This window comes from Desulfobacula phenolica (genome assembly GCF_900105645.1).
Classification (GTDB): Bacteria; Desulfobacterota; Desulfobacteria; order Desulfobacterales; family Desulfobacteraceae; genus Desulfobacula; species Desulfobacula toluolica.
The window spans coordinates 403,701-519,043 of record NZ_FNLL01000002.1 but is presented as its reverse complement, the minus strand read 5'-3'; the positions used below and the strand labels follow the sequence as shown (position 1 = coordinate 519,043).

At 41.8% G+C, this 115,343-nt stretch carries 100 protein-coding genes and 4 tRNA genes (2 of these 104 cut by a window edge); 73 read left to right on the top strand and 31 right to left on the bottom strand.

All coding sequences use genetic code 11. The features are described 5' to 3' along the window. The 17 genes from BLT94_RS04755 to BLT94_RS04675 all read left to right on the top strand — a co-directional run. Positions 1-476: the final stretch of an aldehyde ferredoxin oxidoreductase N-terminal domain-containing protein gene (locus BLT94_RS04755; RefSeq protein ID WP_092230984.1), read on the top strand. The gene continues 622 nt to the left of window position 1, outside the view; 476 of the gene's 1,098 nt are visible here — the last part of the coding sequence; its start codon lies beyond the left edge, outside the window; it ends in the stop codon at positions 474-476. Between the two features lie 45 nt (positions 477-521). Then, positions 522-992, top strand: coding sequence for a 4Fe-4S dicluster domain-containing protein (locus BLT94_RS04750; protein WP_158406051.1), 471 nt, complete (start codon positions 522-524; stop codon positions 990-992). A 41-nt stretch (positions 993-1,033) separates the two neighbouring features. Next, a complete protein-coding gene (locus tag BLT94_RS04745; RefSeq protein ID WP_092230980.1) occupies positions 1,034-1,441 on the top strand; it encodes a 4Fe-4S dicluster domain-containing protein in 408 nt (135 codons plus the stop codon). Next, complete coding sequence (locus BLT94_RS04740; RefSeq protein ID WP_014955956.1) at positions 1,438-2,109, top strand: methylenetetrahydrofolate reductase C-terminal domain-containing protein; 672 nt, start codon at positions 1,438-1,440, stop codon at positions 2,107-2,109. The genes BLT94_RS04745 and BLT94_RS04740 overlap by 4 nt, the downstream gene beginning before the upstream one ends. A 10-nt stretch (positions 2,110-2,119) precedes the next feature. Then, complete coding sequence (locus tag BLT94_RS04735; RefSeq protein WP_014955957.1) at positions 2,120-3,562, top strand: ethanolamine ammonia-lyase reactivating factor EutA; 1,443 nt, start codon at positions 2,120-2,122, stop codon at positions 3,560-3,562. Between the two features lie 64 nt (positions 3,563-3,626). After that, entirely contained in the window at positions 3,627-4,562 is a 936-nt protein-coding gene (locus tag BLT94_RS04730) for a methylenetetrahydrofolate reductase (RefSeq protein WP_014955958.1), read from the top strand. A gap of 5 nt (positions 4,563-4,567) precedes the next feature. Further along, positions 4,568-4,969, top strand: a complete 402-nt coding sequence (locus tag BLT94_RS22495) for a DnaJ domain-containing protein (RefSeq protein ID WP_092230977.1) — start codon at positions 4,568-4,570, stop codon at positions 4,967-4,969. Between the two features lie 290 nt (positions 4,970-5,259). Further along, on the top strand, positions 5,260-6,666 hold the full coding sequence (locus BLT94_RS04720; protein ID WP_092230974.1) for a radical SAM protein: 1,407 nt from the start codon (positions 5,260-5,262) through the stop codon (positions 6,664-6,666). Positions 6,667-6,668: 2 nt separating this feature from the next. Then, entirely contained in the window at positions 6,669-6,839 is a 171-nt protein-coding gene (locus tag BLT94_RS21925; RefSeq protein WP_175530272.1) for a hypothetical protein, read from the top strand. A 22-nt stretch (positions 6,840-6,861) separates the two neighbouring features. Then, complete coding sequence (locus BLT94_RS04715) at positions 6,862-7,821, top strand: radical SAM protein (RefSeq protein ID WP_092230971.1); 960 nt, start codon at positions 6,862-6,864, stop codon at positions 7,819-7,821. 781 nt (positions 7,822-8,602) lie between these two features. Next, complete coding sequence (locus BLT94_RS04705) at positions 8,603-12,652, top strand: PAS domain S-box protein (RefSeq protein ID WP_092230965.1); 4,050 nt, start codon at positions 8,603-8,605, stop codon at positions 12,650-12,652. Positions 12,653-12,692: 40 nt separating this feature from the next. After that, a complete protein-coding gene (locus BLT94_RS04700; protein WP_245742947.1) occupies positions 12,693-13,496 on the top strand; it encodes an STAS domain-containing protein in 804 nt (267 codons plus the stop codon). Positions 13,497-13,506: 10 nt separating this feature from the next. Then, on the top strand, positions 13,507-13,983 hold the full coding sequence (locus tag BLT94_RS04695; protein ID WP_092230959.1) for an STAS domain-containing protein: 477 nt from the start codon (positions 13,507-13,509) through the stop codon (positions 13,981-13,983). After that, entirely contained in the window at positions 13,976-14,386 is a 411-nt protein-coding gene (locus BLT94_RS04690; protein WP_245742945.1) for an anti-sigma regulatory factor, read from the top strand. The genes BLT94_RS04695 and BLT94_RS04690 overlap by 8 nt, the downstream gene beginning before the upstream one ends. Positions 14,387-14,389: 3 nt before the next feature. Next, the gene (locus BLT94_RS04685; protein ID WP_092230953.1) at positions 14,390-14,977 is read left to right on the top strand and encodes a SpoIIE family protein phosphatase; all 588 of its coding nucleotides are present in this window, start codon (positions 14,390-14,392) and stop codon (positions 14,975-14,977) included. Then, a complete protein-coding gene (locus BLT94_RS04680) occupies positions 14,974-17,859 on the top strand; it encodes a response regulator (protein WP_175530271.1) in 2,886 nt (961 codons plus the stop codon). Before BLT94_RS04685 ends, BLT94_RS04680 begins: the two co-directional genes overlap by 4 nt. Beyond that, the gene (locus tag BLT94_RS04675) at positions 17,852-18,943 is read left to right on the top strand and encodes a response regulator (RefSeq protein WP_092230948.1); all 1,092 of its coding nucleotides are present in this window, start codon (positions 17,852-17,854) and stop codon (positions 18,941-18,943) included. The genes BLT94_RS04680 and BLT94_RS04675 overlap by 8 nt, the downstream gene beginning before the upstream one ends. A gap of 203 nt (positions 18,944-19,146) precedes the next feature. On the opposite strand, the gene BLT94_RS04670 is transcribed toward BLT94_RS04675, so the two are convergent. Together BLT94_RS04670 and BLT94_RS04665 are read right to left on the bottom strand one after the other, a co-directional pair. Further along, positions 19,147-19,223: transfer RNA gene (locus BLT94_RS04670), tRNA-Pro, on the bottom strand. A 63-nt stretch (positions 19,224-19,286) separates the two neighbouring features. After that, positions 19,287-19,982 (bottom strand): N-acetylmuramoyl-L-alanine amidase family protein, encoded by a 696-nt coding sequence (locus BLT94_RS04665; protein WP_175530270.1) that lies wholly within the window; start codon positions 19,980-19,982, stop codon positions 19,287-19,289. A 141-nt stretch (positions 19,983-20,123) separates the two neighbouring features. Here BLT94_RS04665 and tig point away from each other — a divergent pair, with 141 nt between their 5' ends. From tig to lon, 4 genes are all read left to right on the top strand, one after another. Then, the gene (gene tig, locus BLT94_RS04660; RefSeq protein ID WP_092230942.1) at positions 20,124-21,479 is read left to right on the top strand and encodes a trigger factor; all 1,356 of its coding nucleotides are present in this window, start codon (positions 20,124-20,126) and stop codon (positions 21,477-21,479) included. 61 nt (positions 21,480-21,540) lie between these two features. Continuing rightward, complete coding sequence (gene clpP / locus BLT94_RS04655) at positions 21,541-22,164, top strand: ATP-dependent Clp endopeptidase proteolytic subunit ClpP (RefSeq protein ID WP_014955963.1); 624 nt, start codon at positions 21,541-21,543, stop codon at positions 22,162-22,164. Between the two features lie 5 nt (positions 22,165-22,169). Further along, complete coding sequence (gene clpX, locus BLT94_RS04650; protein WP_092231137.1) at positions 22,170-23,429, top strand: ATP-dependent Clp protease ATP-binding subunit ClpX; 1,260 nt, start codon at positions 22,170-22,172, stop codon at positions 23,427-23,429. Between the two features lie 24 nt (positions 23,430-23,453). Continuing rightward, a complete protein-coding gene (lon, locus tag BLT94_RS04645) occupies positions 23,454-25,802 on the top strand; it encodes an endopeptidase La (protein ID WP_092230939.1) in 2,349 nt (782 codons plus the stop codon). A 7-nt stretch (positions 25,803-25,809) separates the two neighbouring features. Here lon and rho read toward each other — a convergent pair whose 3' ends face one another. Further along, positions 25,810-26,877: a transcription termination factor Rho gene (gene rho, locus BLT94_RS04640; RefSeq protein ID WP_092230937.1), complete on the bottom strand. Its 1,068-nt coding sequence runs from the start codon at positions 26,875-26,877 to the stop codon at positions 25,810-25,812. 296 nt (positions 26,878-27,173) lie between these two features. On the opposite strand from rho, the gene BLT94_RS04635 reads away from it, so the two are divergent. Then, positions 27,174-27,249, top strand: a tRNA-Val gene (locus BLT94_RS04635). A 14-nt stretch (positions 27,250-27,263) separates the two neighbouring features. Next, positions 27,264-27,341, top strand: a tRNA-Asp gene (locus BLT94_RS04630). Positions 27,342-27,414: 73 nt separating this feature from the next. On the opposite strand, the gene leuB is transcribed toward BLT94_RS04630, so the two are convergent. The 7 genes from leuB to aprB form a co-directional block, all read right to left on the bottom strand. After that, positions 27,415-28,494: a 3-isopropylmalate dehydrogenase gene (gene leuB / locus BLT94_RS04625; protein ID WP_092230932.1), complete on the bottom strand. Its 1,080-nt coding sequence runs from the start codon at positions 28,492-28,494 to the stop codon at positions 27,415-27,417. 297 nt (positions 28,495-28,791) lie between these two features. Next, a complete protein-coding gene (locus tag BLT94_RS04620; protein WP_031449164.1) occupies positions 28,792-28,992 on the bottom strand; it encodes a cold-shock protein in 201 nt (66 codons plus the stop codon). Positions 28,993-29,191: 199 nt separating this feature from the next. After that, positions 29,192-30,379, bottom strand: a complete 1,188-nt coding sequence (qmoC, locus tag BLT94_RS04615) for a quinone-interacting membrane-bound oxidoreductase complex subunit QmoC (protein ID WP_092230925.1) — start codon at positions 30,377-30,379, stop codon at positions 29,192-29,194. 40 nt (positions 30,380-30,419) lie between these two features. After that, a complete protein-coding gene (locus tag BLT94_RS04610) occupies positions 30,420-32,756 on the bottom strand; it encodes an FAD-dependent oxidoreductase (RefSeq protein ID WP_092230921.1) in 2,337 nt (778 codons plus the stop codon). Positions 32,757-32,765: 9 nt separating this feature from the next. Further along, entirely contained in the window at positions 32,766-34,040 is a 1,275-nt protein-coding gene (locus BLT94_RS04605; RefSeq protein ID WP_092230918.1) for a CoB--CoM heterodisulfide reductase iron-sulfur subunit A family protein, read from the bottom strand. A 266-nt stretch (positions 34,041-34,306) separates the two neighbouring features. Continuing rightward, positions 34,307-36,265: an adenylyl-sulfate reductase subunit alpha gene (gene aprA / locus BLT94_RS04600; RefSeq protein WP_014955972.1), complete on the bottom strand. Its 1,959-nt coding sequence runs from the start codon at positions 36,263-36,265 to the stop codon at positions 34,307-34,309. A gap of 57 nt (positions 36,266-36,322) precedes the next feature. Continuing rightward, the gene (gene aprB, locus BLT94_RS04595) at positions 36,323-36,760 is read right to left on the bottom strand and encodes an adenylyl-sulfate reductase subunit beta (RefSeq protein ID WP_014955973.1); all 438 of its coding nucleotides are present in this window, start codon (positions 36,758-36,760) and stop codon (positions 36,323-36,325) included. Between the two features lie 408 nt (positions 36,761-37,168). Here aprB and BLT94_RS04590 point away from each other — a divergent pair, with 408 nt between their 5' ends. Together BLT94_RS04590 and BLT94_RS04585 are read left to right on the top strand one after the other, a co-directional pair. Then, a complete protein-coding gene (locus tag BLT94_RS04590; protein WP_092230916.1) occupies positions 37,169-37,912 on the top strand; it encodes a YkgJ family cysteine cluster protein in 744 nt (247 codons plus the stop codon). Between the two features lie 6 nt (positions 37,913-37,918). Then, positions 37,919-38,737, top strand: coding sequence for an SDR family NAD(P)-dependent oxidoreductase (locus BLT94_RS04585; protein WP_092230914.1), 819 nt, complete (start codon positions 37,919-37,921; stop codon positions 38,735-38,737). Between the two features lie 24 nt (positions 38,738-38,761). Here the strand turns inward: BLT94_RS04585 and BLT94_RS04580 are convergent, their stop codons facing one another. Beyond that, entirely contained in the window at positions 38,762-39,316 is a 555-nt protein-coding gene (locus BLT94_RS04580; RefSeq protein WP_092230912.1) for a hypothetical protein, read from the bottom strand. Positions 39,317-39,326: 10 nt separating this feature from the next. Next, entirely contained in the window at positions 39,327-40,445 is a 1,119-nt protein-coding gene (locus tag BLT94_RS04575) for a deoxyguanosinetriphosphate triphosphohydrolase (RefSeq protein ID WP_092230909.1), read from the bottom strand. Between the two features lie 143 nt (positions 40,446-40,588). Between BLT94_RS04575 and BLT94_RS04570 the strand changes: the two genes are divergently transcribed. From BLT94_RS04570 to BLT94_RS04495, 15 genes are all read left to right on the top strand, one after another. After that, positions 40,589-41,116 carry a nucleoside deaminase gene (locus BLT94_RS04570; protein ID WP_281243343.1) on the top strand — a complete coding sequence of 176 codons (528 nt, stop codon included), beginning with the start codon at positions 40,589-40,591 and terminating at the stop codon, positions 41,114-41,116. A gap of 98 nt (positions 41,117-41,214) precedes the next feature. Continuing rightward, entirely contained in the window at positions 41,215-41,736 is a 522-nt protein-coding gene (gene infC, locus BLT94_RS04565; protein ID WP_092230902.1) for a translation initiation factor IF-3, read from the top strand. 128 nt (positions 41,737-41,864) lie between these two features. Beyond that, a complete protein-coding gene (gene rpmI / locus BLT94_RS04560; RefSeq protein WP_092230899.1) occupies positions 41,865-42,062 on the top strand; it encodes a 50S ribosomal protein L35 in 198 nt (65 codons plus the stop codon). A gap of 90 nt (positions 42,063-42,152) precedes the next feature. Beyond that, positions 42,153-42,506 (top strand): 50S ribosomal protein L20, encoded by a 354-nt coding sequence (gene rplT, locus BLT94_RS04555; RefSeq protein ID WP_092230896.1) that lies wholly within the window; start codon positions 42,153-42,155, stop codon positions 42,504-42,506. Positions 42,507-42,543: 37 nt separating this feature from the next. After that, complete coding sequence (gene pheS / locus BLT94_RS04550; protein WP_092230894.1) at positions 42,544-43,551, top strand: phenylalanine--tRNA ligase subunit alpha; 1,008 nt, start codon at positions 42,544-42,546, stop codon at positions 43,549-43,551. Further along, positions 43,517-45,991, top strand: coding sequence for a phenylalanine--tRNA ligase subunit beta (pheT, locus tag BLT94_RS04545; protein WP_322787261.1), 2,475 nt, complete (start codon positions 43,517-43,519; stop codon positions 45,989-45,991). The genes pheS and pheT overlap by 35 nt, the downstream gene beginning before the upstream one ends. Before the next feature lie 98 nt (positions 45,992-46,089). Next, positions 46,090-46,165 (top strand) — tRNA-Gly (locus BLT94_RS04540). Between the two features lie 219 nt (positions 46,166-46,384). Beyond that, positions 46,385-46,831 (top strand): ribosome maturation factor RimP, encoded by a 447-nt coding sequence (locus BLT94_RS04535; RefSeq protein ID WP_245742943.1) that lies wholly within the window; start codon positions 46,385-46,387, stop codon positions 46,829-46,831. 18 nt (positions 46,832-46,849) lie between these two features. Then, positions 46,850-48,316 (top strand): transcription termination factor NusA, encoded by a 1,467-nt coding sequence (gene nusA, locus BLT94_RS04530; RefSeq protein WP_092230889.1) that lies wholly within the window; start codon positions 46,850-46,852, stop codon positions 48,314-48,316. Positions 48,317-48,374: 58 nt separating this feature from the next. Next, a complete protein-coding gene (gene infB / locus BLT94_RS04525; protein ID WP_092230886.1) occupies positions 48,375-51,290 on the top strand; it encodes a translation initiation factor IF-2 in 2,916 nt (971 codons plus the stop codon). Positions 51,291-51,297: 7 nt separating this feature from the next. Then, positions 51,298-51,666, top strand: a complete 369-nt coding sequence (rbfA, locus tag BLT94_RS04520) for a 30S ribosome-binding factor RbfA (RefSeq protein WP_092230883.1) — start codon at positions 51,298-51,300, stop codon at positions 51,664-51,666. Positions 51,667-51,676: 10 nt separating this feature from the next. Then, positions 51,677-52,582 (top strand): tRNA pseudouridine(55) synthase TruB, encoded by a 906-nt coding sequence (gene truB / locus BLT94_RS04515; RefSeq protein WP_092230880.1) that lies wholly within the window; start codon positions 51,677-51,679, stop codon positions 52,580-52,582. 161 nt (positions 52,583-52,743) lie between these two features. Continuing rightward, positions 52,744-53,013 (top strand): 30S ribosomal protein S15, encoded by a 270-nt coding sequence (rpsO, locus tag BLT94_RS04510; protein WP_014955989.1) that lies wholly within the window; start codon positions 52,744-52,746, stop codon positions 53,011-53,013. Positions 53,014-53,211: 198 nt separating this feature from the next. Further along, on the top strand, positions 53,212-55,299 hold the full coding sequence (gene pnp, locus BLT94_RS04500) for a polyribonucleotide nucleotidyltransferase (protein WP_092230875.1): 2,088 nt from the start codon (positions 53,212-53,214) through the stop codon (positions 55,297-55,299). After that, positions 55,289-56,065: an MBL fold metallo-hydrolase gene (locus BLT94_RS04495; RefSeq protein WP_092230872.1), complete on the top strand. Its 777-nt coding sequence runs from the start codon at positions 55,289-55,291 to the stop codon at positions 56,063-56,065. Before pnp ends, BLT94_RS04495 begins: the two co-directional genes overlap by 11 nt. A gap of 42 nt (positions 56,066-56,107) precedes the next feature. On the opposite strand, the gene BLT94_RS04490 is transcribed toward BLT94_RS04495, so the two are convergent. Both BLT94_RS04490 and BLT94_RS04485 read right to left on the bottom strand, forming a co-directional pair. Further along, positions 56,108-57,919, bottom strand: a complete 1,812-nt coding sequence (locus BLT94_RS04490; protein WP_245742942.1) for an ABC transporter ATP-binding protein — start codon at positions 57,917-57,919, stop codon at positions 56,108-56,110. Continuing rightward, positions 57,909-59,588 (bottom strand): ABC transporter ATP-binding protein, encoded by a 1,680-nt coding sequence (locus tag BLT94_RS04485; RefSeq protein ID WP_281243346.1) that lies wholly within the window; start codon positions 59,586-59,588, stop codon positions 57,909-57,911. The genes BLT94_RS04490 and BLT94_RS04485 overlap by 11 nt, the downstream gene beginning before the upstream one ends. A 281-nt stretch (positions 59,589-59,869) precedes the next feature. Between BLT94_RS04485 and BLT94_RS04480 the strand changes: the two genes are divergently transcribed. The 8 genes from BLT94_RS04480 (at position 59,870) to meaB (ending at position 71,106) form a co-directional block, all read left to right on the top strand. After that, complete coding sequence (locus BLT94_RS04480; RefSeq protein WP_092230869.1) at positions 59,870-62,653, top strand: cache domain-containing protein; 2,784 nt, start codon at positions 59,870-59,872, stop codon at positions 62,651-62,653. A 12-nt stretch (positions 62,654-62,665) separates the two neighbouring features. Next, positions 62,666-64,069, top strand: coding sequence for a sigma-54-dependent transcriptional regulator (locus BLT94_RS04475; RefSeq protein ID WP_175530269.1), 1,404 nt, complete (start codon positions 62,666-62,668; stop codon positions 64,067-64,069). A gap of 350 nt (positions 64,070-64,419) precedes the next feature. Further along, complete coding sequence (locus BLT94_RS04470) at positions 64,420-64,809, top strand: hypothetical protein (protein ID WP_092230866.1); 390 nt, start codon at positions 64,420-64,422, stop codon at positions 64,807-64,809. Beyond that, the gene (locus tag BLT94_RS04465) at positions 64,802-65,101 is read left to right on the top strand and encodes a chemotaxis protein CheW (RefSeq protein ID WP_092230863.1); all 300 of its coding nucleotides are present in this window, start codon (positions 64,802-64,804) and stop codon (positions 65,099-65,101) included. The genes BLT94_RS04470 and BLT94_RS04465 overlap by 8 nt, the downstream gene beginning before the upstream one ends. A 47-nt stretch (positions 65,102-65,148) precedes the next feature. Next, positions 65,149-67,074 carry a methyl-accepting chemotaxis protein gene (locus BLT94_RS04460; protein WP_092230861.1) on the top strand — a complete coding sequence of 642 codons (1,926 nt, stop codon included), beginning with the start codon at positions 65,149-65,151 and terminating at the stop codon, positions 67,072-67,074. Between the two features lie 487 nt (positions 67,075-67,561). Then, positions 67,562-67,963: a methylmalonyl-CoA epimerase gene (gene mce, locus BLT94_RS04455; RefSeq protein WP_092230858.1), complete on the top strand. Its 402-nt coding sequence runs from the start codon at positions 67,562-67,564 to the stop codon at positions 67,961-67,963. A 38-nt stretch (positions 67,964-68,001) separates the two neighbouring features. Beyond that, positions 68,002-70,125: a methylmalonyl-CoA mutase gene (scpA, locus tag BLT94_RS04450; protein WP_092230855.1), complete on the top strand. Its 2,124-nt coding sequence runs from the start codon at positions 68,002-68,004 to the stop codon at positions 70,123-70,125. A gap of 6 nt (positions 70,126-70,131) precedes the next feature. Then, positions 70,132-71,106 (top strand): methylmalonyl Co-A mutase-associated GTPase MeaB, encoded by a 975-nt coding sequence (gene meaB / locus BLT94_RS04445; RefSeq protein WP_092230852.1) that lies wholly within the window; start codon positions 70,132-70,134, stop codon positions 71,104-71,106. 203 nt (positions 71,107-71,309) lie between these two features. Here the strand turns inward: meaB and BLT94_RS04440 are convergent, their stop codons facing one another. The 14 genes from BLT94_RS04440 to BLT94_RS04380 all read right to left on the bottom strand — a co-directional run bounded on the left by BLT94_RS04440 (position 71,310) and on the right by BLT94_RS04380 (position 83,074). After that, on the bottom strand, positions 71,310-72,062 hold the full coding sequence (locus BLT94_RS04440) for an SDR family NAD(P)-dependent oxidoreductase (protein ID WP_092230850.1): 753 nt from the start codon (positions 72,060-72,062) through the stop codon (positions 71,310-71,312). Between the two features lie 208 nt (positions 72,063-72,270). Continuing rightward, entirely contained in the window at positions 72,271-72,969 is a 699-nt protein-coding gene (locus BLT94_RS04435) for a Crp/Fnr family transcriptional regulator (RefSeq protein WP_092230846.1), read from the bottom strand. A 115-nt stretch (positions 72,970-73,084) separates the two neighbouring features. After that, positions 73,085-73,837, bottom strand: a complete 753-nt coding sequence (locus BLT94_RS04430; RefSeq protein WP_092230843.1) for a HesA/MoeB/ThiF family protein — start codon at positions 73,835-73,837, stop codon at positions 73,085-73,087. 8 nt (positions 73,838-73,845) lie between these two features. Further along, positions 73,846-74,370 (bottom strand): hypothetical protein, encoded by a 525-nt coding sequence (locus tag BLT94_RS04425; protein WP_014956004.1) that lies wholly within the window; start codon positions 74,368-74,370, stop codon positions 73,846-73,848. A 69-nt stretch (positions 74,371-74,439) separates the two neighbouring features. Next, positions 74,440-74,724 (bottom strand): MoaD/ThiS family protein, encoded by a 285-nt coding sequence (locus BLT94_RS04420; RefSeq protein ID WP_014956005.1) that lies wholly within the window; start codon positions 74,722-74,724, stop codon positions 74,440-74,442. Between the two features lie 68 nt (positions 74,725-74,792). Next, the gene (locus BLT94_RS04415; protein ID WP_245742940.1) at positions 74,793-76,556 is read right to left on the bottom strand and encodes a vWA domain-containing protein; all 1,764 of its coding nucleotides are present in this window, start codon (positions 76,554-76,556) and stop codon (positions 74,793-74,795) included. After that, positions 76,537-77,400: an AAA family ATPase gene (locus BLT94_RS04410; RefSeq protein WP_092230840.1), complete on the bottom strand. Its 864-nt coding sequence runs from the start codon at positions 77,398-77,400 to the stop codon at positions 76,537-76,539. Before BLT94_RS04410 ends, BLT94_RS04415 begins: the two co-directional genes overlap by 20 nt. Positions 77,401-77,700: 300 nt before the next feature. Continuing rightward, on the bottom strand, positions 77,701-78,744 hold the full coding sequence (locus tag BLT94_RS04405) for a glycyl-radical enzyme activating protein (RefSeq protein ID WP_092230838.1): 1,044 nt from the start codon (positions 78,742-78,744) through the stop codon (positions 77,701-77,703). Then, entirely contained in the window at positions 78,734-79,510 is a 777-nt protein-coding gene (locus BLT94_RS04400) for a glycyl-radical enzyme activating protein (protein ID WP_175530268.1), read from the bottom strand. The genes BLT94_RS04405 and BLT94_RS04400 overlap by 11 nt, the downstream gene beginning before the upstream one ends. Positions 79,511-79,543: 33 nt before the next feature. After that, a complete protein-coding gene (locus BLT94_RS21920; protein ID WP_173391112.1) occupies positions 79,544-79,822 on the bottom strand; it encodes a 4Fe-4S binding protein in 279 nt (92 codons plus the stop codon). 29 nt (positions 79,823-79,851) lie between these two features. Next, positions 79,852-80,058: a hydrogenase gene (locus tag BLT94_RS04395; RefSeq protein ID WP_092230835.1), complete on the bottom strand. Its 207-nt coding sequence runs from the start codon at positions 80,056-80,058 to the stop codon at positions 79,852-79,854. Between the two features lie 22 nt (positions 80,059-80,080). Next, a complete protein-coding gene (locus tag BLT94_RS04390) occupies positions 80,081-80,287 on the bottom strand; it encodes a hydrogenase (protein WP_092231122.1) in 207 nt (68 codons plus the stop codon). An 89-nt stretch (positions 80,288-80,376) separates the two neighbouring features. Continuing rightward, positions 80,377-82,818, bottom strand: a complete 2,442-nt coding sequence (locus BLT94_RS04385) for a glycyl radical protein (protein ID WP_092230832.1) — start codon at positions 82,816-82,818, stop codon at positions 80,377-80,379. 76 nt (positions 82,819-82,894) lie between these two features. Next, positions 82,895-83,074 (bottom strand): benzylsuccinate synthase gamma subunit family protein, encoded by a 180-nt coding sequence (locus BLT94_RS04380; RefSeq protein WP_014956013.1) that lies wholly within the window; start codon positions 83,072-83,074, stop codon positions 82,895-82,897. Between the two features lie 695 nt (positions 83,075-83,769). Between BLT94_RS04380 and BLT94_RS04375 the strand changes: the two genes are divergently transcribed. The 24 genes from BLT94_RS04375 (at position 83,770) to BLT94_RS04260 (ending at position 110,546) form a co-directional block, all read left to right on the top strand. Continuing rightward, positions 83,770-85,032, top strand: a complete 1,263-nt coding sequence (locus BLT94_RS04375) for a TetR/AcrR family transcriptional regulator (RefSeq protein WP_092230829.1) — start codon at positions 83,770-83,772, stop codon at positions 85,030-85,032. Between the two features lie 582 nt (positions 85,033-85,614). Then, a complete protein-coding gene (locus tag BLT94_RS04370) occupies positions 85,615-86,046 on the top strand; it encodes a Zn-ribbon domain-containing OB-fold protein (protein ID WP_014956015.1) in 432 nt (143 codons plus the stop codon). Positions 86,047-86,055: 9 nt separating this feature from the next. Next, positions 86,056-87,225 carry a thiolase family protein gene (locus BLT94_RS04365; RefSeq protein ID WP_092230826.1) on the top strand — a complete coding sequence of 390 codons (1,170 nt, stop codon included), beginning with the start codon at positions 86,056-86,058 and terminating at the stop codon, positions 87,223-87,225. A gap of 58 nt (positions 87,226-87,283) precedes the next feature. Further along, positions 87,284-88,033, top strand: coding sequence for an SDR family NAD(P)-dependent oxidoreductase (locus BLT94_RS04360; protein WP_014956017.1), 750 nt, complete (start codon positions 87,284-87,286; stop codon positions 88,031-88,033). Positions 88,034-88,072: 39 nt separating this feature from the next. Beyond that, on the top strand, positions 88,073-88,819 hold the full coding sequence (locus BLT94_RS04355; RefSeq protein WP_014956018.1) for an SDR family NAD(P)-dependent oxidoreductase: 747 nt from the start codon (positions 88,073-88,075) through the stop codon (positions 88,817-88,819). 219 nt (positions 88,820-89,038) lie between these two features. Continuing rightward, on the top strand, positions 89,039-90,283 hold the full coding sequence (locus BLT94_RS04350; RefSeq protein ID WP_014956019.1) for a CaiB/BaiF CoA transferase family protein: 1,245 nt from the start codon (positions 89,039-89,041) through the stop codon (positions 90,281-90,283). After that, entirely contained in the window at positions 90,276-91,502 is a 1,227-nt protein-coding gene (locus BLT94_RS04345) for a CaiB/BaiF CoA transferase family protein (protein WP_014955679.1), read from the top strand. The genes BLT94_RS04350 and BLT94_RS04345 overlap by 8 nt, the downstream gene beginning before the upstream one ends. Before the next feature lie 58 nt (positions 91,503-91,560). Then, positions 91,561-92,796 carry an acyl-CoA dehydrogenase family protein gene (locus BLT94_RS04340; RefSeq protein ID WP_232508042.1) on the top strand — a complete coding sequence of 412 codons (1,236 nt, stop codon included), beginning with the start codon at positions 91,561-91,563 and terminating at the stop codon, positions 92,794-92,796. A gap of 41 nt (positions 92,797-92,837) precedes the next feature. Next, positions 92,838-93,608, top strand: a complete 771-nt coding sequence (locus BLT94_RS04335) for an enoyl-CoA hydratase/isomerase family protein (protein WP_092230823.1) — start codon at positions 92,838-92,840, stop codon at positions 93,606-93,608. 173 nt (positions 93,609-93,781) lie between these two features. Then, positions 93,782-94,537 (top strand): adenine nucleotide alpha hydrolase family protein, encoded by a 756-nt coding sequence (locus tag BLT94_RS04330; RefSeq protein WP_092230820.1) that lies wholly within the window; start codon positions 93,782-93,784, stop codon positions 94,535-94,537. After that, a complete protein-coding gene (locus tag BLT94_RS04325) occupies positions 94,534-95,421 on the top strand; it encodes an electron transfer flavoprotein subunit alpha/FixB family protein (RefSeq protein ID WP_092230817.1) in 888 nt (295 codons plus the stop codon). The genes BLT94_RS04330 and BLT94_RS04325 overlap by 4 nt, the downstream gene beginning before the upstream one ends. Beyond that, positions 95,422-97,398 (top strand): (Fe-S)-binding protein, encoded by a 1,977-nt coding sequence (locus BLT94_RS04320; RefSeq protein ID WP_092230814.1) that lies wholly within the window; start codon positions 95,422-95,424, stop codon positions 97,396-97,398. 38 nt (positions 97,399-97,436) lie between these two features. Next, positions 97,437-98,099, top strand: coding sequence for an isoprenoid biosynthesis glyoxalase ElbB (elbB, locus tag BLT94_RS04315; protein ID WP_014956025.1), 663 nt, complete (start codon positions 97,437-97,439; stop codon positions 98,097-98,099). An 82-nt stretch (positions 98,100-98,181) separates the two neighbouring features. Continuing rightward, positions 98,182-98,760: a DUF4258 domain-containing protein gene (locus tag BLT94_RS04310; protein WP_014956026.1), complete on the top strand. Its 579-nt coding sequence runs from the start codon at positions 98,182-98,184 to the stop codon at positions 98,758-98,760. 34 nt (positions 98,761-98,794) lie between these two features. Continuing rightward, positions 98,795-99,718 carry a DUF4037 domain-containing protein gene (locus tag BLT94_RS04305; RefSeq protein WP_014956027.1) on the top strand — a complete coding sequence of 308 codons (924 nt, stop codon included), beginning with the start codon at positions 98,795-98,797 and terminating at the stop codon, positions 99,716-99,718. Positions 99,719-99,724: 6 nt separating this feature from the next. After that, positions 99,725-100,657 carry an NAD-dependent epimerase/dehydratase family protein gene (locus tag BLT94_RS04300; protein ID WP_014956028.1) on the top strand — a complete coding sequence of 311 codons (933 nt, stop codon included), beginning with the start codon at positions 99,725-99,727 and terminating at the stop codon, positions 100,655-100,657. Between the two features lies 1 nt (position 100,658). Further along, positions 100,659-101,246, top strand: coding sequence for a DUF4125 family protein (locus BLT94_RS04295; protein WP_014956029.1), 588 nt, complete (start codon positions 100,659-100,661; stop codon positions 101,244-101,246). Continuing rightward, on the top strand, positions 101,246-102,784 hold the full coding sequence (locus BLT94_RS04290; protein ID WP_092230811.1) for a class I adenylate-forming enzyme family protein: 1,539 nt from the start codon (positions 101,246-101,248) through the stop codon (positions 102,782-102,784). The genes BLT94_RS04295 and BLT94_RS04290 overlap by 1 nt, the downstream gene beginning before the upstream one ends. A gap of 217 nt (positions 102,785-103,001) precedes the next feature. After that, on the top strand, positions 103,002-104,162 hold the full coding sequence (gene sucC / locus BLT94_RS04285) for an ADP-forming succinate--CoA ligase subunit beta (protein ID WP_092230809.1): 1,161 nt from the start codon (positions 103,002-103,004) through the stop codon (positions 104,160-104,162). 12 nt (positions 104,163-104,174) lie between these two features. Next, positions 104,175-105,047 (top strand): succinate--CoA ligase subunit alpha, encoded by an 873-nt coding sequence (gene sucD, locus BLT94_RS04280; protein WP_014956032.1) that lies wholly within the window; start codon positions 104,175-104,177, stop codon positions 105,045-105,047. 17 nt (positions 105,048-105,064) lie between these two features. Next, on the top strand, positions 105,065-105,988 hold the full coding sequence (locus tag BLT94_RS04275) for a fumarate reductase cytochrome b subunit (RefSeq protein ID WP_014956033.1): 924 nt from the start codon (positions 105,065-105,067) through the stop codon (positions 105,986-105,988). A 12-nt stretch (positions 105,989-106,000) separates the two neighbouring features. Further along, entirely contained in the window at positions 106,001-107,971 is a 1,971-nt protein-coding gene (locus BLT94_RS04270) for a fumarate reductase flavoprotein subunit (RefSeq protein ID WP_014956034.1), read from the top strand. Next, positions 107,971-108,705: a fumarate reductase iron-sulfur subunit gene (locus BLT94_RS04265; protein ID WP_014956035.1), complete on the top strand. Its 735-nt coding sequence runs from the start codon at positions 107,971-107,973 to the stop codon at positions 108,703-108,705. Before BLT94_RS04270 ends, BLT94_RS04265 begins: the two co-directional genes overlap by 1 nt. Before the next feature lie 230 nt (positions 108,706-108,935). Continuing rightward, positions 108,936-110,546, top strand: coding sequence for a FumA C-terminus/TtdB family hydratase beta subunit (locus BLT94_RS04260; protein WP_092231119.1), 1,611 nt, complete (start codon positions 108,936-108,938; stop codon positions 110,544-110,546). 57 nt (positions 110,547-110,603) lie between these two features. Here BLT94_RS04260 and BLT94_RS04255 read toward each other — a convergent pair whose 3' ends face one another. The 3 genes from BLT94_RS04255 to BLT94_RS04245 all read right to left on the bottom strand — a co-directional run bounded on the left by BLT94_RS04255 (position 110,604) and on the right by BLT94_RS04245 (position 114,307). Then, positions 110,604-113,312 (bottom strand): hybrid sensor histidine kinase/response regulator, encoded by a 2,709-nt coding sequence (locus BLT94_RS04255; protein WP_175530267.1) that lies wholly within the window; start codon positions 113,310-113,312, stop codon positions 110,604-110,606. A 186-nt stretch (positions 113,313-113,498) separates the two neighbouring features. Continuing rightward, positions 113,499-114,059 carry a HAMP domain-containing protein gene (locus BLT94_RS04250; RefSeq protein WP_083863443.1) on the bottom strand — a complete coding sequence of 187 codons (561 nt, stop codon included), beginning with the start codon at positions 114,057-114,059 and terminating at the stop codon, positions 113,499-113,501. Positions 114,060-114,070: 11 nt separating this feature from the next. Then, complete coding sequence (locus BLT94_RS04245) at positions 114,071-114,307, bottom strand: hypothetical protein (protein WP_014956039.1); 237 nt, start codon at positions 114,305-114,307, stop codon at positions 114,071-114,073. A 535-nt stretch (positions 114,308-114,842) separates the two neighbouring features. Between BLT94_RS04245 and fumC the strand changes: the two genes are divergently transcribed. Continuing rightward, positions 114,843-115,343: the start of a class II fumarate hydratase gene (gene fumC / locus BLT94_RS04240; protein WP_092230802.1), read on the top strand. Its footprint extends 891 nt past the window's final position; 501 of the gene's 1,392 nt are visible here — the first part of the coding sequence; it begins with the start codon at positions 114,843-114,845; its stop codon lies beyond the right edge, outside the window.

The window sequence follows — 115,343 nt, the reverse complement described above, 5'->3', positions numbered from 1 at the left end:
GCGGTACAATAGAATTGGAAGTAAAAGATCCCGAAGGCATTATTGCCTACGAGAAAAAACATCTTGAAAACATTGATGAATCGCTGATCCAGAACGACCCGGAGCCGGTCATCATTGAGGGTCCGGCAGGATCCGTTGACCTGACGGAAATAAAACAGACCATTGAGCAGTGTCTTGGACTGCCGTCAGGAACAAAGAACTGTACCAACAGCAGTGAACTCAACTTTCAAATCGCGGCTGACAGGATTTTGCTCAATACCGGACTTGCTCTGGATGAAGATGAATTAAAAGAGATTGCCTACCGCTGTATCGCCATGGAACGTATCTATAACCTAGGCGAGGGGATTACCTCAAAGCAAGGGCAGCCGGCCGAGGATTACGGGGAAAACGAATGGACCCGGGAGGCTGTGTTAAAAAAAGAAAAGGTGTTTGAGCCGCTTCGGATTGATGATCTGTGGGGTCGGTTAAAATCTTAAGAATCGTTATAAATTAATATATAAGAATGATGAGAGTCCATGACCATGAAAATACTGATATCAGATCCAAATAAATGCAACGGTTGCAGGATGTGCCAGACTGCCTGTGCAATCGTGAAAGCCGGGGTCTGCAACCCGGAAAAATCCCGTATTCAAGTGATGGAGATGGATGAATGCGACCGGTATCTGCCCCTGGTCTGCCAGAATTGTGAAGACGCACCCTGCATTGCCGCATGTCCCAAAGAGGCCATCAGCAGAATTTATGACCCGGTGATGCGGACCGTCATTGATTACAATAAATGTGTGGGATGCCGGATGTGTCTTAACGCCTGTAGTTTCGGTACCATCGGGTTTGATGAGGAGCGGGGGCGGCCGTTCAAATGTGATCTTTGTGGGGGAGACCCGCTGTGCGTTCAATTTTGCGAGACAGGGGCATTAACATTAAAGGATCCCACCATGATTCAATACGACCAGGCAAGGGTATCCGCGTTAAAACGCACCGGTATGAGGAGATGAATCTTTGATAAATAATAACAGAACAGACGGAGTCAAACGTCATGCGCTATTTTCAAGTAAACGATCAGTGTAACGGGTGCCTGGCTTGTGTCCAGAACTGCCCGGCAAATGCATTGCGCGCGGAAGATGGAGGTGCAAACCGCGTACTTTCCCATAATATGGCACGCTGTGCGCGCTGCGGCAACTGCTATCGTATCTGTCCCCAGGGAGCCATAGAATTTCAATTTATGCTCGAGAACGGCTGGGATGAGGTAAAATCCCTTGAACTTGTCTACTGCAGCGTTTGTGGCGTTCCAATATATACAGTGGATTACAGGCGGACATTATCTGAGAAACTGGGCAAGCCGAGTGAACCGGTTTGTTCCAAACATCGGGATGAGGTGGCCCGGGCTGCAAAGGCCCATTTTCTGAAAGGGCGGTCCCCGGACAAGGGAGGTGTAGCAATATGATCGTCGGCAATCTTAAACCATTGGAAGAAATTACCGCAAGCATAGAGGATTATAAAAATATTTTTGTCCTGGGCTGCGGCGGGTGCGTTTCCGTCTGCCTTACCGGAGGAGACAGACAGGCCCACGAGTTGGCAACGGATCTGGATCATATCCGGCATTACAAAAACGGTAAACCCAAATTTTGTGTGCATACTGTTGAGCGTCAATGTGAACCGGACTGGCTGAAGGAGTATCTGACAATTCCCGAAAATACGGATGCAGTGCTGTCTCTGGCCTGCGGGGCAGGTGTGCAGACAATGGCGTCAGTGTTCGAGTCCCTGCCCGTTATCCCGGCCATTAATACAACGTTCATGGGTTCTAATGTGGAGCCGGGTGTCTGGCAGGAGATGTGTCAGGGCTGCGGGGACTGTATGCTGGGTCATACAGGAGGGATATGTCCCATCTCCAGGTGTGCGAAAACCCTTTTTAACGGACCCTGCGGCGGTTCCAGCAATGGAAGCTGCGAGGTTAATAAAGATACACCCTGTGCCTGGGCCATGATTTACTACAAGCTTAAAGCGACCGATCAGCTCCATTACCTGATGAAAGTCAGGGAGCCGAAAAACTGGCAGCCTGCCGGAAGCGCTGGGCCGAGAAAACTGGTGCGGCCTTTTAATAAACCGCTTTAAGGTAAAGTCCATGGAAATTAATGAGATAGAACTGCTCAGTGTCGGGGTTGATGTGGGATCTTCCACAAGCCATCTGGCTTTTTCAAGCCTGCTGCTTAAAAGAGACGAAACATCCCCCACCCGGCGGTTTCATGTTGTTGACCGCAAGGTCGTTTATGAGGGAGAAATTATCGATACCCCATTAGAGGATCGGGATACCATAGATGTTGAGCGGTTGACCCGGTTTTTTAAAGAGGAATACAGCCGTGCGGGAATCCATCAGGATGATGTCAAAACCGGGGCTGTGATCATCACCGGGGAAACAGCCAAAAAGCAGAACGCGGAAGCGATTGCTGCCGCCTTGTCCAGCGATGCAGGTAAATTTGTCGCCGCAACTGCGGGGCCCAATTTTGAGAGCCTGATTGCGGCGATGGGTTCAGGTGCTGCCGACCGCTCGAAGCAAACCGGTAAAACTATACTTTCCTGTGATATTGGCGGCGGAACATCCAATATGGCCATCTCCTGCAACGGGCAGGTCGTATCCACCAGCAGTATTGCTGTGGGCGGCCGTCTGTTAGCAGTGGATGCCCAAAAAAAGATCCTGCGGACCAGTTATGCTGCCAAAAAGGTGATGACCCATCTGGGGGTACACTATGATGTGGGAGATGTGATCCCTGAAAAATGGCTTGAAAAAATTACTTCCGTACTGGCCCAAACTCTCGTAGAGGTCATGAATGGGTCTGCTGTTTCAGTTCTTGCCAAAGATCTGATGGTGACCGACGACCTGGACTTTTCAAGAAAAATCGATGAATATACCTTTTCAGGCGGTGTCTCTGAATTGCTGTACGGCTGCAATGGGTATCAGCATAACGATATCGGTTCATACCTTGCCGCTGAAATTAAGACGCTGTTCCCAAAGCTTTCCGGACCGGTCATTGAACTTGAAAACAAGATAAGGGCGACGGTTATAGGTGCCGGTGCCCATACATTATCCATATCGGGTTCCTCGGGATTCATGGATGACCAGCTTAAGTTTCCCATGTGGAACGTGCCGGTGCTAAGGGTTGACGTGGAACAGGACAAATTAAGCCATGCCCATATCAAATCTGAAATTGAAAGGTCTTTGAAGCGGTTTGATCTGTCCGAGGGGGCCGAGACCGTGGCGTTCTACTTTAAGGGTCTCACCCACAATTCCTACCAGAAGCTGGTAATGTTTGGTAAAGCCATTGAGTCGGCACTGGCAAATTCAATCGGTAAAAACATTCCCATTATTCTCATTTTTCGGGCTGATATTGCCTGTGGTGTGGGAAATGTCATCCGCCGGGAAACAGGCCTTAAAACCAACCTGCTCACCCTGGATGAACTGGATCTTAAGGATGGTGACTGGATCGACATCGGCGAACCGCTGGTGGACAAACAGGTGTTCCCGGTGACCGTCAAGTCACTGATTTTCCATGACACCCGGAAAGTATGATGCGGTCTGTTTATTTACCGGCAAAGCTTGACAGCGTATAGATAAAGAACAAGGAGAGAACAATATGAGTGAGCTTAAATCAGGCAGTAATTTGGAAAAGGTTCTAAATGCGGGCCATTTCGCTTTCACCGGAGAATGCGGTCCCCCAAAAGGTGCCAATGTCGACCATTTAAATGAAAAATTAAGTCACCTTGTGGGGTATGTGGATGCCGTCAACATGACGGACAACCAGACAGCCGTGGTCCGCATGTCTTCCATTGCCGGCTCTGTTTTGATGATGGAAAAGGGGCTTGAACCCAATTTTCAGATGGTCTGCCGGGACAGGAACCGCCTGGCCATGATGAGTGATATTCTAGGCGCTTATGCCATGGGTATCCGGAATATGCTGTGTCTTTCCGGCGACCACACAAGTTTCGGGAATCATCCCGAGGCAAAAGGTGTCCATGATATTGATTCCATGCAGCTGATTGCCATGGTGAAGAAAATGCGGGACGAGGGCAAATTTTTAAATGGCGAGGATATTGACGTACCGCCGAAACTGTTTATCGGGGCCGCTGCCAACCCGTTTGCGGATCCTTATGAATACCGGGTGTTCAGGCTTGCCAATAAAATAAAAGCAGGTGTGGATTTTGTCCAGACACAATGCATTTTCAATATGGAAAAATTCCGTGATTTCATGAAACAGGCCGTGGATATGGGGCTTCATGAAAAGTGCTATATCCTGGCTGGTGTCACACCCATGAAAAGTGCCCCTATGGCCAATTTCATGTCCAAGTTTGTTCCGGGTATGGATATCCCCGAACATTTGATCAAACGCCTCAGGGGCGTGCCCAAAAAAGACCAGCCAGAGGAAGGCATCAAGTTTGCGCTGGAACAGATCGAAGAATTCAAAGAGATGGAAGGTGTGGCAGGTGTCCATCTGATGGCCATTGAATGGGAACACAGGGTGCCTGAAATTGCAGAAAGGGCAAACGTACTGCCCCGACCGGTTGTTGAATAGAAACCATGGACTCGCAAGGTTATTACGAAACACTGAAGGTCAGCCGCAATGCAACGGATGAACAGATAAAAAAGGCTTACCGGAAACTGGCCAGGCAGTTTCATCCCGATGTAAACAGTGATGAGGGGGCTGAAACCCGGTTCAAATTAATCGGGGAAGCATATGAGGTTTTAAGAGATGAGGGGAAACGACGGATCTATGACATGACCGGATTTAAACGGTTCGGCACTTGGGCCGCTTCCAGGTCTGACGGTCAAAACGGAATGCATCAATGTTCCGGTGGTATGAACGGCGGCAAATGCAGTGCTTTTGAAACGCTTTTCAGAAGACGGTCCGGGGTCAGGAAAAATCGGACTGGAACCGGTCACAATGAATTTCCAAAGGCTGACGGACAGGCGACATCTTAAAATCCGGGCGCACTATTTTCAGGATTAAAACAGAAAATGTAGCCCCTGGCTCACTGAGTCCCAGAAAATCTTCGATACCCCTGCCGATTCGAAAATTATTATTACAGGCCTATGGTATTAACCTGTCGCGTCTTGGTTCACAGCATGGGCGTATGAGTAAATAACAGTCAAGGATGGTCGCGATCTTTGCATATTAAGTTGAGCTAATTCTTCCATAAGGCAGCAAGTTATTCTATAATGCACGTTCCGGTATTTTACCGGAGCGCGCTTTTTTTTTGTGGAAAGGAAAAATGAATTCAAAAAAGAAATTTGTCATCATCACGGGATACTTTAAAGGAGAGTCCTACGGTCTTTTAGGTCCACAGATGGCAGCCACCGTTATATCTGATAACAGTGAGTATGAGGCGCTTGTCGTAGGGGTGACCAATGAAGATGACAAAACAGATCTGATCACGGCACTGGAAAATCATTTTAGCGGAACCCGGATGGTCATTGGGTTTTCAACCCTTGGCGGAAGACCGGATCTGTTTGATCTGGCAGGAGAGCTTAAAGATAAGGGTGCGGTCACTATTCTGGCCGGGCCACAGGCCAATGTCGATTTTAAAGGGGAAGTGGGTCACGACCGCTTTGACCATCGCTTTAAGGGAATGTCGGACCGATTTACCTTTGCCATACAGGGACCTGCCCAGCAGATCCTGCCCATCCTGGAGAGCGGTCTCGATAGTGATATTTCAGAATTTGACGGTGTCCTGTTCAGGAATAAAGATGGGCAGATAAAGGAGAATCGTCCTGCCCCATGGGAGGATCAATGGCTGTCCAAGGTTGACTGGACCAATATTTACCGGTTAAAGGGAACATCCTTTGCCCGGATGCCGATTACCTGCGGCCAGGTACTCCAGCAGATCGGATGCCCCCATGCTGCAAAAGAAAGAAAAATACAGATTGATTATCCTGCCGATCTTGCCAATGAGACAGGGCTGAAACGTGTGACCATCGCCCAGAAGGGATGCAGCTTCTGTGATGTGGCCCAGGACAAAGGATTTATGGGAGCTGTGGGTGAAGAAGCTGTTAAATCCCAGATGGCCTGTTTGCCCGAACAGGCCGACGGCAGCAGGGTCGCATTTGAACTGATCAATGAAAGCCCTTTGCCCAAACTTGATCGTGTCATGGAACTTGCCTGTGAGTGCAGCCTGGAGCTGTCCCAGATTAATTTGACCCTGCGGGCGGATTATTTTCTGAAGGGACGGGAAAATCTGAAGAACACCCTTGAAAAAGCCCAAAAGAAAAACATCCGGATACTGCTGGCCTCCATCGGATTTGAATCTTTTGACGATACCATTTTGAAAAATATGAACAAAGGTGTAACCCGTCAAATGAACCTGGATACCATTAAAACGATCCGGGATTTGAAGCCAAAGTTCCCCTGTCATTTTGGATATCTTAAAGAGGAGGGGGCCAATCACGGATTTATTCACCCGACCCCTTGGGACACACCGGATATCTCCAAGGAAGTTAACCTTACCATTGACATGTACCAGCTGGCCATGGATATTCTTCCCCCTCACAGCACACCGCTGATTATCCACCATGCCTCCGGTCTTGCCGACTGGATACGTCAGATCGAACAACAGGAAAACATTCAGTTTGAAAGGGTCGGCACCACCATCGCCTGGTGGCAACATAAACGTTTAGTGTGACCATGGATGTGCTGATAACGATTATTGCCAGTTTTGTCATGATTTTGCAAAACATCATGGCCATACTGATCCTGCAATTCTACAACAGACAGGCTGGACCGGTATCTTTCTGGAGGGCGATTAAAAAGGCTGTGGGGAACCCGGTTATTTTATCCGCTTTGGTCAATAAATAGTGATATATCAGGCTTTGAAGGGGTGGTATGCAAGGATGAGAACGGACAAATAATTGAAAATCCATCCATTCCATGGAATGACACTTATCTTCCAAAAGTGGACTGGCAAAACCTCCATATATTAAAAGATGAGGCTTTTGAGCCTTTAACCATAACCTGTGCCCAGGTACTGCAACAGATAGGATGTCAGCATGCTGCCAGAGAACGGCAGATTTCCATTGATTATCCATGGGGACTGACACAAGAGGGGAAGTCTCTTTCGTCTATAACCATTTGTCAAAAAATCTGCAGTTTTTGTGATGTGGCAGCGGATAAAGGATATATGGGTGGGGTGGATGAGGCGGCAATCAAAGAACATTTATTGTGTCTGCCGAGCGGTCCGGATGGCAGGAAAATTTCTTTTGAGTTGATTAATGAAAGTCCGTTGTTCAACCTGTCAAGGCTTTTTGAGCTGGCTGACGATCTGTCCATTGAATTGTCCCAGATCAATCTTACCCTGAGGGCGGATTACTTATTAAAAGGCCTGAAACCCCTGGAATCGACGTTGAAAATCGCCGCTAAAAAGAATGTTCGCATTTTATTGTCTTCCATTGAGTTTGAGTCTTTTGATGATACCATTTTAAAGAACCTGAATAAAGGTGTGAGCCGCCAGACAAACCTTGATGCCATCCAGGCGATACGGTCATTAAAACCCAAATATCCCGTACATTTTGGATATCTGAAAGAAGAAGGTGCCAATCACGGTTTTATTTGTCCCACGCCCTGGGACAACAAGGCGCTTTCCTATGAAATTAATAAAACCATCAGCATGTACCGGTTGTTGCTGGATATTTTGCCCAATCACAGCACCCCCTTGATTATCTATCATGCGTCGGGGCTTGCAGACTGGATACGGCAGATTGAATTAAAAGAAAACGTGGAATTTGTAAGGGTCGGAACCACTATTGGATGGTGGCAGACAAAAGATCAATCTTTGTTATGAGTATTGTTTCAACCGTTGTTCCGTTCATGGTTTTCAGTTCTATTTCAAAAGCGGTTTTAAAAAAAAGCGCTGTTCATACGAGGATTAAAGGATGATACCAGGGAATTGCGATTTTGTGTTTTGGAAACAGCGAAGCATGAAATCAGCGTTGCCGTTAGAGTCGTGAACATTTCCTGGACGATGATGCATATCATCAAAGAATTGTCCTTTCTGGGCAATCGTGCAAAAAAGAGGATAATAACTTCTGGCTACTTTCTTGGCTTTATTGAGGCCGATGGGTTTTTCTATGTTTCATCGCGCAGAAGATGATCAAATTGCCTGACAGACAATGTATCTGAAACTGACGCTTAAAATGGGATAAAATCTGTCTTGACTTTAGGGTTCACTATGGATTATATAGCAAAAGCTGCTGAGTTAGGAATTACTGACTATATTGTTAAACCTTTTACAGCGGATATTCTGATGAAAAAGTAACAACGATTATTTTTTCAAAATCTTATATCGTTTGTATGGTTCTTTAAATCGCTGATAAAAATACCGGTTATCATGGATAAACTGGTTTGTAGTTTTAAATTCGTTACAAAATTGTCTGGAAATGGGTTTTTTTGTTCCTGTTTTTACCAACTATCTTAAGAGTTGGTTGCAGCATTTTGATCTATCAATCGTCAATTTGAATGTTTGGAAAACGGATGTGGAAATCCTTTATATTATCGTGGTTGGATGGATTTTAATCCAGTTGCTATTTGTACAAAAAATTCAAAAGCAGGAGGAGGACTTCTAATTGCAGACAACAAAGTATCCTATGCTTTATTCCATCATTTGTCTGACAATATTATTTATAAGCTTTCCATCTCAAGCTCGGACTGAACATTTCGACAGTATATCGGTTGTCTATTGTCAAGACTGGAAGCCTTTTGAATTCCAGGGTGAAGATGGTAATCCTGCCGGAATGATAATTGATCATTGGAAGCTATGGTCTGAGAAAACAGGAATCCAGGTGGATTATCGCCCTGCATCCCAAAGCGATGCCTTGGCTATGGTCAGGACGGGCAAAGTTGATGCCCATGCCGGATTGTTTTACAGCAATGAGCGAGACAATTACCTGCTGTACGGGTCATCACTGAATAAAACAGATCGCCATGTTTTTTTTCATCAATCTTTGGCCATCACACATGATCAGGACATCATGCCTTACCGGGTAGGTGTTCTTACAGATGACTATTTGGACGATTATCTGCAAAAGATGTTTCCAGATTTAGCAGTAGTGGGATATGTCGATTATGCTGCAATGATGGCTGATATACATGAAGGCCGTTTGCTGGTCTTTGCAGCAGATATACTCACGGGCCTTGACCTTTTGCAAAAAAACGATCTAACTTCTGCGTTCCATTACAACGCACATCGGCCTTTATGGCAAAACGATTGGTTTGTGGCGGTGCCGGAAGGCAGACAAACCACGCTTGATGTGATCAACAGGGGGATGGCGCTTATAACACTGTCGGAAAAACGATATATCACAAGACATTGGATGGCATCTTCGAACAATTCCTACCATTCGACTTTGGCGGATAAATTGGGGCTTAGCGAACAGCAGGAATCATGGATCCGTCACAACCCGACTGTCACCGTTGCCGCCACCCCGGACTGGCCTCCTTTCGAATTTTTGGACAGTGGTGACTATAAAGGTCTGCATGTCGATATCCTGCGGCTTGCAGCTCAAAAAGCAGGGCTGAAGATTAAACCTGTTTTTGACAATTGGACCAATTTGACGGATCAATTAAAAAAAGGGGCTTTGGATCTATGTCCCGGATTGACCGTCACCGACGAAAGAAAAAAATATCTTGTTTTCACCGATTCCGTCAGTGAATCCTGGAAGGTCATGATAACCCGAATCCGGGATACGGTTGAATCGTTAGATGATCTTGAGGGGCTTACGGTTACAGTTGAACAAGGATATTCAACACAAACATTTCTCAAAAACAATTTTCCCGGAATCAAACTTTTGCTTGTCGACAACACACTTAGCGCCATAAAAGCGGTCATAACGGGTCGAGCCAATGCTTATATCGGCAATCAGGCTGCAGCATTTTATCAGATAAAACAAAACAGCCTTTCAGGCTTGAAAGCAACGGCATTCTTAGAAGAATTAAAACAGGAACGCTACAGGATCGGCGTGATCAAAAGCAAGCCTCTGCTGCGGGGCATCCTGCAGAAGGCACTTGTTGCCATTACCGCTGAAGAGAGGATGGCCCTTCAGTTGAAATGGTTCGGGGTCACCATGACCGGTAAGGTTGAAAAAACCGATCTTAAATTAACCGATGCAGAACAAAACTGGCTCAAAGAGCATCCCCGGATCAGGATTGGGATTATGCATGCATGGCCACCGATGAATTATGTGGATGAACAGGGGAACCCCGAGGGAATTGGTGTGGATTATATCAATGCGATCAATAGTCGGCTTAAAATTTCATTGATCCCTGTTCCTGGCCCATTCAAGGAAAACGTTGCCCTTGTGAAGGAAAAACAACTTGATGCCGTGATGGACATTACGCCGAAAAAAGAGCGCGAGCCTTTTTTAAATTTTTCCAAGCCTTATTTAAAAATCCCTCATGTGATTGTGGGCCGTGATAATGGTCAGTTTTTCAACTCTGAAAATGATTTGACAGGTAAAACAGTTGCATTGGAATCCGGGTTTTATAATGTGACATACTTTCGAAAAAATCATCCTGATATCACCATCAAGGAGTATGACATCACAAGTGATGCCCTTGATGCGGTATCCCGCGGGAAAGCAGATGCTTATGCAGGCAACCGTGCCGTTGTGAACTACCTGATAAAACAGGAACTGATGAACAATCTTCAGGTTCAGGGACGAATGGAAAAACCGCCCGTTATCCTGTCCATAGGGGTGCGCAAGGATTGGCCGGAACTTGTGACTATTTTGAACAAAGTTCTGGATGCCGTTACTCCGGAAATGGATGTTAAATTTAAGAACAAGTGGGTGTCCCTCACCTTTGAAGATAAAACAGATATGAAAACCATCGTCAAATGGGTGGTTCCTGTTTTCAGTGTTCTGGGGCTGATCATCATTGTTTTTATCGCCTGGAACCGACGGCTGGGCAGGGAAATTTTTGAACGTAAAGCTGCTGAAACCAAGATCCGGGCCATGTCCGACGCATCCCACGATGCCATGATCATGATCAAGGGCAGGGATGAGGGTGAGGGTGAGGTGATGTTCTGGAATTCCGCTGCCGAGACCATGTTCGGTTATACGTCTGATGAAACCTTGGGCAAAAGAATGCACACGCTTTTTGTCCCTGAACAGTTCAGGCAGCCTGTTCATGAAGGCTTGAAACGATTTTTCAAAACCGGCCAGGGACCGGTCATTGGGGGCGTTATGGAGCAAACAGCGCTAAGGCGTGACGGCACGGTATTTCCGGTGGAAATTGCAGTATCATCCTTTCAACTGGATCATGAATGGTATGCTGTGGGTTCGGTGCGTGACATCACGGAAAGAAAGATAAGCGAACGCCGGATAAAAGTCGCCCAGGAAGAACTGCTGCTGATTTTCGACAACAGCCAGGTGGGAATTTTGTTCATGCAGAATGATTGTGAAATTGTCAGGATAAACCAACGTATGGTCGATATCCTTGATTATAACACCCCAAAGCAAATGATCGGCTTGTCAATGAGCCGGCTTCACCTGAGCGATGAGTATTTTCAATCTTTCAAAAAAGAGCGAAACAAAGTGCTGGTTCAAGGCAAACAAAGTCGAGGAGAGTATCAACTTTGCAGAAAAGACGGTTCGGTTGTCTGGTGTTCCTTGACCGGCAAGGCTGTGGACACAACTGTCCCCCCTGATCTGAGTGTAGGTGTCATCTGGGTTGTGGAAGATATTACCCGGCGAAAGAAGATGGAAGATAAGTTGAAGCGATCCGAGGAAAATTTTAGAATCATCGCAGATTATACATATGGCTGGGAAAGCTGGCATAATGCTGAAGGCCTTTTGCTCTGGGCCAATCCCGCAGTGGAACGAATCACCGGTTACAGTGTGGATGAATGCATGAATATGGAAAATTTTCCTGATCCTTTTGTTCACATTGAGGATAGGCATTATTTTGAAAAACTTAAAAAAAAGGCCCTGGCTGGAGAAGTTGGTAAAGATGTTTCCTTTCGCATTATTCAGAAAACAACGGGGAATGAAATCTGGGCTACCATTGCCTGGAATCCGGTCCATGATGAAGACGGCCTGATAAAAGGGTTTCGTACCAGTGTGCGGGATATGACCGAACACAAGATCGCCGAAGAGAAACTCAAGGCAAAGGAGAGGCGCTTCAGAGCTTATTTTCAAAACAGCCTGGTCGGTATTACTATCACCCATCCGGACAAGGACTGGATTGAAGTTAACAATAAATTTCTCGAGATGACGGGATACTCCCGTGAAGAACTGGAAGACTTTTCCTGGGAGGAACTTTGCCGGTCTGAAGATCTCAAAACCGACCTGGAAAATTATGACGGTATGCTTGCCGGTAATTTGGATAACTACTTTATGGACAAACGGTTTTTAAAAAAAGACGGATCGTTTATTTACACTAAGATGGCCGTATCCTATGTTCGAAACGACCATGATGAAGTGGAGATGATCCTTGCTTTTTACATTGACATTACAGAATCTAAAAAGGCGGAAAAAGCAATGGAACAGCATGTGAAAGATTTGGAACAATTCAATCGTCTTACCATCAGCAGAGAGGAGAGAATGATTGAACTCAAGGATGAAATCAATAATCTGCTTTTGGAGATGGGGCATAACCAAAAATATAAGATAAGATAGGCATTCAACAAAAAAAACAGCTATGGAAAAAAGGAGTTCAATGATGATCACCACCGATAACGATCTTGTAAAAAGTGAACTTGCGCTGAACATTCTCGATCAGATTCCGACACCGGTCATGGCGGTGAACAGGGATTTTCAGCTTCTCTATATAAACAATTCCGGCATAAAGTTAGTTGGGAAACCCTGGAAGGAAATCCGAAATCGCCCCTGTTATGACGTTTTCAATTCCCTGCACTGCCGGACACCGGAATGCCGGATGCAGAATGTGATTGATGGCGCTGAGTCTTGTACTATACGCAATGAAATAACCATTAATGAAAGAACCATACCCATTGAATATACCACAGCCGCCCTGAAAGACAAGGAGGGGAATACCATCGGTGGTCTGGAATATATTTTCGACATCACGGAACGAGTCAGGCAGGAGAAAAAACTCAAAGAACAGAGTCGTACCATCATGGAGATTTCCACTCCAGCCATTAAACTGTGGGACCGAATCATCATCCTCCCGGTGGTGGGTGTTGTGGATTCATTACGGGCCCAGCAGATGATGAACACTATGCTTGAAAAAATCAAGGAGACGTCTGCACGGGTAATCATACTGGACATCCAGGGTGTGGCAGCGGTTGATACGGCAGTGGCCAACCACCTTATTAAAATTGCCAAGGCCACTAAGTTGATGGGGTGCCGCTGTATTATTTCCGGCATTTCCCCGGCTGTTGCTGAAACCATTGTTCAGCTCGGTATTGATCTGGGTGATATTGCCACCAACTCTACTCTTCAGGATGCATTGTCCGATGCTTTTATCATCATGAAGCTCATGGTGACCGACAAAAAGTGAGGCATACACTATGGCGACTTCACCTGTGAATGATCGGTCGGTTATATCGGACTCAGGCATGTATGTTGTTGAAGGTTGCCTGATTGTCCCTGTCAGCGCAGATACGGATTCTGAAAACATAAATTGCCTTGGGAAAAAAATATTGACTCAAGTGAAAGCAACACAGGCAAAGGGTGTAATCGTTAATGTTTCCGGTGTCAGGGTAATGGATTCATATACTTTTTCAATGCTCATAAATTCTGCCAGGGCTAATGCAATGGTTGGGGCAATGACAATTTTTGTAGGATTCCAACCCGGTGTTGCTTCGTCTCTGGTTGATCTTGATGTGGAACTTGGTGACCTTCTTACTGCGGTTACAATGGAAGACGCTTTTGACCTATTGAGGAAGCGAACTTGTGGCTTGGGAAAAAAAATTGTTACTGACATGGATAACCATGAAGTTAATTTTGAAGGCAATTGGGAAAAAGATGGTTATAAATATGGATGAAACTTCAGCCGGCCTGGTGTTTGACGTATCAATACCGTCCGATAATGCCCAGGTTGTTTTCATTGCAAGGCATATGCTGGATCAGTTGGGATTTGATAAAACCCGTCAGTACCTGATCGCATCAGCCGTGTCTGAGCTGTCCACAAACATTATACGATATGGGAAAAAAGGTATCATTATCCTGAAAAAGATCAGCAATGCAAATCAAACAGGGTTTGAAGTGACGGCCCGGGATAATGGTCCAGGCATGCCTGATATTCAGAAAGCCCTCAAGGAAAATTATAGTACGGGGAACGGACTTGGTCTGGGCTTGCCAAGTGTCAGAAGAATTATGGATGAATTTGAAATCTGGTCGAAACCAGGACAGGGTACCCGGATAATTGCAAGAAAATGGATGCTTTGATCAATGCGGAAAATTGATTATCATGTTATGAAACGTGGGCTGATCGCTACAGATAATGAATGTGGGGATACAGGCATAGTAAAGATCTATGGCAATCAATGTTTTATCGGACTTATTGATGCTCTGGGTCATGGGAAAGAGGCCTTTGACGTTGCCGCCCTGGCAGAAAGTTATTTGCTGACCCATTATGAACAGGATCTGACAATGATTTTGACCGGACTTCATGAGTACTTGAAGGGTACCCGCGGTGCAGTAGCTGCCATATGCAGGCTGTATCTTGACACCGGTATCCTGAAATACTCCGGTGTGGGAAACATCAGTATTAGGCTTTTTAGCAGCAGGCCCAGGCGGTTGATAACGAGGGATGGAATTATCGGTTATATGATACCCTGTCCGACACAAAGTTGTGCAATTCTCTGTCCGGGAGATATTTGTATCCTGAGTTCGGATGGGGTCAGGGAACATTTTGACCTGGCTGATTATCCTGATATTTTAATGGGAAGTGCCAGGAGAATAACCAACGGGTTTATTGATCAACTGGGTAAAAAACACGACGATGCGTCATGTATTGCACTGAGGTACGGAATATGATTGAACTTGGCACATTTAAGATCACCACACCCGGAACACTCAAGAATGCCGGACAAAAAATTTATGATATGTCAAGTCTCTTCGGTTTTGATGAGATCCACGCTGTCAGACTGTCGACCATAGTTATCGAACTTTCACGGTCTTGTATGATCATTGATTCCTGTGTAAACGTATCCATTTGTCTACACCTTGATCCAGGAGGTAACGGTCTGTTGTTTTTCATCAGCCATGAAAAAGACGTTAAATGGAATTGTGCAGCAGCCCGGTTCTTTGATTCGGTTGAAATAGATGAATCAGATGGAGGCCTTTCCCGATTTTCCGGGTTCAAGCTGTTTCCAAATCCGGATGATTCTCCTTCGGAACACTGTCTTGGAATAATAAAAAAGTTGCTTTTTCAGCCTTCCAGGAAGGAGTTGCTGAGTGATCTTTTAAAGAAAAATGAAGAACTCAGACGTTCAGCCCGGGAAATCCAGTGTGCAAAGGAGGGTACTGACGAGGTTACGGAAAAACTTATAGAACAGGTGAAAGAGCTTGCCAGGGCAAGAAGGGCTATGCTTAACATCATGGACGATTTGGACGATGCCAAAAAGGAAGCTGAGCTGGCAACCAATTCTAAGAGTGACTTCCTAGCCAATATGAGCCATGAAATTAGAACCCCCATGAATGCAATCATAGGGTTGAACCACCTGCTGCTGAAAACCTGTCTGGACGATAAGCAAATTGATTTAGCCCGGAAAATTCAGCTTTCAGCACAAAACCTTCTGGGAATTATCAATGACATTCTTGATTTTTCCAAAATAGAAGCAGGCAAACTGGATATAGAATCCATTGAATTTGATCTAAACGAAGTGTTTTTAAGCCTGTCCAACCTGATTGGCATGAAGACCAGGGAAAAAGGCCTGGAACTTGTTTTTTCCCTGAATCCTAAAGTCCCAACGGCTTTGATCGGAGACCCCCTGCGACTGGGCCAGATTCTGTTGAATTTGGCTAATAATGCGGTAAAGTTTACCGGGCAGGGAGAAATCGTTGTAACAGCAACAATGCTTGAAGAAACTCAAGATGATGTTTTGATTAAATTTTTAGTAAAAGATACCGGCATCGGGCTGACCTTGGATCAGAAAGAAAAATTGTTTCAGTCTTTCAGTCAGGCCGATACCTCCATCACCCGCAAATACGGAGGCACAGGCCTGGGATTGACAATCAGTAAACAATTGTCGGAAATGATGGGCGGCACCATCGGCGTAGACAGTGAATATGGCAAAGGAAGCACTTTTTATTTTACGGTCCGTTCTAAAAAGCAAAAAGAGATCAGGAAGAAAAGAACATTTATCCCCGAATATATCCAGCAGTCAAAGGTCCTGGTTGTAGATGATAATGAGACATCAAAAATAGTATTGGAGCATTACCTGAAAGAGTTTTCATTCAACGTGGCTTCAGTTTCATCAGGGTATGATGCATTGGAACTTTTGGCAAAGAAGCAGAAAACCGGAGAGGATTCATTTGATTTGATCTTCATGGATTGGCAGATGCCGGGCATGGATGGCATTGAAGTGTCAAAAAGGATTTTGGAAAAGACATCACTTGATCCAAAACCGAAAATTATCATGGTAACCGCATATGGTAGGGAAGACGTAATTAAACAGGCTGGAGACATAGGATTGAATGGATTTTTGCTGAAGCCAGTCACCGAATCCATGATATATGATGCAGTGCTTGAAGCATTCGGGGAGACGGGAATAACAGAAAAAAAATTTGTTCAAAGAGATGGGGAAAATTTTCCAAAAGGGTTTGATCATATCCGCGGTGCAAGGATATATCTGGTAGAGGACAATGAAATCAACCAGCAGGTTGCAGCCGAACTGCTCCAGGATGAAGGATTTTTCGTGGATATTGCCGAGAACGGTAGAATTGCAGTTGACTGCATTACCGGCAATGATCCTGATAAGACTTATGATATTATTTTGATGGATCTTCAGATGCCGGTCATGGGCGGGATTGAAGCCACCCGGAAAATCAGACAATGGGAAAAAGAAATCCAGACTCCTCCGATTCACATAATAGCCATGACGGCAGATGCCATGTCAGGGGTTAGGGAAAAAGTCATGGAAGCAGGGATGGATGACTATCTGAGTAAACCCATAGAACCCCAGGCGGTTTTCCATACATTGGTGAGATGGATCAGGCCAGGAAAACGCCTGCTGCATAATGCTTACCTCAAAAAAAAAGGACTTGCCTGCAGCTCACCGATCCAGGAAATTCATATTCCGGACCTGCCAGGTATCGATACTGAAAAGGGATTGTCAAGGGTTAATAAAAATCAAAAAGTGTATCTTGAAATTCTATACAAATTTGTTGAGCAGTTCGCTAATTTTGAACAGAATATTCAAAAATGCCTTGATAAAAATGATTTGGATACTGCTCATAGGTTGGCCCATACCCTGAAAGGCGTTGCTGGAAATATAGGAGCCATGGATCTGCAGAATACAGCCATGATTGTTGAAAAGACTTTGAAAGATAAAAACCTTTCGACACTGACGGATTATTTGGATATGGTGCGGTCTCAACTTGAGAGGGTGTTCAACGGGCTGCTAAAAAGCAGAGTACTGGATTTTCTTAAAAAAGAGAAACCTGAAGCGACATGCGGTCAGATTGATATACATGCATTGGATGATTTGCTTGAAGAATTAAAAAAAGTGGTGGCAAAAAGCGTTCCAAAGGCCAGCAGGGAAGTAATCAAAAGGATCAAAGGACTGCCATTGCCTGAAAAGTACAGGCCAGCATATGATGAGCTGGACGAGATGATTAAAAAGTACAAATTCAAAGATGCACTTGCATTGATTGATACCCTTATTGATTTTGATAGAGGAAATACCAATGACTGACTATTCGGATTTTTCCGTGTTGGTGGTGGATGACACGGCAGCCAATATAGATATCTTGGTGGAAGTACTGGGTGATGGCTATGAAGTACGAGTTGCCCTTGACGGGGAAACCGCACTTGAACATGTGGCCGAGGATAAACCGGATTTGATCTTGCTGGATATCATAATGCCGGGGATGGACGGGTATAAGGTATGTGAGATATTAAAAAATAATCCTGAAACCTGTAAGATTCCCATTATTTTTCTGACTGCCATGGCTGAGGAGCAGGATGAGGCAAGGGGCTTGGCCTTAGGGGCTGTTGATTACGTTACCAAACCATTTTCCCCCGGTTTGGTCAAGGCCAGAGTGAATAACCAATTGGAATTAAAAAAACACCAGGATCATCTGGCTGAACTGGTTAATGAGAGGACCCGGGAACTGGCATTGACTCAGGAGGCTACCATATACAGCCTTGCAAGCCTTGCTGAGACACGTGATCCTGAAACAGGCGGACACATCTTAAGAACCCAGAGGTATGTACGGGAACTTGCTCAAATACTTAAGGAGCTACCAGCATACAGTGTGCTTCTGGATGATATTACTATTGATTTGATTTATAAATCAGCACCACTTCACGATATCGGCAAGGTGGGAGTTGAAGATAGAATACTTCTGAAACCAGGAAAACTTACGGATCAAGAATTTATTGAAATGAAAAAACATACGATTTACGGTAGAGATACGTTGCGGGTTGCTGAAAAAATACTTGGTGACAATTCATTTATGCGGCATGCCCGTGAAATTGCATACACTCACCATGAAAAATGGGATGGCTCAGGATATCCGGATGGAATTTCAGGCACTGCCATTCCTGTCTCAGGGCGTCTGATGGCCATTGCAGATGTGTATGATGCCCTGATAAGTAAGCGCGTTTATAAGCCGCCCTTTAGCCACAGGGAAGCTGTTTGCATTATTCGTGAAGGCAAAGGGACCCATTTTGACCCGGATATGGTTGATGGTTTTTTGTCAATTGAAGAGAAATTCAGACAGATTGCCATTGAATTTGCGGATTCTCAAGAGGAGAGAGAGGTGTTAGAGAAATAGATAAAGTTCAATGACATGGATGAAAAATAAAAAAACTCTGTTCTTGTGGTTGATGATACATAAGCCAACTATATATCCTGGTGGAAATTATAGGAGATGTTTATAACGTCAGTGCTGCAATGGATGGCGAATCTGTAATGTATCAAGTAACAGAAAATTAAATATATGCAAGTCAATCTTTTATGCAACTATTTCTTTTATTTTGGTCGGGGCGAGAGGATTTGAACCTCCGACATCCTGCTCCCAAAGCAGGCGCGCTACCAGGCTGCGCTACGCCCCGATTTTTTTTGTGTTGGATACAAGCAGGCTAACTATCATTTCCGAATAATAAAAGCAAGAAATTTTATGGCTTTGGGTTGTTTTTTTTTAAATAGAGATCAATGCTTTTTGAAATGAGTGCTGCATATTCAGTAAGAATGCTTTCGATTTCATCCGGGTGTTGGGGCAGTGTTAAAACGGATAAAGGTTCAATCAGTATGGCCGGCATGGTTGCGCCTTCAAGAAGAAGGATCGGTGCCCCGGTTGAGAAAAAACGAATCGCGTTTTTGTTGGCGGAAAAAATACTGCAGAAAGAAGTGATTGCTTTTTTGCTTTCAGCTTGATGAAGCAGTGGGTGTGATTTCCATTTGATGTCTTCAATATGGGGTGGGGGTTTGTAAGATTCAGGTGGATTAAAATAGTAAAAAAAAGCTGAATATTTGTTTGATTGATGTAAATGGATACTGATAAAAAGGTCTGCCTTGTTTTTGTTGGCTAAAAAAATTCTTTCCCGGGCAGGGATCGCAATATTTTGGGTTCTTGTTAAAAGAACATTGTATCGCTTTTCAAGCTGTTGGACGATTTTTTCAGCAAGCTGCAAGGTGATGGTTTTTTCGTTTATTCCACTGGAAGAGACAATTCCGTTTTGAGTTCCCCCGTGGCCTGGATCAATCACGATAATACGTTGTGTGGTTTGAATTGCTTTATTGCCAAATCCGATGCCTGGGGGTATTATACACGATAGAATGATGATAAATGCTAAAACCTTTTCTTTGGCCAATTTTCTTGACACCTTTATGTATAAGGGTTATCTTAATAAACTTTGTGAGATATGTGTTTTATATATTACATTTTTTTGATTATTTGAAGCAGTGTTTAATATATAAATCAATTTTAATAGAAATGAATACAGGACGGAAAAATGCAGGTAAAAATTGAAGATAAGAGCAGTGTAAAAAAAGTGCTCTCTTTTGAAATCCCCAAAGAGGACGTTACCAAGGAACTCAATAAAGCATACAATGAGTTGAAAAAGAAAGTTGATGTAAAAGGATTCCGCAAGGGGAAAATTCCACGCAAGGTATTGGAAAACAGATTTTCAAAAGATGTTCATGCCGATGTTGCACCGCGCTTAATCCAGGAAGCATTTATTGATGCCATCAAAGATCATGATCTGAATATCGTGGGGGGGCCTCAAATGGATCCGCCGGAATTAGATCCTGAAAACGCTTATGTTTTTGATATTACTGTTGAAATAAAGCCTGAACTGGATGATATCGAATTTGAAGGTATTGCTCTGGAAAAAACAAAATATGAAGTGTCGGATGGTGAGATAGAAAGCCAGATGTACATGATTCAGAAAACTATGGCGAAAAAAGAGACCGTCCAAGAAGAACGTCCTGTAAAAGAGAGTGATTTTGTTCTGATTGATTACGAAGGTTTTTTAAATGGAGAATCATTTGATAAGACTCCCAAAATTGAAAATTATGTCATGGGAATCGGACAAGGCGGTTTGCCCAAAGAGTTTTCAGAAAAACTGACAGGTGCCATTCCAGTTCAGGATCTTGACATAGAAGTGCCCTATGCCGATGATTATTATGATGAAAATCTGAAAGGCAAGACAATTGTCTACAAGGTGACATTAAAAGAAATTCAAGAAGAAGTTCTGCCTGAACTCAATGATGATCTGGTAAAAGATCTGGGAAAATTTGAAACCCTGGATGATGTAAGAGCCTCCATTCGTGAAAATTTGGGAAAAGGATATGAGCAAAGGATAAAACATGAGATTTCCGAACAGGTTTTTCAAAGCCTTTTGGAAAAATATGAATTTGAAGTTCCTGAAGCAATGATTGAAGGTGAACTCAATGGTATTGCAATGGAAGCGGAACAAGCCTATGCCGCAAATAATACTTCTCTTGAAGAAGCCGGTTTAAGTAAGGATGTTTTACGGACCCAGTATCGTGATGTGGCGGAAAAACAGGCGCGAAGACATTTGATCCTGGACAAAGTCATTACTCAGGAAAAACTCGAGCTTACGGATGATGAACTTGAAAAAAGTTTTGAGGAAATGGCAATGGGAATGAATGCACCTGTTGATGCAGTAAAAAATTATTTCAGCCAGGATCCCAAGCAGCTGGAATATTATAAACATACCCAGCTTGAAAAAAAGGCCGTTGATCTTATAATAGAAAAAGGCAACATTACAGAAGTTGAACCGGATTCACTTGAAGATGTTGCAGAAACTAAAGAAGCGGATGTGCCGACAGAAGAAAAAGAGTAATCATTTAACGTGCAACCTGCATTAAGAAAATGAAAACTAAATAATTATAAGGAGTTGAATTTTGCCTCTAATTCCAATGGTTGTTGAGCAAAGCAACAGGGGGGAGCGTGCATATGATATCTATTCACGCCTTTTAAAGGATCGAATCATTTTTATCGGATCTGCTATTGATGATGAGATTGCCAATCTTATTGTTGCCCAGTTCTTGTTTCTGGAATCAGAAGATCCTGAAAAGGACATCAGTTTTTATATTAATTCACCAGGTGGTGTTGTAACGGCAGGGATGGCCATCTATGATACAATGCAGTATATAAAACCGGATGTGGCTACCGTATGTATCGGACAGGCCGCCAGTATGGGGGCGCTTTTACTGACGGCAGGTACAAAAGGGAAAAGATTTGCCCTGCCCAATTCCAGAATAATGATTCATCAGCCACTTGGTGGAACACAGGGACAAGCCACTGATATTAAAATTCAGGCCAATGAGATTTTAAGGATGAAAGATATTTTAAATGAGATTTTATCCACTCATACAGGTCAGGATATTGAAAAAGTATCTGCAGATACGGAAAGAGATTTTTTCATGTCAGCAACAGAAGCCATGAAATATGGTATTGTGGACAAGGTGGTTACTGACAGAAGCGAGTTGGAAGAAGACACAGATAACGACGCTTCAAAGGAGTAATGATTATGGCTCAGAAAGATGAAGAAAATGATCAGTTTTTCTGTTCTTTTTGCGGTAAAAATCAAAAAGAGGTTAAAAAGCTGATTGCAGGTCCAAGTGTTTATATTTGTAATGAATGTATAAACTTGTGCGGCGAGATTATTGAGGATGAAGAAAAAGAAAAAAAGGCCCAAAAGGATGGGTTAAAGGATTTTTTAAAACCCAAACAGATAAAAAAATTGCTTGATTCTTATGTTATTGAGCAGGATAAGGCTAAAAAAGTTCTTTCTGTGGCAGTCTATAACCATTACAAGCGATTAAGTTCAACCCTGGAAAAGAAAAGTGATGATGTGGAGATTGAAAAGAGCAATATCCTTATCATCGGTCCCACCGGATGTGGGAAAACTCTTCTTGCACAAACCCTTGCCAGGTTTTTAGATGTTCCTTTTGCCATTGCAGATGCTACTGCATTAACCGAAGCAGGTTATGTCGGAGAAGATGTTGAAAATATAGTCCTTTCTCTTGTTCAGAATGCAGACTATGACATTGAGAAAGCTCAGAAGGGTATTATTTATATTGATGAAATTGATAAAATATCCCAGCGTGGAGACAATCCGTCCATTACCCGGGATGTTTCAGGAGAAGGCGTTCAGCAGGCCCTTTTAAAAATCATAGAGGGTACGGTTGCAAGTATTCCGCCCAAAGGGGGCAGAAAACATCCCCAGCAGGATTATGTAAAGGTTGATACATCTAATATCCTTTTTGTTTGCGGGGGTACATTCACAGGTTTGGAAAAGGTGATTGAAAGAAGAATTACCCAGAAAACCATGGGATTTGGTGCTAAAATCGCAGAAAAAAAGGATAAAAATATTGGAGAACTTCTTGAACAGCTCAAGCCGGAAGATCTGATTAGATTCGGTCTTATACCTGAGTTTTTAGGACGTCTGCCCATTATTACATCCATTGGCGAACTCAATGAAAAATCTTTGGTGAAGATTTTAACCGAACCTAAGAACGCTTTGGTTAAACAATACCAGGAATTATTCAAGGTTGAAGGAGTGGATCTTCAGTTTACGGATGAAGCCCTTGAAGCCATGGCCAAAGAAGCTGTGAAAAGAAAATCGGGAGCAAGGGGACTTCGTGCTATCATGGAGGAAACCATGCTGGATATCATGTATGAAATTCCATCTAAAGAAAATGTTCAAGAATGTGTGGTTGGAGAAGAAGTGGTATTAAAGAATGAAGATCCCATACTGCTTTATGAACAACCTAAAAAACAGGCCTGACACTAAAAAGGGTTCTAAAATTCAATGATCAATATTTCCAAGTTCTTTCATCAGGATGGTTCGGAGAGTATAAAAAAACAGCTTCCATTGGTTCCCTTGAGGGATATGGTATTGTTTCCATATATTACCACATCGGTATTTGTTGGAAGGGATAAATCCATTAAGGCTTTGTCCGAAGCCATGGCAGCAGACAAGAAGATTTTTTTGACCACCCAAAAAAATCCTGAAGTATTAAAACCAACCATTAAAGATATTTTTCAGGTTGGAACGGAAGCAAGGATCACTCAGCTCCTCAGATTGCCTGATGGAACCGTTAAAGCATTGATTGAAGGATGTGAAAGAGGTAAAATTGTTAAACTGGTTGATGAGGATGGTTATCTTTGTGTCGAATATATACCTGTTCATGAAGAACTCATGCCGGAAACAGCCAGTGAAGCAGCCATAAGAACTGTTACAGAAGCGTTTGAACACTATGCACAACTTTCCGGAGCAGTATCGCAAAGTTTTTTTAAGACGCTTGATATGCTGTCCTCCAACGAGTCTCGATATGCCGATACCATTGCCAGTCAGATGCCGTTTAAAGTGGTTGATAAACAGAAATTGCTTGAATGTGGAACGATTGAAGATAGATTTTTCTTGTTGTTGAATCTGATTCAAAAGGAAGCAGAAGTCTTTACCATGTCCCAGAAAATAAAGGGAAGAGTAAAGAAGCAAATGGAAACTCTGCAGAAAAAACATTATTTGAATGAGCAGATGCAGGCCATAAAAAAAGAGATGGGGGAAGACGGCAATGCTTCGGAATTTGAGGATCTTGAAAACAGGATAAAGAAAAAAAGAATGTCCAAAGAAGCGGCTTCAGTGGCGAGAAGAGAGCTTGCCAAATTAAAAATGATGTCCCCCATGTCATCTGAAGCCACTGTGGTCAGAAATTATATTGACTGGCTGATTTCTCTGCCCTGGTACAGGAAGAACCGGTCAAAAAATGATTTGCAAAAAGCTGAGCAGATTCTGGATCAGGATCATTACGGACTTGAAAAACCCAAGGAAAGGATTCTTGAGTATTTAGCCGTACAAATTCTGGTTAAAAAGATTAAAGGGCCGATTTTATGTCTTGTGGGCCCTCCGGGTGTGGGCAAAACATCTTTGGCAAGGTCTGTCGCTTCTGCTACGGGAAGGGCTTTTGCAAGGGTGTCACTTGGCGGTGTCAGGGATGAAGCTGAAATTAGAGGGCACCGGCGTACCTATGTGGGAGCTATGCCTGGCAGGATTATTCAGACCTTGAAAAAAATAGGTTATAATAATCCGGTTTTTTGTCTGGATGAAATTGATAAAATGACGTCTGATTTCAGAGGTGATCCATCATCGGCTTTGCTTGAAGCATTAGACCCGGAGCAGAATAAAAATTTTAATGATCATTATCTTGAAGTGGATTATGATCTGTCGGAAATCCTTTTTATCACCACTGCCAATACATTGTATGATATCCCTGCACCTTTGAGGGACAGGATGGAGATTATTCATATACCTGGCTATACTGAGTATGAAAAGGCAAAGATTGCCACCGGGTATTTGATCCCGAAACAATTAAAAGAAAACGGTCTTTCTGATTCTGATGCGGTTTTTTCAAAAAATGCCGTTCATGCCATTATTAAACAGTACACAAAAGAAGCAGGGGTCAGAAATCTTGAGCGTGAGATTTCAGCTGTTTTGCGAAAAATAGCCAAAGAGATTGTTCAAACCGACCATAGAAAATTACATAATATTTCTACAACTACGGTTTTAAAATTTTTAGGTCAACCCCGTTTCAGAGACAATGCCTTGGAAAAAGAAGACATGATTGGTATTGTTACCGGTCTTGCCTGGACCCAGGCAGGAGGGGAATTGCTCACTATTGAGGCTGTAACCATGCCTGGAAAGGGAAATGTGATGGTAACCGGAAAGCTTGGTGATGTCATGAAAGAGTCTTCCCAGGCCGCAGTAAGTTATGTCAGATCCCGTTGTAAAGAATTAAATATAAAAGAAGATTTCTATAAAGATATTGATATACACATCCATGTCCCCGAAGGCGCAATCCCCAAAGACGGTCCTTCCGCCGGTATATCCATGTGTTCGGCAGTTGTTTCGGTATTGACCGGAAAACCGGTTTCAAGAAAGGTTGCCATGACAGGAGAAATAACATTGCGGGGAAGAGTGCTTCCTGTCGGTGGTTTGAAGGAAAAACTCTTGGCAGCCCATATCAACGGTATTAAAAAAGTTATTGTTTCAACAGAGAACAAAAGAGATATCAAAGAGATCCCCAAAGCTATTCAAGCTCAAATGGAAATTGTTTATGCTGAGGATATGTCCCAGGTGCTTGAAAATGCTTTGTTATAATTTGAATTTATTGAAGATATGATATAAATTCCATCATGGCATCTTTTTCATCTTTTGTGGTGATGGCTCTTCTAATTTTAATTATTTTTTTATGTTCTTCCTTGTCCAGTAAAAGGTCTTCTTTTCTTGTCCCTGATTTATTGATATTAATGGCCGGCCAGATCCGGTGTTCAGCGCATTCCCGGGAAAGGTGCAAGTCCATGTTTCCGGTTCCCTTGAATTCCTGAAAGATAATGTCATCCATGCGGCTGCCGGTGTCCACGAGGATGGTGGCAATAATGGTAAGTGAACCCCCATTTTCAAGCTTTCTTGCCGCACCAAAAATTTTTCTGGGAAATTCCATGGCATTGGCACCTAGCCCTCCGCTCATGGTTTTGCCATGGCTGTCAATATCAGCGTTAAAAGCCCTTGTCATCCTGGTTAATGAATCAATAAAGACAACTGAATTCTGACCTATTTCAGCGCATCGAATGGCCGTATGCATGGCGATGCGTGTCATTCTCATATGCTGACCTATTTGCTGGTCTGCTGATGAATACAGTACATGGGCATCTTTCAGGCCCCTTTGAAAATCAGTTACTTCTTCGGGTCTTTCATCAATCAGGAGAACAAACACTTTGGCATCCGGATGATTCATTACTATAGAGTTTGCCATATGTCTTAATATGGTTGTTTTGCCGGATTTGGGCGGTGAAATAATCAATCCCCTTTGCCCCATTCCAATGGGTGTAATCAGATCAATGGCTTTGCCTGTAATATCATCTTCATCCTGAGTTAAATAATAGCGTTCAAAAGGGTTTATGCTGACCTGATCCTGCAATAGAGGGGTGTTGATAAATTCATCAAAGGGCAGCTTATTAATCGTTTCAATCCGTATTAAAGCAAGATTCAGATTGGCCGGTCCTTTTTGTTCACCAAATCCTTCAATAAAACTGCCTTCTTTTAAGTTTAATTTTCTGATTAAACTGTTTGGGACATATGTGTTTTCAGGTTTGGGCTGGAAGTTTTCTTCAATCTGTCTTAAAAATCCAAACCCTTTATCCATGATTTCAAGATATCCTTGAACCGGTTCCATTATCAAACTCCTTAGTTGAAATTCAGGAATAAAAAAAAGAAAAGCAATCAATCACCAGTATTACATTCGGTAAAATATTACGGACTATGATATTCAAAACAGACAGGTTCAAAATTTTTGAGATAAAAGTTTGAAGTGCTGTGTAATCATTAGCTTATTTATAGCATTTTTAATTTAACCTTGCAACCAAGGCGCAGGGATTAATTTTTTGCCGTTAAAAAAGAAAAATTAATTATTTTTTATGCTATTTTCTGCTTGACACAATTTTTTATTATTGATATAAATCTCCTGTTTTTGGGCGATTAACTCAGTTGGGAGAGTGCAACCCTTACAAGGTTGAAGTCGCAGGTTCAAGCCCTGCATCGCCCACCAAAAATACAGGTTACGGGGGTGTAGTTCAGTTTGGTTAGAACGCTTGCCTGTCACGCAAGAGGTCGCGAGTTCGAGTCTCGTCACTCCCGCCACAATATAAAAGGTGATTTTAGATTTAACTAAAATCACCTTTTTTTATTTGGAAGCTACGGCCAGCTATCTCTCTTATTTCTCAAGTTCTTTGAGGATAGCATCTCCCATGGTTTTGGTGTCCACAACATCGGTTTTTTTATCGGTCAGATCAGCTGTAAAAATGCCGTTTTCAAGAACCGTTGAAATGGCTTTTTCAATTGCATTGGCTGCGTCTGAGAATCCAAAGGTATATTTGAGCATCATGGCACCGGATAGAATCTGGGCAATGGGATTGGCAATGCCTTTGCCTGCAATATCAGGCGCGGAACCGCCTGCCGGCTCATAGAGACCGAAATTTTCTTCATTCAGGCTTGCGGATGCCAAAAGACCCATAGAGCCTGTAATCATGGCACATTCATCGGAAATGATATCTCCGAACATATTGCCACACAACAGTACATCAAATTGATGGGGGTCTCTGACAAGCTGCATGGTTGCATTATCAACATATATGTGATTCAAGGTAACATCTGGAAATTCTTTGGCCACCTGGGTAACAGTTTCCCGCCAAAGGACCATTGAAAAAAGAACATTTGCCTTGTCTACGGATGTCACGATATGTCTTCTTTTACGAGCGGCTTCAAAAGCCATTCTTGCAATTCTTTCAATTTCAAAGCGTGAATATACCATTGTATCATAGGCTTTTTCATTAAGGCCGTGACCTTCTCTTCCCTTTGGTTCTCCAAAATAAATTCCTCCTGTCAATTCCCTGACGCAGAGGATATCAAATCCGTTTTTAACAATCTCGGGTTTTAAAGGAGAGGCAGATGCCAGCGTTGGGAAGACCTTTGCGGGCCTAAGATTACAATATAAACCAAAATGTTTTCTTAAGGGCAAAAGGGCTCCTCTTTCCGGCTGTTCTTCCGGTGGAAGGTGTTCCCATTTGGGGCCACCTACCGAGCCGAATAAAATAGCATCGCTTTGTTCACATAGAGCTAAAGTGGAATCAGGCAAAGCTTTACCATGGTTATCAATGGCGGCACCACCAATGTCTGCCGATTCAAATTCCAGATCAAACCCATACAGTACAGCAGTCGTTTTAAGAATTTTGACCGCTTCTTCCATTACTTCGGGTCCGATTCCATCACCTGGGAGTAGAGCAATCTTGTTCAAATCAGTTGATCTCCTAATTTTTTAAAGTTACATTAATAAAAATTATATATTATATAAAATCAAACAATAATCAATGTTTTATTTAGTTTGTATAAAATAAGTTTAATAATACTGGATTATGTGGATAAAAAAGGGATTAAATAATTTTATTAAATAATGGAAAAGAATAGGGCCTGGTAATTAAGATGAAAGAAATAAAGTACAATTATTTTTTGCTGGGAATTTGGGCGGAAAAGTGTATCGAGAAATAGGAAACCAGGGCAGGATTCATCTCCTGCCTTGGTTGAGTATTTTGTTTTAAACTTTTAGAACTTTTTTAGCTGACAGCCCTTTGTCGTTTTCCTCAATTTCAAATTGTACACGTTCTCCTTCTGAAAGTGTTTTGAAACCAGACATCTCAATGGCTGAAAAATGGACAAACACATCATCGCCGGTTTCCTGCTCAATAAAACCAAAGCCTTTTTTTGAATTAAACCATTTGATTGTTCCTTCCACCAAAACTTTTCCTCCTTACTTAGTATTAAGACAATATACTTATGAAAAATTTGCTCTGGCAACCACCTTTAAGCAGAGCAACTATTTTATATCTGAGGCGATCGTAATTATGCCTTATTATCTCATTTAAAAAAATGCAAGAAAAAAAAAGGGGGATGATAAAAAAATCATCCCCCCTTTTTCTAAGTTTGAATTATTTCAGCTATTTTCTGTTTCCATACTCCGCATAAGCCATTGCAGTAGTCCTGTATACAAGATGGGCCATTTTTGAAAAGGGCAGAAATGCGAACAATTCAAAAATTGCAATCAGATGCAGGTAGTATAAGAAATACGAAATATATTCAAGATGGGCCAAACGGGCCATCTCAGTTAACATTCCGGTAAGACCAAGGGCAAAAACAACACCAAGAATAAACCAGTCTTTATAAGAAGTGATCTGGTCGTCTTTTTTATCCAGCCGGTTTTTAATCATTATGCCACTGCCGATAACCAAAGATACACCGGCAATATTTGCCAGCCATTTTATGGGGTTCAGCTGGGAATAAGGGCCGGGTAATCCGCCAATATACAACATGATACCGCAGACCGCAGTCACAATAAAAAGGCCGATAAATGCATAAAGCACCATCATATGGGGGGTGGCTCGCTCCTTGTTGGATTCGCATTCATTGAATTTATCATGCTTGAGAACCGTTGTAATAACTCTGATAAGGGCCTGGAAAAGTTCTTTGTAATCCAGGGTGGTTTTATCAGTTTTTTCTTCAAGGACAGCATTTTCATGGATATCTGTTATGAAATTTTTAAGGCTGAGAAAAAAGATGATGACCACGGCGGTTGCAATGGGCACAAATGTCATGTCCACAAACCAGGTTGAGACAAAATTTGAATGGGCAATGACATGTTCCGCACCTTCATGGGCATGGGACCAGGCAATGCCAAATATATCAAATATTTTTGTCATGGTTTCACCGGCAGTCATTGTAATGAGTGCCAGCAGGGCAAACCAGAGAGCAGGTACTCCAAGCAGGAGTGGCAGTTTTTTCGGGTCATTGACTGCATTTGCCAATGCTTTGGGTGTTGCATATTCTGTGATGGCCGCAGATCTGATGGCAGCAAGGACATCGCCTGGAGCAGCCCCTCTGGGGCAAAGGTCTGAACAGTCACCGCATTGGTGACACAGCCAGATGTCGCCACTGCAGATCAGCTTGTCCTTAAGCCCCCATGAAGCGGCAATCATTTCTTTTCTTGGGAACGGACTGTCTTCAGGCGCAATAGGGCATGCAACCGAGCAAGTTGCGCATTGATAACATTTTTTCAGTGTTTCCCCACCCAGACTTCTTATTTGCGCAATAAAGTCCAGATCGGGTTGAGCAAGATATTTTTCAGTCATACTATGATACCTCCTAAACTATTTTTTAAAATAGTTGTGATTAAAATCCTTTGAACGGGTTTGGACCAAGGTCTTCGACTTCTTCAACAAAGGCATTGATAATTTCAGGAAGCTTGTCATATTCGTCAATGGCAACTTCTGCAAAAGCAACCCGTTCTTCTTCAAGAGCAAGGCTTGAAAGCGCATCACCGATTTTCTTTACACGAACTTCTGCAAGTTCAGAACCTTTAACAAAATGGCATTGATAATCATCACCATGTTTGCAACCGATGAGGATAACACCGTCCATGCCTTGGGCAAGGGCATCTTTAATCCAGATGGTGTTCACGGAACCAAGGCATCTGACCGGGATAAACCGAACATTTGGGGAGTAATCAATTTTGTTCATTCCCACCATGTCAAGGGCTGGAAAGGCATCGTTTTCGCAGATTAATGCAAGGAATCTGAAAGGTGGTTCATCATAATCATCTTCCGAAGGAACGCCCACCGCTTTAACCTGGGAGCCGATGGAATCAATTGTGTAGTCGGCAAAAGAGATTATTCTTTCAGGACATGCACCCATGCAGGTTCCACATCTTCTGCAGCGTGTTGGATTGGCTTTTGGCGTTCCTTTTTCATCATCATCCAGAGCACCAAAGGGACATTCAACTGTGCAGCGTTTACATTGTGTGCATCTTTGGAAGAAAAAGTCCGGATAGGTAATATCACCTGATCTAGGATGAACAGCCATGCCCCTGTTGGCACTTTCAATACACTGGATGGCTTTAAGGGCGGCTCCTGTTGCATCTTCAATGGATTCTTCAATGGTCATGGAGCGTCTGACAGCCCCTGCTGCATAGATACCGGTCCTCTGGGTTTCATAGGGGAAGCAGATGTAGTTGGAGTCTGCATATTGTCCAAAAATATCATTATCTCTGAACCCAGGACCTTGCCTGTAAGCAAGGTTAATAATCGGATCATCTTTTGTCACTGGAACCATACCACCTGCAACAACAACCATGTCCGCTTTAATGGCCAGATTTTCACCTAAAAGTGTGTTGGTGGCAGTGACCGCGAGATTATTCCCCTGTTGGATAACTTCCGTGACAGCGCCTTTGGTCATGAAAACACCGTCTTCCTGCTGCATGCTTTTATAAAAGTATTCCTGAAGGCCAGGGGTTCTCATGTGCTGATAAATAATATAGGCCTTGCCGTCAGAATAATCATCTCTGACGTATCTGGCCTGTTTTAAGGCAACCTGGCTGGTAACAGAGCCGGTATATTCAAAGTCGGCATCATCTTCCTCTTTGCCAGGAGACTGGATAAATACAACATTTTTTGCTTCTTTTCCATCGGAAGGTTTAATGATTTTTCCTTTGGCAGCAATTTTTTCAAACTCATCATTGGTCACAACATCGGGAAGATCAAGACCAAGATGAGCATATGCTTCGCCTTCCAGGACGGCAGGCCGCCAGCCGGCAGCCAGAACAACAGCACCGTAAAGCTCTCCGTTAGGATCCAACTGAAGAATATCTTCTCTGCCTTCATTATATTCAAGATATTTTGCATGCTGAGCTTCTGCGTCCAGCTCTTTGCCGTTTTCATCCACGAGCATTTCTTCTGGAAGCGGGAAGGGAACGTCAAAGGGAATTTTTTCACCAGGTTTTTTGAATGTAACCGTGAATTCACCCGGCTGTCCTGCGATACGGGCAACTTGAGTTGAAGTTTTGACGTCAATATTGGAAAAGCTTTCAACTTCTGCAATCAGTTCATTGACAACCGGTGCCCTTAACTCTTCAAAAGGCTCTGAAACCGGCATCTGGCTTCTCATATTGGCGGCATATCCGCCCAGTTTGTCCGTTTTTTCAACAATTGTAACGTCATAACCGGTTTTAGCCGCATCCAGGGCTGCCGACATACCGGTTACACCGCCACCCAGAACAAGGATTTTTTTTGAGAAACTTTCTGTCTGGTAAGCTTCCGGCAGATTGACTTTTTCAACTCTGATCATTCCCATTTTGATATAATCTTCAGCTTTCATCTGAACGGGGTCAAAGTGTTCTTCATCGTCTTTCTGATCTTCGGTCAGCATGGGATAAGTTTCTCTTGAGTGGGGCCATACAACACCTTCTCTCAAGTTTGTTCTTTCAACAATGCAACCGTCAAAATTGAAAACATCAAAGTTGACACGTCTGGAGCAGGCACCAATTACCATGGCGTTCACTTTTCCGTCATCAACATCTTTTTGAATTACAGCCACACCTTCTTTACTGCAAAGAAAAGGATGAGTGGTACAATTAACACCTTCTTCATCAGGAACATCTACCAGAGCTTCCATGTCGAGGGTATCACCGATTCCACAGCCAGTGCAGATATATACTCCGTATTTTTTATCCATGATTATCCTCTACCTCCTTACAAGGGTCTGAATGGCTTTAAGCGCCATACCTGTTGCATTCTGGTTTGATGTCACAACATCAGCAGGCTTGTTGGCACAACCGGCCGCAAACATTCCGCCTTTTTTGAAGTCGTTTACAATAAAACCGTCAGGGTTGTAGCTCAAGTCTGCATTGGGTTTGTCAATGGCACTCGTCGGCTGCATACCGGTTGCAAGTACGAGCATATCCACGGTCTGTCTGAGTTTTTCACCGGAGATGGTATCTTCGGCAACAAGATTTATATTGCCGGAACCTGCCTCTTCGGAAACTTCTGCAACTTTTCCTTTTACAAAGAAAATATTTTCATCTTTTTTGAGGTTTGCATAGAAATTTTCATATTTTCTGCCCGGTGTTCTCAAGTCAATATAATAGATGTAGATTTTAGCATCCGGATATTGTGCTCTCAGATATGTAGCGTGCTTCAATGAAGCCATGCAGCAGATATAAGAACAATAAGGCAGATGATTTTCATCCCTTGAGCCTGCGCATTGTGCAAATGCAATAGTTTCAGGAGCTTTGTCATCAGATGGGCGGACGATTTTGCCTTGTGTCGGACCATTCGAAGATGCCATCCTTTCCAGCATCATATTGGTGACGATGTTCTGGTATCTGCCAAATCCAAGATTGTCGATTTTTGTGGCATCATAAGGTGTCCATCCTGTGTTCCAGACAATGGCACCCACTTTAAGATCCAAAGTTTTTTCTTCCATATCAAAATCGACAGCGTTGTATTTACAGGCTTCTTTGACTTTGTCACGGTCGTCCGTACTCATGGCGGGGTCCATAACATACTGCATGGGGAATGCCATGTTGTGGGGCAGGTAGGCTGCTTTTTTGCGGTCCATGCCAAAATTGAAATCATTTGAGATTTCAGTATCACACACTTTTGCGCATTCGCCGCAGGCAGTACAGTTTTCATTTACAAAACGAGGTGATGTTTTTACTGTGACTGTGTAGTCACCGGCAGCGCCTGTTACATTCTGTACCTCTGACAGGGTGAATACTTTAATGTTTTTGTTGTCCTTGAGTCTTCTGTAGTTAATCTCAAGTCCGCAAGTGGGCGGGCAAAGTTTGGGGAAATAGTGTTTTAATTGGGATACTCTTCCGCCAAGGGATGCTTCCTTTTCCACAAGGAAGACCTCATACCCCACTTCGGCAGCTTCAAGGGCAGTTGTAAGGCCGCTGATTCCGCCACCAACCACCATAATGCTTCCACTAACCGGGGCTGAATTATCTGTTGTCATGCTGTCCCTCCGTGCATTCGGGTTATATTATTTTGGGTTACTATGGTATTTATGCCAAATCTTAATGCGTTTGCCTTAAGATTTAAAAGTTTTTTGGCATCCTCTCTCCTATTTTACAGACACAAAAATCGTTTTTTTGTGTCTGCAAAAGAGGAGACAGGAAGAAGGCCAAAAACCGTCATAATCTTAAAAACCCCCAGGCACTAGTAAAGCAGCACCTGGAGGTTATTATTCTAAGAACGTACTTTAAGATTTATTTTTAAGCACTAGTCTGAAATAATCTTAACATACGGTACTTTTTTCAGAGACCATTCATTGGTTTCTTTGTTGTATGATGAGTTGGTAAAGCAGAACCATTCTTCATCATTTTGACCCATGAAGTCACCTCTGTAGTAGAAACCAGGGTATCTTGATTCTTCACGGAACTGGATGTGACGGGTATGAGCCTCAACTGTGTAGAGGCGATGGTTAATTTCCCATGCTCTCATAAGTTCATGAAGGTCACCGGCAGCAATTTTTTCAAGATCTTCACGGAACATTTGAAAGTTCTCCATGAGGATTTCAAGAGCTTTTCCACCAGTCATGTAGTAAGTAGCTGTACCACCACCATACTCATTGGTCATCTTCATCAGACGCATTGCCATACCGGCCGGTTTGCAATAGTTCGGGTTAACTGTTTCATCTGTTGTATATGTGCAATTGTCAAGATAAGTTCTGACAGGTTTGTAAACCATATCAACCAGTTCCTGATCAGTTTCTTTGAAACTTACAGCATCAGGATTGTCTCTGAGGTATCTGACCATTTCTTTTGCACAAATACGGCCTTCAGCATGAGAACCGGAGGAGAATTTATGACCGGAACAACCAACACCGTCACCAGCTGTAAACAAACCTTTGACGGTCGTCATTCTGTTGTAACCCCATTTGTAATCATCAGGAACCCAGTCTTCGTTAGGACCTGAACACCAGATACCGCAGCAACCTGAATGAGAACCTAAGAGATACGGTTCGGTAGGCATGATTTCAGAGTCTTTTTTCTCAGGCTCAGTATTTGTTGCGCACCAGAGACCTGCCTGACCAACTGACATGTCAAGGAAATCTTCCCAAGCTTCTGACTCAAGATGTTTGAGTTCTTTTTTGCTCATGGTCTCGCCAAGTTTGGCAAGTGCATCAGAAGTTTTCATGATGATTGGGCCACGGCCTTCTTTGTATTCTGTCATCATGAGATGGTTTCTCAGGCAAGTTGGTGTAACAGCAGCAGTTCCATAAGGAGCATATTTTTCAAGTTCTGCTTTAGCATGGTCGGAAGCAGCATAGTTCTCACCAAGACCATTAACAGTCTGAGCTTTAAAAAGAAGGAACCAAGCACCAACAGGGCCGTAACCATCTTTAAAACGGGCAGGGGTGAAACGGTTTTCCATCATGGAAAGTTCAGCACCTGCTCTAACAGCCATTGTATAAGTGGAACCTGCATTCCAGACAGGATACCAGGCACGACCTTTACCCTCACCAACTGAACGTGGCTGGTAAACGTTAACAGCACCACCACAAGCTACCATGATAGTTTTGGCACTGATGATATAAACCTTATTTTCACGTACGGAAAAACCAACCGCACCAGCTATTTTTGTAGGATCATCTTTGTCATTGAGCAGTTCAACAATGAAACATCTTTCAATGATGTTCTCTTCGCCAAGGGCTTTTTTACCGGCTTCAGCAACGATTCTTTTGTAAGATTCACCATTGATCATGATCTGCCATTTACCAGTACGAACCGGAGTGGCTCCGCTTTTAAGGGAACCGGATTTCAGACCTTTTTTTCCGTCAAGGTTTTTTCCATCATCGGTTTTTTTCCAAACAGGGAGTCCCCATTCTTCGAAAAGATGTACGGAATCATCAACATGACGACCAAGGTCAAAGATCAAATCTTCACGTACAATACCCATAAGGTCGTTTCTGACCATACGAACGTAATCTTCTGGTTTGTTTTCGCCAATATATGTATTGATAGCAGAAAGACCCTGGGCTACTGCGCCTGATCTTTCAAGGGCTGCTTTGTCACAAAGAAGAATTTTTGTGTCGTCGCTTGCCCATTTTTTAATTTCAAATGCTGTTCCGCAAGCAGCCATACCGCCGCCAACGATCAGAACATCAACATCTCTTTTCTCAACCTCTGGGTCTCTTACAGCTTTAAGTTCTCCAATAGGCTTATTAGGTAATGCCATTATATACCTCCAAAATTATATATAAAGTATCAAATTAAATGGATGACAGTAAAAAAATTATGCCAGCTCAGTTGGAGCTACAAGTACATAACCGTCTGCTTCCTGTGTAGAAAGAAGTCCACTGTCAAGATCTTTACCTTTAAGGTCAGCATAATCATTTGCTTCACCTTCGGGAGTAGTTCTGATTGGGAACTTAAAGCGTTTTACAACGCCGTTTCTGAATTTACATGTCCACATAACATCTTCAGTTCCCATCATAGGAACAGTAGAACCTCCCATGGGTACAAAGTCAGAATATCCTCTGACTTCTATTGCCTGGGAAGGACAGATTTTTACACATGAAAAGCATTCCCAGCACTGATCGGGTTCCTGGTTATATGCTTTCATTTCATTAGGATCAAGAACCATCAGGTCATTGGGACAGATGTACATGCATGCTGTTTTGTCCCCACCTTTGCAGCCGTCACATTTTTCTGCAATTACAAAAGATGGCATTTAAAATACCTCCATAATTTAAGTTAATCAAAACGCACAATAACGTTGTGCTACTAAATTTTATTTCAATAAAACAGGCCATATTTCTTAACTTGTCGGGCCTGGTCATTCCTTAAGCCAGCTTAAGAACCAGAAGAAGTATAAACACATACTGATCCAAGCTTTGCATAAATGTTATCGAAATAGCACTCTCTCGGTCTTTTTGTCAAGAAATTTTCAAAAAAGATTTGTTCAATTTTTTGATTGTTTTTGTTTGTTCATATGATAACAATATGTACTAAGTCTTGTCGTGGTATCACACAATATATAGTGTTGGGTTTTGAGTAAAAAGAAACTGGAAATATAAAAAAAATCCTGATAATTTAGATGGCGTATAAATCTACATTTTACAGACAAAAGGAAATAAAAATGGCAGAAGATATGATACCGATAAGCCTTCAAAATTTAATGGAGTTTGATTGTGATTTTACAAACGAGTGCTTTAATGACTGTTGCCGTGATCTGAATCAGGCATTGACACCCTATGATATTTTACGGCTGAAAAATAATCTTGGAATCTCCTCGCAAGATTTTTTAAAGACCTATGCCGCTCTTCATTATGGGCCTGAATCAGGTTTGCCGGTAATTGAATTTAAACCCAACCCGGACGCAGGGTATGAATGCCCTTTTGTCACACCTGAAGGATGTTCTGTTTATGTTGACAGGCCTGCATCATGCCGCATGTACCCTTTGGCGAGGGCTATTGCACGGTCAAGGGAAACAGGATTGATTACACAATACTTTGCTTTGATTGAAGAGCCGCATTGCAAAGGGTTTGGCAGACAGACCGGTAAGACGGTTGAACAATGGTTGAAAGGTCAGGAAGTTGACAAACACAACAAAGAAAATGACAAGCTCATGGAATTGATCAGTCTGAAAAACAGGATTATTCCAGGCAAGCTTGAGGGGGCTCAATCCGATAAATTTTACCTGGCCTTATATGATCTGGATGAGTTCCGCAAAGAGATCATTGAAAAAGATCTTTTGGCACAATTCAATATTCCAGAGGATGTTTTAAAAAAAATAAAGGCCGATGATGAGGCGTTGCTGGATTTTGGCATCAAATGGGTGAAAACAATGCTTTTTGGCATTGAGATGGCATTTGGAGAATAAATTTTAATGCAGATTAAAGGAAAAGTTGCCCTTGTTCTTGGGGCGGTTAAGGGTATTGGAAAGGGTATTGGGCTTGCCCTTGCAAAGCAGGGGGCGGCATTGGTATTGACTCGGCATGACTGGGAAGACGAATTTGAGAGTATGGAGAATGATTTTTTATCATCGAACTCGGAGCATTTGATCATTACGACTGATTTGAGAAGTGTTAAGGATATAAAAAGACTGGCATCCCATATCAAGGAAAAATATGGTCGTCTGGATATCCTTGTTAATAATATAGAGAGAGGTGGATGGCCTGTTGTTCATGGTGAATACACCGAAGATCAATGGGATCTTGAAATTGAAACCACACTTAAGGCAAAACGGTGGGTATTTGAGTCTGTTTTTGATCTTTTGAAAAATGCAAAAGAGGCGGTGGTTATTAATATATCTTCTATCGCAGGTATGGTGGGGCGCTCCGGTCCTGCTGCACTGGTTTTTAATGACGGGTATGCTGCTGCCAATAAAGGGATTTCTTCTTTTACTGAAACCTGGGCTCGCCTGGGTGCGCCTAATATTCGGGTAAATGAAATTATGCTGGGAGTCTTTGATACGCGGCATGCCCGAGGCACCCGAGGATGGCAAGAGGTTCTTACAACTGATGAAAAGCGGTCTTTAATTGATCACATCCTGTTGAATCGAACAGGATGTGTTGAGGATGTCGTAAAGGCCTGTCTGTTTATTATCAAAGACGCCCCTTATATGACCGGAAGCATCTTGAGGCTTGATGGCGGATATGTGCTTGCCGGGGAAAAAATACCTCCGATGCCCAAGGGAATTGTTTGATTTATTATGCCGAGAGAATAAAACTTATTGTTTGAGTAATATTTGAGCGACGGTCTCTTTTATTTTGCCTGTTTTGTTTAAGTTCCTGCGAAACACTATCTCAATTTGGGCCATTTGCTGATAAAAAGGGGTTCTGTCAAATTTTATGTAGGGTTTGTCATCAAACACCCCTGCGCTGCAACCGGTGCTGATGAGGGTTTTAAAGCCGGGCCTGTTTAATTCATGGGGCAGACCGTGAAGTCTGCAAATCATTGGTCTGTAAGGGTATAGAAGGCAGTGGCCGTCTTCATTTGCCGGGCACATGATTTTCAGGCTTTTAATCTCAGAGTTTTGATGGAAAGTTTTTTTGCAATAGTTTTTTGCACGGCTTAAAATATTTCTTTTATTGTTTTGGCTCAGTTGATTAAATCCATGTCGTAAATAGGCCTGTTCTATATAAGTATGGTGGAAAAATAAAGATTTACAACAATTATCCTTACAGCCGTTGCATTCAAAATGATATTCGGCAGCAATGTTGTTCCAGGTTTTATCCATGGCATTATAGAGGGCTGCAAGGGAGCTAAAAGATGGTTTTGTCATGGTTTGTCAATCAGACTAAGGGTTTAGGGAAAAAAACTTTGGTATACAGGTTCATGGCATAGCGGTCGGTCATGCTGGCTATCACATCACATACAGATCTTTTAAGGGGATTTTTTGAAGAATCCCATGGGGCCATTTCCATTTTTTCCAGCTCTTTTTGCAGTGCGTCAGGACTATTTAAAAAATAATTATAAAGATCAATAATAACCTTTTTAGCCTTTATAAATTCATTGTGAACTGCAGGTGATCTATATACTTTTTCATATAAAAATTTGCGTAATATTGTCATGGCATGAAAGGTGTCTTTGCCCATATCAAGGATTAATTTGTCATTTTTCGGGCCACTGTTGTAAACCAATTGCTCAATCATAATACTGGCTCTCTGGGAATGTGTTTTGCCCAGTTTTTTTATACAGATGTCGGGAATATCTGTTGAAGAGATGACTTTACCTCTTAAGGCGTCATCCAGGTCATGGTTTAAATAAGCAATTATATCCGCTATCCGGACAATTCTTCCTTCGATTGTAATGGCTGTCTCACCGGGGGTTGTTGGAATGATATTGCCAAACCCTTTGGAATGTTTGAGGATGCCGTCCCTGACTTCTCTGGTCAGGTTGAGGCCTTTTCCTCTATTTTCAAGAGAATCCACCACTCTTAAGCTTTGATCCGAGTGTGAAAAATGAGAAGAATAGACCTCGATTAAGGCGGTTTCTCCACCATGACCAAATGGTGTGTGCCCTATGTCATGACCCAGAGCAATTGCTTCGGCAAGATCTTCATTAAGGCGCATGGCACGAGCAATATTTCTTGAAATTTCAGATACTTCAAGCGTATGAGTTAGTCGGGTTCTATAATGATCACCCAAAGGAGAAAGGAAAACCTGTGTTTTGTGTTTCAATCGCCTGAAAGAATTTGAATAGACGATTCTGTCCCTGTCAAGCTGGAAAGGTGTTCTGATATTGCAGGTGGTTGCTTCCTGGTTTCGTCTTTTTGCATTGGTACTCAGAGTCCCATATTCGGAAAGAAAGCTTTTTTCCCTGATTTGAAATCGTTCCCTGATAGTAAGATTTTCAGTCAGCTGATTATCCGGGGAATTTTTTTTTATATATGTTTTCTTTTTTGCTTCCATAAAATACTATTGAATATTTATTGAAATCTAATACAATACAGGTTTAATTGAAAAAAGCAAGTTGAATACAACACTTGAAGTCTACTTGCTCATATGGAATCTGTTTTGTAAAGGTTTATTCAGCTGAGAGGGGATTGTTTAAATTGGAGTACGAACATTACATGGGGTTGGCATTGGAACAAGCCCAAATGGCATTTGACAGGGGTGAGTTCCCGGTTGGGTGTGTTATTGTGCAGGATGAAAAAGTGATAGCAATCGGTTCAAGGCAGGGGACAACTTTGGATCGGGCATTTTTCAGTGAGATAGACCATGCTGAAATAAGAGCATTGAAAAAGCTTGAAAACATTGGCACTCAATTTGACCCTGAACGATCCATTCTTTTTTGTACCATGGAACCCTGCCTGATGTGCTTTGGTGCCATTATCCTGTCCGGTATAAAAAAAATTGTATACGCTTATGAAGATCCCATGGGGGGCGGGACAACCTGTGATTTAAAAAAACTGCCGCCCTTGTATAAAAAGTGCGGCATTGATATTGTCTCTGGGGTATTGCGCGAAAAAAGTCTTGATCTTTTTTCTAATTTTTTTAATAAAGAGACTAATTTATATTGGAAGAACAGTTATTTGGAAACATATACCTTTGAGCAGAAAAAAGAAGAATTGTTAAAATAAATAAGGCTTGTATTTTTTGAGGCAAACTATTATAATAGCAAGGTTATACTTGTTGTATTGTAGATAATTTAGAGTCGTGTAAACGCAGGAGGTGTAGAATATCTAAGCGAGGAAGGCAGGATCAGACATGTGTGAATAAGGGGATCCGGGCTAGTCAGGTTCGTGTTATAGGCGCTGATGGCACCCAGATAGGGATTATACCTATTGAAGAGGCCTTAAGGGTTGCGGGTGAAGATTCTCTTGATTTGGTTGAGGTTTCACCGGATGCAAAACCGCCCGTCTGCAAAATAATGGATTTTGGAAAATTTAAGTATGAGCAGACTAAAAAAAAGCAGGAGGCTAAACGCAAACAGAAAAGTACTCAGATTAAGGAAATAAAAGTACGGCCGAAAACAAATGACCATGATCTTGAAACCAAGGTTAAGCATATTGAGAAGTTTATCAGTAAAAATGATAAAGTTAAAATTACGCTGGTTTTCAGAGGCAGGGAATTTATGCTTAAAGAACAGGCCAATAAGGTTCTGAATAGAATTGTCGCCCTGACTGATACGTTCGCGCAAGTCGAGCAGTATCCAAAGTTTGAAGGCCGTGTCATTACAATGCTTTTGGGACCTAAATAATCTAAATTCCATACAACAATAATAGCAGGATTGCTTAAAAATACATAATAAATGTATGGTGATATATTGTGCTTTTTGCCTGTATATCACCATCTCTTTTTAGAAAATGTAATACAGGAGAAAATAAAATGCCTAAAATTAAGACATGCAGAGCGGCAGCAAAGCGGTTTAAGAAAACAGGGTCAGGGAAATATAAATTTCGAAAATCCCACTCCAGCCATATTTTAACCAAGAAAAGCACTAAAAGAAAAAGGTCTTTCAGGCTGGATCAGATGGTTGATCAGGATAATATGCAGGAAGTCAGGCGTTTATTGCCCAATGGATAGATCATCTTTGATGTATGGATAATATCCGGATTAAAATATTGAAGCATTTGATTTAAAAGAATACGATTAAGAATCGAGGAGTTTGACAAAATGAGAGTCAAAAGAGGATTTAAAGCCAGAAGACGCAGAAATAAAGTACTTAAACTTGCAAAAGGGTTTAGGGGCGGAAGAAGTAAGTTATACCGCACAGCAGCGGATGCCGTTGATAAGGCGTTGATGTATGCGTACAGGGATAGAAGGGTTCGCAAAAGAGAATTTAGAAAACTTTGGATAGTTCGAATTAATGCGGCGGCCAGGATCAATGATCTGTCATACAGCAAGTTTATAAATGGTCTTAAATTGGTAGGCAGTGAGTTGGATCGTAAGGTATTGGCTGATCTTGCAATTTCTGATCCGGCGGGTTTTTCTCAATTGGCCTCACAGGCCAGTGCTCAGTTTAATTAGACCAGTTTAATTAGATTAGACTATTTGTGGGGGTGTTTTGCAAAACAATATTATTGATATTGAGAAAGAAGCCTTTGAAAGTATAGAGCAGGCAGGTGATCCTGATCAGCTTGAGCAGCTTTCCATTAAATATCTTGGCAGAAAGGGTGTACTCACTAAATTTTTAAGGAACATTTCTTCGCTTCCTGATGATGAACGTCCCAGTGCCGGTAAAAATGCTAATATTCTTAAAGGAAAGCTTGAGGCTGCATTTAAGGAAGCTCTTTCAAGGCTTGAGGCAGTTGATGCTGCGGGGTGGACAGGTATTGATGTGACTCTGCCGGGGCGACCGGCTCAACGGGGTTCTTTTCATCCGATCACTCAGGTGGCCAAAGAGATTAGTGATATTTTTTTAAGACTTGGGTTTGATATTGCAGAAAGTCCGGAAGTTGAAACGGATTACTATAATTTTGAGGCCTTAAATATCCCTAAATATCATCCTGCCAGAGATATGCAGGACACATTTTATGTGTCGGAAAATATTGTCTTGAGAACACACACTTCTCCGTCACAGCCGCGCGTAATGGAAAGTACCCAGCCACCGGTGAGAATTATTTCACCTGGAAAGGTGTTTAGATGTGATTCGGATATCACTCATACACCTATGTTTTATCAGATCGAAGGTCTTATGGTGGATAAAAATATTTCTTTTGGGGATTTAAAAGGGATTTTGACCACCTTTGTTCATCAATTTTTTGACAAAGAAACCTCTTTAAGGTTCAGACCCAGTTTTTTCCCGTTTACCGAACCAAGTGCTGAAGTGGATATCCGTTGTGTCATGTGCAAGGGAGAGGGTTGCCGAATTTGTTCAAAAACAGGTTGGCTTGAAGTGCTGGGTTCCGGAATGGTTCATCCGGCTGTCTTTGAAAATGTCGGGTATGATACGGACAAGTATACCGGGTTTGCTTTCGGCATTGGCATTGAGCGTATGGCCATGCTCAAATATGGTATTGATGATATAAGAAAATTTTATGAAAACGATATCCGTTTTCTGGGGCAGTTTTAATATGAAAGTCAGTTTAAGCTGGTTAAAAGAGTATATTTCTGTTGACCTTGAGCCTTCCTTGATCTCTGAAAAGCTTACCATGGCTGGTCTTGAGGTTGATTCAGTGGAAGATAGATATGAATACCTTGACCATATTGTTGTAGCTAAGGTTAATGCGGTTGAGAAACATCCTAATGCAGACAAACTGTCTGTCTGCCAGGTTGATGCCGGTGGTGACGAGCTGATTCAAGTTGTCTGTGGTGCCCCCAATGTAAGAGAGGGTATGTTTGTGCCGTGCGCGCTTCCCGGCGCTGTGCTTCCCGGAGATCTGAAAATAAAAAAAGGTAAGCTTAGAGGCGAAGTTTCCCAGGGAATGTTGTGCAGTGCAGCTGAATTGAGGCTTAATTCGGATACATCCGGGATTATGGATCTTGAGGGTGAATTTTTTGCAGGAACGCCTCTTGAAGAAGCCTTGAAATTGTCTGATACAGTATTTGAAATTGATTTAACCCCCAATAGACCGGATTGTCTTGGTGTGATCGGTGTTGCCCGTGAAGTAGGGGCTTTTGTGGAACCAAGGCAAAAGGTGATGCTTCCGGATTATACATTGCCGGCAGATAGGGTTATTAACGAATCCATTCACGATTATGCAAAAGTCCGGATAATTGATTCTGATCTTTGTCCAAGATACTCAGCAGGTCTGTTGTTTGATGTTAAAATTGCACCTTCTCCTTTCTGGTTACAAGAAAGGCTCGAATCCATAGGTCTTGAGCCAATCAATAATGTGGTAGATATTACAAATTTTGTTATGATGGAGACTGGTCAGCCCCTTCACGCATTTGATTTTGATGAGGTTTCAAAAGGTGAAATCATTGTTAGAAGGGCGGGAGATGATACTGATTTTGTTACTCTTGACAGCAAAAGTCATAAGCTTGAATCTGATATGCTTATGATTTGTGATGGGCAAAGAGCAGTGGCGCTTGCCGGGGTAATGGGAGGTGAAAATTCCGAGATTTCAGATTCTACGACCCGGGTGCTTGTGGAAAGCGCATATTTTAATCCTGTTTCCATAAGAAAAACTGCAAAGAAAACCGGTATTGCCACTGATGCATCTCATCGATTTGAGCGTGGAATTGATCCTGAGGGAACTGTTAATGCATTAAACAGGGCGGTTTCCCTGATGGCCCAAATTTGTGATGCTAAAATTGCTAAAGATATTATTGATGAGTATCCGCAAAATTTTGTTCCGCTGGCAATTGACTTGAATACGAACGCCTTGAATATTCGATTGGGAACGGATTTGACCGCAGATGCCATTGGTGAAATTCTGGAGTCAGTGGGATTTGATATCGAAAAGATAGAAGATGTCCGGCTTAAAGTTGGGGTGCCTAGTTTCAGGGTGGATGTTACCCGGCCTGAAGATCTTTCCGAAGAGGTGGCCAGGTTATGGGGTTATAATAATATTGAGACCCGTTTTCCTCTGGTTCCGGCCAAAGGAAAACTGTTGGACCCAAAAGTCATTCTCAGGGAAAAGATCAGGCAGATAATAATCGGATTTTCTTTTTTTGAAGCCATCAACTATAATTTTATCAATGAAAATTTTTGTGACAGGTTGAATTTGTCTGAAGGTGATCGAAGACGGCAGGTTGAAACAATTTTAAACCCGATTTCAGACCAGATGTCTGTTTTGAGAAGTTCTATGATTCCAGGGCTTTTTGAGACAATGAAAAAAAATATTTCTCAGCAGACAGTTACGTTAAAGGTTTTTGAGATCGGCAAGGTTTTTTATGCCACACAAAAAGGATTGTTGCCTGAAGAGCAAGAAATGATAGCAGGCTTGGTAACAGGCAACCGAACTGATCAAACCTGGCATTCAAAAAAAAGTGAAGTTGATTTTTTTGATTTAAAGGGTGTGGTTGAAGGGTTTCTTGATGCTCTTATGATCAAGGACAGGGTTTTTGAAAAACTTGAAGATAATACCTGTCCGTATTATAAAAAAGGGTATGCAGCTTTTGTCAAGTCGGGCGATAGTATTATTGGTACGCTTGGAAAGATTGATGAAAAAGTTTTAAAAAATTATGGATTGAAGCAGGATGCATTTGTTTTTGATTTCAATTTAAGCGCTATACAGGATCTTCTTCCTGAGGCTGTTATTGCTAAGCCGCTTCCTCGTTTTCCTTCACTTTCAAGGGATATTACCATTATTGTAGACAGTGCTGTGGCTGTTGGGGAGATCCTTAAACAAATTGAGTCCATTGCTGAAAAGCAATCTTTGATTGAAAAAGTATTTCTTTTTGATACTTTTGAAGGTCAGCCGCTATCTGAGGGTAAGAAATCATTGTCTTTCAGGTTGGTTTACAGATCTTCAAACAAAACCCTAAAAGAAAAAAATATTAAAAAGCTGCACACTGATATCTCAAAAACCCTTATTGATCGGTTTGATGCAGATTTGCCGGATTAGTTTTAAAGAGGATAATTATAATTCTTTTAAATTTTGATCGTTTGATTAAAAAGTATTATTGACAAAACCAATAGGGGTTGTTATATTAATCCGCTAATGCGGGTATAACTCAGCTGGTAGAGTGCAAGCTTCCCAAGCTTGATGTCGCGAGTTCGAGTCTCGTTGCCCGCTCCATCTTTATTGAGATTTGGGATGGCAGATTTGTTCCATGTATTGGAGTTAATGCCTAAGATGAGATAAGATATAACCTGACCCCTCTGGTAGTTTTTTTTGGCGAAGGTTTTGTTAGTGTCGTACCAGGAACGGGCATCTGCCCGTTTTTGTATTTGAGGACGCAATAAAAGCAGATGTTCAAAGCTGTATATGGATGTCAGGCAGAAGAAAGTCAATAGCATGTTGATTGAAAAAATTAAAAAAGTAGCGCAGCCATTATGTCAGGCTGAAAATTTTGAGCTTGTTCATGTCGAAGTTGTTAAGAGTACTCGGGAAAATATTGTCCGTCTCTTTGTAGATAAACCTGGCGGGATCACCTTGGATGATTGTGTTTATGTCAGCCGCCAGCTTGGGGATTTAATTGATGTTCAGATAGAGGATATGCCCAGTTACAGGCTTGAAGTTTCTTCTCCAGGACCAAATAGGCCGTTGAATAAAAAAGAAGATTTTCATCGTTTCAAGGGTGAGAGGGTAAGGATAGAAACAAGCGATTTGATTGAGAACCGAAGAAAATTTACCGGAATTCTTGAAATAATTAATAATGATTCTGTTGTTATTGCTGTTGATGGGAGAAGCATTGAGATATCAGATCATTTGATCTGCAAAGCAATACTTGCAGGTCAGTAATATGGAGAGCGCTTAATAATGTTTATCACAGATATTAAAAGGGTTATTGATCAGGTAAGCCGTGAAAAGGGTATTGAACCGGAAGTTCTTATTAATACTCTGAAAGAGGCCATTATTTCTGCGGCCAGAAAGAAAATCGGACCCAGAGCTGATATTGAAGTTCACTATGATGATAAAACGGGTGATGTTGAGGTTTTCCATTTTAAAGAGGTTGTAGAAGAAGTTGAGTATCATGACAGTGAGCTTACTCTTGAGGACGGATATGAATATGATCCTGAGTGTGAAATCGGTGATAGCTTAGGCATCAAGATTGATACGGAAGAGTTCGGTCGAATTGCCGCTCAGTCAGCCAAGCAGGTTATTATTCAGAAAATGAGAGAGGCTGAAAGAAACGCTGTTTATGAAAACTTTTTTCATAAAAAGGGTAAAATTATCAATGGCATTGTGCAAAGGTTTGACAGAGGCAGTATTATCGTTAATCTCGGGCAGACAGAAGGTATTTTAAGGCCCAGGGATCAGATGCCAAAGGAAAATTATAAGCGTGGTGACAGAATTCGGGCCTATGTGCTGGATGTATTAGAAGAGTCAAAGGGTGCGCAGATCATTTTATCCAGAACTCATCCTGAATTTTTAGTCGAATTGTTTAAAACCGAAGTTCCCGAAGTTTCCGAAGGCATTGTAACCCTGCGTGCTGCTGCAAGGGTTCCCGGTCTCAGGGCTAAGGTTGCCGTATCTTCCATAGACTCGGATGTGGATCCGGTTGGAGCCTGTGTCGGAATGAAGGGAAACAGGGTTCAGAATATTGTTCAGGAGCTTAGGGGTGAAAAAATTGATATTGTTCAATGGAGTCCGGATATAGCCAGATTTGTCTGTAATGCGCTATCACCTGCCGAGATTGCCAGGGTTATTATTGATGAAGATAACCGATCTATGGAAGTTATTGTCAGCGATGAATACCTTTCCATTGCCATAGGCAAAGGCGGTCAAAATGTTTCTCTTGCCTGTGAAATTACCGGCTGGCATTTGGAAGTGACCAGTGAAGAGGACTATAGCCGGGAACTAAAAGAAGGTTATGAAAGTTTGATGAAACTTACGGGAGTTGGATTGTCTCAGGCAGAAACGCTTTTTAAAGGCGGATATTCTTCTCTTGTGGATATATTTGAAGCTGATGTCGAAGATATTGTTTCAATACTTGATTTGGAGGAATACAAAATTAAAGAAATGATTGAAGAGGCAAAAAATATCCTGGAAAAGGAATTAAAACAAGAAGATCAAGCAGCGGAAGATCAAACAGCGGAAGATCAAGCAGCGGAAGATCAAACAGCGGAAGATCAAACAGCGGAAGATCAAACAGCGGAAGATCAAACAGCGGAAGAAGAAGACGAAGAAGAAGACGAAGAAGAAGACGAAGAAGAAGACGAAGAAGAAGACGAAGAAGAAGACGAAGAAGAAGACGATCAACCAGAAAGCAGTGAAGATAGTTAAAATAACGGGTAGCAGGCGAAAAAGAATATAAAAAGAGAGTATTACTTGGGGGCAATATATGGCGAAGGTCAGGGTATATGAGTTAGCTAAAGATCTGAACATGACGAACAGAGCGCTTCTTAATAAAATGAAAGAATTGAAAATTGAAGTTAAAAGCCATATGAGTTCTCTGGAAGATAGTGCTATTAGCGCAATTAAAAGAAGCCTTTTGGGAAAAGATAAAAAAAAGAACGATGTTCAGGTGAAACCATCTGTTATTCGCAGGCGTAGGCAAAAGCTTGAAGAGACTGTTGTACCGGAAGAGGAAGAAGAATTAAACCAGGCTACTGATTCTGAAAAGAAATCATCTGTACAAGAAGAATTAACCACAACATCATCAGATGCCAAGCAAAAAAGCATTAAAGAGGACCCAGAAGAGTTGGGACTTAAAAAATCGTTTGAAATACCAGACCCTGAACTCAAAAAAGATAAACCAAAGCCAAAGATTAAGAAAAGTCAGCCTGCCAAGATTATTAAACCTGTTGTCATAGAAAAATCCGAACCGAAAGTAGAAAAAATAATCCCTGAACCGGAAGCTGAAAAAGTAGTCCCCCCTTCAGCAGAAGAAAAAATATCCAGGATCGAAGAGCCTGTTGTTGAAAAAGATGAAAAACCTATAGAGGCTGAACTTGAAATTCCTGTGAAAAAAGAAGTAGAAGAGATTGCCGTTCAGGAGGTTGAGCCGGTTGTTGCTGAAGATACGGAAAAAAAGATCAAAAAGAAGAAGAAAAAGAAAAAATCCACCCCTGCAAAGATTGTCAAAATTGCGGATCCTGCAGTACTTGAAAATTTAAGGAAATCTGCGTCTGGAGAAGATAAGAAGCGGGTCGACATGAAAAATGATGTCAGGAAAGAGACTGCAAATAAAAAATTGTTTAAAAAGAAAGACCGTGTCTCATCACCTTCTAAAGCAATTCCTGACAAGAATGCACCAATACCTGCTATTCCGGCTTCAGCTGAAATGGATGCGATAAAACCCAAAAGAGAGAAAAGAAAAGAGGGTTTTGGAGAAGATAAACCTGCCGGGAAAAGAAAACAGCGCAAGAAAAAATCTGTTATCGAGGGAGATGCCTTATATCATAGCGGTCGTGGCAGAAAAAAACGCGGTAAAAAAGAGGCAAAAGGCAAAAAAGGAAAATTTCAGAAAACCCAGATTACCACACCTAAAGCCATTAAAAGACGCATTAAAATTGATGAGGCCATTGAGCTTGCTGAACTTGCAAAACGTATGGGTATCAAGGCAAATGAAATGATTGCCAAATTGATGACCTTGGGGGTTATGGCAACTGTGAATCAGACCATTGATTTTGAGACTGCAACACTGGTCGCAACGGAATTTGACTTTGAGGTGGAAAAAGCATCTTTTGAGGAAGAGGCCCTTCTCAATCATGAGACCGATAGTGACGATGAAGATAAAAAGATAGGGCGAGCACCGGTTGTTACAATCATGGGGCATGTAGACCATGGAAAAACTTCTCTTTTGGATGTTATTCGGAAATCTAAAATTACAAGTGGTGAAGCAGGTGGAATTACCCAGCATATTGGTGCCTATAATGTTGAAACACCCAATGGCGGAAGAGTTACCTTTCTTGATACACCTGGTCATGCTGCTTTCACTGCAATGCGATCAAGAGGTGCCCAGGTTACGGATATTGTTATCCTTGTTGTGGCTGCCGATGACGGAGTGATGCCCCAGACAATAGAAGCTATTAATCATTCAAAAGCAGCGGGTGTGCCGGTTGTGGTTGCGGTCAACAAAATGGATAAAGCCGGAGCCGATCCTGACAGAATTATGAGAGAACTCTCAGAGCTTGATCTGCTCGCAGAGGAGTGGGGAGGCAGTGTTATTTTTGTTAAAGTGTCTGCAAAAACCGGAGAAGGCATAGATGATCTGCTTGAAATGGTTCTGCTGCAGTCCGAGGTTCTGGAACTCAAGGCCAATCCGGACAGAAAAGCCATGGGGTATGTGGTGGAATCACGGCTGGATACCGGACGCGGTTCTGTCGCTACGGTACTTGTAAAACAAGGAACCTTAAGAGATGGTGATCCCATTGTATGCGGACTTTATTCCGGTCGGATCAGGGCAATGATTGATGATTCTGGAAGCAGGATAGATGCGGCAGGTCCGAGTACACCTGTTGAGATCGTTGGTTTAAGCGGTGTGCCAGATGCCGGGGATGAGTTTATTGCGGTTGCATCTGACAAAGATGCAAAGCAGATTGCCGGCAATAGAATGCAAAAACAAAGGGCAAAAGAGCTGGCTAAAAAAAGCCGGGCCAACCTTGAAAAAATGTTTGAAAATCTTGGTTCTGCCGAAGTCAAGGAACTTAAGCTTATTGTTAAAGCTGATGTTCAAGGGTCTATTGAAGCTTTGAATGATTCGTTAAAAGATTTGGCCAAGGAAGAAGTGGAGATTAAAATTGTTCATTCCGGTGCCGGAACCATTAATGAATCGGATGTGGCGCTTGCAGCCGTATCTGATGCCATTATTGTCGGGTTTAATGTCCGGCCGTCACCTCAGATTCGAAAACTTGCCAAGGATGAACATGTTGATATGCGGTTTTATGATATTATCTATGATGTAATAAATGATATTAAAGCTGCGTTGGATGGTATGATGCCGTCCACATTTCATGAAATTATTATTGGGCGGGCAGATGTTCGTGAAACTTTCGTAGTGCCGAAGATGGGAACCATTGCAGGATGTCATATTTCAGATGGTAAAGTGGTCCGCGGTAAGAAGGTAAGGCTTTTAAGGGATGGCATTATCAAGTGCGATACTCAGTTGTCATCTCTCAGGCGGTTTAAGGATGATGTTAAAGAAGTAGAACAGGGCTATGAGTGTGGTATCGGTCTTGAAAAATACAATGATATCAAAGTGGGTGATGCAATTGAGTGTTATGAAGTTGAAGAAAGAAAGTACAAGGCTGATTGATTAAAAAATGAAACCCTATTCAAGAGCTGAAAGAATCAGCGGTGAGATTCAATATGCCATTACTGAACTTTTAAGCAAAAAAATGCAGGACCCAAGGATTGAGATGGTCACGATCAGTGGTGTGAATCTCTCATCTGATCTTCGGGTGGCCGATGTATATATTGCCGTGTTTGGTGATAAAAAGCGGATCAAGGATGCCCTGAACGGGTTTAAGAAATCCAAAGGTTTTATCAAGAAGAGCATTGCTCCGAAATTAGGATTAAAATACATGCCGGAGTTAAGATTTTTTCATGATGATACCTTTGATAAGGCTGCCAAAATGGATGCACTTATTAAATCGGCTTCAACCGGACAATCAGACGAACAAGACTCATAAAAGAAATCCAATGAAAAGTGGTATCCTATCGATAAATAAGCCTGAAGGCATATCTTCAGCCCGTGTGGTGGCGCGTGTTAAAAAGGCCTTGGGAGCAAAAAAGGTAGGGCATACAGGGACTCTGGATCCTTTTGCCACAGGATTGCTGCTGTGCGGGATTAATCAAGGAACCCGGATATCCAGATTTTTTCTTGACGGCCACAAAAGATACAGTGCAAGGATTTGTCTGGGTGTGGAAACCGACACCTATGATCTGACAGGTGAGACGGTTCATGCAGCACCGCAGAATGTTATGGACAATCTCAGAATCCGGGATGTTGAGGATGTTGTAACATCATTTATCGGAATTCAGGATCAGGTGCCGCCTGCCTTTTCTGCCTTGAAACACGAAGGCCAGCCATTGTATAAACTGGCACGCCAGGGAAAAAAAATTCAAAAACCCCCTCGTAGAATTGAAATTTTTGATATTCATATAAATAGTATTAAATTGCCCTATATTGATATTGAGGTTTTTTGTTCATCCGGAACCTATATCAGGAGTATTGCATTTGATATCGGCAGAAGGCTTGGATGTGGTGCCCATCTGTCAAGGCTTTGCAGGACACAGTCCAGCGCATTTAAACTGGAAGATGCGATTGAATTGGATACTCTTGAAAGCATAGATAAAATAACTGCCGAACAAAGAATTGTTTCCTTATCAGATTGTCTTGAATTTTTGCCTGAAGCTGTGGTGGAAAAATCAATTGCCCAAAAGGTTCGATTTGGACAAAAGCTTTTGAAAAAAGATATTGGGATTACACTGGAAAACCCTGATAAATTAATCAGGGTAACAGATGATAAGAACGATCTTCTGGCGATTATTCAATTGAGTGAAAACCAGCAAACATATAATTATTCTTGCGTTTTTTCAAGTTAACTGATATTCATACAAGGTTATATGTGGTTGTAATGGCATGCTGATCTGTTTTTGAAACTCTTTTTTCTGAATGGAATATTGGATCAAAGATTATAAAAAAATCAGATGATTAAAGTATGCCGTGTTTTAGTTTTATTTATTCCAGATAAAGGAGTTTTAAAGTGGTTTTATTAGCAGAAAACAAAGAAGAAATGATCGAACAATTCAAACTCCACGAGTCGGATACAGGCTCCCCAGAGGTGCAGGTTGCTATTTTAACCCACCGTATCAGCTATCTTACAGAGCATCTTAAAATTCACAAAAAAGATCATCATTCCCGACGGGGTCTGCTGATCCTTGTTGGAAGACGCAGAAGTCTTCTGGATTATGTTAAGAAAAAGGATGTGAATCGATACCGTTCTTTGATTGAAAGACTCGGACTGAGAAGATAACAATGACAAACAGCCGGTTTTTGACACGTTGTGGATCAAAAACCGGCTGTTTTATTTTAACCGGGCGGCAATTGTCAAGGGATTTTTTAAATAAGTTCGCATATTTGCCATTAAGTGACTATTTGATGACAAACATGCGGGTTTATTTTTTTAAAAAATTTCTTTGTGGTTTCCGCCTTTTTTATTACAGGAGAAGTTATGGAAACAAAATTTACAACAACCATTAATGGAAAAGAATTTTCAATTAGTGGGGGAAAAATTGCCAAACAGGCATCAGGATCAGTTATTGTACAATATGGAGAAACCATTGTATTGGTTACGGCTGTTTCATCAAAAGATCCTAAACCGGACATCAGTTTTTTACCCTTGACTGTTGAATATCAGGAAAAAATATACTCGGCAGGAAGAATTCCCGGTAATTACTTCAGGCGGGAAATCGGCAGGCCTTCTGAAAAAGAAACCTTGACAGCAAGATTGATTGACAGACCCATTCGTCCTCTTTTTGAGGATGACTACAATTATGAGACCCAGGTAATTGCTACTGTTCTTTCCATGGACAAAATTCATGAACCCGACACCCTTGCCATTGCAGGAGCGTCTGCTGCTTTACAAATTTCCGATATTCCCTTTGCAGGACCTATTGCCGGTATTAAAGTCGGTAGGATAAATGGTCAGTTTGTTGCAAACCCTACGATTGAAGAGATGAAAGAAAGTGATATGGAACTGGTTGTGGCCGGCTCAAAAACCGGTGTGGTAATGGTGGAAGGCGGGGCGGATATCGTTTCTGAAAAAGATATGCTGGATGCTATCTTCTTTGGTCATGAAGCCATGCAGCCTATCATAAATCTGCAAGATCAGATAAAGCAAGCTTTTGGAAAAGAAAAACGGGTGTTTGTGCCTCCTGCCAGGGACGAAGAATTGATTGCCGAGGTGATAGAATATTCAAAAGATAAAATTTATACACAAGTTCAAATCAAAACAAAAATAGAGCGCCAGAACGCACTCAGTGATTTGAAAAATCAAGTGGTTGAACATTTTTCTCAAACCTATCCCGAACAGACCAAAGATGTAAAATATGCGTTTTCCAAATGTGTTAAGAAAGTCAGTCGTGATATTGTTCTAAAAGAGGATAAAAGGATTGACGGCAGGGCCTTTGATGAGATCAGACAAATCACATGTGAAGTTGGAAGTCTTCCCAGGCCCCATGGGTCAGCTCTTTTTACACGGGGTGAAACTCAGGTCTTGGGTATTTTGACTCTGGGTTCCGGCATGGATGAGCAGCGGGTTGAAACTTTGATGGGAAATGAAACCAGAGCCTTTATGCTTCATTATAATTTTCCTGCCTTTTCAGTGGGTGAAGTAAGACGTGCAGGTGGTCCCAGCCGAAGGGATATTGGTCATGGAAATCTTGCGACCCGTGCCCTTCAAAGAGTTCTTCCTTCTCCTGAAGAGTTTGAATATACCATCCGTCTTGTGGGAGAGGTCATGGAATCCAATGGAAGTTCGTCCATGGGAACCGTATGTTCAGGAACCCTGGCATTGATGGATGGTGGTGTTCCAATAAAAGCACCGGTTTCCGGTATTGCCATGGGGCTTGTAAAAGATGACAATAAAACAGCAGTACTTTCTGATATCCTGGGAGATGAAGATCATTTTGGTGATATGGATTTCAAAGTGGCTGGAACTGCTGAAGGAATTACAGCTCTCCAGATGGACATAAAGATTAAGGAATTGTCCAAAGAAATTATGGAGACAGCCCTTAACCAGGCCAATGGCGGAAGAATTCATATACTTAATAAAATGCTTGAGACTCTTAAGGATGCAAGAGAAGAAGTGTCTCCTCATGCTCCCAAAATCGTCAGTATCCAGATTAAATCCGATAAAATAAGAGATATCATCGGTCCTGGCGGAAAAGTGATCAGAGCCCTTCAAGCTGAAACCAATACCATCATTGAAGTGAATGATTCAGGTATTGTCAAGATTGCTGCGGAAAATGAAGAAGATGCTGCACTGGCTTTGAAAATGGTGTCCGATATTGCCCTTGATCCTGAAATTGGTGAAATCTATGAAGGAACAGTTGTTAAAATTACTGACTTTGGTGCTTTTGTAAATATCAAACAGGGTACTGACGGGCTGGTGCATATTTCAGAACTGGCAAATTACAGGGTCAAAAAGGTAACGGATGTGGTTAAAGAGGGAGATGTCATCCCTGTAAAGGTTCTGGATGTTACCAGGGATGGAAAAATAAAACTGAGTTACAAAGCAACAAAAACTGATGAAAAATAATTCATTTAGTGTCTGTCCCCTTGCCAGTGGCAGCAAGGGGAACAGCCTTTTTGTTTCCTGTAATAACAGTTCCATTCTGATTGATGCGGGTCTTTCGGGGATTGAAATCCAACGGAGGCTTACTGCCGTAAATATAGCACCTGAAAATCTTACAGCCATTATTATTACCCATGAGCATTCCGATCATATAAAAGGTGCAGGAATATTGAGTCGCCGATTTGATATTCCTGTTTATATCACAAAGAACACCTATCAGGCAGCCAAGGGCCTTGGAAAAATTGCTGATCTGTGTTTTTTTGAATGCGGTGTTCCCTTTGAAATTGATCAAATCATGGTCAGTCCGTTTTCCATTTCCCATGATGCCGAAGATCCGGCAGGGTTGACCATGGAATACAATGGTCACAAAATAGGAATAGCCACGGATCTGGGTATTGCCACAACTCTTGTAAAACAGTATTTGAAAAACAGCAATATTTTATATCTTGAATCAAACCATGATCCTGATATGCTGATCAACGGTCCCTACCCATGGCATCTCAAGCAGAGAATCAGAGGCAGAACGGGGCACTTGTCCAATATGGATGCCAAAATACTGGTGTCGGAATTAAAGACGGATGCCTTAAAACATGTTATTCTTGCACATTTGAGTGAAGAAAATAATTGTCCTCAAAAAGCGGTTCAAGAGGTTTCAAAAAGCCTGAATGCCTCAGATATTATTTTGCATGTTGCAGGGCCTGATAAGCCTGGCAAGGTCATCCAGCTTTAAAACTTCCAGAAGTTTTTTTTTATACATTATATTTCTATGACATTATATTTTTTCTTTTTGCAAAAGGTGGTGATATTCACCCTTTAATGCAGCAAGTTCCTGGTGAGAGCCCCTCTCTTTTATGCTTCCATCCCTTAACAAAAGGATGTTGTCACATTGTTTAACTGTGGACAGTCTGTGGGCAATGATGATGGACAGCCTTCCTTTCATTAGTTTTTTCATGGCGTCATGGACTTTTTGCTCTGATTGTGAATCCATATAGGACGTTGCTTCATCAAAAATTATCAAGTCCGGATTAAAGGCAAATGCCCTTGCAATGCAGACCAGTTGTTTTTCTCCGCTCGATAGGGGCCTGCCCCCTTCTTCTACTCTGGTGTCAAGTCCTGAGAACTTTGTAAATAAAAACTTACAATTGGCGTTATACAAGGCTTTTTCAAGCCTGGAATTATTCATATCACCCTGAAAAGGTTTGATATTGTCCCTGATACTGCCGGAAAATAGGACAGGGTCCTGCATGACAAGTGCGGTTTTGCTTCTGATGTCTTCGATATTGACTGACTGGTAATTGATATGGTTGATGAGAATATTGCCGTTATCGGGTTGGTAAAATCCTGTGATCAAGTTGATTATGGAACTTTTGCCTGACCCTGTCTGTCCGACAATACCGATGGATTTGCCCCGGCTAAGGTCAAAAGAGATGTCTTTAAGGACTATTTTGTCTTGTTTGTATGAAAAATTGACTTGATCAAATGTGATACTGGAAATTTTATCAAGAAAAATTCTTTTTTTGTTTATCCGTTGTTTTGCCTGATCATTGTTAAGTATTGTGATAACCCGTTCTGCCGATGCCAGGGCATTTTGAAGAAGATTGAATTTTTCAGACAGCTCCCTTAATGGTCTGAAAAAAAGTTTCATATAAGTTAAAAAAGCCACAAGTCCACCCAGGGTAAGGGAATCTTTCATGACTTCAAAGCTCCCTGTCCAGATGATAATGGCCACACTCAATACCCCTAAAAAACTGACAAACGGCATAAATATGGAAAATATTTTTATTTGGAAAAGAGCGGCAGTGAAATGTTCAAAATTCAGCAGCTCAAATCGTTGCATAAACTTTTTCCGGCTGGATGTTGTCTGGATAATTTTGATGCCTGTTAAAGCCTCTGAAAAACTGTGGTTTATCTCAGCTATTTTTTGACGTATGCCTCGAAAAGCTGTTCTCAAAATATTTGAGAACATACTGATACTGATTATAATTACCGGAATCAGTGCAGACAGATAAAGTGCAAGCTTAGTGTTAATAGTAAAAAGTATCACCAGAATGGCTGCCATGAGCATCAGATCTTTGAAAATAAAAATGAGAATACTTGTAAACATTTCGTTCATGTTTTCAATATCCCCGGCTACACGGGAGACAAGCCTTCCACTTGAGTTTTTATCATAAAAGCGGACCGGCAGAAAAGTCATGTGGGAAAAAAGTGCGCACCTGAGGTTTAATATGATTTTTTGACCGGTATATTCCATGAAGATGGTCTGAATAAAATCAATGACAAATGATGTGATGATAAATACACAAAAAAGTATGCAAAAGGTCTGGAAAGATTCAATTGTCACCCCGAAAATATGGATGCCTTTTTCAGGATCTACGGGAACGATGAACCCGTCAAATGCTTTTTGAGTAAAAATCGGCATGAGCAGGTCAAAAAAAGTGACCAGAAAAACCAGCAGTGTCGACAGCATCAGCATCCATAAATACGGTCTGAGAAAAGGCAATAATGCTTTTATCAGTTTGAGGTCAGCAAGTTTGATTTGCTTTTCTTCCCCCTGTTTTTCTTCTTTATGGGGTTCAGGCACCATATTCCTCCTCAAACTGCTGGACCAGGTAAGATTGTTTGTAAAACCGGTCTGTTTCAATGAGTTCTTTGTGGGTTCCAAAATGATCAATCCGGCCGTTTTTCAGAGTAAATATTTTGTCGCATGAGGCCAGTGCGGAGATCCTATGGGAAATAATAATTAAAGTTGAATTTAGATTCATACGGTTTAAATTGGCAATGACGTTTGCGGCAGTATGTGTGTCCATCTGGCTGATGGGATCATCTAAAATGATAACGGGTTTTTTCAATATCAAGGTCCGTGCAAGGGTAATTCTCTGCTTTTGCCCGCCTGAAAGTGTTATACCTCTTTCACCTACAATGGTATCCAGTCCATGGGTCATTTTTTCAATTGTGGTTTTCAGGTTGCAGGCTCTGATGATTTCGTCAAGTTTCTTTTGATCCACATGCTTGCCCATGAGAATATTTTCTCTTATTGTACCGGAAAAAAGAAAAGATTCCTGGGGCATCACTGCAATATGCTGCCTTAAAAAATCAAGATCCAGTGTGTTCAAATCTATATCATCTAAGCGAATATTACCTTTTGTGGCATTGTAAAGTCGCGGAATCAATTGGACCAGGCTTGTTTTTCCTGAACCCGGCGGACCTGTTATACCGATTGAAGTTCCAGGATGAATCTGAAAGCTTATATTTGAAAGTACAAAGTTTGTTTTTTCATAGGCAAAACTGACATTTTCAAACACGATATTTCCTTTTATGTTGGAAATAAGGTGCGGATTCTCAGGAGATATCACCTCTGGCTGTGAGTCTAAAAGGGCATTGATTCTTTTCAAGGATGCCATTCCCCGCTGAAAGAGATTGGTCATCCATCCAATAGCAATGACAGGCCATGCCAAAATTCCAAGATATTGAATAAACGCAACAAGTTCACCCGGTGTGAGTGCTTGTTCCATTACCAGGAAACCGCCGTAAAATATAATCACAAGGGTTGACAGATTAAAAAACAGTCCGAATAAAGGTCTTAACAGTGCAGTAACAAATGCCCGCTTGAGATTTTTTTTAAAATAATCTGTTGAAGCCCCCTTTACCTTATTGCCTACGACAGGTTCAAAATTAAATACTTTTATGATGCGAATGCCAAAAAAACTTTCTCTTACAAGTTCGGTCAGCTGGGAAAAAGATTCCTGAGCTGTTTTATGGAAAAGATGCATTTTTTTGCCCAGGATTCTTGTCACAATAATCAAAAAAGGCATTGGAATCATTGCCAGTAGTGTCAGTTTTGTATGGGTGGCAAGCATGATGGCAAAGGTGGTACCGCCAAGAAGAATCGTGTCTACAAGCACGATCAGACCAAAACCGAATGCCATCCTGATATGATTGATATCGCTTGTGGCATGGGCCATGATATCTCCGGTCTTGATTTTGTCTAAATAGGCCATGTCCAGATTCAGGATATGCCTGAAAAGATAATCCCTGATATCTTTTTCAAGACTTCTTGCACTTCCCATGAGAATATTTCGCCAGACATACCTTAATCCTGCCATGACAAGACCGAGCAAAAGAATAAACGCACATTGAACAAACAAGGCATGGGTGTCAAAAGATGTTGAATTTAAAGTGTCAATGGTATTTTTAACAATTTGGGGAATGATCAACTGGGTGATATCCACAATAATCATGCAGAAAAGCCCCAATATTATTTTATAAAAATTTTTTTTAAAATATGGATAAATTAGTTTCAATATCTTTGTTTTATACCTGTATGAAAAAATCAAAAATTGATTCTAATGAAAAAAAAGATTGGTTGTCAACCAAATGCTAAAGCTTTAATCATTAAATGATAAAATTTCATATACATTGTAATTGCCTAATAATAATATCTGGCAATGCCAATAATAATGCTGTATGTATATCCTGATATTTTAGTTTGACAGCTATCATGCCTATTCTATTTGGTTTTTGGGAGAAGACTTTTATGATAGAAAACAGGACATCTGATAAATTCATCAAAAAAAAAGCATTGTCCTCATCCCTGAGGATTATCATCCCTTTATATGCAACCTATGTTCTGTTTGTCCTGAGTGTTTTTCTGGTTTTTATACCCAATGAGAAAAAACATATGATGAATCTGAAAAAAGAAATAATCCGTGAACTTACGGTAACCGCCTGGAGTTTGCTGTCAGAATATGATCAAAGGGTAAGGCAAGGAGAACTGAGCATTGAAACTGCTGAACAGTCTGCAATAAGACAAATTCGAAATTTGCGCTATGGCCCTGAAGGCAAAGATTATTTTTGGATAGTCGATATGCAGCACCGGGTGATTATGCATCCTTATATGCCAGAACTCGAAGGTAAGGACCAGGTAAATTCAACCGATTCCAACGGAAAATATATTTTTGCGGAATTTGTCAATACGGTTAAAATGAAAGGTTCCGGTTATGTGGAATATGTGTGGCAATGGAAAGATGATTATAAAAAGGTTGGTCCGAAAGTTTCATATGTAAGCGGATTTCTTCCATGGAGCTGGGTTATTGGGACTGGTATATATCTTGAGGATGTCCGCCGGGAGATTGACACGACCATACAGGGATTTGTCAAAATTTTTACGGGGGTTCTGTCTGTTATTATATTGTTGTCATTTTATATCACATGGCAGGCATTTAAGGTCGATAAAAAAAAAATCCTGGCAGAAAAAGCAAAACATTTTGAGGAATTACGGCTTAAAAAATTATTGGAATTAAGCCAGATGTCGAATGCTTCACTCAGAGAACTGACTGGGTTTGCATTGGAGCAAGCAATTAAGCTGACCCAGAGTGATATAGGATACCTGGCTTTTTTAAATGATGATGAGACTCAACTGACCATGCATACCTGGTCAAAACAAACCATGAAACAGTGTGAAATTATTGATAAAACATTGGTATATCAGGTAGATGAAATAGGAATGTGGGGTGAGGCTGCAAGACGCAGAAAAGCCTTTATTATAAATGATTATGATAAGTTGAAGTCACCTGCAAAAAAAGGATATCCCCATGGGCATGTTGAAATTTCCCGTATGATGAGTATTCCAATATGTGACAGTGAAAAGATTGTGGCATTGGCAGGTGTGGGTAATAAACATGAGAATTATAATGAGTCTGATGTCCGTCAATTACAGTTGATGATGGACGGTATGTGGAGAATTATTCAAAGAAAGCAGTCTGAAGACGATTTGCGAAAAAGTGAAGAAAGATACCGGCTGCTTGCTGATAATGCAACCGATGGTATCTGGATATTGCAGCTTTCAAATTTGTTTTTGTCCTATGCCAGCCCTTCCATGGAACGGATCCTGGGATATACATGTGAGGAAATTCTTGAACTGGATATCGAATATTTAATGACTCAAACATCCTTTGAAAAAGTATCTGCAGCCATAGCCGAAGAATTGGAACATGAGGAAAAAGAGGGTATTGATACCAACCGGTACAGGATAGTTGAGCTGGAGCATATCAGAAAAGACGGATCAAAAGTCTGGACAGAGGTGACAGCAAGTTTCTTAAGGAATGAAAACGGAAAACCGGACAGGGTATTGGGGGTTACTCGTGATATTTCCAAACGCAAGAACCTGGAGCATAAATTCCAGCAGGCTCAGAAAATGGAAGCCATCGGAACCCTGGCCGGTGGAATTGCCCATGATTTTAATAATATTCTGTCTTCTGTGATGGGGTTTACGGAATTGGTAAAATTGGGGGGCATTCAGGATGAGGAGACAAAAAAGAACCTGGATCAGGTTCTTGCAGCCGGTATGAGGGCCAGGGATCTGGTCAGGCATATATTGACATTCAGCCGCAGGGCGGATGTTCAAAAAGATTTGATACAGATAACGCCATTGATCAAGGAATGCCTGAAGTTTTTAAGAGCTTCGGTGCCGGTTAACATAGAGATCAGGCATCATTTTGACGTAACAGACGGAATTGTGATGGCAGATCCTACCCAGATCCACCAGGTTCTCATGAATTTTTTTACAAATGCGGCCTATGCAATGAAAGAAAAGGGCGGCGTATTGGAAGTTCGGCTCAAATCAATTGAAATTTTGAACCATGAAATTCTCCAGGCAAAAGAATTAAAACCGGGCCGTTATCTTCAATTGGCGATTTCCGACACGGGATGTGGTATTCCAAAAGAGTTGATTGAAAGGATTTTTGAACCCTTTTTTACAACCAAAGGACGAATTGAAGGAACTGGAATGGGCTTGTCAACAGCTTATGGTATCATCAAGGACATGGGGGGTGCCATTTCGACCTACAGTGAAATTGGTATGGGAACAACCTTCCAGTTGATAATTCCGGAACATCCTGGAGAATCCGTAACAAGTACTGAGTCCGCTGATTTTTTCCTCATGAAAGGCAGTGGCAGAATCCTTTTGGTCGACGATGAAGAGTCGATTGTTGACTGGACCCGGCAGGTGCTTTTAAAACTCGGTTATGAAGTAATCGGTATGAGCAACAGCCTGGAAACCCTTGAAAAATTCAAACAAAGCCCCAATGATTATGATCTTGTATTAACGGATATGGCAATGCCCCGTATGACAGGTCTTGAACTATCAAAACGGATGATATCAATAAGGCCTGATATTCCTATTATCCTGTGTACGGGATTCAGCGAAGGGTTGACATCGGAAACGATTAAAGATAACGGTATTTTGGATATGATTATGAAACCCATGATCGCCAGCGAACTTGCCCGGGCGGTCAGCAAGGCTTTGAAGATAGAGGCTTGAAAAGTGAAGCCCATGATTAATGTATTGATAATTGATGATGATCCCAAGATTTGTTTGCTTTTCAGTAAGCTGCTCAAGCAGATGGGGCATGAAGCTTATGTTGCCAATACCATGAAAGAAGGTCTTGTACTTTGTAATAATGAGTGTTTTGACCTTGTTCTTCTGGACCTGGAACTTCCCGACGGGAACGGATTGCAGATACTGCCTGACCTGATGAAGACCGATTCCGAACCTGAGGTTATTATTATCACGGGAACAGGGGATGTCAGGGGCGCTCAAATGGCCTTTAAAAGCGGTGCATGGGATTATGTGCAAAAACCTTTTCTTTTGGACGAGGTTTCGCTTCCCATAACCCGGGCTCTTCAGTACCGCAGGGAAAAACAGACTGAAAAAACACCGGTTTCCCTGGTTCGGTCGCATATTATAGGAGAGTCTGATGTTATTCATAAATGCCTGGAAGATGTTGCGATGGCAGCGGGTAGCGATGCCAGTGTTCTGATTACCGGTGAGACAGGAACCGGCAAGGAGTTGTTTGCCAGGGCCATCCATGAAAACAGTAAAAGAGCATCAAAGCCTTTTATTGCGGTGGATTGTGGGGCTTTGCCTGAAACATTGGTGGAAAGTACCCTGTTCGGTCATGAAAAAGGTTCATTCACGGGCGCACAAACACGACAGGATGGTCTTATTGCACAGGCCCATGGCGGGACTCTTATGCTGGATGAAGTGGGGGATCTGCCGTTAAAGGTTCAAAAATCTTTTTTGCGGACTCTTCAGGAGAGGCGTGTGCGCCTGATAGGCGGTAAATCTGAAAAACATGTGGATTTCAGGCTGGTTGCAGCAACCAATCTGGATCTTGATAAGATGGTTAAAGAAAAAACTTTCCGGGCAGATCTGCTATATAGGATTCGTGCCATGGAAATCAAACTGCCTCCTCTTCGGGAACGGGAGAATGATATCGAAGAAATTACTATAAAAAAAACACATGAACTTGCCCGGCGATATGATATTGAAACAAAAGCCATATCTCCGGAATTTTTTAAAACCCTTGCCGCACAAAACTGGCCTGGAAATGTGCGTGAATTGATAAATGTTTTAGAGTATGTCCTGGCTTCCGCAGGGCAGGATCCCACATTGTTCCCCAAACATCTTCCTCCGGAGTACCGGACAGCAGGGTTGGATTTTGATGCGGTTCCTGCAAAAAAATCAATTCAACAGTCTGTTGGAGATCTTGGTGTCGGGGATGATCTTCCTACGCTGCAGGATTATCGAACCAGTATTGAAAAAGAGTATTTAAAACAATTGTTGAAACGGGTTAATGGAGACCGGGAAAAGGCAAATAAAATTTCCGGAATTTCTCAGTCCCGTTTATATGGCCTGCTAAAAAAGCATAACCTGTCAGGCTTTGGTTCTTCTTGATTATACTGGTTTTGTAATCATTTCATAATCCAATAATATTTTTTTATATTAAAGTCCTGGTAATTCCAATCGTGACTTTCATCTTTTGTTGCGGGTAAATCCGGTCGAAAAACCAGGTCTGCCCGCGGCGGTTATTTAATATTCCTGAAAATAGGAATAATATTGTTCCTGTTTTTAGGAATATGTCTTTATGTTTCATCCCCATTCTTGTTTTTAAAATCATAACATACTGTTATTAAAGCTAAAAAAAATATATAAAATTATGGTACATTTTCTGCAATAGTTATTGTCATGATTGAACATGAAAGGTCTTTTATTAATAAAAAAGGAATAGGGTAGGTGGATGAGGAATGAAAACAGTCTTGTATGCAAACAAACTGGAGAATATTGGAGGGATGCTCGAAGATATGATCCACGAACAAGTTCCTGGAATGAAAGTTGAAGTTTGCAATTCAATTGACGGTTTATCGCAAAAACTTCGGCAGTTGTTGAATAACGTATCAGTGGTTATTCTTCTGGTTGCCTTTAGAGATGAGCTTGCTCAATTGAACTATATGAGTCCGCTTTTTGAGAATACCCGGGTCGTTCTGATTTTGCCTGATAGAAGGAAGGATACGCTTGCATTGGGGTTTAGATTGAAAACAAGTTTTGTCAGTTATGTTGACAGCGATTTGCAAGATGTTGCCTCTGTTTTGAGACAAATATTGAAAAAAGCAAAGGAGAAAATGCAAAATGGCTGAATCACCAGAAAAAATGAAGCATTCGGTAAGGGCTATGGCTGACCGGGAAGGGAAATACCTGACCTTATCCGGCTACATCCATTTAGGTTGTGTTGTGGATGCAGTGTCAGAGGTTATAAATATAAGTTCTTTGGATATTGAAGATCCCCCTGATTTCGGTGTTGGTCTTGATTCCTCGTATATCCTGGGGATGGGCAAAATGGAAGGCGGTGTTAAAATTTTACCGGATATAGACCATGTATTGAGCATAGACGAAGTGTCATCTTTAAGTCAGACGGCGTATGAAAATTAAGGATATCACTGAATTTAAATTCAAATTTTAAAAGGAGAAAGATAAAAATGAAAAAAAGATCACTTAAATTCAAACTTATTTTTGGCGGCGTTTTGTCTGTTATCCTTCCCTTGGCATTGGTGGGATATGTTTCAATCAGTAAATCATCAACCGCACTGGTTTCAATTGCAAAAGGGCAGGCTACGCAAATAGCATCAGATCTGGCCGCCATGACAGATGTGGCTGTTGAGCAGGAAATCAAGCTTGTAAAGACATTGGCTCTTGAACCGCTGGTTGTTGATGCCGCAGGCAAGGTTTTGGAAGGTGGGATAGATTCTGCCGTGACAGAATTGAAGGCATTGGATAGTTTCTTTTTAAAGGTTTATGAACAGATCGGCAGCAGTTATGATCTGATGTTTGTCGCAGATGCCGGCGGTAATGTCATAGCGGACAGCATGGGCGGTGCTATGAGGACAAAACATATATCCGTTGCAGACAGGGATTATTTTACTGCAATTAAAAATGGAAAAAATATCAGTATTGGCACACCTGTTCGATCCAAGGCCAGTGGTAAACCCGTTTTTGTGGTCGTTGTTCCTGTGAAAACAAATTTTGGGCAGTTGGTCGGTATTTTTGGAGTCGTGGCCAAGCTTGACACTTTGTCTGACAAGATTACCAAGATCAAGGTCGGCACGACCGGTTATCCTTTTATGCTGGACAAGACAGGCCTTGCAATTGCTCATCCCAACAAAGAGTATATACTTGAACTGAACCTTGCAAAACTCAATGGCATGGAAGCCATTACAAGCCATATGCTGGCTCAGAAAAGTGGTGTGGATAGTTATCATTTTAAGGGAGTTGATAAAATTGCCGGTTTTGCACCGGTTCATACTACGGGCTGGAGCATTGGTGTGACACAAGATCAAGCGGAATTTATGGCCCCGGTTCATGTTATTCGAAATATTGTGTTTATTGCCGGAGTAATTTTTCTGATTATTACCATTTTGGGCGTGCTATGGTTCACCCGGAGTATTACCTTGCCCATCAACCGTATTATTGCAGGTCTTGGAGAGGGATCAAGCCAGGTTGCAGCTGCATCAAACCAGGTGGCATCCTCCAGCCAGTCTTTGGCGGAAGGTGCTTCACAACAGGCGGCTTCCATTGAGGAAACTTCCGCATCAATGGAAGAAATGGCTTCCATGACTATGAAAAATGCCGAGAATGCAAAACATGCGGATAATTTGATGAGAGAAGCCAACCAGGTAGTGATCGATGCCAATGAGTCAATGGGATTGCTCACCCACTCCATGGAAGATATTTCCAACGCCAGCGAAGAAACTTCAAAAATTATTAAGACTATTGATGAAATAGCATTCCAGACCAATCTTCTTGCATTGAATGCCGCAGTGGAGGCAGCCCGTGCAGGCGAAGCCGGCGCAGGGTTTGCCGTGGTTGCCGATGAGGTGAGAAATCTTGCCATGAGGGCTGCTGATGCTGCCAAGAATACAGCTGATTTGATTGAAGGAACCGTGAAAAAAGTGAGTGAGGGGTCGAAACTTGTTTCAAAGACCAATGATTCATTTGGCAAGGTTTTTGTAAGTACTGAAAAGGTTGGAGAGCTTGTTGCTGAAATTGCCGAGGCATCTGATGAACAGTCCAATGGGATTGAACAGGTTAATACGGCAATTTCTGAAATGGATAAGGTTGTGCAGCAGAATGCTGCAACTGCAGAGGAATCCGCTTCAGCATCTGAGGAGATGAATGCCCAGGCAGAACAGCTCAAGGTATATGTCTCAGATCTTTTTCTGGTGGTTACTGGTAGCAAAGGAAAGGCCTCGGGGATATCCATGAAAAAAAATGTAAAACACCTTGCTTCAAATCATCAACTCATACCGGCACAAGAAAGGAAATTTCTACAGCCGAGAGCCAATGAAATCAAACCGGATCAGGTAATTCCTTTTGATGATAATGATGATAATTTCGAAAATTTTTAATCAGGTAAAAGTCTTCTATCAAAGGGCTGTATTATTGTCTGCCCGTTTTGATAGAAGGCTTAATAATCTTGGTGTCCTGTAGTATTATAGTATTCAATCTTTGATGCAATACAGTAGATGTCTTTAAAAGACAAATGATTTCGTTCAAGTTATAAAATTTATGATCCTTAAGTATCATGAAATGAATTTTTATGACTCCTTCCTTAATGTGCCTCCTTGCCTGTATTGTGATTCGCGTGTTATAATTAATTTCATATAATATGAAAATCAATTGAATTTCAGGGCCTTGCGTATAATTGTTCTGGTAAAACGATAGGTATCAATAATAAAAATGGCAGAAGTGTTTAAATTTTTCAATCTTGTGCTTTTAAAATATTGAATCTATATTATTTTGTGAAATTGGTTTAGTATTATTGTTATTCTCGCTTTGATGGAGTTGAAGGGGGCTTCCAATTGACTTTCATATAAAAAAAATGGAGATTTTAAAATGAAAATATTGAAAATAGATCATATTGGAATTGCGGTTTCAAGCATTGATGAAAAAAAAAATTTTTGGACAGATGCCCTGGGGTTAAAGTTGGAGAAAACAGAAACGGTTTTAGAACAAAGCCTTATCACTGCATTTTTGTCTGTTGGTGAAAGTGAGCTTGAACTTTTAGAATCCACTTCCGACGAGGGGCCTGTGGCCAAATATATTGAAAAAAAAGGAGAGGGAATACAGCATGTGGCGTTCCAGGTTGAAAATTTAGAACAAGCTCTTGCAGAACTCAAAGAAAAAGGAATTCAATTGATAGATCAAACCCCTCGAAAAGGGGCAGGCGGATCAAAAATTGCGTTTTTACATCCCAAAGCCACATCAGGCGTCCTGGTGGAATTGTGCGAAAAATAGTGTTTGATATCTAATTTAATTAAAGCCGGAGGAGAATCATGTCTCAATTGTCTGATTTTAATAGGTGGGAAGAACTTGCTGCAAAAGAGTTGCGGGGGAAAAACCTTGAATCTTTGACAAAGAAAACACCGGAAGGAATTGAAATTAAGCCCTTATATACTGCCAAAGATCTTGAAGCAGTGGAATACATTGATAATCTGCCCGGGTTTGAGCCTTTTGTGCGGGGCCCCAAGGCCACCATGTATGCCGGTCGTCCATGGACAATTCGTCAGTATGCAGGTTTTTCAACAGCCAGAGAATCCAATGCTTTTTACCGCAAAAATCTGGAAGCAGGACAAAAAGGTTTGTCTGTGGCTTTTGATCTGGCAACCCACAGGGGATATGATTCCGATCATCCAAGGGTGGCAGGTGATGTTGGAAAAGCCGGGGTTGCAATTGATTCCGTGGAAGATATGAAATTGTTGTTTGACAATATTCCCCTGGATCAGATGTCTGTGTCCATGACCATGAACGGTGCGGTGCTGCCGATCCTTGCAGGTTATATTGTTGCGGCAGAAGAGCAGGGTGTTCGCCAGGATCAGCTTATGGGAACCATTCAAAATGATATTTTAAAAGAATATTTGACCCGGAATACTTATATTTATCCGCCAGGTCCGTCCATGAGGATTATTTCTGATATTATTGCATTTTGTTCGGATAACATGCCCAAATTCAACACCATCAGTATCAGCGGATACCATATCATGGAAGCTGGTGCGGATTCTGTTCTCCAGACTGCATTCACCCTGGCCGACGGTTTGGAGTATGTCAAGGCAGCCCTTGCAACGGGTATGGATATTGATCAATTCGCCCCAAGGCTTTCGTTCTTTTTCGGGATCGGCATGAATTTTTTCATGGATATCGCTATGCTCAGGGCTGCAAGATTTTTGTGGGCAGAACTCATGTCGCAGTTTAATCCTAAAAATCCAAAATCAAAAATGCTTCGGACCCATTGCCAGACCTCTGGCTGGAGCCTGACCCTGCAGGACCCATATAACAATATTGTCAGGACAACCCTTGAATGCCTGTCAGCCGTTCTGGGCGGTACTCAGAGCCTTCACACAAATTCTTTTGACGAGGCTGTGGGCCTGCCCACGGAATTGTCCGCCAGAATTTCAAGAAACACCCAGATTCTGGTTCAAGAAGAATCCCATATCTGTGATGTGGTTGATCCTCTGGGCGGATCATATTATGTTGAAACCCTGACCCAGAATATTATTGACAAGGTTCGTAAAATTCTGGCGGAAATCGAAGAGTTAGGCGGTATGGCCAGGGCCATTGAATCGGGTATGCCGAAAATGAGGATCGAAGAAGTGGCTGCCCGCCGCCAGGCCCGGATTGACCAGGGCAAGGATGTGATTGTGGGGGTGAATAAATATAAGGTTGAAGATGAAACACCCATCCCGGTACGTGAAGTATCCGAGGATGTTCGGGATGAACAGGTGGCACGCCTTGTGCGGATTAAAAAAGAGCGGGATACCAAGGTGGTTCAAAAGGCTTTGGATGATATCACAACAGCTTGTGAATCAGGTGATAACCTTTTGGCAGCCTGTCTGCCTGCGGTAAGGGCCAGGGCAACGGTTGGAGAAATTTGTGATGCCATGGAAAAAGTATTCAAAAGATTTGTGGCTACCACCCAGTGTATTTCAGGGGTGTATGCTGCAGAGAGTTCAGGTTCCGAGATGATCAAGTCGTTAAGAAAGAGGACGGCGGACTTTAAACATAAGACCGGTCGAAGGCCCAGGATATTGTTGTCCAAGATGGGACAGGACGGCCATGACAGGGGCGTTAAAGTCATTGCCACAGCATATGCGGACTTTGGTTTTGATGTGGATTTGGGACCCATGTTCCAGACCCCGGAAGAAGCCGCCAGAATGGCGGTGGAAAATGATGTTCATCTGGTTGGGGTGTCAAGCCTTGCGGCAGGGCATAAAACCCTTGTGCCCCAGATTATTGAAGCATTGAAAAAACAGGGGGCCTCTGATATTCAAGTGGTGGTTGGCGGTATCATACCGCCGGGGGATTATGACTTTTTGAAAACCGCGGGAGCGGCTGAGATTTTTGGCCCGGGAACAGTTGTGACGGATGCGGCAAACAGGACTCTCAAGATTATAGGTGCGTGAAAAATTATGATTCAAACCAGCCCTGACCAGTTTGTTAAAGGGATTTTAGACGGCAACCGCCGCATGATCGCCAAGACCATAACATTGATGGAAAGCAGTCTTGCTGAGCATCAGAAAACAGCTTCCATGGTAATGGAACAGATTCTGCCCCATACGGGAAACAGTATCCGCGTAGGAATTACAGGTGTGCCGGGTGTAGGTAAGAGTACCTTTATTGAAAATCTGGGTATTTTTTTAGCTGATAAAGGCCATAAAGTGGCTGTCCTGGCTGTCGATCCCTCAAGCCGGCGAAGCGGCGGGTCCATTCTGGGAGATAAAACACGGATGGAAAAGCTGTCTGTCCATGAAAATGCCTTTATCCGGCCCTCCCCGGCAGGCGGGCTTTTAGGCGGGGTTGCCGCTAAAACCCGTGAAATTATGGCTGTGTGTGAGGCAGCCGGGTTTGATGTCATACTGGTGGAAACCGTGGGGGTGGGACAGTCTGAAACCAGTGTGGCCTCCATGGTGGATTTTTTTCTGGTTCTTATGATTGCAGGGGCGGGAGATGAACTCCAGGGTATTAAAAAGGGGGTTCTGGAACTGGCTGACGGGATTGTCATTAATAAGGCGGACGGAGATAACCTTAAGGCCGTTGAAAAAGCCAAAAGAGAACTTAAAACAGCCATGCATTTTATCCGTCCTGAATCGCCTGCCTGGCCTATACCTGTAATGACCTGCTCCTCAATTGTTCAAGATGGTACAAGCAAAATCTGGGATACTGTCCTGGATCATCACAAGATATTTAAGGCATCCGGTGAATTTTTGCAGAGGCGAAAAAAACAATCCCTGGAATGGATGTGGACCCTGGTGGACGAGGGCCTGAAACAACGCTTTCAAAATAATGAGAAAATTAATGAAAAAATACCGTTTGTTTCACAGCAGGTGGAAAATGAAAAAATGTCGCCTTCAGCAGGCGCTGAAAAACTTTTGTCCTATTTGTAAAAAAAATGATTAGATTCAGAGCCTTGAATTCAGCCGATTTGATCCTCAAATTCTTTTAATATAGAGATATCCACCACAACTGAATGGCACAGAAGAACCAATATATCCTCAAAAGAAGATTCTAATATGAAATATTATTCATTTGTATGAACACCCGGTATCTTTGTGACATATCATGACAGTACCGGGTGTTTTTATGGGGTTTAGGGTGCTGTATACCCTCCATCTACAACAATTTCAGCTCCGGTCACAAAAGACGATTCATCCGAGGCTAAAAAAAGTGACGTATAGGCAATCTCTTCTGGCCGGCCAAACCGTTTCATGGGGACCATTTCTATGAGGGGCCCCCAGGCTTCTTTGGGTACGCTGGTTTCAAACAAATGCGTATCAAACATACCTGGGTGAATGGAGTTTACCCGTATATTATCTCCCACAAATTCCATTGCTGCTGATTTTGACATGAGACGCACCGCCCCTTTAGAACCCTGATAAGCTGTGGCTCCTGCGGCACCGGCAATACCGTATATGGATGAGAAATTGACAATGGAACCGCCTCCGGCCCGTTGCATTGCAGGAATTGTGTGTTTCATTCCCAGCAAAACCCCTAATTGGTTCACTGAAACAACTTGGTTGAAATCATCTATTGTATGTTCCAGCAATCCCTTGTGCAAATAAATACCGGCGTTGTTGATCAATACATCAATTTTACCAAAAGTGCCCTCTGCCTTGGCAACGGCTTTTTCCCAATCCTTTTCACGGGTGACATCCATGGCGGCGGTGACAACGCTTCCTCCTTGTGCCGTGATGTCATCTGCCACCTTGGTGAGAATATCTGTTTCAATATCTCCTAAGAAAAGTTTTGCTCCTTCCCTGGCAAATAATTTTGCCTGTTCCGCTCCTAAACCATTTGCCGCCCCAGTGATAATTGCTACTTTGTTTTCCAATCTGAGAGCCATACTTTTTTCTCCTTTGATGTGAACCTTGGTATGTGGTTTGCCAATATTTCCTTTCCCTTGGCTAAAGAATAATCAGGGGAAAGAAAATTACTAATATCATCATGGAATGTATGGAATGAGCCCGGCAATGTCTGTAACAATTGCTACATAGCTGTCTTTTTTATCAGGTTAAAACAGGTCTCGGCATAAAGAAGGTAGCCATGGAAGGTCATGCGGGCAATGGAATTTTAATGGTTCGATCTGATATGATGACTTTTTCGGATTGGATCAGTTCTTTCATGGCCCGGGTAATGCTGACACGATGGGCACCTAATAAGAAGCCCAGTTCTTCGTGGGTGAGGGGAAAACCGATAACCAATTCCGAGGCAATGCAAACTCCATGTTCCTCTGCAATATGGGTAAGAACCTGGTACAGTCGTTCCACAAGATTCCCGGAGGATACGCTTCCCAAACGGTGGGTCAGGGCGGAAATCCTTTTTCCCATATTTTTTATTACCCGAAGGCCGATGCCCGGATTTTCACCGATAAGAGTTTCAAACCGGTTTTTATTGAAACCGCAGGTGATGGTGTCTTCCATGGCCCAGGCGGTCACCGGATATCTGATTTCTTCGCAAATCATATTTTCACCAATCATATCACCGGCTTTTCTGAAATCAAGAATGACTTCCGTACCATTTTCCAGAACCTTGCTTAATTTTATCCGTCCTGCCTTGATTAAAAACATTTCCTGGGCTGAGTCTCCTTGAAGAAAAATGGCTTGGCCGGAATGAAAAACGCCCCTGGAGCCTATGGTCCTGCATTGTGCGTTTTCTTCATCCGTGAGATCTTCAAAAAGCCATAGTTCCCTGAAACAATTGTCGGTCACTTGCATACCATCATGGATTACGTCATTACAATAACATTTCATTGAATGTTCCTTAATTCACTTTTGAGAGGGGGATAAAAAAAGTCCAAATTATATAGGCCGGAAAGTAGGATAGGTTACAAATGAAATACCGGATAAGGTTTTGGCAGTTGCCTGGTTATGAAGAATCAATAAGATGGCTGCAGGCCGGACAATTTTTGTTCCTTGTTATGGTCATGGCATCAAAATGCATTTCCATCAGATCAACAAAAAGAAGTCTGCCTTCAAGCAGTTTTCCTATATTCAGTATATATTTCAGGGCTTCGGAGGCCTGTGAAATTCCAATAAGACCGGGCATCACTCCTAATACTGCAGCAGCTTCTTTTGACATGGCCGGGGCCGCAGGATACAGGCAGTTGTAACAGGGGGTTTTTCCGGGAATTATGGTCATGACCTGACCTTCAAATTCCGATACTGCTCCGTATATCCATGGTTTTTTCTGATCTATGCACGCATGGTTGATGGCATATCTGGTGTCATAATTGTCAGTACAATCAAGTACAAGATCGTAGGGCTGTATTAATTTTTCAAGCTGTTTTGCTGATGTAAATTTTAATTTGTAGGGATTGATTGTTATGTCAGGATTGAATTTTTCAAGAGTTTGCCGTGCTGATTCCACCTTGGGTTCTCCAATAGTACCGGGATGATGAAGGATCTGGCGATTCAGGTTGCTTTTATCAACAACATCGTCGTCCATAATCCCCAACACTCCCACTCCGGCTGCGGCAAGATAAAAAGCTGCTGAAGATCCAAGTCCGCCTGCTCCGATCAGCAATATGCTTGAGTTTTTGAGTTTTTCCTGTCCTTTGGGGCCTATTTCGGACAGCATCACCTGTCGGTGATACCGGTCAGAATTTTTGTCTGTTTGCATGGGGAACCCTATTGTGCCACGCCTTTGAAAATGGCATTTTCATCCCCAAACATATCTTTAAATCGTAATTTTGAACCTTCACGAACACTTTGTGCCTGTTCTTCAGTAAGGTTGTGGGATTTGATCCATTTTTCAAGAAGATGGCCACCGGGAAGCCATCTTTCCATGGTCTCCTTTTCATAAACCCAGGCTTTATCTTCAACCCCAAGGGAATTTAAAATTTCCCAGACTTCGTCTCGTTGCCGTTCATCGCAGTATACGCACATCACACATTCTCCCAGTTCAAAGGCTGGGATCATTTCTCTGTCATATTTTACAGCTGGAATGTCATGAGAATCCACAAGGGGAGACATCTTTTGTGCCAGTCTGTCGAATTCTTCCTTTGTTCCAAACACCAGCCATTTGCCCCAGTGTGCCAGATATTCTTTGTTGGTCAGGGGTTTGCCCCTATAATTGATGTAATTGTATCGTTGATGGACATGCTCTTTGGGGAATATGAAAATAAAATGGGATTCCGGTCTGTCGACAATCATTTTCTCTTCCTTTTTTAAATGGTATCAAATTAATAGTATAAAATTAATGGTATTTAAAAAGGGGAGGTGCTATCCGGCAGCTGCAGCTGGAATAATACCTATGTGGTCACCATCGGATAAAGTGGTGCCTGTTCCTTGAAGATATCGTACATTTTCACCGTTGACATAGATATTGATGCTGTCATTAATGTCCCCGTTATGATTTATTAAAGTTTTTTTTATGCCGGACATGTCTTGATCAAGCAACTCAATGAGTTTTGCCAGATCACATCCGTCAGACAGAGATCTAACCGTATCTTTTTGGTCATGGTTCAGGCGCGCGAGGGATTTGGTTAACCGTATGGTAATTTCCATTTAGAATCTCCATGTTAACATTATTCAGCACAGCTCTGCATTGGTTTTAGCTGTTTTTTTTTATGTCTTCAGTGGGAAAAATTTCGTTTTCCTTTGTTGAGAAGGTTTCTCAGCAATGCGGGAAGCATGTCAATATTGTTTACAAATTGTACCAGCTTGCCATATTCAGCTTCCAATAATTTGGTGTCCTCTTCATTGCAGTTCACTCCAAGTGTTAACAGCAGCGCCCTGTTTTTTTTGCACAGTGAAATTGCTTCTTTAACCGGGCATCCCCAGTTTGATGCACCATCGGTGATATGAATAAAAATCGGTTTTTTATTTCGACCTTTTACTCGATTGATCATAGTCTTGATAATTTCACCGGATGCTGTTTTCCCATGGGGTTGAATGGTATAAAAACTGCCTTTTTGATATAATTCGGTAATCATGCAGGTGTTTCTGACTTCATTGTAGGCAAAAAGCCCGGCATTTTTATTGAATTTATGCACTGCCAGAAAAAGGGTTTGAAAAATTTCCTGTGTATGCTCCCATTTGTTGGTTGCCGCCATTGATCCGGTTGCATCTACAATAATGGTCAGGTCGTTTAACAGATTGAACTCATTTTTTTTGATATTAAAGATCGTTCCCGTGGTCTGAGCGCGGTACAATCTGCGTCGATCGATACTTCCGCTTGCCAGTCCCCGGTTGTAAATGCTTTTACGAATGGCCACGGATTTGAAGACGGAACTGAGATCCTGGAGCAGTTTTTTGTTGACAAAATTGTCTGCCGGCAGGACGATATGGTTTGTTTCCACGATAACAATGGAACTGTCAATGCCTTGATCTTTTTTCTTTTTTTCTTTGGTTGCTGGTGGTTGCTGCTTTACGACTTTTCCAAGTTTTTCCGAAAAAACAAGTTCGGGAGGAGATAATGCTTTTTGGATGCCCTTTAAGTGTTGTTTTTCCTGTTTCCTTGCCTGCAAAAAAATATCTGATTGATCAGTTGGCCAGAATTTTATATATGCAAATAATTTTTCCCAGACTTTAATATACAGATCAGCTCTGAAGTTGCATCGTTCCGTGATCCCGGAAATTTTTGAACACTCATTAATCAATGCCGGAACCATTGAGTTCAAAATTTTAATCGGCTTTTTATAAAATTTTTCAAGGCTTGCCGTTCCCATCATTCTTCGGGAAGACTGGTCTTTATACTCTTCTAAATATCTGGGTTCATGCCTGTTTGCCGCAATGTCCCACCAGATGGAAAAAAGTTCGGATAATGAAGGGGGATGTGAGGTGACATCCAGATTGTTTCCCACTTCACGTTCTCTTGCTTTTTCAGTGTAAACGCCGAACACACGCTTATTAGAAAGGCAGTCAAAATAAACTTTTTCGCATGTTTTAAAATACAATTCAAATTTATACATATACCGGAAGGATAAGTTCAGGCGGGATTTGGCAAGCTTTTCAGCATAGTCGCTCATTTCCATGTTTTTGTAGGCACGCTGTATGGCTTCGCCAATAAGCGTGTCTGTTTTGGCGGCGGGAATCGGGTACTTGCCGATGACCAGTGAAGGATCAATGATGATTTCACTTTCCATGGTATCTTTCCACGAAACCTTGCCTGCATTCCGTCCCACATGGGAGACGACTTTTCTTAATGAACTCAGAAGCTTTGCCAGTTCCAGAGTTTCAACAGGGGATTTATCCCTGCGCCAGAATTCCGAGTAGCCGCGCTCTCCTTTTATTTTAAAACATTGAATTACAGGAGAGGGAGGACTAAAGTTCTCCGTTGAATGACATCGGCATATTCCGTTTTTGTCAGGATTGTCTTTAGAAAATTCTGTATTCATGGTTGCCTTTTTCAAGATATCCATTTTTAACATGTAAGGACAAAAGAATGGATTCAAGGGTTTCCTTGCTCGTTTGCAGGCTTGTTATCAGCGCTTCTTTCAATGTGGCACCGGCAGCAACCATCTCTCCGATCATCAGTACCGTACGGGTTGAAACTTCCACTGAAAGTTCAAAATCGCTTCTAAGCGTGTTCACAGCATCAATGACTTCATTTGCCTGAACACTTGTGATGCCGGTTTTTTTAATTAAAACTTCTTTTTCAACTTCATTGGGAAGGTAGTCCATTAAAATAACATAGAATCTGTCTCGGAGTGCCGGATCAAGCAGTTCTGTTCCGACAAAATCATCACCCTCATTTAATGTCGCAAAAAAGATAACTCCTTCGGCTACTTCCAGAAGACCCAACTCGTCCATCCACACCTGACGGTCATCGGACAGAATGGAAAACAGCATGTTCAGGGCTTTGGGGTTTTCAGGCCGGTTGATTTCTTCCAGATGTATTACACAGTTTGGAGTTTGAAGGGCCTGTGGGAAAAGAAATTGTTTGTATTTTGTTTCTCCGTTTTCAAGAGCGTATTCTCCGAAAAGCTGGCCCGGTTCGGAGAGAATCCCCACCTGAAAAGTGGCAAGGGGTTTATTATGAACCGCAGCGAATTGACGGACAATGGAAGATTTTCCACAGCCCTGCCTGCCTGCAACAAGGATATTCACCGGATGTTTTTCTGAAATGGTATGGAGTTTATCCAGTATATTCAGAACATTGCTGTCTGCGTAAAAATAAGGATCAATTGAAGGAGGTTCTATTTCAGGAATGGATGGCGTGATGTTTTTTTGATAACTCATGTTATTACCTGTTTTTTTTATGTATCTTGATATATGAAACTTTTTAAAATCCAGACAGTGACTTTCATGTATTATTGTGAGGCAAACCAGAATGAAAGAGCAAGTCTGCCCCTGGCGGTTGTTTTAAGTCATGACGAAAGTTTCACTCGATGATTCAGTTTTTTATCTTGTTTTTTTTTTCAAAGCACCGTTATCAATATTCTTTGGCCTCTGTAAAAATTAATTCGCTGGATACTGAAACCTGTCAAGATGATAATCATTTTGGCAGGTTTAAAAGTCAAATGCTAAAAAATAAATCATCTAATTTAAGCATGTTCCGGTAGTTTTAACCTTGCTTTGTTCGTTTAATTGTGATTTCAGGGAAGGATTGTTCTCAACCCAGGCGATCCACATTTTAACCTCCAGGCCATAAGATTCCAGTATGGTTTTTGCTATGTTTGCCTTTTCTTCCGGGTAACTTTCACCAATGGGGAAAGGGTAATCAATCCCGACCAGGCGGTAGGATTGTCCTGCAAATGGATGGGCAGGAAGAAGATATAGGGTTTTAAGTCCCAATGATTTAACATATTTACCCGTTGCATGGATGTTTTCTTCAGAATCATTCACTCCTGGCAGAAGGGGCATTCTGATGTAGGTTGTCACATCATCCCGAAGAATTATTTTTTCAAGATTTTCTAAAATCAAATCATTTGGGACACCTGTAAAGGCAATGTGCTTGTTCCTGTCAAGGTGCTTGAGATCATATAAAACATAATCTGTATAATCCAGAATTTTTTCCAATATATCCCATGATTGATAACCGCTTGTATCAAGGGCCGTATTAATCCCTTTTGCTTTTGACGCTTTCAGCAGATCAAGAGCAAATTTGGGCTGTGCCGTAGGTTCTCCGCCTGAGATAGTCAGTCCGCCTCCTGATTCTTTATAAAAAGGGATGTCTTTTTCAACTTCTTTCATAACATCGTCAACCGTGACAAATTTGCCGCTGACAATAAGTGAATCAAAATCACATGCGTCAACACATTGAAAACAATCCAAACATTTTTCTTTGTTGATCTTAATAATTTTTGATCCTAATTTTCCTTTCCAGCCTTTCTGGCCCGGATATGTGGGTTCTTTTCTGATATCCTCCATGGCATCGGCAGGGCAAACATTCTTACAGTTTCCGCAGTTAATACAATTGGGCCAGAAATGAAAAACTTCCGGAAATTGGCGTATGCCTTCAGGATTATGACACCATTTGCAATTTAAACGGCATCCTTTCAAAAAAACAGTTGTCCTGATACCCGGTCCGTCATTTGCTGCAAACTGCTGAATATTGGTAATAATTCCAAAATCATTTTTCATTTTGCTGAACTCCTATCAATCCGCCTATTGTTGTTTGCCAAGGGCCGCCCTTACTGATAATTTTCTTATAATCTTCAACTTCTTCTTTAAAAATATTGGGAAAATGGTCAAAATATCTTTTTTCACCAAGGTTGTTGGTTTTTTTGGCGGCAAAGCTGTGAAAAGGCAACAGATCAATGCCTATAACACTATCGCCAAGAGGTTTTGCAAATGTTACAATATCTTTTGGATATTGCAGATCCCAGAAATTAACCGAATGGACAATAGGCAGTCTCAGCCTCATTTTAGTATTGCATTCAGCCAATTTTTTAGCATTTTCAAGAATCAGACGGTTGGATACGCCGGTCCATTTTTTATGTTTTTCATTATCCAGTTGTTTAATATCCAGCAGGACAAGGTCAACATATTTTAAAATGGATTTTATGGTATTCCAGTTTGCAAATCCCGTGGTATCCAGAACCGTATGCAGTCCTTCTTTTTTAGCCCTTTTTAAGAGAGACAGGGTCATGTCAGGATGCATGAGCGGTTCTCCTCCTGAAACAGTGAATCCGCCTCCGGACGATTCATAAAAAAGTGCATCTTTCATGACTTCCGTGAAAATTTCATCCACACTTCTCAAGGTGCTGGTTAATTTAAGGGCATCAAATGAACATGCGTCAACACACTTCATGCACCGGGTGCATTTATCCCTGTCGATCCTTGGCGGATCAACAGCTATTACTTCTTTTACTTCCGGTACATCAGGAATTTCTCTTTCTTTCTGCAAACTTGCAGGGATGGAACCATCTCCACCACCACCTCAGCAGTTGCCGGAAGGCTTTTCCTTGTATCTGACCCGGGGAGGGATTATGGCGTTTTCCGGACAGACTTGTGCACATGCACCGCATTTAGTGCATTTGTCCTCATAATGAAAAAATTCCTGATATGTATGGATGTTTTCAGGATTGTGGCACCATGCACAGTTGAGGGGACATCCTTTTAAAAAAACGGATGTCCGTATTCCAGGGCCATCATTGACTGAAAAACGTTGGATGTTCCCAACAAGATGTTTTATGTCTGAGTTGATTGCAGGGGTCATTTTAGGCCATCCTCAAATTTTATAAAACGTTATAACAGATTTTTAATGTCTTTCCAGGATTCACCGGCTTCAAACTTATCGCAAGCCTCCTGGTTTTTCTTTACCATCTTACCCTTTATGGCTGTATTGGTCTGCTGGCTATCAGCCAGTTGCATTCTTTCAACAAGGCATACGCCGGTTGAGGGATCCCCGGTAGGGGAAGGAGTCACGAATTTGCACTCTTTACAGGTCGGCATAACAAACCTCCTTTCCTAAATTTTATAATAGATTTTTAATATCTTTCCAGGATTCACCGGCTTCAAATTTAGGGCATGCTTCCATGGCTTTTTGTACCATTTTGCCCCTGATAGCTGTATTTGTTTGTTGTGAGGCAGCCAGTTGCATTCTTTCAACAAGGCATACGCCGGTTGTGGGATCACCGGTTGGGGACGGTGTGACAAACTTACATTCTTTACAAGTAGCCATAATACATACTCCTTTTAAACTGATAAAATACTTACTATTGATGTCATCCCCGGCCATATGCCGGGGATGATATCAATAGTTTGGGTTGGTTATCCTGCCATATCCTGTTCGGTACGGGCAATAATAGTATCCTGCGAGTACCTGGCAAGGTCAATAAATTTTGCGCTGTATCCGGCAATCCTTACAAGGGTGTCTGTATATTTTTCAGGTTCAATTTGAGCTGCTTTCATGTCTTCTTGGGAGATGACATTGAATTGAACATGATCAATTCCCAGAGAATGCCATGTTTTCATGTAGGCGTGCCAGAGATCAAAACCGGCATCGCTGTTCATCAAAACAGTTGAAAGCCTTTGGTTCAAAAGGATACCCTTGTGTTTGGAGGCATCAATTCTTGATACGGATTTTAAAACTGCTGTCGGACCTGATTTGTCACATCCCATGTAGGGTGAACAGCCGCCGTCATCCAGAGCTTCGCCGGCATGCCTTCCGTTTGCAGTAGCTGCAGTTTTCGGGCCGTTGACAATATAACCGGCAACGGACTGGGCCAGGGGCAGGGGATAGGTGCCTGAATAAGTGGTGTTTCTTTTCCACTCATCAGCAATCAGATCATAATATTTTGATGCGATTTCATCAGCGTAAGCGTCGTCATTACCAAACTTGGGAGCATTCCAGAAGTCAAGGCGCATTTCTTCTTTGCCTTCCCAGTTGTTTCTCAAGGCATCCATCAATTCGGCCATAGTATATTTTTTGTCTTCAAATACCAGTTTTTTAATGGCTGCCATGGAATCAATGACCACAACACTGCCGCCGATTACATTGTGCCATGGATTGGCAACTTCCGCCAGTTCATTGGCATCCATACCTTTTTCCACACATCCGTCGTCAATACTTGAAATAAATGGGCAGCACAGATATTTTGATTCCATTATCCGGCCCACATCTTTGGATCGCAGGCTTAATTCAATGGCATATCTCAACTGTAACTTAACTGCGTTCCAGACTTCGTCAAATGATTTGAAGTCTTCGCCGTTACCGGTTTCAGGTCCCAGCTGTATATTGGTGAAAAATTCATCAAATCCGTTGGTAAGGGCAATTTCCATAACCTTGGCCGGGTAAACATCTGATCCGCCCTCACTTCTTGTTTTCTGGGTTCCTCGACGGCCTGTGATGCCGGGAGACATGCATAAAACAAGTGCCCAGTCTCTGGCAACTTCTTCGGGGACGTTAAAGTATTTGATCAATTGCTGGGTATTGAGCTCATCATTTTTGATGGATGGGAATCCAAATCCTTTTTTCACACAATCAAATACTCTTTTCTTTGTTTCAATATTGCCTATCTCATTCCATCTGAAAGAAATGGACGGTTCTGTGGTAACAATACTTGAAGCAGCTTCCAGTATGCAGTTGGTGCAGTCGTTGCTGGCATCTGAGCCGTCCGGGTTGATACCGCCCAGGGTAAGTATAAACAGGTCGTTGGAGCCGGCAAAAAATTCTCGAAGCTGCCTTCCTTTTGTGCTGCCATGTTCAGATACTTTTAGTCTTTCACATTCAAAAAGTTCTACGGCTTCTTCTCTTGTCATGGGCTGCTCTGTTTTTTCAATTACACTCTTCTGAAAATAGGGCCAGAGCATTTTGTCTTCTTTTTGACCGTAGCCGCTGCTGTAGCGTTCTATGGAGTGGCATAACAGGTAGGTAAACCATTTGGACTGCATGGCATCCTTGAGACCTCTTGCAGGATAAGCCGGAACGTGTCTGCAGATATCTGCGATTTCAAGAAGTTCTTCTTTTCTTTTGGGGTCGGTTAAAAAATTTTCCGCCATGATTTTGGCCAGCCTGGCATATCTTTGAGCCCAGGCTACAACTGCTTTCATGGCAATTAGCATGGCATTCCACTGGTCAATTTTATCCAGATAATGAAGGTTTTCCTGGCCGTTCCATGGGGATTTGCGCATTTCAGCGTTTGCGTCGGCAATCTTTTGTTCAACTTCTTCTATTCTTTTGATCAGGCCGTCTTCAAGAACTGCTTCATAAGTCGGTACAATGCTTGAAAATGCGGTTACAAACATGGGAGGCTGCACGGTTGTTGCAGAATACATAACACCGATTTCTTCAGGTGTAAAATATTTTTCCCCTTTGGTCTGGATAGTATAGGGTCGCCAGTATTCTGCGATTTCCCGCATTTCATCTTTATGGTCGCAATACTGACTTTCAACCATATCTACGGTGGCAAAATAAGAAAGTTCCGGATACATGGGGAAATAATCGGGATGCTCTGTGTTGGCACCAACGATCAGTTCGTCATCCTGAATATGAATAGTGATGTTTTTAAGGATCTTTTCAAGTCCCCTGGCCCTTGCAATGCAATTGGACTCTCCCACATTTTCTTTATGGGACTGGGTAATCAATCTGGCACGTTCAACTCCGGCTCTTACGCCTGCATGAACATATTCTCCACCTGCTACATGTTTAAAGCGGCATCTGTTTTTAAGTCTTGCGGTTCTTTCTGTTGTCGGTGTGGCGACTGTTGGCATAACATCTCCTCCTGTCTGGCATCAAAATTTTTTTAAATAGATTTTAGGTATGCGTCAAATCCAATGGCCTTTAAGGCTAGTTGATTTTAGGGCTGAGATGCTCACAGGCGTCGCTATTCTTGAATACCGGCCTGGACAACCAGAATTTACCCTTTGTATCTTCCTGTTGTCTTACGCAATCCCCTTTATCCGGTTCAAAATCCATATCCTCTTCTGGAATTGGAAAGAAAAAAGCGCATTTCTCACATTTTGACATTTGATCCTCCTTGCTGTAAATTGTTAATTTTTAACCTTTTTAAATCTGGTCTAAGGTTAAACAACGTATTGCAAAACTCGCTTCGGCGGATTGCATTATTTAGTCACGTCTCCAAAAAAAAATAATTATAATTTTCAGAAACATGTTAACTAACTTAAAATATATATCCCAAAGTAAATAATAATACCTATTAAAAAATAATCATTAGTTTTTCAGAAATTGCTGCGTCAAAATTATAACAACATAATAATATATCAAAAACAAAAGTTGATTTTTTTTAAGTTATTGAATTGGATTTAAAAGAACTGAGGAATATTCAACCAATTTGAGTTTATTTTGTCAAGAACTATTTTTATTTTATTTTATTAAAATATAATCAAATGATTTTGCACAAGATATAATGGTATGAAATATCTATTTTTTTGGCTGTAATATTAAATAGATATGATTTTGCATGGCGGCAGCCATAATCGGATATAAAATAAATTTAATGGTTATTATTTTGATAAAATTGTCTTGAATTGACCTCAAAAAGAAAAATGTTGAATCGGATTCAAAAAATTCGTATAATTGGGTATTGTGAGTATAATATATTTTTGTTAAATGAGAATAAAATTAGGTCAATAATGACAATAAAGAAATAAAATTAACTTATGCAAAACTATTATAGTGAAAAATTAGGAGAAAATAGCTGAATGGCTAATAATAATGGAAAAAAACAAGCCATACTTCGGGCCGGCCAGGAAGTGTTTGCGCAAAAAGGTCTTGTAAATTCAACTATTTCTGAAATAGCAAAACGTGCAAAGGTTGGAGATTCAATCATCTACCATTATTTTGAGAATAAAGAGGATCTGCTTTTTTCCGCGCTTCAAGAGCTTATGGAAAAATCATATAAAGAACTTTTATTTCATTTTAAGGGACTTATGGGGCCGGTCTCTCATCTGGGCAAGATGGTTTGGTTTCATCTTTATCAGAATGATTTTAGTTCCGGGGATGCTAGGTTGATGAAGAATCTGTTGTTCGAATGCCGTTCAAACAAAGAGTTTTATCATCATGCCGGGTATAAATCTCTTCAAAAATATGCCGGCTTGATGCTGGCTATTTTAAAAAAAGGTATAAAAGAGAAATATTTCAGGGATGACCTTGATCTTGGAATAGTAAGGGATATGATTTTTGGTTTTTTGGATGAAGAGTCTTTAAGTTGTCTTGCCTACAGGGAGGTTGATGAAACATTATCGGATTTTGAATCCATCATGTCTCTTATAATGGCTATGATAGGAGTTGGGTCTGATGCCGTTGCAAATGTTAATCCTGGCATATCGAATCCAGGGGTAACAGGGGTTAGTGATGCTGTTAAATCAGATAAGGCGGAAAGGGTTAGAGAAGCGTCGATTTCAATTTTTGCTCAAAAGGGACACAGAAAGGCTACAATGCTTGAGATAGCTGAAAAAGCCGGAGTTGCAGAGGGCACGATATATGAGTACTTTAAGAATAAAAACGATTTGTTGTATTCCATTCCCCGAGATCAGTTTAAGGAGTATCAGTACAGGCTTAAGAGAGTGTTTGATCCAAAGAATCCCGTTGATAAGCTCAGGCGGTTTATTGGTGATTATTTTCGTATTTTTTCATCTAATAAAGAATTTTTAACAATTTTTTTGTGTGACATTAAGCTGAATAAACAATTTTATAATACCGAGGCTTTTGTTGCTTTTCTAAACACCAATGAAATGCTGTATGAGATTTTAAATGAAGGCAAGGAGTCTGGTGCGTTTCGCTCTGATCTTAACAACAGGGTTTTTAGGAACTTATTTTTAGGCAGTTTTTCCCACCTTTCCATTCGGTGGTATGTTTTAGAGCGAGTTACCCCTCTTGAAATGATGGGAGAACTTTCCATGATAACATCTCTTTTGTGCCGGGCCGTAACACGGGAGGTTGAAAACGTGTTTGAAAATATTTAATTTTATGTGGGATGGTATTTATAATGTCTAGGTATTAGATGTTTCAAATGGATTGTGTGTAAGGATGGAGAGCGGTTATGCTGCTTTCCATTTTTTTTTGTTTGCTATTGCTGTTGTTTTGTTAACCTTTTTTTTTGTGTTCTGTTTTTGGATGGTAAACAGATAATTTTAAGGTCTGAGGCGCATTCGATTTTTTTTTAAATCAAATAATCAGCAGAAAATCATATATTTGATGAGAATTCAACATCTAAAAGGTCTCGAATATTTTATTTTAAAAAGTGATTGGGATAGCTTGTCGAATTTGTTTTTATTGTTCTATGTATTTTAAATCTTTTAAAATCAATGCTTTATATTGTTATTATATTTTTTATATCCAAATATCTGCGGTAAAATTTAGAAAAATCTTTTTTAAAGACTTGACAGTCTAAAATCCATATGGTTGAATAATCCTCAATAATAATTTAATCAGAGTATCTTTCAGATAGATAAATGCAGGGTATGGATACAATACTGATGTAAATCAATATGATAGCGGAAATCAAGCAACTGATTTTCGTTCAAAGCGTTTAAAAAGGAGAACAGATGGCGGAAAAAAAGAAAACCAAAAAAAAAGAGAAAGAGCCGGATATCACATTTTATCATCCAGATCTGCTTGAGATTCCAGAAGATGGATTGCCGTACCTGAAAGGGTATAAATGCAAAAAATGTGGTCAACTTGATTTTCCCAAATTAACACCGTGTCCCACTTGCTGGGGTGAAGAATTTGATGTAGTCCCCTTGTCAAGAAAGGGAATTCTTTACAGCTTTTCCGATCTTTATATCGGACAGCCGGGTTTGGAAACTCCTTATATTTGCGGGTATATTGATTTGCCCGAAAACATCAGGATTTTTGCCATGCTCAAAGGGGAAGTGAATACATTTAAATGTGATGAGGAAGTTGAACTGGTTACAGGCCCGATAAGAATGAATGCAGATGGTCTTCCGATCATCAGTTATATGTTCCAGAAAGTTTAGGAGACGTACATGAAATTACAGAGAGATGTATATATAGCCGGAGTTGGAGAGACTGTTTTTGGCAGACATAAAATGGATTATGATGAACTTGGACGCATGGCTGCTTTTCAGGCAATTAAAGCTTCTAATATTGAAGGACCTGGAATGATTCAGAGTGCCTATGTGGGAAATGCCCATAATGGTATCGTTACAGGCCAGACTATTTTTAAGGATATCGGTATTTGCGGTACAGCTCCAATTATCAATGTGGAAAGCGCGTGTTCAGCCGGTGCCATGGCGGTTCATTTGGCAATCAAAGATGTTGCCTATGGGCTGACGGAATTGTCCATGGGTGTCGGGGCTGAAAACCATACCCTGAGAAGAAAAAGCGGAACGGCATTCATGCCGGCAATGAACGATATTGAAGCGGTTCATGGCGGAGTTATGACCGGTAAATACGCTATGCGCGCAACTCGCTATATGCACGAAACCGGTGCCACCATTGAAGATCTTGCTTTGATCACACAAAAAAGCCGTCGTCATGCCACAAACAACCCCCATGCATCTTTTGGTGGAGAATACAGTATTGATGAGATCATTAATTCAAGAATGGTGGCCTATCCTCTGACGCTGCATCAGTGCTGCGGTATTGTTGATGGTGCAGGTGCCGTAGTGGTTTGCTCCGAGGAAATGATCAAAAAACTGGGAATTAAAAAACCGGTTAAGGTAAGAGGTTCTGTTGTAACTTCCGGTCCATATCACAACCGGCCAAGGGATATTACAGGTGACGATATCACTGAAATGACTTCGGAAATGCTTTACGAAGAGTCTGGAATCGGTCCAAAAGAAGTCGATATCCTGGAATTGCATGATGCTTTTACCATTGCAGAATTACTTTACTATGAATGTATGCAGCTGTGTGATAAAGGAGACGGCCTGAAATTTTTGAGAGACGGTCAGTCAACTTATGGCGGACAGTGTGTGGTAAGTCCCAGGGGCGGAATGTTGTCCTATGGTCATCCCATCGGAGCCTCAGGTGCAGCCCAGGTTGCAGCCCAGGTAAAACAACTCAGGGGAGAGTGCAAAGGTTATCAGGTTGAACCGATTCCTAAAGTTGCCATGACCCATGTAACCGGCGGTGGCTTGTCTGGTACGGAACACGCGGCATGTACAATGCATATGCTTACAAGTGATTGGTAAGATACTGCTCTGAAAATCTTTAAAATGAATTTTTTAAATAAAAAAGGAGATTTTAAAAATGGAAACCTTTAAAGACAGGGTTGTATTGATTGAGTCGGTTGGTGATGAAATTTCATATGCAATCGCTGCTAATCTGGCATCAAAAGGAGCAAAACTTGCTGTCCTTGATATTGATGGCAAAAATACATCCAATATGGTGTCAAAACTCAAAGAAATCAATGTCGAAGCTTTTGGTGTAACCGCAGATCCTGCAGACTGTACCGGTGCAAAACAGGCGATTGCCAGTATTGTGGAAAAATACGGAAAAATTGATATTTTGATCAACAATTCAGATTATATCGTTAAAAGCGAGATTGTGAATACAAAGGCTCAAAACTGGTATCAAGGTGCAAAAAGTAATATAGATCCCGCTTATTTTATGTGCAGAGAAGTGATTCCGGTCATGCGAAAACAAGGTTATGGCAGAATTATCAATATTGGAAGTGTTGAGTATCTTGGATTGCCCAACACCTCTTTATACAGTGCTGCAAAATCTTCAATGCTCGGATTTACCAGATCCCTCGCACTTGAAACGGCAAAGGATGGTATTACGGTCAACTGGATTGTTAAAGGAACTATACAGTCCTCAGACATGTCTGAAGAGCAGGTGGAAAAGCTTGCAGCTAAAGTTCCGGTAAAAAAATTAGGGACACCCGATGATGTAGCAGGCGCCGTATCCTTTTTTGCCGCTGATACATCAAAATTTATAACAGGTCAGACATTTTTTGTCTGTGGCGGAAAAAGTCTGTCTTTTTCCATGTCGATTTAACGTCCTGTTATGATAAATTATGATATGTGGAGGTAAAGAATGGGAGTTGAAAACAGAGTAGCAATAATTACAGGTTCCGCCAGTGGAATGGGTAAAGATACCGCATTTATGCTGGCAAAAAATGGTGCCAAAGTCGTTATTAACGATATTGCTGAAGACAAAGTAGATCAAACCGCCAAGGAAATGCGGGATGCCGGATATGATGCCATAGGCATTGTAGCTGATATCTCAAATAAAGCTGCGGTTGAATCCATGGTGAGTGAAACCGTTAAAACATTCGGTTCCATAGATATCCTTGTTAATAATGCAGGTATGGAAAGAGCAGGTGCGTTAAGAAAACTTTCCGAAGCAGATTGGGATATCACTTTGAATGTCAATCTTAAAGGACCTTTTCTATGCAGCCAGGCAGTTCATGGCCATATGGTTGAACAAAATAGAGGACGTATTATTAATATTGCATCCCGTGCATGGCTTGGCGGTATGGGCCAGGCTCCCTACTCATCGGCAAAAGCCGGCATGGTTGGATTGACAAGAACACTGGCTCTGGAGCTGGGTAGAAAGGGAGTCACCTCAAATTGTATCGCACCGGGACTTATCCTTACACCCTTATGGTATGAACTCCCGGAAAAGACCAGGAATTTTCTGGAGGCCAAACAGCCTTCAGGCAGCATCGGAGCAGGAGACGATATTGCCAATACCGTGCTTTATCTTGCTGATGACGATACCGGTTATGTAACAGGTCAGGTGTTGTATGTGTGTGGTGGAAGAAGCTTGTTTTCAGGATGATAACCAACAGTTTAGAAATTAAAAATATGAGACACCGGTCTTTTGTATTCGGGTTTTAGAATGTCATAATTAAATAAAGAGTGATGGACTGGTAAAAAGTCAGAATGAGCATTTTTCAGCTATATACTACTGGGTACTGGATAAATTTGACCCCATTTCCTGTAGTTAAAACTTGCTCGCTGACTTTTTACAGGACCATCAAAATTAGGAGGTAAAGCAATGGAAGGTGAACTTAAAAACAGATCCCTATCTGATGTGAAAGTGCTGGATTTCACAGGAGAACTGGGACCCTACGCTTCAAAACTTTATGCTGGACTGGGGGCTGAGGTGATTCACCTTGAACCAATAACCGGTGATCCTTTGCGTAAAAAAGGGCCTTTTTATAAAGGTGAAAAAGACAACATGGAAGCCAGCCTTCAATTCCTCTATTATAATGGCAATAAAAAAAGCCTGGTAGTGGATCTTCATAGGCCGGAGGGACAGGAAATTTTTTTAAAACTGATCGAGAATATTGATATTTTTATGGAGAGTTGTGTGCCGGGCTATTTGGATAGTCTGGGGCTTTCTTATGAAAAGCTCAAAAAAATCAATCCAAAGCTTGTTCAAACATCCATCACACCTTATGGCTGTGTCGGACCCTATAAGGATTATCCCGGATCAGATCTTACCTGCTCTGCAATGGGAGGTTTTTTATATCTTGCCGGTATTGATAATGACAAACCTGTGAGAGCTTGTGACAACCAGGCCTACAGAATGGCTGAATCCTATGCGGCAGTCGGCAGTTCAATCGCTTTATTATATGCTAAGAGAACCGGAAAAGGTCAGTTTGTTGATGTGTCTGCCATGGAATCCGTGGGCATGGCTCTTGAAAATGCAGCACAATACTGGGATCTGGAAGGTTCTATCCGGCGTGGCAGGGGAAAAGAAGCTGGTTCTGCTACTGTCCATCCCTGTAAAGACGGTCATTTGGCCATTGTTGCCATAATGGGAAAAAACAAGAATATGTGGGATTCCTTTGTCCAGTGGATGAAAGATGAAAATGTGGAAGAACGAGAAGTGTTTGATGACCCAAGATGGATTGAACCTGCTTATAGAAGATCTGATGAAGGGTATGAAACTTTTTGCAGGATTTTTCATCGGTTTACAATGCAACACGATAAAATGACTCTGTATGAAAAAGGACAGGCCAGCCGAGTAGCCATTTCTCCGGTTAGTAATGGAAAGGATCTGCTTGAGAATCCACAACTGAAGCATAGAAATTTCTGGCAGACCATTGAACATGAAAATCTTGACGGAGGAGAAGTAACCTTTCCCGGAGCGCCTTATGAATTTGGTGAACTGGACTGGCGTTTTGGTTTTCCAGCACCACGGTTTGGAGAGCATACCGCTCAAATTTTAGAAAGTCTTAATTATACTGGCGAAGAAATTACTGTTTTTTCAAAGGAGGGAATTATAAATGTCTAATTTTGAAAAAGCATTAGAAGGACTTGTTGTATGCGATTTTTCATGGGTTGGTGCAGGTCCGATTACCACAAACGTATTAGGGCAGTGTGGTGCCGAGATTATCAAGATTGAAAGCCTGAAACGACCTGATATTCTGAGAAAAGGCGGACCATTCAAGGACGGGATTGCAGAAGGCTTTGAGCGAAGCGGTTATTTTGCAAACAGAAATCCCAACAAAAAGTGCATCTCCCTGAACATGAGACAGGCCAAAGCGCGTGATGTAGCGATTCGCTTGATAGAAAAAAGTGATATCATTATTAACAATTTTCGCGTAGGGCAGATGGAAAAATGGAACCTCGGGTGGGAAGATGTTAAAAAAATAAATCCCCGTATTATTTATGTGACAATGAGTTTACAGGGAATAGACGGACCCCATAAATCCTATATGGGATTCGGGGTTAACCTGAATGCACTTTGCGGATTAACAGCACAGGCTTGTATGCCGGGCAAAAATCCTTTTGGCACCGGTACCAATTACACGGACCATGTCATGGTTCCGAGCCACACTCTTTTTGGAATAATGGCGGCCTTGCTTCAGCGTGAAAAAACAGGCAAGGGACAGACCGTTGAAGTGTCTCAGCTTGAGTCGGCCATTGCCATGAAACCCATTGACAGCATGCTGTATGCGGCAAACAAAGAGATTCTGGGTGGGATGGGATGCAGTGATCCCGATGCTGCTCCGCATGGTGTGTATGAAACACTCGGGTACAGGAAATGGCTTGCCATTGCCGTATTTACGGATGATGAATGGACAGGATTTAAAACAGTAATGGGAAATCCTGCCTGGGCCGAAGATGAAAAATTTGCCACTCTGGCAAGCAGAAAAGAAAACGAAGATGAACTGAACAGATATGTTGAAGAGTGGACAAAAGATAAATATGCGGCAACACTGATGCGGCAATTGCTGGCTCACGGTGTGAGGGCCGGTGTTGTAAATGATGCCAGGGCTGCCATAGAGGATGAACATCTTATCGAACGTAATTTTTGGTCATATCTGAATCATTCCGAGGTCGGACGAACGCTTTATAACAGAGCGCCCATAATGTTTTCCGAAACACCAATTGAAATGAAAACAGCAGCTCCGCTTCTGGGTGAGCATACTGACGAGGTGTTAACCGGCTTTTTAGGGTATACAAATGAAGAACTTGAACAGCTTAAAGCCGAGGATGTGCTGACCTGATAAAAATGAAATAACATTTTTATGATATTTATTTAAACCGTATAAAAAAAAGAGAGTGATGATGGATTTTAGTATATCTGAAGAATATATGATGTTGAAAGAAGCCATGAGGGAGTTTGTAAAACGTGAACTTCTTCCTTTGGAAAAAACATTGCTTGAACGGGATATGAGTTTGTGGACGGAACCCGGTCCCCTTATTCCCAAAGAAGATTCCGAAAGGCTTTATGCCATTACCAAAGAACTGGGATTCTGGGGAATTGAAGTTGAAGAAAAATTCGGCGGACAGGGCCTTGGCATGCTGGCAAAAACTTTGGTGATGGAAGAGATGTGCAAAAGTTTTGTGGGATTTTCACCCCATGGCTTTATGCTTCCACCGGATGCCCCCAACCTTTATTATCTGGATGCCTGCTGCGTTGATGATCAGCGTGAAACGTATTTTATCCCCTATTGTAATCGGGAACTTGATTCTGCAATGGCGGTTACAGAACCGGATGCCGGATCAGACGTGAGCGGTTTGAAAACCACTGCAGTTAGAAAAGGGGACAAATGGGTACTTAACGGAACAAAAACTTTTATCAGTAAATGCGATAAAGATAATGTGTTTTTTATTTTGATTGCAGTTACGGATAAAGAGGCATCAACCAAAGATAAATTTACGGCTTTCCTGATTGACAAAAGTATGCCGGGTGTAAGAGTTGGAAAAGAAATTCCTGTAATTGGTGCCATGCCCACATGGGAACTTATTCTCGATGATGTTGAAGTCGGTGACAATAAAGTTCTGGGAGAAGTGGGAAAAGCATTTATTCCACTTCAGAATAGATTCGGGGTCAGGCGCATTGAGCTGGCTTCAAGATGTACTGGTATGGCGGAACGACTTATCCAGATGATGATTGACCAGGCCAATACAAGAATTACCTTTGGCAAACCCCTGGCAGATCGCCAGACCGTCCAGAACTGGATTGCTGACTCCACCATGGAACTTGAGGCGGTTCGTCTCAGGTTGTATTATGCCTGCTGGAAAAACGACCAGGGATTGACGGATTTGAGAATAGAAGGGTCCAACATAAAGGTTGCCGCAACGGAGATGCTGTCCAATGTTGCTGACAGGGCCATGCAGATGCATGGAGGCGTAGGTCTATCTAAAGAATTGGGAATTGAATATGTGGCAAGAATGGTCCGGATCTGGAGAGTGCTTGAAGGTCCCAATGAAATTCACAGATGGACCATTGCCAGAGCGATTTTGCGCGATAAAAAACCTTATAATCCATTTATTGTAAGTGCTGAAGAAGATTAATAAAACAACCGGTACGACCGGAGCTTAAAGGAGTTATCACAATGGGTGTAGAATTTACTAAAGAAGATCACGTTGCATATATAACCTTAAACAGGCCCGATGCCATGAATTCCCTTGATCCTGAATCCGTTACCAAACTGGCCGAGATTTGGTCCGAAGTACAAAATGATGACGATATTCGTGTTTCAGTGCTTACAGGTGCGGGAGAAAAATCTTTTTGTACAGGTACGGATATGAAAAAGACTCCGCCACCGGCAGAATGTATGGCATCCATCTGGTTAAGGGAGGGTCAGCCAATCGTTCCTCATATGAAAATGTGGAAACCGATTATCTGTGCAATCAATGGTTATGCTGTAGGCGGTGGTATGGAAATGGCCCTGGCATGTGATTTGAGAATTGCCAGCAGTAATGCAAAATTTGGATTAACAGAAGTAAAAGTGGCAAGCCTTGCAGGTTTAAACGGTACTCAATGCATGCCCAGAGCAATTCCCCAGGCCGTTGCAATGAAAATGTTGTTGACAGGCGAGATGATTGATGCAAAAGAAGCACACAGGGTAGGACTCATTTCTGATGTTGTAGAACCCGGCGAGCTGATGGATCTTGCTAAAAAGCTGGCGCTTAGAATTGCCAGTAATGCACCCTTAAGCGTTAAGGCTGCAAAACAGGCAGCGGTTATGGGTCTTGAAATGCCGTTGGAACATGGAATTGCTTTCTCACATCTTTTGTGGGGCGTATTGCGTGACACTGAAGACAGAAAAGAGGGATTTACAGCATTTGCAGAAAAAAGAGCGCCCGAGTGGAAGGGCAGATAGATAGCAATAGATAATAGAGCGGGGATATTTTTTACAATATTTGAGTTGATTCTTAATATGGCTTTGGTAAAAAATGATCCCCGTTTTTAAATTTAGATGTAAACGGCTTACTTGACCATAAAAAATCAAATCCAAATTGATTGGATTGGACAAAAGCCAGGGAGGAGTAAAAAATGCATATTGCGGTATTAGCAAAGGTTGTTCCGGATTATGAAGTGCCGGCCATGGATTTTGAATTATCAAACAACCGGGCCCATGAAAGGTTTTCTCGCATGCTGGGGCTTTATGATGAAAATGCCATTGAAACCGGAATACAGCTCAAGGCTAAGACATCTTCATCCTTGACCATTATTTCTTATGGAACTGACGGTGATGTTCAGTTTTTAAGAAAAGGTGTGGCAATGGGTGCTGACAAATTGATACTGGTAAAAGGAACGTCAGATGACCCGTCCGTTATTGCTCAGAATCTTAAGCTGGCAGTGGAAGAATTGGGCGACGTTGATCTTATCTTAGCAGGCCAGCAGTCTGCTGATATGGATCGGGGAATTGTACCTGGAATTTTGGCCCAGATGCTGGGTGCCACTTTTATCCCCCAGGTGGGTTATATTGAAAGCAAAGATGATCTGTGGAATGTCAATCAGATTACTTCAACCGGAAAACGAGAGCTTGAGTTCAAGGGGCTTGGTGTGTTGTCTATCACAAGTATTCCGGAAAATGTGCCCAGAATACCGGCAGTGCGTGCCATATTTGCTGCAAAGAAAAAACCGGTCGTCAAACTTGACGGCGTGGATCAGGGCAAAATGGCTTTACAGGAAATCAGTGTTGAGATTCCCAAGAGTGAATCCGTTTGTGAATTTATTAATGCGGATGATCCTAATGAAGCCGTAAAGACATTACTGAACAGATTGACCGAGGAGAGATTTATATGAAAACGCTTATTATAGAAAATATTGATCTGAAAAAAATCGGTGAATTAGTGACCGTGAGCAAGCAGTTTTGTGATGCCCCTGACATTATTGCACTGGGTGAAGGAGATATCCCCGGATCATTCGGCAAAGCATGGCAGTTTGGTCAGGCTGTGCCTGCAAATCTTGTATCAACGGTGTCAAACATCATCAAACAGGAAAATTATGAAGTTATCCTGATGAGTGTTTCAACCCTTGGAAGCGGTCTGGCAGGGCCTTTGAGTGCTGCGCTTGCAGCTCCTGCCGTAACAGAAGTAACTGCGATTCATCCTGATCTGGTTGTGGATCGCCCAGTGTATGGCGGTAAAGCCATTATACAGCATAAGATAGAATCAACCCCGACCATATTGACCATTCGCCGCAAATATTTTGAACCGGCCCAGCTTGACGGAACAACTGCGGCAACAGCTCTTGATGCTGTTGAGGACAAAGTAACCCTTGTTGCTGAAACACATGAACAGACAGATGGTATTCCTCTGGAAGATGCAAACGTTATTGTATCCGGTGGTCGAGGAATCGGTGATCCTGAAAACTTTAGCATGCTTCAGGAAATGGCGCATCAGCTAAATGGTGCTGTAGGTGCTTCAAGAGGTGCGGTTGATGAAGGGTGGGCCTCCCCGACCAAACAGATCGGGCAGACCGGAAAAATTGTTGCTCCCAGCGTTTATTTTGCCGTGGGAATTTCAGGTGCCAGCCAGCATCTTGCAGGGATAGCCAATTCCAAGTGTGTTGTTGCCATTAACAAAGATGAAGACGCCAATATCTTCAACCGTGCCAGATTCGGTGTTGTGTGTGATTATAAGAAAATCGTTCCGATATTAACCCAGGCTATTATGGAGGGTAAGTAAATGGCCCGCGTTCCTTACTGGAATATCAGTTACGGTGTAATCATTGACTTGTTATCCATTCCGGTATTTCTTATTTTCCTTTATGGTTTGTATCTGCAATGGAAACTTATCGAAAAGGGCAAATTAAGAATTCTTCCTTCCATCAGCAAGGTGTTTCAGGGGATTGGAACTTTTCATCCCAAAGCCTTTTTTGTAAGAGGCATATTGAATCCTAAAATATACCGGAAGCCCGCTTCCGGTATTGCCCACGGGTGTGTTTTCTGGGGTATGTTCATGTTGTTTGTGGGTACAAACCTTGTCATACTCAATATTTTGTTCGGGCTACCTGTTTTTGACGGTGCGTTTAACAGCTGGTTTATGGCATTCACACTTGATCTTGCAGGACTTTTGGCTTTTTGCGGTCTTGTCTTTTTTCTTGTCAGAAGGCAGTTCATGCCAGACCGTCTTAAGATTCCAGAAGAAAGAAAAGGATTTGTTCTTGTCGGCAGTCTGCTGGGGGTTCTAATCTTAACGGGGTTTATTATAGAGGGTGCAAGGCTGGCGGCTTCCAACCCGGAAAGCGGCGCATTTGTAGGAAATTTTTTTGCATCCACAATTATCAGTTCTTCCAGCGCCCTTCAGATACACACCATGACCTGGTGGGTACACGGCCTTTTGGCGCTTTGTTTTGTCGCCTATATTCCGTTTTCGCCCCTTGTTCATATTATCCTTGCACCGGTTAACAGCGGATTTGCAGACCCGGCTCCCGGGGTAAAAATGGGGGTTATGGACTTTTCAGCGTTTGACGATGAAGATGCAGAAGAACTGCCGGCATTGGGTGCTGATAAACTGGCTGATTTTACAAGAAAACGGTTCCTGGATTTTTCCAGTTGTTTGTGGTGTGGACGATGTCAGGAAGCCTGCCCGGCGCACAATACACAAAAACCTCTGTCCCCTAAAGGGGTCATTGTGACAATGGCTGAAAAACTTAAAAATGCTCAATTGGATGATAATGTGATTGATAACATATCCATGGATGCGATTTTTAATTGTACAACCTGTGCAGCCTGTATGGAAGCCTGTCCTGTAAGTATCAATCAACCCAAGACCATCATGAGGTTCAGACAGAATCTGGTCATGGAACAGGGACAGATTCCGGAACTTATGGGAAAAGCGATTTCCAGTCTTGAACAAAGATCCCATCCTTTTTTTGGTACGGGTTCAGGTGCTGCAGAATGGCGTAAAGATCTTGAGGTTCCGGTTTTTGAGGCCGGCAAGACGGAATATCTGCTCTGGATAGGCTGTTCCATCACCTATGAGCAGCGGGCATGGCAGATCGGAAGAGCCATGGTCAACATCTTGCAGCAAGCCAATGTATCATTTGGAATTCTTGAAGATTCCCGCTGTACCGGTGATCCTGCCAAACAGATGGGCAATGAGTTTTTGTTTGCGGAAATTGCCCAGCAGAATATAGATGATTTTGCATCCCTTGGCATTAAAAAAATTATCACCATGTGTCCCCATTGTTATAATAGTTTTACCCGGCATTATCCTAAACTGGGTGGTCAGTATGAGGTTATTCCCCATGCTGCGTTTATCAAGACGCTTATTGACCAAGATAAATTGCCCCTTACCAACAACCCCCAGAGCATAACATATCACGACCCTTGTTATCTGGGCAGGAGGAATGGTTTTTACGACGATCCTCGCAAAGTTCTTTCCAATGTGGGAGATCTTGTTGAGATGCCACGCAATAAAAATGAAAGTTTTTGCTGCGGCGGCGGCGGCGGCAATTACTGGGCAGAGGAGGAAGGAACAAGAATCAATCAGGAACGTGCTGGTGAGGCGCTTGCTACGGATGCCGATACCATTGCGGTTGCCTGTCCTTTTTGTCTGCTGATGCTGACAGATGGTTTGAAAAAGCATACTGAAGAGATCAAGGCCTTTGATATTGCAGAGATTGTTGAAAAATGTCTGCCTGAAAAGTCAGAAGCTTAAAAGAACATTAAGATTATATATATTTGGAGAGGTAAGATATGGATAAAAAGAAAATCGGAGTGTTATTGTCAGGGTGCGGTGTGTTTGACGGAACTGAAATACATGAATCCGTATTAACATTGCTTTTTATTGATCAGGCGGGTGCCGAAGCCGTCTGCTTTGCCCCGGATATTGACCAGGCCCATGTGATCAATCATTTGACCCAGCAGGAAGAAAAAGAGACAAGAAATGTTCTTGTTGAATCTGCCAGGATCGCAAGGGGGGAAATTCAAAGTATCAATGATGTTGATGTTGCAAAATTGGATGCTGTTATATTGCCGGGAGGATTCGGTGCTGCCAAGAATCTGAGTGAATTTGCCTTTAAAGGCCCCCAGGGTGAAGTTAATAAAGATGTTGCTGCGTTGCTTGAAAAAGTAATTGAGGCAAAAAAACCGCTTGGTGCGCTGTGTATTGCTCCTGCCACCGTGGGTATGGCATTAAAGGATAAATCCCCGGAACTTACAATTGGCTGTGAAGAGGGCATTATCGGTGCTTTAGAGTCTATTGGGGTTAAACATGCCCTTTGTAAAGTGGATGAGATTGCTGTTGATGAAAAAAATCGCATTGTTACTTCACCGGCTTATATGATTGGACCCGGCATTGCTGATGTGGCAAAAGGCATCAAAAAACTTGTTGAAAAAGTAATAGAAATGACACAATAGATTATAAATAGATTAAATTAACCGATATGTTGTGTCCAAAAGAGTATATCCCATGCAGTTTTAAAAAAATAACGAGGTGTTTTTGTCAAAAAAATTAACTCTTATCATGGACTGGATAAAATCCAGAACAAAAGACAGGATATATTTTAATTCCGAACATATGGTCAGATATCTGACCCGGAGGACTTTTTCCATATCGGAAATAGAAACGGTTCTTGCGGAGGGGAGCATACTGGAAACACATTCCCATCCCCTTCGCAATGATTGTTATCTTGTCCTGGCATATCCTGATAATAAGCCGATTCATGTTATGTGTACAAAAGATAAAGATGAAAATCTTATTGTTTTATATGCCTATCGCCCCTCAGAACCTACATGGAAAGATGAACGAACAAGAAGACAAGTCAAAGGCCAACCAATGGATGAAAACCTGAGAAAATGTTTTTTCTGCAATAGTGATATAGAACCAATAACCGTGGGTAATTTTGATTTCCGATGGGAGGGCAGTCTGTATGTTATCAAAGGTGTGCCTGCAGGACTGTGTGTTCAATGCGGAGAAAAATACATTTCTGCTGAAGCTTCAAAAAAGATTGTTGCAAAAATTGAAAAAAAGGATTTTACAGGAAAAGACGATGTCCTTGTCTTTGAATATGAAGGATAAATCAAGATCCTGTTCATGATATTGGAAGGTACGTATGAAGGGGCTTGAACTTTGCCACAAGTATTTCAATGCTTATGGCGAACAGATGATAAACAAAAAATTTTATTCATACCGCAACAAGATTGCTGTTGGAATGGTTGGTGAGGGTTCAGAGTGCCTTGGGTTTGATGATCCTATATCCAGGGATCATGATTGGGGGCCTGGCTTTTGTCTTTGGCTGGGTGATGCGGATTTCGATGAAATCGGCAGCCGGCTTCAGGAAGCATATGAACAACTGCCAAGGATTTTCATGGGATTTGTCCGTAAGCCTGCTGCCTTAAGCAATCAGAAGAACGGTGTTTTCAGGATCTCTGATTTTTATAAACGCTTTACAGGGCTTGCCCATGCCCCTGAAAATAACATGCAATGGGTTAATTTGTCTGATGAATATCTTTGTGCTTGTACAAGTGGAAAGGTCTTTTTTGATCCTTTGGGTCAATTTTCAGATATACGAAACAAACTTCTCAATTTTTATCCCGAAGACGTCCGTCTATTTAAGATAGCTGCCAAATGTATGACCTGTGCCCAGTCCGGGCAGTATAATTTTATGAGATCCGTCAAAAGAGGGGAAGTTTTTGCTGCAGCATATGCTTTAAATACATTTTGCTCGGATATCATTTCCCTTGTCTTTTTATTGAACAAAAAGTTTGTTCCGTTTTATAAATGGAAACACAGAGCTGTCCGCGAATTATCCATCCTTGGTGAATCTATTTACGAAAATATAACTCAGCTGCTTTTTGTAAATGATGAGATTAAAAAAAATAAGATCATTGAAAATAGTTGCGCCCAGATCATAAATGAGATCAAAAATCAGGGAATGAGTGAATCAAAAAGTGACTTTTTATTAGAGCATGGGATAGAGGTTCAAAAAAGGATACAGGATATAAAATTGCGGGAAAGGGATGCTTGGGGCGGGTGAAGACTAATGACTAAAAATATTTTAATTATAGGCGGAAGTTATTTTGCCGGCAGATCTTTGGTGGAACATTTAGTCGTTCAAAAAGATGTAACCCTGTTTACATTTAACCGGGGAAACATTCCCTTGAATATCAGCCGGGTTACACAGCTTCATGGTGACAGGACCGACAGTCAATCAATAAAAGATAATATTCCTACAATGGACTGGGATGTCCTGATTGATTTTTGCGGTTATGCGCCGGATGATATAAAAAAGGTGATACAATCTGTTCCTGGAAATATAAAACAGTATATCTTCATCAGTTCTGCCAGTGTGTATGATCATTCATCCATCCTTCCTCTTGACGAGACAACCCGGACGATAGAAACTCCTCAGCCGGAACTTGGAGAATACGCTGAATATGGATTAAATAAAATCAAAGCCGAGCAGTTGCTTGAAAAAGAATGCCTTAACAGATCCATATCATGGACCATACTGCGGCCTTCAATTGTATATGGCAAATTCAACTATGCACCAAGGGAAAATTATTTTTTTGATTTGCTTGAAAAAGCCGAGCCCGTTATCCTGCCAGAGAATAATCTTGCATTGTTTAATTTTATTTTTGTAGATGATCTTGCAAAAATTATTATAAAATGCATTGAAAATCCAAGCGCCCGTAACCAGGTGTTTAATACCGTATCTCATGAGTATTTTTCATATGATACCTATGTTGCGATGTTGGAAAAAGTGATAAACAAGAAAATTAAAACCGTTGCAATGAGTGTGGACAAAATAGTGCAGGGACGTATTCCCCTGCCTTTTCCAATTGATCAGCACCAGGTTTATTCAGGAGCAAAACTGAATAAAGCAATCGGTTTTGAGTTTATATCATTGTTTGAGGGAATGAAAAGAACCTATGAATTTCATCAATTTTTAATGGAAAGCAAAAGGGGGCAGTAAAATGGACGTGTACAAAAGAAGCAGGGAAGTTTTGATCAAAAGCATTTTAAATATAGAATTGAGTATGTTTCTTAAGGTGAATGGTGAGTCCAATGCCCCGTGCCAGGAACACCCGGATGCGTTTAGAAAAATCCGGGGAAGCATTTATGAGTTCTGGTCTGATGAAATGCTGGAATCCTATTTCAATGATCTGGTTGTAGCGGAAAGAAGTGACAGGAATCTTGTTTTTGAAAAATATGCCAGAATGGATAACAAGATACCAAAAACCAATAATAATCCGCTAATTGATAATATTGTTGAAATTGAACAAAAATGGCAGGAAAATTTAAAAGAGATGTATCCTGCAATTTATAATCATACCTGCCGGGACATGAATCTGGCATCCGATGGCAGTAATTTTAAGGTTTACCTTGCAAGTGAGCTTGAAACCTATAGCGACAGAACTCTGAAAAAATATTACGACCATGTAAAAACAGCTTTTGATAAAGGAGAGAACCTTTCTGTTGAAATGCTTGGACAGTTGGCTAAAAAAAGCGGGATTGAGAGTCTTGAAAAATTAGAACAATTAATGCAGGCAGATGTGAACTAATGAAATGGAATACAGGAAAAATACTTAGTAAAAGGGAATCGCTTACTCCGGATAAAACAGCCGTTATTTTTGAAGACACCCCTGTGACGTATAAAGAACTGAACAGGGAAACAAATAGAGTTGCTCACTTTTTTCAGCAAAAAGGATTGAAAAAAGGAGATCGTATTGCTCTGGATCTTTTAAACTGCCCCGAATTTCTGGCCTGCTATTTTGCTGCAGGTAAACTGGGCTTGATCGTGGTGCCTTTGAATTACAGACTGGTAGCCCAGGAACTGAAATATCAGATTAACCAATGTAATTGCAGTCTGCTTGTGTTTAATGATAAATTCAGTGAAAATATTTACCCTGTTCGACATTCTCTGGATGTAAAAGAGGATAATTTTGTTTGTGTTACAGGTTATACGGATAAAAACCAGTGTCCTGAATGGGCTGTAGACTATCACCAAATCATTGAAAAATATCCTTTTTCAGAACCAGTGCCAGATCAAGTAATTGATTTGGATGATCCTTTTGTTATTTTGTATACATCCGGGGTTACGGGTAATCCAAAAGGAGCTGTTATCACTCACGGTCAGACTTATTTTAAATGTTTTCAGATCATTAATTATACTGATATGCGTCAGGATGATATCTTTCATTCCCAGGCACCTTTGTGTCATTCTGCAGGGCTTGCAGCTGTGACAACGCCGGCACTGTGTCGCGGGGCAACCATTTTGATGAGATCAAAATTTGATCCTGATAAATTTGCTTTGGATATAGAAAAATACAAGGCAACCATTGTGTTCAGTTTGACCACCATGATGCGGTTTGTCATTGATACAGGAGTCCTTGACCAAGTGGACTTAAGCAGTGTGCGCTTTGCATTTGGCGGTGGTGAAAAAACTCCTCTGGAATTTTTTGACGAGTTGGATGAAAAAGGATTGAAACTTCTCCCTGGATTCGGGCAAACTGAAAATTCAGCCATGGTTTTAATGCCCATGGATGCTCCTGAAAGCAAAAAAAAATCAGCAGGCCTGCCTAATTTCTTTACGGATTTATGGATACAAAATGAAAAGGGTGAAAAGCTTGCTCCAGGTGAAATAGGTCAGATAGTTGCCATGGGTCCTAATGTGATGGAAGGGTACTGGAACATGCCGGAAGAAACCAAAAATACCATAATTGATAATGTGCTGTATACAGGAGATCTTGGCTATCTTGACGAGGATGGATATCTTTATATCGTTGACAGGGTAAAGGATATGTATCGAAGCGGTGCTGAAAATGTTTACCCGGCAGAAGTGGAAGCGGTTTTGATGGAACACCCTAAAATAAGGAGAGTGGCCATTGTAGGTGTTCCTGATGAAAAATGGGGAGAAACCGGAAAAGCCTTTATTGTCTGTTATCAAGGTGAGACGATCAGCTATGAAGAGGTGTTGTCGTTTTTAGAGGGCAAACTTGCCAGGTTTAAATTTCCAAAAACGATTCAACTGCTTGATTCAATGCCGGTAACAGTGACGGGCAAGTTGAAAAAAGCGGCATTAAAAAAGGAGTTTTGTTGAAGAAAAAAAAAGGCCTTTGATATAAAATTACTTATGGTGGAAGATGTCCATCATATGATGATAACTTTTTTTAAGAAAGCTGGTATTGCCGGGAAAAATGTGAGATTGTTTTTTTGTTTTCAGGGCTGCAGGATTTGATATTGTATTGGTAGTTATCATTCTTGGAGATTGCAGGCAGCAAAACGCTGCTTTTTAAAAGAAAATTCAAGGAAATAAAATGAAAATACATGAATATCAGGCAAAGGAACTTTTTAGAAAATATAATGTTCCTGTTGCTGAAAGCTGTGTTGCTTTTTCAAAAGAAGAAGCTTTGAAGGCTGCAAATGATCTTGGCGTTTTCCCCGTGGTGATCAAGGCTCAGATTCATGCCGGAGGAAGGGGGAAAGGCGGCGGTGTGAAGCTTGCTGCAAATCAGGAACAGGTATTAACAATTGCCGATCAATTTCTTGGAATGAGGCTGGTTACCCATCAGACAGGGCCTGAAGGAAAGATAGTAAGAAAGGTCTTGGTTGAAGCCGGTCAGAGTATTGACAAAGAGTTTTATTTGAGTCTCCTGGTTGACAGGCATACTGAAAAAATTGTGATCATGGCAAGTCAGGCCGGTGGCATCGATATTGAGGATGTTGCGCAAAAAACACCTGAAAAAATCTTCAAGGTGTATGTGGACCCGCTTTTAGGCATACAAGGGTATCAATTACGGGAAGTTGGATTTCGCCTTGGCTTTCCCGCTCCCGCGATGAAACAGCTGTATGGATTGTTGTTCAATCTTTACAAGTTTTTTGTGGAAAATGATGCTTCTCTTGTTGAAATAAACCCTTTAATCCTTACTTCGGAAGGTGTGGTACTGGCTTTGGATGCCAAAGTGGATTTTGATTCAAATGCCCTTTACCGGCACAAGGATATTCTGGAATTAAGGGATCTTGACGAGGAAGATCCACTGGAAGTGGAAGCTTCCAAGTACAACCTTAATTATGTCAACCTTGACGGCAATGTTGGCAATATTGTCAATGGAGCAGGTCTGGCAATGGCCACTATGGACATCATAAAGAATGCAGGTGCTGCTCCTGCTAATTTTATGGATGTCGGCGGAGGAGCAACTTCCGAACAGGTTGAAAATGCGTTCCGCATTATCCTGGCCGATCCCAAGGTGAAAGCCATATTGATCAATATCTTTGGTGGTATTTTAAGGTGTGATATTTTTGCAAAAGGCGTTGTGGATGCGGTTAAAAAAACAGGGATCAGCGTTCCTGTTGTGGTTCGCATGAGGGGCACGAATATGGATGAGGGAAAGAAAATCCTGATTGATTCCGGACTCAATTTCATTAATGCTTTTGATCTTTCCGATGCTGCTGCTAAAATTGCAGCAGAAGTCAACTAAAGGAGATTTGTTGTGAGTATATTTATAGATAAAAACACAAAGCTTTTAGTTCAGGGAATAACCGGAAAGGAAGGCCGTTTTCATGCAAGACACTGCGTTAACTATGGTACAAATGTTGTGGCAGGCATAACGCCGGGTAAGGGAGGACAGAAAATGGATGAGGTGCCGGTTTTTAATACGGTCAGCCAGGCAGTTCTGGAGACAGGTGCCAATGCCAGTATCATCTTTGTTCCTCCGCCATTTGGAGCTGATGCCATAATAGAAGCGGCAGATGCAGGAATAGATCTTATTATTACCATTACGGAAGGTATTCCCATTCTGGATATGGTAAAAGTGAAAAATTATCTTGCAACAAAGGCATGCCGTCTTATCGGCCCCAATTGCCCCGGTATTATTTCTCCTGATGTTTGCAAAATCGGCATTATGCCGGGTAAGATTCATAAAAAAGGAACTATCGGCGTGGTGTCTCGATCAGGAACATTGACTTATGAGGTTGTTGATCAATTGACAAGCGGGGGGATGGGTCAGTCTACATGCATTGGCATAGGGGGTGATCCGGTGAACGGGACCAGCTTTATAGATGTGCTGGCCGCGTTTGAAGAGGATGACGAAACTACAGGGATCGTCATTGTTGGAGAGATTGGTGGAAATACTGAAGAAGAAGCAGCAGCATATATAAAGGAAAATCTGACCAAACCGGTAGTTGGCTTTATTGCAGGACTGACAGCACCTCCCGGCAGAAGAATGGGACATGCCGGAGCAATTATTTCAGGTTCCAGTGGTACGGGCGCAGCAAAAATTCAGGCCTTCAGGGACAATGGTATTCATGTCTGTGAAAACCTGGGAAAAATCGGTCGGATTTGTAAAGATGTATTTTTAGCGTAACCTAAAGGAGGTTGAATTTGGACAGTTACATTATTGAATCAAATAAGAAAAAGAGCAGAATGCCGGCAAGACTTGATCTTGTCCAGAGCGGCACAGGCTTGATTCTGGGCGTGTTCATATGGATGCATTTGCTTTTTGACAGCAGTATTATATTGGGAAAAGGAGCTTTTCATTTTGTATCAAAAAATTTGGAGCTTGCTTTTCTTTCAGATACAGGTCATGGGTTTCCCATCGCAGTTTTTTTTGCCGTTATAGTCATAGGAACCTTATTTATTATTCATGCTATGCTCGGGGTCAGAAAGTTTCCCATTTCCTGGAAGCAGCATCGGATCATAAGAGATCAGATGCAGATGATGAACCATAGTGAAACAAATCTTTGGTATATACAAGTTGTGACAGGATTTATCATGTTTTTCGCAGGATCAGTCCATTTGTATGTGATGTTTGCCAATCCAGGCAGCATTGATCCTTATTTGTCAGCAGACAGGATTGTTTCAGGGCATATGTGGCCTTTGTATCTTGTTTTGCTTGTCAGTGTTGTGCTTCACGGTAACATCGGCCTTTACCGGCTGTGTATGAAATGGGGATGGTTTGCAGGCAAGGATGCAAGAAAGTCAAGAAAAACATTGCAGACATTGAAAAACAGGTTGATCATGTTTTACTTGACCATCGGTATTTTAGGGTTATTGGTTTTTGTTGTGATTGGTATCAATCACAGGGATAACGTCGGGGAAAGATATGCCGCTCATGCGACAGCTATTGAACAGGTTCATGCAATGGAAGATACCCGGGAATCCGAAGGAGTTCAGACTCTGGAAGAAAGCCAGGAGCCGGAAGAAAGTCCGGTAGTGGAAGATAACCAGGACTTGGAAGAAAGCCCGGCAATGGAAGAAAGCCAGGAGTTGGAAGAGAGTCAACCTGTTGAAGAATCTCATGAATAAGGGGACATCTAAATGAAAGTCATATATACGGATTCACTTGTAATCGGCGGTGGCCTGGCAGGCCTTAGAGTAGCCATCGCGTCCATGCAAAGAGGGTATGATACCATCGTCCTTTCTTTGATTCCTGCCAAGCGGTCTCACTCTGCAGCAGCCCAGGGCGGTATGCAGGCAAGCCTGGGTGCATGCATTAAAGGAGAAGGGGACGATGAAGAAGTCCATTTTGCAGACACGGTAAAAGGAAGCGACTGGGGATGCGATCAGAATGTAGCAAGAGCTTTTGTGAATACATCTCCCAAGGCTATCCGGCAGCTTGCTGCCTGGGGAGTACCCTGGTCAAGGGTCAGAGAGGGAGATCATGACGTGGTGATTAACGGTAAAAAAGTCACCATTACCGAAAAAGCAGAATCCCACGGTCTTATTATGGCCAGGGACTTTGGCGGAACAAAGAAATGGCGAACCTGTTACACCTCTGATGGTGCTGGTCATACCATGCTTTATGCCATGGATAATAAAGCCATTCAGATGGGTATTCCGGTTCATGAAAGAAAAGAAGCTCTGGCCCTGATTCATGAAGACGGGGTATGTTATGGTGCCATTGTAAGAGATCTTATCACAGGTGAGTTGATCGCTTATGTAGCCAAGGCAACAACCGTTGCCACCGGCGGTTACGGAAGGCTTTATGCCATTACAACCAATGCGGTGATTTCCGAAGGCATTGGAAATGCCATTGCTCTTGAAACAGGCGTTGCAACTCTTGGAAATATGGAAGCTGTGCAGTTTCACCCTACTGCCATTGTACCGGTCGGGATTCTCACCACTGAAGGATGCCGGGGTGACGGCGGCCTGCTTCTGGACAAAGATGGATACAGGTTTATGCCGGATTATGAACCTGATAAAAAAGAGCTGGCCTCCAGGGACGTTGTGTCACGCAGAATGACGGAACATATGAGAAAAGGCAAAGGAGTGCCCTCTCGTTACGGTGATCATCTCTGGCTGGATATCCGTTTGCTGGGCCGTCCTCATATTGAAAAGAATTTAAGAGAAGTCAAAGAGATCTGTGAATACTTTTTAGGAATTGATCCGGTTGAAGAATTGATTCCGGTCAGACCCACACAGCATTATTCTATGGGCGGTATAAGAACCAAGCCGACCGGTGAAAGTCCGACTCTCAAAGGCCTTTTTTCCGCAGGTGAAGCAGCTTGCTGGGATATGCACGGATTTAACCGTCTGGGCGGAAATTCTGTCGCGGAAACCGTTGTGGCAGGAATGATTGTCGGGGAATATGTGGCTGATTACTGCGCTGCAAATTCATTGAATATCAGCACAACCACCATTGAGCATTTCATGAAACAGGAAGAAAAGAAAATTACAGATCTTCTGGTCAGGGATTTTGGCGAGAACCCCTTCCAGTTAAAAGCTGAAATGCAGAAGATTATGATGGACAAAGTCGGAATTTTCAGAAATGGTGAAGATCTTGAACAGGCAGTTGAAGAATTGAAAGTCTTAAACCAGCGGGCAAAAAACATTGCTTTGAGAAATCGGATCAGCTCGTCTAATCCTGAGTTGGTTGAAGCCATCCGTGTGCCGAAAATGATAAAACTTGCCCAGTGTGTGGCCTATGGAGCCATGCTCAGAACCGAGAGCCGCGGTGCCCATTCCAGGGAAGATTATCCTGAAAGAAATGACAAAGAGTGGTTAAAAAGAACCCTTACAACATGGAAAGACGAGTCAGCAGATCTTCCTGAAATCGAATATGAAGAGCTGGATATCATGAAAATGGAAATGCCTCCGGGATCAAGGGGCTATGGTGTTGACAATACTGTGCATCATCCTGATACCGCTAAACGGGAACAGGAAATTGAAGAGATCAAGAAAGCCAATCCGGGTGCAGACAGGTTTGAACTTCAGAAGTTGTTGAATCCAATTACTATTCCAGAAAAATTCAAAGGTAAAAATGAGCGTATAGGCAGGGGGTTTAAATAATGAGTGAACAAGAAAGAATCCTGAAATTTCAAGTATTTAGATATAATCCCCAGAAAAAAGGCGACAAGCCCCGCATGGTAACCTATGAGGTTACCGAAGCCCCTGGGATGACGGTTTTTATTGCATTGAACGAGATTCGAGAACAGCAGGATCCGTCTTTTCAGTTTGATTTTGTCTGCCGGGCGGGCATCTGCGGATCATGTGCCATGGTGATTAACGGTCAGCCGACCCTTGCATGCAGAACCCTGACCTCAAATTATAAAGACGGTGAGATTAAACTTCTGCCCTTGCCCGGATTTGAACTGATCGGAGATCTTTCAGTCAATACTGGCAAATTCATGCGGGCCATGTCCGAACGAGTAGAGTCCTGGATACATGACACCAATGCGGATGATGTGAATTTTGATAAACTTGAAGAGCGAATGGACCCGGATGTGGCAGATCAAATTTATGAGCTTGAACGGTGTGTTGAATGCGGTTGCTGTGTATCTGCCTGTGCTACCAAACGAATGAGACCGGATTTTTTATCTGCAGTAGGATTTATGCGTCTGGCACGGTATGCACTTGATCCAAGGGATAAACGCTCTGATGAAGAATTTTATGAAATCATTGGTGATGATGACGGCGTGTTTGGCTGCATGACCCTTTTGGGATGTGAAGACTATTGCCCCAAGGATTTGCCTCATCAGACACAGATAGCTTATCTGAGAAGGAAAATGAGCTTGATCAGTTAGAGATTAAAAAGATAAGATAAGTCAAATAAGACAAGTCAAATAAAATAAGTCAAATAAAATTAAGACCAGGCAGCAGGCAGTCAATGCTTTGCTGCCTGTTGTATTTTATATGAAAATCGTGTAAATCCAATCGAGACTTTCAATCGTTGTTGCGGGCAAACCAGGATGACCAGATTGTTGTAAAAAATGGCCAGGTTTGCCCGTGGCAGTTATATAGAGGTAAGAACAAAATGAATGGGTTTATATATGAACACATGTTTCCTTTGGGCAAAGATATGACGCAGTACCGCCGCCTTACCGGGAAATATATTAAGATAAAAAAATTTGAGGAAAAAGATGTCCTCATTGTGGAACCGCAGGCATTGACCCTGCTTGCTGAAAAAGCCTTTAAGGATGTGGCCCATCTTTACAGGTCAGAGCATCTTGAAAGACTCAGACAGATTATTGATGATCCGGAAAGTTCCGATAATGACCGGTATGTGGCGTTGGAATTGTTGAAAAATGCCGTTATTGCAGCGGGAAAAGTGTATCCCATGTGCCAGGATACGGGAACTGCCATTGTCATGGCAAAAAAAGGGCAGCAGGTCTGGAGCCGGACCGATGATGCAGAAGAGTTATCCAAAGGCGTATTTAAGGTGTATACACAAAATTATTTGAGATATTCTCAAAACGCACCTTTTACCATGTATGATGAGAAAAATACCAAGACCAATCTGCCGGCCCAGATTGATATTACAGCTGAACAGGGAGATGAATACAAATTCCTGTTCATGGCAAAAGGTGGCGGATCTGCCAATAAAACCGTCCTTTTTCAGATGACAAAGACCGTATTGAAGTCAGAAAATACCCTGATTGATTTTATGCTGGAAAAAATGAAAGAGCTTGGAACGTCAGCCTGCCCGCCATATTATATTGCATTTGTCATTGGCGGCACATCTGTGGAACTTAATTTAAAGACTGTAAAACTGGCGTCCGCCAGATACCTGGATTCGCTTCCCACCCAAGGCAGCGACACGGCTCATGCCTTCAGGGACATTGATCTTGAAAAAAAAGTGCTGGCCCGGTCATATGGATTGGGCATTGGAACTCAGTTCGGAGGCAAGTATTTTGCCCTTGATATAAGGGTGATCCGTCTGCCGAGGCACGGAGCATCATGTCCCATCGGTCTGGGGGTTTCCTGCTCTGCCGACCGCCAGATCAAGGGGAAAATTACAAAAGACGGAATTTTTCTGGAACAGCTGGAAGAAAATCCCGATCAATATCTGCCGAAAAAAGAACCAGACATGAAAGAAGCTGTTCACATTAATTTGAACAGGCCAATGGATGAGATCCGGTCGGAACTGTCCAGGTATCCTGTGGCCACACGGCTGGCCTTAACCGGACAAATTGTTGTGGCAAGGGATATTGCCCATGCAAAATTCATGGAACAGTATGAAGCAGGCAAAGGCCTGCCTAACTACCTGAAAAATCATATTGTTTATTATGCCGGCCCTGCCAAACGGCCCAAACAGGAAATTTCAGGATCATTTGGTCCTACAACGGCCGGGAGAATGGATTCTTATGTGCCTTCCTTCCAGAAAGAGGGTGCTTCCATGATAATGCTGGCCAAGGGCAATAGATCAAAGCAGGTTAAAGATTCGTGCAGAATCCATGGCGGGTTTTATCTGGGGTCCATCGGCGGTCCTGCAGCCAGGATAGGGAAAGACTTTATTAAAAAAGCACATATCATCGAATATGAAGAGCTGGGTATGGAAGCTGTTTATATGATCACGGTGGAAAATTTTCCGGCCTTTATTATTATTGATGATAAAGGCAATGATTTTTATGAGGATATTTTGTAGCTGATCTTGCTTTTAAACTTTAACCCCCGTTGATGATACTTGATATCAACGGGGTTTTTAGATTGATTCATCCACATAATCCATTATTTCACGATTATCTAATATTTTACGGATTTTTTGTGAAAGATCCGTCATCACAATGGGTTTGAATAGCATCTCTTTAACGCCCCTGGGTAATACAATTTGCTTTAAAGTTTTTTCATCATTTAATCCAGTGCAAATGATTATTGGAATATCCCGGCGTATTTTTATCAATTCAGAGGCCAGGATATCTCCGGGTAATTTGGGCATGGTCATGTCGGTAATAACAAGATCGAATGCATAAGGTTCTGACCGAAACATTTCCAAAGCTTCAATACTGCTGGTTTTTGAAAAAACCTTATAACCCAGACGGTTAAGCATCTTTGTTCCCATTGAAAGAATGGATTGTTCATCATCCACAAGCAAAATGTTTTCTGTTCCATGCAGAAGCGTTCTGTCTATTTTCATCTCGTTTGGTGCTGAAATTTTTTTAATCAAAGGGAAATACACACGAAATGTGCTGCCCTTGCCGGATTCACTATACACTTTGATAGCACCTCCATGGCTTTTCATAATGCCGTGTACCACTGAAAGACCCAGACCGGTTCCTTTGTCCTTATCCTTTGTGGTAAAAAACGGATCAAAGATTTTTTTTTGAAGTTCCTTATCCATTCCAATTCCGGTATCTGCTATTGTCAGACATGCATATGCCCCTGGTTTCAGTTCATGGCTTATTGTATCATGTTGTCCTAATTGAATGGCCTGAAGGCTGACCGTTAATTTACCACCTGTTTTTTCCATAGCATGGTATGCATTGGTTGCAAGATTCATTATCAGTTGATGAATTTGGGTGGGATCGGCTTTAATTGTACCGCAATTGTTAGAGATATCCTGTATGATCTCAATGGTTGTTGGGATTGTGGATCGGATCAGTTTTAAAACTTCCTTGAGAATGTGTTGAATTTTTATGAGTTTTAGTTCATCGTTATTTTGCCGGGAGAAGGTGAGTATCTGTTTTACCAGTTCCTTGGCCCTCAAGGCCGCCGTATAAATGCCCTCCAGACCGGGTCGCAAAGGATGGTTGTGTGATATGTCCTCAAGCAGCATCTCGCTGTGGCCTAAAATAGGGAAAAGAATATTGTTAAAATCATGGGCAATACCTCCGGCAAGCGTGCCAATGGCCTCCATTTTCTGGGATTGCCGGAGTTTAGCTTCAAGCATGCCCTTTTCAGTGATATCACGGGTAATAGACAAAATGGTCTCTTTGTTGTCTATCATCAATAGTCGTGCAGACATAAGACCTGTTCTGATTTGCCCGTCTTTTCCTCTGAAATTTGCTTCCAGGTTCTCAACAAGCCCATGCTTTTTAAGGTCTGAAATTAAATGGGTTCGATCTTTGAGGTTATTCCAGATATTTAGTTCAACTGAAGATTTTCCAATAATATCTTCTCGTGTGTAGCCCAGGATTTTTGTAAAACCATCGTTTATGTCCATGTATGTGCCATTTTCAAGGCTGTTTAGATTAATTGCATCCGGGCTTGTTCGAAATGCCAATCGAAATTTTTCTTCACTTTTGCGCAATGCTTCATTGCTTTTTTGCAGGGCGGTTTCTGCTTTTTTACGCTGTGTGATATCATGGATGATAGAATAGAGAAAAGTTTCCTGCCCATACTCTATGGGGCCTGAATATACCTCAACATCCCTTGTTTTACCGGACGCCAACCTGTGTGAAAATCGGAATACCAATTTATTTTTAGATAAAGCTTTGTTCATCTCATCAGATACCTTTTCAGGAGTCAGGGTATTAATGTCGGTAATTTTTAAGGATATAAACTTCTCTTTGGGATACCCATAGAAAAGGCAAGCCGCCTTATTGGCTTCAACAATGGAACCGTCTGCCGGGTTTATGATCAGCTTTACCGCCTGATTTGTTTCAAATATTTGGCGATAGCGGTTTTCTTTCTCACTGATTTCTTTGAACATCAGGCGGTATGGTTCCACAAGCCCTGTGTGGATAAGTGCCCTGTAGATCAAATAAAATGAAATAATTTTAAATATGTGACCAAGCATGTTTGAAAAATCATACACATTGATATAAGCCGTAAATGCAAGTTCCGCAGCAATTTTAAGAGCAATTGATATATTTATAAGGATATAAACTGATGGGTCAAACGCATGTCGTTTTTGAAATAACAAATAAATTGATCCAATAAGGATCAAGACAATTATGTATTCGCTTGTTTTTTTAAAATGAGTCATCCCAATGCCATCAACAAAACAATCCGGAAAAATATTCCAGTAAAATATTGATGCCAGCAAAAGGGCAGTGAGAAAAAAATAGCTGTAGAATATCTGACTGATTTTCAGTTCTTTTGTCATAAGCAGCGGTGCCATCAGCAGGGTAAGGCTTTCTATATATCGAGCTGCTATCCAAAGTTGGGTCGGCAAATTTGTTTCAGATTCTTTGAAAACCTCCATTCCTTTATAAGACAGCATATGGAGCATATCTATGCTGCCACTGAAAAGACATGCTATGCCAAGCAATATGATATAATTGTTTTTGAAAAATGTTTTTGAATTCCAGATAATCATGAAAATACCGCAAGAAATTACAATACTGAAGAGTTCGGTAAGGCAGTGAAAGAGAAGATAATTGTGTAACCCGGTAAGAGAAATTACGCTTAAAAAAAGAATAGCTAATAAAATGTATGTCCATTGAGTCCCGGCTGATATTGCTGTTTTCATCATATTCCTTTTGTTAATATTTGTTCCCAATTGCAACATATTGCTCGCGTGAACTTTCAAATTTTTATGAGAGGCATGGTAACCGTTTTGGTAAACTCAATTGTGAATTTTTTTTGTCGTAGGCAAATCCAGTCTAAAGACCAACTCTGGTCTGCCTTTAGCAGTTGTTTGGAAACAAGCATATTGTCATTTCAAATCATCTTTTTTCATTTCCATATACCAGTCTTCATTGCCATAAAGGGCATCGGAACATTTAGAACACAAACTATGACTGAATAAAATATTGGAATGAGTCTGTATATATTCTTCCAAAGAATCCCAATATCCCTCATCGTTTCGGATTTTTTTGCATTTGGCGCAGATCGGTAGTAAACCGCTTAATGTTTTGACATTTTCAAGTGATTCTTGCAGCTCTTTGATTAATTTTTCTTGTTCTTTTTCCGCTTTCCTGCGAGCGGCAACTTCTTTTTCAAGAATTGCTATGGATGTAGTGCTGTGTTGAAGGCTTTTTGCCATGCTGTTGAATGAAATGGCTAAATTGCCAAATTCATCATTTTGCTTCATATCAATTCGGTATTTAAAATCATCTTTTCCAATTTTTTGGGTAGCTGTGTCAAGTATTGCAAGAGGTTTGGCAATTTTTTGGCCAAATATATAGGAAATCAATACTAAAATAAAAATTATTGCAATGCCTATTAACATCATCGATTCTATGAACTCAATTAAAGGTGTTCGAATTCCTTTCATTTCACGATAACTTATAACATACCATGATTCATCCGTGTTGCCATTTTTATGGTCAACCGATTCAAATGTTCCCCCAAAAGCATGCCATTGCCCCCTTTTGTAAGTTTTATCTCTGAAATTCCTACAAGATATTTTTTTTCAGAATCATTGAGAATGAAAGACTCATTATTCTGGTTTTTCAATCTTATAAGAATAGAATCATGAATTCTTGTACTCAGTGGTTCAAAACCTTCTTCAAAGACAACCATTCCACCGGATCGGGTCAGTTTGAAGTTTCCGATTAATTTGTCCTTTTCACAGGACAGTAATTCGCTGATACTGCCGAGGATATTGATATTGCATTTTAATATACCGATTATCCGGTTGACTTGTCTGATGGGAACAACAAGGCCTAAGACATAGCCGTCAACACTGTCATCATACCCACGGTCATCAAAAAATATAGCGCCTTCAATCCTTCAATTTTTGTCCGAACTGACTTATATAAATGTTAGTGCTTATGTTTTATAAGCATAAGCTCAGATAGATTTTTAATCTTTATCAATACCGGATTTGTTGTCTGCCCGCAAGTCACATATATATTTATACTTCATAAATTAAAAGGCATTCTTTTTTTGTTTTTCATTCATCAAGTTTTTGGCTTTATTTTTGATGTTATGTTAAGGTATTGTCAAATTTCTTAATTAACGGCCATGGCAGATTGATTTACCATAATAAAAAATGAAAGAATTTTGATTCCAGCTGGTTGGAAGCTCTTTCATATAACAGTCATGGGAGATTTTTATGCAAACAAGAATAGAAACAGACACCATGGGGCAGGTTAGTGTCCCTTTGGATAAATACTGGGGATCTCAGACCCAAAGATCCATAAATAATTTTAAAATCGGACGCCAAAAAATGCCGTTGGAGGTTATTCGGGCATTTGGAATTTTAAAAAAAGCTGCGGCAATGGTAAATTATGATTTAGGGGTGCTGTCCCGGGACAGGAAAGATATTATTATCCGGGTCTGTGATGAAATTATCAGTGGTAGTCTGGAGGATCATTTCCCTTTGCTTGTCTGGCAGACAGGATCAGGCACCCAGTCCAACATGAATGTGAATGAAGTGATTGCCAACCGTGCCCATGTGCTGCTTGGCAACCAGCTTGGAAAGGGAAAACGCCTGCTTCATCCTAATGATGATGTCAATAAATCCCAATCGTCAAATGATACCTTTCCAACGGCCATGAATATCGCGGCATTCACAATGCTTGCAGATCATACCATCCCCTGTTTTAAAAAATTG

Bases quoted from the DNA above. Each gene is read 5' to 3' on its own strand.
- BLT94_RS04750 (WP_158406051.1), top strand. From the start codon at position 522: ATGAAAATACTGATATCAGATCCAAATAAATGCAACGGTTGCAGGATG.
- BLT94_RS04745 (WP_092230980.1), top strand. From the start codon at position 1,034: ATGCGCTATTTTCAAGTAAACGATCAGTGTAACGGGTGCCTGGCTTGT.
- BLT94_RS04740 (WP_014955956.1), top strand. From the start codon at position 1,438: ATGATCGTCGGCAATCTTAAACCATTGGAAGAAATTACCGCAAGCATA.
- BLT94_RS04735 (WP_014955957.1), top strand. From the start codon at position 2,120: ATGGAAATTAATGAGATAGAACTGCTCAGTGTCGGGGTTGATGTGGGA.
- BLT94_RS04730 (WP_014955958.1), top strand. From the start codon at position 3,627: ATGAGTGAGCTTAAATCAGGCAGTAATTTGGAAAAGGTTCTAAATGCG.
- BLT94_RS22495 (WP_092230977.1), top strand. From the start codon at position 4,568: ATGGACTCGCAAGGTTATTACGAAACACTGAAGGTCAGCCGCAATGCA.
- BLT94_RS04720 (WP_092230974.1), top strand. From the start codon at position 5,260: ATGAATTCAAAAAAGAAATTTGTCATCATCACGGGATACTTTAAAGGA.
- BLT94_RS21925 (WP_175530272.1), top strand. From the start codon at position 6,669: ATGGATGTGCTGATAACGATTATTGCCAGTTTTGTCATGATTTTGCAA.
- BLT94_RS04700 (WP_245742947.1), top strand. From the start codon at position 12,693: ATGATGATCACCACCGATAACGATCTTGTAAAAAGTGAACTTGCGCTG.
- BLT94_RS04695 (WP_092230959.1), top strand. From the start codon at position 13,507: ATGGCGACTTCACCTGTGAATGATCGGTCGGTTATATCGGACTCAGGC.
- BLT94_RS04690 (WP_245742945.1), top strand. From the start codon at position 13,976: ATGGATGAAACTTCAGCCGGCCTGGTGTTTGACGTATCAATACCGTCC.
- BLT94_RS04685 (WP_092230953.1), top strand. From the start codon at position 14,390: ATGCGGAAAATTGATTATCATGTTATGAAACGTGGGCTGATCGCTACA.
- BLT94_RS04680 (WP_175530271.1), top strand. From the start codon at position 14,974: ATGATTGAACTTGGCACATTTAAGATCACCACACCCGGAACACTCAAG.
- BLT94_RS04675 (WP_092230948.1), top strand. From the start codon at position 17,852: ATGACTGACTATTCGGATTTTTCCGTGTTGGTGGTGGATGACACGGCA.
- tig (WP_092230942.1), top strand. From the start codon at position 20,124: ATGCAGGTAAAAATTGAAGATAAGAGCAGTGTAAAAAAAGTGCTCTCT.
- clpX (WP_092231137.1), top strand. From the start codon at position 22,170: ATGGCTCAGAAAGATGAAGAAAATGATCAGTTTTTCTGTTCTTTTTGC.
- lon (WP_092230939.1), top strand. From the start codon at position 23,454: ATGATCAATATTTCCAAGTTCTTTCATCAGGATGGTTCGGAGAGTATA.
- rho (WP_092230937.1), bottom strand. From the start codon at position 26,877: ATGGAACCGGTTCAAGGATATCTTGAAATCATGGATAAAGGGTTTGGA.
- qmoC (WP_092230925.1), bottom strand. From the start codon at position 30,379: ATGACTGAAAAATATCTTGCTCAACCCGATCTGGACTTTATTGCGCAA.
- BLT94_RS04610 (WP_092230921.1), bottom strand. From the start codon at position 32,756: ATGGATAAAAAATACGGAGTATATATCTGCACTGGCTGTGGAATCGGT.
- BLT94_RS04605 (WP_092230918.1), bottom strand. From the start codon at position 34,040: ATGACAACAGATAATTCAGCCCCGGTTAGTGGAAGCATTATGGTGGTT.
- aprA (WP_014955972.1), bottom strand. From the start codon at position 36,265: ATGGCATTACCTAATAAGCCTATTGGAGAACTTAAAGCTGTAAGAGAC.
- aprB (WP_014955973.1), bottom strand. From the start codon at position 36,760: ATGCCATCTTTTGTAATTGCAGAAAAATGTGACGGCTGCAAAGGTGGG.
- BLT94_RS04590 (WP_092230916.1), top strand. From the start codon at position 37,169: ATGGCAGAAGATATGATACCGATAAGCCTTCAAAATTTAATGGAGTTT.
- BLT94_RS04585 (WP_092230914.1), top strand. From the start codon at position 37,919: ATGCAGATTAAAGGAAAAGTTGCCCTTGTTCTTGGGGCGGTTAAGGGT.
- BLT94_RS04580 (WP_092230912.1), bottom strand. From the start codon at position 39,316: ATGACAAAACCATCTTTTAGCTCCCTTGCAGCCCTCTATAATGCCATG.
- BLT94_RS04575 (WP_092230909.1), bottom strand. From the start codon at position 40,445: ATGGAAGCAAAAAAGAAAACATATATAAAAAAAAATTCCCCGGATAAT.
- rpmI (WP_092230899.1), top strand. From the start codon at position 41,865: ATGCCTAAAATTAAGACATGCAGAGCGGCAGCAAAGCGGTTTAAGAAA.
- rplT (WP_092230896.1), top strand. From the start codon at position 42,153: ATGAGAGTCAAAAGAGGATTTAAAGCCAGAAGACGCAGAAATAAAGTA.
- pheT (WP_322787261.1), top strand. From the start codon at position 43,517: ATGAAAACGATATCCGTTTTCTGGGGCAGTTTTAATATGAAAGTCAGT.
- BLT94_RS04535 (WP_245742943.1), top strand. From the start codon at position 46,385: ATGTTGATTGAAAAAATTAAAAAAGTAGCGCAGCCATTATGTCAGGCT.
- nusA (WP_092230889.1), top strand. From the start codon at position 46,850: ATGTTTATCACAGATATTAAAAGGGTTATTGATCAGGTAAGCCGTGAA.
- infB (WP_092230886.1), top strand. From the start codon at position 48,375: ATGGCGAAGGTCAGGGTATATGAGTTAGCTAAAGATCTGAACATGACG.
- rbfA (WP_092230883.1), top strand. From the start codon at position 51,298: ATGAAACCCTATTCAAGAGCTGAAAGAATCAGCGGTGAGATTCAATAT.
- truB (WP_092230880.1), top strand. From the start codon at position 51,677: ATGAAAAGTGGTATCCTATCGATAAATAAGCCTGAAGGCATATCTTCA.
- pnp (WP_092230875.1), top strand. From the start codon at position 53,212: ATGGAAACAAAATTTACAACAACCATTAATGGAAAAGAATTTTCAATT.
- BLT94_RS04495 (WP_092230872.1), top strand. From the start codon at position 55,289: ATGAAAAATAATTCATTTAGTGTCTGTCCCCTTGCCAGTGGCAGCAAG.
- BLT94_RS04490 (WP_245742942.1), bottom strand. From the start codon at position 57,919: ATGGTGCCTGAACCCCATAAAGAAGAAAAACAGGGGGAAGAAAAGCAA.
- BLT94_RS04480 (WP_092230869.1), top strand. From the start codon at position 59,870: ATGATAGAAAACAGGACATCTGATAAATTCATCAAAAAAAAAGCATTG.
- BLT94_RS04475 (WP_175530269.1), top strand. From the start codon at position 62,666: ATGATTAATGTATTGATAATTGATGATGATCCCAAGATTTGTTTGCTT.
- BLT94_RS04470 (WP_092230866.1), top strand. From the start codon at position 64,420: ATGAAAACAGTCTTGTATGCAAACAAACTGGAGAATATTGGAGGGATG.
- BLT94_RS04465 (WP_092230863.1), top strand. From the start codon at position 64,802: ATGGCTGAATCACCAGAAAAAATGAAGCATTCGGTAAGGGCTATGGCT.
- BLT94_RS04460 (WP_092230861.1), top strand. From the start codon at position 65,149: ATGAAAAAAAGATCACTTAAATTCAAACTTATTTTTGGCGGCGTTTTG.
- mce (WP_092230858.1), top strand. From the start codon at position 67,562: ATGAAAATATTGAAAATAGATCATATTGGAATTGCGGTTTCAAGCATT.
- scpA (WP_092230855.1), top strand. From the start codon at position 68,002: ATGTCTCAATTGTCTGATTTTAATAGGTGGGAAGAACTTGCTGCAAAA.
- meaB (WP_092230852.1), top strand. From the start codon at position 70,132: ATGATTCAAACCAGCCCTGACCAGTTTGTTAAAGGGATTTTAGACGGC.
- BLT94_RS04440 (WP_092230850.1), bottom strand. From the start codon at position 72,062: ATGGCTCTCAGATTGGAAAACAAAGTAGCAATTATCACTGGGGCGGCA.
- BLT94_RS04435 (WP_092230846.1), bottom strand. From the start codon at position 72,969: ATGAAATGTTATTGTAATGACGTAATCCATGATGGTATGCAAGTGACC.
- BLT94_RS04430 (WP_092230843.1), bottom strand. From the start codon at position 73,837: ATGCAAACAGACAAAAATTCTGACCGGTATCACCGACAGGTGATGCTG.
- BLT94_RS04425 (WP_014956004.1), bottom strand. From the start codon at position 74,370: ATGATTGTCGACAGACCGGAATCCCATTTTATTTTCATATTCCCCAAA.
- BLT94_RS04420 (WP_014956005.1), bottom strand. From the start codon at position 74,724: ATGGAAATTACCATACGGTTAACCAAATCCCTCGCGCGCCTGAACCAT.
- BLT94_RS04415 (WP_245742940.1), bottom strand. From the start codon at position 76,556: ATGAATACAGAATTTTCTAAAGACAATCCTGACAAAAACGGAATATGC.
- BLT94_RS04410 (WP_092230840.1), bottom strand. From the start codon at position 77,400: ATGAGTTATCAAAAAAACATCACGCCATCCATTCCTGAAATAGAACCT.
- BLT94_RS04405 (WP_092230838.1), bottom strand. From the start codon at position 78,744: ATGAAAAATGATTTTGGAATTATTACCAATATTCAGCAGTTTGCAGCA.
- BLT94_RS21920 (WP_173391112.1), bottom strand. From the start codon at position 79,822: ATGACCCCTGCAATCAACTCAGACATAAAACATCTTGTTGGGAACATC.
- BLT94_RS04395 (WP_092230835.1), bottom strand. From the start codon at position 80,058: ATGCCGACCTGTAAAGAGTGCAAATTCGTGACTCCTTCCCCTACCGGG.
- BLT94_RS04390 (WP_092231122.1), bottom strand. From the start codon at position 80,287: ATGGCTACTTGTAAAGAATGTAAGTTTGTCACACCGTCCCCAACCGGT.
- BLT94_RS04385 (WP_092230832.1), bottom strand. From the start codon at position 82,818: ATGCCAACAGTCGCCACACCGACAACAGAAAGAACCGCAAGACTTAAA.
- BLT94_RS04380 (WP_014956013.1), bottom strand. From the start codon at position 83,074: ATGTCAAAATGTGAGAAATGCGCTTTTTTCTTTCCAATTCCAGAAGAG.
- BLT94_RS04375 (WP_092230829.1), top strand. From the start codon at position 83,770: ATGGCTAATAATAATGGAAAAAAACAAGCCATACTTCGGGCCGGCCAG.
- BLT94_RS04370 (WP_014956015.1), top strand. From the start codon at position 85,615: ATGGCGGAAAAAAAGAAAACCAAAAAAAAAGAGAAAGAGCCGGATATC.
- BLT94_RS04365 (WP_092230826.1), top strand. From the start codon at position 86,056: ATGAAATTACAGAGAGATGTATATATAGCCGGAGTTGGAGAGACTGTT.
- BLT94_RS04360 (WP_014956017.1), top strand. From the start codon at position 87,284: ATGGAAACCTTTAAAGACAGGGTTGTATTGATTGAGTCGGTTGGTGAT.
- BLT94_RS04355 (WP_014956018.1), top strand. From the start codon at position 88,073: ATGGGAGTTGAAAACAGAGTAGCAATAATTACAGGTTCCGCCAGTGGA.
- BLT94_RS04350 (WP_014956019.1), top strand. From the start codon at position 89,039: ATGGAAGGTGAACTTAAAAACAGATCCCTATCTGATGTGAAAGTGCTG.
- BLT94_RS04345 (WP_014955679.1), top strand. From the start codon at position 90,276: ATGTCTAATTTTGAAAAAGCATTAGAAGGACTTGTTGTATGCGATTTT.
- BLT94_RS04340 (WP_232508042.1), top strand. From the start codon at position 91,561: ATGATGGATTTTAGTATATCTGAAGAATATATGATGTTGAAAGAAGCC.
- BLT94_RS04335 (WP_092230823.1), top strand. From the start codon at position 92,838: ATGGGTGTAGAATTTACTAAAGAAGATCACGTTGCATATATAACCTTA.
- BLT94_RS04330 (WP_092230820.1), top strand. From the start codon at position 93,782: ATGCATATTGCGGTATTAGCAAAGGTTGTTCCGGATTATGAAGTGCCG.
- BLT94_RS04325 (WP_092230817.1), top strand. From the start codon at position 94,534: ATGAAAACGCTTATTATAGAAAATATTGATCTGAAAAAAATCGGTGAA.
- BLT94_RS04320 (WP_092230814.1), top strand. From the start codon at position 95,422: ATGGCCCGCGTTCCTTACTGGAATATCAGTTACGGTGTAATCATTGAC.
- elbB (WP_014956025.1), top strand. From the start codon at position 97,437: ATGGATAAAAAGAAAATCGGAGTGTTATTGTCAGGGTGCGGTGTGTTT.
- BLT94_RS04305 (WP_014956027.1), top strand. From the start codon at position 98,795: ATGAAGGGGCTTGAACTTTGCCACAAGTATTTCAATGCTTATGGCGAA.
- BLT94_RS04300 (WP_014956028.1), top strand. From the start codon at position 99,725: ATGACTAAAAATATTTTAATTATAGGCGGAAGTTATTTTGCCGGCAGA.
- BLT94_RS04295 (WP_014956029.1), top strand. From the start codon at position 100,659: ATGGACGTGTACAAAAGAAGCAGGGAAGTTTTGATCAAAAGCATTTTA.
- BLT94_RS04290 (WP_092230811.1), top strand. From the start codon at position 101,246: ATGAAATGGAATACAGGAAAAATACTTAGTAAAAGGGAATCGCTTACT.
- sucC (WP_092230809.1), top strand. From the start codon at position 103,002: ATGAAAATACATGAATATCAGGCAAAGGAACTTTTTAGAAAATATAAT.
- BLT94_RS04270 (WP_014956034.1), top strand. From the start codon at position 106,001: ATGAAAGTCATATATACGGATTCACTTGTAATCGGCGGTGGCCTGGCA.
- BLT94_RS04265 (WP_014956035.1), top strand. From the start codon at position 107,971: ATGAGTGAACAAGAAAGAATCCTGAAATTTCAAGTATTTAGATATAAT.
- BLT94_RS04260 (WP_092231119.1), top strand. From the start codon at position 108,936: ATGAATGGGTTTATATATGAACACATGTTTCCTTTGGGCAAAGATATG.
- BLT94_RS04255 (WP_175530267.1), bottom strand. From the start codon at position 113,312: ATGAAAACAGCAATATCAGCCGGGACTCAATGGACATACATTTTATTA.
- BLT94_RS04250 (WP_083863443.1), bottom strand. From the start codon at position 114,059: ATGAAAGGAATTCGAACACCTTTAATTGAGTTCATAGAATCGATGATG.
- BLT94_RS04245 (WP_014956039.1), bottom strand. From the start codon at position 114,307: ATGGTTGTCTTTGAAGAAGGTTTTGAACCACTGAGTACAAGAATTCAT.